Raw genomic sequence first — 111,127 nt, forward strand, 5'->3', positions numbered from 1 at the left:
GCCCGGTGGCCTTGGGCTGAGTTTTCTCAAAGCCGAGCTGACCCAGATCAAGCTTGGCGACATACAGGTCGATGACCCGTACGAGGTGATCTTCCGGGATCAATTCCTCCAGCGAGACCGGGAACAAGCTGGTCTGGCTGCGGGACTCTCCTTGTATGTAGGCCATAACGAAGAATGCTCCGTATCTTTCGATACGGAGCATTCTCTTAAAGGGCGGGGCAGATTGCTAGGTTTTCACACAGTCTGGCAAGGGCCTTTTTTGTGCCTGGCATTCGAGCTCATGCAAGCCCGAGCGAGGAGAAATCGCAGGCAAAAAAAAGGGGCGGTTTGACCCGCCCACATTTTTTCCGTAGTCCCTGCTTGTCCCATTCATCATCCTGATGAATCGCATCCTGCGATGTCCTTGGCAATCATCCTTGAAAGCCTGTGCCAGTCCGTCGGCACACTTCAGATACTAGCGATTTCCCCAGCGCGAGCAACCCGCGCACCTAACAAGATGCTACAGCTGACACATTTGCAAACATCGAAAAAATCCATGATTTTCAGATAGTTAAGAAAAAATCGTTGCTGAAAAAGGCAATTGTTTACTCTTGTTGGTAGCGAAGGCTTACACCACGAGTAAGCGATCTCTTACACGCCAAGCAACAGCGCTAGTAGGTTGAACAATTTCCCAGACAAAAAAATGCCCCGAGGTCATCGGGGCATTCTGTTTGCGCGCAGCAGCTTATTGGAACAGCGACTCGCTGGACAGGCCGTTTTTTTCCAGGATCTCACGCAGACGCTTGAGCCCCTCCACCTGGATCTGCCGTACACGCTCACGGGTGAGGCCAATCTCCAGGCCAACATCCTCGAGCGTACTGCTCTCATGGCCACGCAGGCCGAAGCGGCGAATCACCACCTCCCGCTGCTTGTCGGTCAGCTCACCCAGCCACTGGTCGATGCTCTGCGACAGGTCGTCGTCCTGCAGCAATTCACACGGATCGGTGGGGCGGTCATCGGTAAGGGTGTCGAGTAGCGTCTTGTCCGAATCCGGGCCCAAGGACACGTCGACCGAGGAGACACGCTCGTTGAGCCCAAGCATGCGCTTGACCTCAGCCACTGGTTTCTCCAGCAGCCCGGCAATTTCTTCGGGGGACGGCTCATGGTCGAGCTTCTGGGTAAGCTCGCGCGCAGCGCGCAGGTAGACGTTCAGTTCCTTGACCACGTGGATCGGCAGGCGAATGGTGCGGGTCTGGTTCATGATCGCCCGTTCGATGGTCTGGCGGATCCACCAGGTCGCGTAGGTCGAGAAACGGAAGCCGCGCTCCGGATCGAACTTCTCCACGGCGCGGATCAGCCCCAGGTTGCCCTCCTCGATCAAGTCGAGCAGCGACAGGCCACGATTGACGTAGCGGCGGGCGATCTTCACGACCAAACGCAGGTTGCTCTCGATCATGCGTTTGCGGCCGGCCGGGTCGCCCTTCTGCGACAGGCGCGCGAAGTGCACTTCCTCTTCCGGGGAGAGCAGTGGCGAGAAACCGATTTCGTTGAGGTACAGCTGCGTGGCGTCGAGCGCACGGCTGTAATCGATGTACTTGTGCTGCTTGAGCGATGAGCCCGTTTTGGCCCTGGTCCGAACCGAAGGTACAGCAGGTTCGTCTGACACCACATCCGTTTCCAAAACGATACCTGTCTCCATCAGGAGGAGGTCATCGTCGATGTCAAACTCCGGCACTTCTTTGCTGAGAGCCATTGTTATAGTCCTTTGCTGAGTTCGAACCTCAGACTCTAGCGTCGCCTGATTCCCTGGCAGCGCTAAAGCCTGTCCCCTTTACGTCCTCAGGAACAGGCTGGTGCAACAATCAACGGCGTGGCAGGAACTGGAGTGGGTCGACGGGTTTGCCCTGGCGGCGAATCTCGAAATGCAGCTTCACCCGATCAGTGCCCGTAGACCCCATTTCTGCGATCGTCTGCCCTGCCTTGACCTGCTGCCCCTCCCGAACCATGAGCCTGCGGTTGTGGCCGTAGGCACTGACGTAGGTATCATTGTGCTTGATGATGATGAGTTCGCCGTAGCCCCGCAAGCCACTCCCGGCGTAAACCACCGCACCATCAGATGCAGCAAAAACAGGCTGTCCCAAATCTCCGGCGATATCAATGCCTTTATTCAAACTACCGTTTGAAGCGAATTTTCCAATCAGCACGCCGTTCGCCGGCCAAGTCCAGCCCCCCACCGCACGCTCTGCGGCCGGCACCTGGGTGACGGTCGGAGCGGTCGTGGCAGGGGACGATGTTGCCGGCTTGTCGCTATTTGTTACTGGCGGGGTCTGCGTACCAACCGGGCGGCGAATGACCGTGGTCCTGCTCGACGACGAGGGACCGGACGATACGACGGTGGTGGAGCCTCCAGCGCCGCTGCTGAAACGAATCGGCTGGCCAGGACGGATGGTGTAGGGCGCCGAGATGCCATTGCGCGCGGCCAGCTCCTTGTAGTCCCAGCCGTAGCGGAAGGCGATAGAGAACAGGGTATCGCCAGGTTTGACCACATACTGCCCCGAGGTCACGGTCGGACGCTTGGGTGCCGCGTTGTTGCGATCGACCACCCGAGCGCCACTGGAGCCGGTGCTGGAGCATCCCGCCAGCAAGGTTCCCATGGCCAGCGCAATCACCAGAAGCTTGAAACCCGACCGATCCTTGCGCTGCCGAATGATTGTGTGACCCACCCGCGCTCCCCTCATGGTGCCGAAATCTGGATATGACGATATGCAATATTGTTTCAATTATAACCGAGCCCGACCCGCTTGGGTGGCCCGTACGGGCGCTGTCATTCTGGCGGGGTTTGCCTCACCCCGCCAGATAGACAAGCCCGCGGCGCAAGAATTCGTTACAACCGCACATATTCCGTCGGCCGTCAGGCCAGTGGTCCGTTGAGCAGCGGCACGAAGCGTACGGCGCCCAGCACCCGGCGCGAGAAGCCCTGTTCCTCACGAACGATCAGCAACAGTTGCTGTGCTTCGCCCGCCGCCCCCACCGGAATCACCATACGTCCGCCGGGTGCCAACTGATCGAGCAAGGCCTGGGGGACTTCCGGCGCCACCGCGGTGACGATGATGGCGTTGTAAGGCGCCAGCGCCGGCCAGCCTTCGCAACCGTCGCCCCAACGAAACACCACGTTACGCAGGTTGAGCTCGACCAGACGCTCCTTGGCACGATCCTGCAGCACCTTGATCCGCTCGACCGAAAACACACGCTCGACCAACTGCGCCAGGATGGCGGTCTGGTAACCAGAACCGGTGCCGATCTCCAGCACCTTGTCCAGCGGGCCGGCCTCCAGCAGCAGTTCGCTCATGTGCGCAACCATGAATGGCTGGGAAATCGTCTGGTTATGGCCGATCGGCAGCGCAGTATCTTCATACGCCCGATGGGCCAAGGCTTCATCGACGAACAGGTGGCGAGGGGTGCGGCGAATGGTCTCGAGCACCTTGGTGTTCGATACGCCCTCTTCATACAAGCGTTGGATCAGGCGCTCCCGGGTACGCTGGGAGGTCATGCCAATGCCGCCACGGCGCTGAAGATCATCCTGTTCGCGCATCAAAGCAGCCCCTCCAGCCAGCCATCGAGGCGCTCGAAGGCATCGTTGAAGGTGCGATCCAGTTGCAGCGGCGTGATCGATACATAGCCTTGCATCACTGCATGGAAGTCAGTGCCCGGGCCGCCGTCCTCGGCGTCACCGGCCACGGCGATCCAGTAGCCTTCCTTGCCGCGCGGATTGACGACCTTGGTCGGTGCGGCCGCACGTGCCCTGTGCCCCAGACGGGTGAGGCGTATACCGCGGATATGCTCCAGCGGGAGGTTGGGGATGTTGACGTTGAGCACGGTGCGCGCCGGCAGTTCCAGACGCGACTGCGCCTCGACAAGGCGCCGGGCGATATGGGCGGCAGTCGGCAGGTTGTCCGGCAGGCGCGACAGCAGCGAGAACGCCAGCGAAGTGCCGCCGAGAAAACGGCCTTCCAATGCAGCGGCAACCGTGCCGGAGTACAGCACGTCGTCGCCCAGGTTGGCGCCAAGGTTGATTCCGGAGACGACCATGTCGGGCGTTTCCGGCAACAGGCCGTTGAGCCCCAGGTGCACGCAATCGGTGGGCGTGCCGTTGAGGCTGATGAAACCGTTGGCCAACACCTGTGGGTGCAGTGGCCGGTCGAGCGTCAGCGAACTGCTGGCGCCGCTTTTGTCTTGATCCGGGGCGATCACCACGCACTCGGCATAGTCCTGCAGCGCACCGTGAAGCGCAGCGAGGCCGGGGGCGGTAACACCGTCGTCGTTGGAAATCAGAATACGCATGGGCTTTCCGTCTGCCCTGCCGGCACCAGATCCACAAGTTCGCGCACCACCACGGTGGCGAAGCATCCGGCCGGAAGGACGAATTCCAGTTGCAGGATATCAGGCTCGGGATAATGCCACGTCAGCCGCCCAATAGGGAGCCGCAGGATGCGCCGTTCGTGATCCAGTCCTGCCCTGCCCAGCCATTTGCAGAGTGCCGGATGGCGCTCACCGACTGCCGTTTCCAGCGCCGCGGTCCCGCCCGCGCTTGACGGAAGACCCGCGCCCCACAGGGGTCCGGTGGGATGAAGGTCGAGAATTGCCAGCCGAGGATCGGAGCATTCCTGCTCGCCAGCCGGAAAAAAGCTACGGCTATCCGTGAAGGCCAGAAGATCGCCAACCTGCGCCTGGTTCCAGCTTCCGTCCGCCACTCGCGCCGCCAGAACCTGATTGAACAGGTAGCTGCGTCCCGCAGACAGCAGCCGCGAACGCACATTGCGCTGCTCCGGCAGCGCCTCTCGAGACGCCCATTCGAGTGCATCGTGGACGTTTCCGCCGGCATGACCGAAACGCTGGGTACCGAAATAGTTCGGTACGCCTTGCACCTTGAGCTGTTCCAGACGTGCATCCAGCGCCTGGTGATCGGCGCTCAGTGCCGTCAGTCGCAGGGTGAAACCATTGGCCGAGTGCGCGCCGCGCTGCAGTTTGCGCTGGTGACGCACCTGTTTGAGCACGCGCAGGCTGTCGTCTTCGGCACGGGACAGGTCAGGATCGGACTTGCCCGGCAGATGCAGACTGAACCACTGCCGGGTCAACGCCTGACGGTCCTTCAGGCCGGCATAACTGATGGCACGAACCGGTACACCGGCCGCGCGCGCCAGGCGTCGGGCCGCTTCCTCGGTGTTCAGGTCGCGCTTCTCGACCCACAGCCACAGGTGCTCGCCTTGACCAGACAGTGGGATGTCGAGCACTTCATCGACCTGAAAATCATCGGCGACCGCCTTGAGCACGGCGCGGCCAAGGGTCTCGCCGCTGGCGCGCGGGCCCAGCAGTTCCAGTTCGGTCATGCTGGCAGCAACAGGGCGACCGCATGCACGGCGATGCCCTCCTCACGGCCAGTGAAGCCGAGCTTTTCCTCGGTGGTCGCCTTGACGTTGACCTGGTCGAGCTCGACCTGCAGGTCCTCGGCGATGAAGCGGCGCATGGTGTCGATGTGCGGCGCCATCTTCGGCGCCTGGGCGACGATGGTGGCGTCGACGTTGCCCACCTTCCAGCCCTTGGCCTGCACGACAGCCACCACATGACGCAGCAGCACGCGGCTGTCAGCGCCCTTGAACTGCGGGTCGGTGTCGGGAAAATGCTTGCCGATGTCACCCAGCGCAGCAGCGCCAAGCAAGGCATCGCTCAGGGCGTGCAGCAGCACATCACCATCGGAATGGGCCAGCAGGCCGTATTTGTGGGGAATACGCACCCCGCCCAAGGTAATGAAATCACCGTCAGCAAAACGGTGCACATCGTAGCCGTGGCCAATACGCATAGAAAAACGCCCTGATTGAGTCAGGGCGTGATTCTACCTGCTTTGGCCGCTATTGGGGCCGCTGCTGCATCACTACACCCGCCCAAGTGCGACGGCGTGATGACGCAGGTGCTCATCGATGAAGCTGGCGATGAAGTAGTAGCTATGGTCATACCCCGGCTGCAGCCTAAGGGTCAGTTCATGCCCTCCTTTGCGCGCCGCCTGCTCCAACGCTGCTGGCTTGAGCTGCTTGTCGAGGAAGTCATCGCGATCGCCCTGGTCGACCAACAGCGGTGAGCACTGGCCAGCCGGGGTGTCGGCCAGCAGCACGCTGGCATCCCATTCACGCCAGCGCGCGCGGTCATCACCCAGGTAGCGGGAGAAGGCTTTTTCGCCCCACGGGCAATCCATCGGGTTGCTGATCGGCGAGAACGCCGACACCGATCGGTAGCGCCCCGGGTTGCGCAGGGCACAGACCAACGCCCCATGCCCGCCCATCGAATGACCACTGATACTGCGCTGATCGGACGCAGGGAAATGCGCCTCGATCAGCGCCGGCAGCTCCTGCACCACGTAATCGTGCATGCGGTAATGCTGGGCCCAGGGCTGCTGGGTGGCGTTGAGGTAGAAGCCGGCGCCGAGCCCGAAATCCCAGGCCCCCTCCGGATCACCGGGCACCTGCTCGCCACGCGGGCTGGTGTCGGGCGCGACGATGATCAGGCCTAGCTCGGCGGCCAGACGCTGGGCGCCGGCCTTCTGCATGAAATTCTCGTCGGTGCAGGTAAGGCCACTGAGCCAGTACAGCACCGGCAGTTTCTCGCCCTGCTCGGCCTGCGGTGGCAGGTAGACGGCGAACACCATGTCGCAGCCCAGCACCTTGGAGTGATGCTTGTAGCGCTTGTGCCAGCCGCCGAAGCTCTTCTGGCAGGAGATGTTGTCCAGGCTCATGGCTGACCTCAGAAGTGGATCACGCTGCGGATGCTCTTGCCTTCATGCATCAGGTCGAAGGCCTTGTTGATGTCCTCCAGACCCATGGTGTGGGTAATGAAGGTGTCCAGCGGAATCTCGCCCTTCTCGGACATTTCCACGTAGCTTGGCAGCTCGCTGCGGCCACGCACGCCGCCGAATGCCGAACCGCGCCATACCCGGCCGGTAACCAACTGGAATGGACGGGTGGCGATTTCCTGGCCGGCGCCGGCCACACCGATGATCACCGACTCGCCCCAGCCCTTGTGGCAGCACTCGAGCGCCGCACGCATCAGTTGGACATTGCCGATGCATTCGAAGGAAAAGTCCACACCGCCATCGGTGAGGTCGACGATCACTTCCTGGATCGGACGATCGTAGTCCTTCGGATTGATGCAGTCGGTAGCGCCCAGCTGGCGGGCAATCTCGAACTTGGCCGGGTTGATGTCGATGGCGATGATGCGCGAGGCCTTGGCCTTCACCGCACCGATCACCGCCGACAGACCAATGCCGCCCAGGCCGAAAATGGCCACGGTGTCACCCGGCTTGACCTTGGCGGTGTTGAGTACCGCACCGATACCGGTGGTCACGCCGCAACCGAGCAGGCAGACCTTCTCCAGCGGCGCTTCCTTCTGGATCTTGGCCACGGAGATTTCCGGCAGGACGGTGTACTCGGAGAAGGTCGAAGTGCCCATGTAGTGGAACAGCTGCTGCCCTTTGTAGCTGAAGCGTGTGGTGCCATCAGGCATCAGGCCCTTGCCCTGGGTGGCGCGGATGGCCTGGCACAGGTTGGTCTTGCCCGACAGGCAGAATTTGCACTTGCCGCATTCCGGGGTGTACAGCGGGATCACGTGGTCACCAACGGCCAGCGAAGTGACGCCCTCACCCACCGCTTCGACGATTGCCCCGCCCTCGTGACCGAGGATCGACGGGAAGATACCTTCCGGGTCCGCGCCGGAGAGTGTGTAGGCATCGGTATGGCAGACACCGCTGGCGACCACGCGCAGCAGTACCTCGCCCGCCTTGGGCATGGCCACGTCCACTTCGACGATTTCCAGGGGTTTCTTGGCCTCGAAGGCAACAGCGGCGCGGGACTTGATCATGAAGGGCTCCAAGCTAGGTATCGGTTCAGGTCACCAGTGTAATTCATGCTCTTTTGATGAATAATCCGAGCGAATGCAAAACATTATTGCCAGGCAGGGATAATCAATGAGTAGTCGCTGGGAAGGAATCGACGAGTTCGTCGCGGTCGCCGAGTCGGGCCAGTTCACCGCGGCCGCCGAACGACTGGGGGTTTCCTCATCGCATATCAGCCGACAGATCGCTCGCCTGGAGGAACGCCTGCAAACCCGCCTGCTGTACCGCAGCACCCGGCGTGTGACCCTGAGTGAGGCCGGGCAGACCTTCCTGCAACACTGCCAGCGTTTGCAGGATGGCCGCGAAGAAGCGCTGCGCGCGATGGGGGACCTGGCCAGCGAACCCAAAGGTCTGCTGCGCATGACCTGCGCGGTGGCCTACGGCGAGCGTTTCATCGTGCCACTGGTGACTCGTTTCATGACGCTGTATCCCCAGTTGCGCGTCGAGGTGGAGCTGAGCAACCGCACCCTGGACCTGCTGCACGAGGGCATGGACCTGGCTATTCGCCTGGGACGCCTACAGGATTCACGCCTGGTGGCCACGCGCCTCGCACCGCGGCGCATGTACCTGTGTGCATCGCCAGCGTATCTGGAGCGTTACGGCCGACCGCACAGCCTGTCGGAACTGGCGCGGCACAATTGCCTGGTGGGCAGTTCGGATCTGTGGGTGCTGCAGCAGGATGGCCGTGAAATCAGCCAACGGGTTCAAGGCAACTGGCGCTGCAACAGCGGCCAGGCGGTACTCGACGCGGCGCTGCAGGGAATGGGGTTGTGTCAGTTACCGGATTACTACGTGCTCGAGCATCTGCATGCCGGGGCACTGGTGTCACTGCTAGAGGCGCACCAACCGCCCAACACCGCGGTGTGGGCGCTGTATCCGCAACAGCGGCACCTGTCACCCAAGGTACGGCGGTTGGTCGACTATCTGAAGGACGGGTTGGCAGGATTGCCGGAGTATCAGCCAGGCTGAGCCCGCAAAGAAGCGGGCACAGGCTAAAGCCTCAGCGCCGCCCAGCCCAGCGCTGACGCAACCACTCCAAATCTTCGGGCCGGGTCACCTTGATGTTGTCACTACGCCCTTCGATCAATCGCGGCGCATGCCCGGCCCATTCAATGGCGGAGGATTCATCGGTCACTGCCACATCCGCCACCAGGCACTCGGCAAGCGCCCGGTGCAGCATGCCAAGCCGGAACATCTGCGGCGTGTAGGCCTGCCATACGGTGGTGCGGTCCACCGTGGCGCTGACCCGGCCACTCGCGTCGGCACGCTTGAGGGTATCGCGCGCAGGCACCGCCAGCAGCCCGCCCACCGGATCATCGGCCAGCTCCGACAGCAGCTTGTCCAGATCGCTGCGCGCCAGGTTCGGCCGCGCAGCATCGTGCACCAGTACCCAGTCGTCGTCGGCCGCCCCTTGGGCGTGCAACAGCAACAGGGCATTCAATACCGAATCGGCACGCTCGCGCCCACCCGCTGCGCGCTGGATGCGCCTATCATTCGCACAGCGCAAGCCAGGCCAGTAAGGATCTTCTTCGGCAACGCTGACCACCACCCCCTTGAGCGTGGGATGGTCGAGAAAACAGTCGAGGCTATGCTCGAGGATGGTCTGCCGGCCCAGTTGCAGATACTGCTTGGGGCGGTCGGCAGCCATGCGGGCACCAATGCCCGCGGCAGGAATCACGGCCCAGAAGGCCGGCAGTTCATGGATCATTTCTGTGGCAACTGGTAGAGGGTTTCGCCCTCCTTGACCATCCCCAGTTCATGACGAGCCCGTTCTTCCACGGTCTCCATACCTTTCTTCAACTCCAGCACTTCAGCGTCGAGCACGCGATTGCGTTCCAGCAGCCGTTCGTTTTCGGCATGCTGGTCGGCGATCTGCTGTTGCAGCTCGGCCACTTGCGCCAGGCTGCCATTACCGACCCAGAGGCGATATTGCAGGCCTCCGAGCAACAACAGCAGGACGAGGAACAACCAATAGGGACTGCGCATGAAGATATCCAGGGTAAAAGGCCGCCGCAGCGAGCTTCCGATAGCACGAAGCCTGGCCGAGGCCAGGCTTCGTCGACAGAAACCCGTTTGAAGGCGCTGAACGCTCAGTGAGAACGCTCAGACAGCCCCGGCTGCTGCCTTTTTACCATCTCTTGCTCAGCCGCGAAACTCGGCACGGCCACGGTAGACGGCCTTGGCGCCCAGTTGCTCTTCGATACGCAGCAATTGGTTGTACTTCGAGACGCGGTCGGAGCGGCACAGCGAACCGGTCTTGATCTGGCCTGCAGCAGTACCGACAGCCAGGTCGGCGATGGTCGAGTCTTCGGTTTCACCGGAACGGTGCGAGATCACCGCGGTGTAGCCAGCGGCCTTGGCCATCTGGATGGCTTCCAGGGTTTCGGTCAGCGAGCCGATCTGGTTGAACTTGATCAGGATCGAGTTACCGATGCCCTTCTCGATGCCTTCTTTCAGGATCTTGGTGTTGGTCACGAACAGGTCATCGCCGACCAGTTGCACCTTGGCACCGATCTTGTCGGTCAGGATCTTCCAGCCAGCCCAGTCGGACTCGTCCAGGCCGTCTTCGATCGAGATGATCGGGAAGCGCTCAGTCAGGCCTTTCAGGTAGTCGGCGAAACCTTCGGCGTCGAACGACTTGCCTTCACCAGACAGGTTGTACTTGCCGTCTTCGTAGAACTCGGAAGCGGCGCAGTCCAGGGCCAGGGTGACGTCGGTGCCCAGCTTGTAGCCGGCCTTCTCGACTGCTTCGGCGATGGCCGCCAGGGCGTCTTCGTTGGAGGCCAGGTTCGGGGCAAAGCCACCTTCGTCACCCACGGCAGTGTTCAGGCCACGAGCCTTGAGGACAGCCTTGAGGTGGTGGAAGATCTCGGTGCCCATGCGCAGGCCGTCGGAGAAGGTCTTGGCGCCGACCGGCTGGACCATGAACTCCTGGATGTCGACGTTGTTGTCGGCGTGCTCGCCGCCGTTGATGATGTTCATCATCGGCACCGGCATCGAGTACTGGCCTGGGGTGCCGTTGAGGTTGGCGATGTGTGCGTACAGCGGCAGGTCCTGGTCCTGTGCAGCAGCCTTGGCAGCGGCCAGGGACACGGCGAGGATGGCGTTGGCGCCAAGCTTGGCCTTGTTCTCGGTACCGTCCAGTTCGATCATGGCGCGGTCGAGAGCTTTCTGGTCGGAAGGATCCTTGCCCAGCAGCAGGTCACGGATCGGACCATTGATGTTGCCGACAGCCTTCAGCACGCCCTTGCCCAGGTAACGGCTCTTGTCGCCATCACGCAGCTCCAGCGCTTCGCGCGAGCCAGTGGAAGCACCAGACGGCGCGCAAGCGCTGCCGATGATGCCGTTGTCAAGCAGCACATCGGCTTCCACGGTGGGGTTGCCACGCGAATCGAGAACTTCACGACCTTTGATGTCGACGATCTTTGCCATTGTTGTAAGCACTCCAGAATTGACGAAAACAACGCAGCTTTGGGAATTCTTGCCGTTCACCAGGCGACATGGCACGGGCAGGCCTGGCGAAGGGAGCCCCTGACCGGCAGGCCAGGGGGTGGAACGGGCGGTACTTTACCCGAGAAACGAGCTTTACGCGGTCTCTACCGTCGGAAAACTTTTCACCAGGTCGTCCAGTTGCTTGAGCTGCGCCAGGAATGGCTCCAGCTTGTCCAAGCGCAGGGCGCATGGGCCATCGCACTTGGCGTTGTCCGGGTCCGGGTGAGCCTCGAGGAACAGGCCGGCCAGGCCCTGGCTCATGCCCGCCTTGGCCAGGTCGGTGACCTGGGCACGGCGACCGCCGGCGGAGTCGGCACGACCACCCGGCGTCTGCAGCGAGTGGGTGACATCGAAGAACACCGGGTACTCGAACTGCTTCATGATGCCGAAGCCAAGCATGTCGACCACCAGGTTGTTGTAGCCGAAGCTCGAACCGCGCTCGCAGAGGATGAGCTGGTCGTTACCGGCCTCGACGCACTTGGCGAGGATGTGCTTCATCTCGTGCGGGGCGAGGAACTGGGCCTTCTTGATGTTGATCACCGCGCCGGTCTTGGCCATGGCCACTACCAGGTCGGTCTGGCGCGAGAGAAACGCCGGCAGCTGGATGATGTCGCAGACCTTGGCCACCGGTTCGCACTGGTAGGGTTCGTGCACATCGGTGATCACCGGCACGTTGAAGGTGCGTTTGATCTCCTCGAAGATCTTCAGCCCTTCTTCCATGCCCGGACCACGATACGAGGCCACCGACGAACGGTTGGCCTTGTCGAAGCTGGCCTTGAACACGTACGGGATGCCGAGCTTCTCGGTCACCCGCACGTACTCCTCGCAGACCTTCAGGGCCAGGTCACGGGACTCCAGGACGTTCATGCCGCCGAACAGGACGAACGGCTTGTCGTTGGCGATCTCGATGCTGCCGACGCGAATGATCTTCTGGGTCATGGATCAGGCCTTGTTCTTCTGTGCCAGGGCTGCCTTGACGAAACCGCTGAACAGCGGGTGACCGTCACGAGGCGTGGAGGTGAACTCCGGGTGGAACTGGCAGGCGACGAACCATGGGTGATCCTTCGACTCGACCACTTCGACCAGCGCGCCATCTTCGGAACGACCGGAAACCACCAGGCCGGCGTCAATCAGTTGCGGCAGCAGGTTGTTGTTCACTTCGTAGCGGTGACGGTGACGCTCGGTGATCACGTCGCTGCCGTAGCAGTCGTGGACCTTGGAACCGGCGATCAGCTGGCAGTCCTGCGCGCCCAGGCGCATGGTGCCGCCCAGGTCGGAGGCTTCGGTACGGGTTTCGACGGCACCGGTGGCATCGGCCCACTCGGTGATCAGACCGACGACCGGGTGCGCGCCGTTGCGATCGAACTCGGTGGAGTTGGCGTCTTTCCAGCCCACCACGTTACGGGCGAACTCGATGACCGCGACCTGCATGCCCAGGCAGATGCCCAGGTACGGAACCTTGTTCTCACGGGCGAACTGCACGGCCTTGATCTTGCCTTCCACGCCACGCAGACCGAAGCCGCCCGGCACCAGGATGGCGTCGGCGCCTTCGAGCAGGCCGGTGCCCTGGTTCTCGATGTCTTCGGAATCGATGTAGCGCAGGTTGACCTTGGTGCGGTTGGTGATGCCGGCGTGGCTCATCGCTTCGATCAGCGACTTGTACGCATCCAGCAGCTCCATGTACTTGCCGACCATGGCGATGGTGACTTCATGCTCGGGATTGAGCTTGGCGTCGACGACCTTGTCCCACTCGGACAGGTCGGCGCCATTGCACTGCAGGCCGAAGCGCTCGACGACGAAGTCATCCAGGCCCTGTGCGTGCAGCACGCCCGGAATCTTATAGATGGTGTCGACGTCTTCCAGCGAAATCACCGCACGCTCTTCGACGTTGGTGAACAGGGCGATCTTGCGGCGCGAAGAGGCATCGACCGGGTGGTCGGAGCGGCAGATCAGCACGTCAGGCTGCAGGCCGATGGAGCGCAGCTCCTTGACCGAGTGCTGAGTAGGCTTGGTCTTAGTTTCGCCGGCGGTGGCGATGTACGGCACCAGCGTCAGGTGCATCAGCATGGCGCGCTTGGAACCCACTTCGACACGCAACTGACGGATGGCTTCGAGGAATGGCTGCGACTCGATGTCGCCCACGGTGCCGCCGATCTCGACCAGGGCCACATCGGCATCGCCGGCGCCCTTGATGATGCGACGCTTGATTTCGTCGGTGATGTGCGGGATGACCTGGATGGTCGCGCCCAGGTAGTCACCACGGCGTTCCTTGCGCAGCACGTGCTCGTAGATACGGCCGGTGGTGAAGTTGTTGTTCTGGGTCATCGTGGTGCGGATGAACCGCTCGTAGTGGCCCAGGTCGAGGTCGGTCTCGGCACCGTCGTGGGTGACGAACACTTCACCGTGCTGGAACGGGCTCATGGTACCCGGATCGACGTTGATGTACGGGTCCAGCTTGAGCATGGTGACCTTGAGCCCCCGCGCTTCCAGGATGGCCGCCAGGGAAGCCGAGGCAATGCCTTTCCCCAATGAAGAAACAACACCGCCCGTGACGAATATGTAGCGCGTCATGAAAAACCCTAGAAGTCTGCGTTAAGGCGGCCAGCGCCGCCGGAGAAAGCGAAGGAAGGCCGAAGCCCCCGATCACCTGCGTCAATCACAGTGCATCTCGAACAACTGCCGCGTCTGTACAGACCGGGGGTATCCCCAGTGTGGAGCTCGCTCGTCATTTTAAGAATCAGCCCAGCAAAAAACTGCTTGGTAATCGGCAACTCCTGTGTTTTCGCGGAACCCACAGAAGCTGTATCAAGAAGGGAGGGTAGTCTACCGGAATGTACCCTTCAGCTCAAACCTTGCACGTTCGTCGGCGGCTGCCACTGCAGTTGCCAGTCGGTCTGCCCCAGCTCCGGCAGGTTGGCCACCGCCAGCAGGCGCTCGCCCTGCCAAAGCAGTGGCAGGCGATGACGCACGAAGTGCGGCACGCGGTGCTCGTTGAGCAGGCGCTTCAGGTCGCGGTGACCGCGCCCTGGAATATCGAGGACTTCGCCGCCCTGGCGATAGGTGACATGCAGGCCAGGCCCAGGAATGGCACCCACCAGCTGCAAGCTGCCATTGCCGGGTAACGAGAGCGGCTGGCTCGGATCCGGCCAAGGCGCCCCGCCCTGCGGCGCTTGCAGCCAATCGCCGCTCAACCACCACAGCCGTCCATGGCTGCGCTGCAGCTCGCCATCGGTCAAGCGCCAGAGCGGCTGGGCATCGGCTGCCGCATCACGCAGGTTGTCCCAGCCGGCCCAATGGCGGCTATCAGGTAGACGTGTACGACTGCTCAGCCAGTACTGCAAGGCGTTACGCTGGCGCGCCGGCGAGAGCGCCGCCAGCACTCCCATGTCCAGCGAGTCCAGGCATTGCCAAGGCACCACTGCTCCGGCGCTTGCGGCCGCGATGTCGGAGGCGGCGAGTTCGTCCAGTAGCGCCAGGGCCTCGCCCAGGTGCGCGGAACTGCGTGCCAGGCTCTGGCTCGCTTGCGGCCAGCGCTGGCGTAGCAGCGGGAACACTTCGGCGCGCAGGAAATTGCGGGCGAAGCGGGTATCGGTGTTGGACGGGTCTTCGATCCATCTCAGCCCCGATGCCTGGGCATATCGCTGCAACTGATCCCGCGCCAGATCAAGCAACGGCCTGACCAACTGCCCCTGCCCCAGCGGACGGGAAGCAGGCATCGCCGCCAGGCCGCGCAGACCGGCACCACGCAACAGGCGAAACAGCAGCGTCTCTGCCTGGTCTTCGCGGTGCTGGCCGGTGAACAGTACTTCGCCAGGGCGCAGAAGCGCTGTGAACGCGTCGTATCGCGCGGTGCGGGCGGCTTGCTCGAGACTGGCGACAGGCTCGACCTGGACATGGATCACGCGCAGTTCGATACCCAGCGCATCACAGACCTGCTGACAATGTGCAGGCCAAGCGTCGGCGGCCGCTTGCAGACCGTGATGAATATGCACGGCACGCAATGGCGGTGCTTCATGATCCCGAGCGTAGTCGACGAGCAGGTTCAGCAGGACGGTGGAGTCGAGGCCGCCGGAGAAGGCGACGTGCCAGGCGGGGGCGTTGAGCCAGGGGGAAAGGAATTGGGTGAGGTCGTGCATGGTTGCCTCACTGAGGACCGCATCGCGGGGCAAGCCCGCTCCCACAGACGACGCACGAGTGGGAGACGGCTTGCCTGCGAATGGGGCGCCAGGCGCCCCTGCCAATCAGAGACCGTAGCTCATCAGGCGATCGTAGCGACGCTTGAGCAGGGTATCGTTGTCGAGCTTGCCCAGCATGTCGAGCTGCTCGAGCAGGTCGGCACGGATGCTGGCGGACATCTTGGCCGGATCGCGGTGAGCGCCGCCCAGTGGCTCGCCGATCACCTTGTCGACGATGTTCAGGCTCTTCAAGCGCTCAGCGGTGATGCCCATTGCTTCGGCAGCGTCCGGCGCCTTGTCGGAGGTCTTCCACAGGATCGAGGCGCAACCTTCCGGCGAAATCACCGAGTAGGTGGAGTATTGCAGCATGTTCAGCTGGTCGCACACGCCGATAGCCAGTGCGCCGCCCGAACCACCTTCACCGATCACGGTGGCGATGATCGGGGTTTTCAGGCGCGCCATGACGCGCAGGTTCCAGGCGATGGCCTCGCTCTGGTTACGCTCTTCGGCGTCGATACCCGGATAGGCACCTGGGGTGTCGATGAAGGTCAGGATCGGCATCTTGAAGCGCTCGGCCATCTCCATCAGGCGGCAGGCCTTGCGGTAGCCTTCAGGACGCGGCATGCCGAAGTTACGGCGGACCTTCTCACGCACTTCGCGGCCCTTCTGGTGACCGATGACCATCACCGGCTTGCCGTCCAGGCGCGCGGTACCGCCAACGATCGCGGCGTCGTCGGAGAAGTGACGGTCGCCGTGCAGCTCTTCGAACTCGGTGAAGATGTGGTCGATGTAGTCCAGGGTGTACGGACGACGCGGGTGGCGTGCCAGGCGGGCAATCTGCCAGCTGGTCAGGTTGCCGAAGATGCTTTCGGTCAGGGTGCTGCTCTTGTCTTGCAGACGGGCAATTTCATCGCTGATGTTCAGCGAGTTGTCGTTACCGACCAGGCGCAGCTCTTCGATCTTGGCTTGCAGGTCGGCAATCGGCTGTTCGAAATCGAGAAAATTCGGGTTCATAGGCATCCGTCTTGGGTCTACGGCCAGGCGGCCGGCCGGTTGATCCGTTTGGCGCCATACCTTACGGGATCTGGCGCATTCAGGTCGAGATTAAAATTCGTCGTTTCAACGGTATTGCAGGAAGACGTTCTCACGTCCGAACTGGTCACGCAGCGCCTGAATCAGGCCATCGGCGGGGTCGATCGACCACTCGTCGCCGAACTGCAGCATGGCCTTGGCATCGCTGCCGGTGTACTCGAGCGTGATCGGGCAACCGCCGCGATGACGGGTGATCAGCTCGCCCAGCCAGGCCAGGCGATCGCCCTTGAGCGCTTCGTGGGCGATCTTCAGGCGCAGGCTTTCGGCCAGTTTGGTGCGGGCATCCTCCATGGTCATCACCTGCTTGACGCGCAGGCGCAGGCCGCCGGAGAAGTCGTCGTTGCTGACCTCGCCTTCGACCACCACCATGGCGTCGGTCTGCAGCAGCGCCTGGGCCGCCATGAAGGCATCGGCGAATAACGAAGCCTCGATGCGACCGGAGCGGTCGTCGAGGGTGACGAAGCCCATCTTGTCACCCTTCTTGTTCTTCATCACCCGCAGGGCAATGATCATCCCCGCGATGGTCTGGGTCTCGCGCGAAGGCTTGAGGTCGACGATGCGCTGACGAGCGAAACGGCGGATCTCGGTTTCGTACTCATCGATCGGATGACCGGTGAGATACAACCCGAGGGTGTCCTTTTCGCCTTTCAGCCGCTCCTTGAGCGTGAGCTCGCGGACCTTGCGGTGGTTGGCATAGACATCGGAGTCTTCCTCGACGAACAGCCCACCGAACAGGTCGATATGCCCGCTGTCAGCGGTGCGGGCGGTCTGCTCGGCCGACTTGATGGCCTCCTCGAGCGCCGACAGCAGCACCGCGCGGTTGCGGTCGATGTTGGCCTGATAGGCCTTGATCTCGTCATGGAAGTGCGGGCCCAGGCGATCCAGCGCACCGCTGCGGATCAGCGCATCGAGGGTACGCTTGTTGATGCGCTTGAGGTCGACGCGCTCGCAGAAGTCGAACAGGTCCTTGAACGGTCCACCTTCGGCGCGCGCCTCGACGATCGCCTCCACCGGGCCTTCACCCACACCCTTGATCGCACCCAGGCCGTAGACGATACGACCGTCGTTGTTGACGGTGAACTTGAAGTCGGAGAAGTTCACGTCCGGCGCGTCGAGGCGCAACTTCATGCTGCGCACTTCCTCGACCAGCACCACCACCTTGTCGGTGTTGTGCATATCCGCCGACAACACCGCAGCCATGAACGGCGCCGGGTAGTGGGTCTTGAGCCAAGCGGTCTGGTACGAGACCAGGCCATAGGCCGCGGAGTGAGACTTGTTGAAGCCGTAACCTGCGAATTTCTCTACCAGATCAAAGATGTTACCGGCCAGGTCCGCATCGATGTTGTTAGCCACGCAGCCTTCGATGAAACCGCCGCGTTGCTTGGCCATTTCCTCGGGCTTCTTCTTGCCCATCGCCCGGCGCAGCATGTCGGCGCCACCCAGCGTGTAGCCGGCCATCACCTGCGCGATCTGCATCACCTGTTCCTGGTACAGGATGATGCCGTAGGTGGGGGCCAGTACCGGCTTGAGGCCTTCATACTGGTAATCGGAGTGCGGGTAGGCCAGCTCCGCGCGGCCGTGCTTGCGGTTGATGAAGTCATCCACCATGCCCGACTGCAGCGGGCCGGGGCGGAACAAGGCCACCAGTGCGATGAGGTCTTCCAGGCAGTCAGGCTTGAGCTTCTTGATCAGCTCTTTCATGCCGCGCGATTCAAGCTGGAACACCGCTGTGGTCTCGGCCTTCTGCAACAGCTCGTAGGTCTTGCGGTCGTCCAGCGGGATGAAGTCGATGTTGACGTCGGGCAGGTTTTTCTTCTTCTGCTCGCGGTTGATGATCTCCATCGCCCACTTGATGATCGTCAGTGTCCGCAGGCCGAGGAAGTCGAACTTCACCAGGCCGGCAGCCTCGACGTCGTCCTTGTCGAACTGGGTCACCAGGCCGCCGCCCTCTTCGTCACAGGCGATCGGCGAGAAATCGGTGAGTTTGGTCGGCGCGATCACCACGCCACCGGCGTGCTTGCCGGTACCGCGAGTGACCCCCTCGAGCTTGAGGGCCATGTCCCAGATTTCGCGAGCGTCTTCGTCGCCCTTGAGGAAGTCGCGCAGGATCTCTTCCTGCTCGTAGGCCTTCTCCAGGGTCATGCCCACTTCGAACGGGATCATCTTCGACAGGCGATCGGCCAGGCCGTAGGACTTGCCCTGCACACGCGCCACGTCACGCACCACCGCCTTCGCGGCCATGGTGCCGAAGGTGATGATCTGGCTCACCGCATTGCGCCCGTAGGCCTCGGCCACGTAGTCGATCACCCGGTCGCGACCATCCATGCAGAAGTCGACGTCGAAGTCGGGCATGGAAATACGTTCAGGGTTGAGGAAGCGCTCGAACAGCAGGTCGTAGGCCAGCGGGTCGAGGTCGGTGATCTTCAGTACGTAGGCCACCAGGGAGCCAGCACCCGAACCCCGCCCAGGGCCCACCGGCACGTCGTTGTTCTTGGCCCACTTGATGAAGTCCATAACGATCAGGAAGTAACCGGGGAAGCCCATCTGGATGATGATATCCAGCTCGAACTTCAGGCGATCCAGGTAGACCTGGCGCTTCTCTTCGTAATTGGGGGTGGTCTCTTTCGGCCAGAGCACGGCCAGACGCTCTTCCAGGCCCTCGTAGGAGACGTGGCGCAGGTAGTCGTCGATGCCCATGCCGTTGGGCGTTGGAAAGTCGGGGAGGAAGTACTTGCCCAACTGCACCGTGATGTTGCAGCGCTTGGCGATCTCGACGGTGTTGGCGATGGCGTCCGGCAGGTCGCTGAACAGCTCGGCCATCTCCTCGGGCGACTTGAGGTACTGCTGGTCGCTGTAGGCGCGTGGGCGCCGCGGGTCGTCCAGGGTCCAGCCCTCGCCGATGCAGACGCGGGTCTCGTGGGCATCGAAGTCGGACTGTTTGATGAAGCGCACATCGTTGGTCGCCACCAGCGGCGCGCCGACCTTGTCGGCGAGGGCAACGGCAGCATGCAGGTATTCTTCGTCGCCCGCCCGGTTGGTGCGCTGCACTTCCACATAGAAGCGCTCCGGCAGCATCTGCATCCAGTCGCGCAACAGGGCCTCGGCCTCATCGGTACGACCGGAGAGCAGCGCCATGCCGATATCGCCCTCACGCGCGGCGGACAGGCCGATCAAGCCCTCGCTGGCGGGCGCGATCCATTCGCGCTGGATGATCACCAGGCCGTTGCGCTGGCCGTCGGTCCAGCCCTTGGAGATCAGCTCGGTCAGGTTGCGATAGCCTTGGGGATTCATCGCCAGGAAGCAGATGCGCGACAGCGGTGCCTCCGGATCGGCACCGGCCAGCCACAGGTCGGCGCCGCAGATCGGTTTGATCCCTGCGCCCATGGCGGTCTTGTAGAACTTCACCAGCGAGCACATGTTGCTCTGGTCGGTGATCGCCACCGCCGGCATGTTCATTCCAGCCAGGGCCTTGGCCAGCGGCTTGATCCGCACCAGGCCGTCGACCAGGGAGAACTCGGAGTGCACGCGAAGGTGAACGAAGGAGACCGACATTGAAGATCCTGTGGCAATGCTGAACGACAAGGGCGGGATTGTAGCGTAATTAGCCAGAATGTTTTGGGGCCGCATAGCGGCCCCGGCAGATCAGATCAGCGTGCTGGAAAGCCCTTCACGGACCTCCCACGCAGCCCTCACTGGTGCGAACGAACGCCGATGGATGGGCGTAGGCCCCAGTCGCGCCAGGGCTTCGAGGTGCAAAGGTGTCGGGTAGCCCTTGTGCCCGCCGATGCCGTAGCCCGGATAGATCAGCTCGAAGGCGCTCATCTCGCGGTCACGCGTGACCTTCGCCAGGATCGACGCGGCAGCGATGGCAGGCACCTGGGAGTCGCCCTTGACCACCGGCGCTGCTGGTACCGACAGTTTCGGGCAGCGGTTGCCATCGATCAACGCCAGTTTCGGCGTAACGCTCAACCCTTCCACCGCGCGCTGCATGGCCAGCATGGTGGCCTGCAGGATATTCAGCTGGTCGATCTCGACGACCGTGGCACGAGCGACACAGAAGGCCAGGGCCTTTTCGCAGATTTCGTCGAACAGCAGCTCGCGACGCGCCTCGGTAAGCTTCTTCGAGTCGTTCAGACCCAGGATCGGCCGCTGCGGATCAAGGATCACCGCTGCAGTGACCACGTCACCGCACAGTGGGCCACGCCCGACTTCGTCGACACCCGCGACCAGGTCTTCGACCAGGTTGAAATCAAGTCCCATCTGCATGTCATCGATCCTTCAACAATGCCAGCACCGCGTCGGCAGCCTGGTTCGAGGCGTCGCGGCGCAGGGTGCGGTGAATCTGATCGAAGCTATCGGTCTGCTCGCTACCGTCTGCCACCAAGGGAGCCAGCGTGGTTGCCAGCGCTTCGGGCGTTGCGGCGTCCTGCAGCAACTCGGGGACCAACAAACGCCGGGCCAGCAGGTTGGGCAGCGACACGTAGGAGCTCTTGACCATGCGCTTGAGAATCCAGAAGGTCAGCGGCGCAAGACGATAGGCGACGACCATCGGGCGCTTGTACAACAAGGCTTCGAGGGTTGCAGTGCCTGAAGCGATCAGCACCGCGTCACAGGCGGCCAGTGCCTGGTGCGACTGACCGTCGAGCAGGGTCAACGGCAGTTCGCGCCCCTGCAGCATCTGCTCGAGCTGAGCACGACGCGCCGGACTGGCACAGGGTGAAACGAAACGCACACCGGGTACCAGCGCCTGCAAGCGCTTGGCAGTATCGAGGAACAACTCGCCAAGGCGCCCCACTTCGCCGCCGCGACTGCCCGGCATCAAGGCTACCAGCGGCCCGTCGCCCAATCCCAGCGAAGCACGTGCCCCAGCACGATCGGCCTCCAGCGGGATAGTGTCAGCCAACGGGTGGCCGACGAAGCGGACCGGTACACCCTTTTCTTCGTAGAATTTCGCTTCGAAGGGCAACAGCGTCAGCATCAGGTCGCAGCCTTCGCGGATCTTCAGCACCCGCTTCTGCCGCCAGGCCCAGACCGACGGGCTGACGTAATGCACGGTCTTGATCCCGGCCTGACGCAACTTCAATTCGATGTTGAGGGTGAAATCCGGGGCGTCGATGCCGATGAACACGTCGGGCTTCTCGGCGATCAGTGTCTGGATCAGGTCCTTGCGCCGCTTGAGCAATTCACGCAGGCGCCCAAGCACCTCGACCAGCCCCATCACCGCCAGGCGCTCCATGGGGAAGTACGACTGCATGCCCTCGGCTTCCATCAACGGACCGCCGACGCCAATGAAGCGGACATCGGGATGGCGCGCCTTGAGCGCGCGCATCAGGCCGGAACCGAGGATATCGCCGCTGGCCTCACCGGCGACCAGCGCTACGCAAAGCGACGCCATGTCAGCGGGTGATGCCGCGGGCAGAATTGAGGATCGACTGGCGGAACAGTTCGACCTCCGGGTGCTGCCCGGCCAGTTCGTCCAGTTCCTTGATCGCCTCTTCCACGGTCAACCCCTGGCGATAGACGATCTTGTAGGCACGGCGCAAGCCATGAATGACCTCATCGCTGAAACCGCGACGGCGCATACCTTCAAAGTTCATGCTGCGCGCCTCGGCCGGACTGCCGAACACCGTGACGAACGCCGGAACATCTTTGCCGATCGCCGTGCCCATGCCAGAGAACGCGTGAGCGCCGATATGGCAGTACTGGTGCACCAGGGTATAGCCGGACAGGATCGCCCAGTCGCCCACATGCACATGACCGGCCAGCGCAGTATTGTTGACCAGGATGCAATGATTGCCGATCACGCTGTCATGACCGATATGGGCATAGGCCATGATCAGGTTGTGATCGCCAAGCGTGGTTTCCGAACGGTCCTGCACAGTGCCGCGGTGAATGGTGACGCCTTCGCGGATCACGTTGTGATCGCCGATCACCAGGCGCGTCGGCTCACCCTTGTACTTGAGGTCAGGTGTGTCTTCGCCGATGGAGCTGAACTGATAAATGCGGTTGTGCCTGCCAATCCGGGTAGGCCCCTTGAGCACTACATGCGGACCGATGACGGTGCCCTCCCCGATTTCGACATCGGGGCCTACGATCGACCAAGGGCCGACCTCGACGCCGTCAGCCAGCCTGGCCGACGGATCGATGATCGCCCGCGGATCAATCGAACTCATAGGGAGCGTTCCGCGCAGGTGATCTCGGCCGAGCAGACGGCCTTGCCGTCGACCAGAGCACGGCACTCGAACTTCCAGATCATGCTCTTGCGGCTGAGGAACTTGGCCTCCAGCACGAGCTGGTCACCCGGCAGCACTGGCTGGCGGAAACGCAGCTTGTCGGAGCCGACGAAGTAGTAAAGAGTGCCATCGGCAGGCTTCGCATCGAGCATCTTGAAGCCGAGAATCCCGGCCGCCTGGGCCATCGCCTCGATGATCAGCACGCCCGGCATGATAGGGTGCGCCGGGAAATGGCCGTTGAAGAACGGCTCGTTGATGCTGACATTCTTGTAGGCACGAATGCTCTGGGCCTCGAAGTCCAGCTCCGTGACCCGGTCCACCAGCAGGAACGGGTAACGGTGAGGCAGGTATTCGCGAATCTCGTTGATGTCCATCATTTCGGGGGGAAGCCTGTAATAAGAATAGGGAGCGCAGGTGCTGACCACACGCTCCTTTTGCAGTCCAAAGAGGAGCCAGCTAGCGACTGTTCACTCTTGCTCAGGAAATGGTATCAGCCTTCTGATGCCGGCTGGCCACCTGAGGTCACGGTCTCGACGCGTTTTTCCAGTTGCTGCAGACGCTTGGACATCTCGTCGAGCTGACGTATACGTGCTGCGCTCTTGCGCCAATCGGCCAACGGCTGCATGGCAGTACCGGAAGAATAGCCGCCCGGCTCGGTGATCGAGCGGGTGACCATGGTCATGCCGGAGACGAAGACGTTGTCGCAAACATCAATATGACCGACCATGCCGACGCCACCCGCGATCATGCAGTGCTTGCCGATGCGCGTGCTGCCGGAAATCCCGACGCAAGCCGCCATCGCGGTATGGTCGCCGATCTGCACGTTGTGGGCGATCTGAATCTGGTTGTCGAGCTTGACGCCATTGCCGATTCGCGTGTCCGAGAGCGCGCCTCGGTCCACAGCCGTGTTGACACCGATTTCCACATCGTCACCGAGCGTCACGCCGCCGATCTGGGCAATCTTCTGCCACACACCTTTCTCGTTGGCGAAACCGAAGCCTTCACCACCGATCACCGCACCCGACTGAATGACGACACGCTTGCCGATCGTGACATCGTGGTACAGCGTCACACGAGGGGCAAGCCAGCCACCTTCGCCGATGATGCAGCGGGCACCGACAAAGCAATGCGCGCCAACGGTCACGTTCGCACCGATGCGCGCACCGCTTTCGATGACCGCGAACGGCCCGATGCTGGCGCTGGCATCCACCTGCGCATCGTCCGCTACCACGGCGCTGGGATGAACTCCCGCCACAGCCTTGGGCTTTGGATCGAACAGGTGAGAAATACGGGCGTAGGCCAGGTAGGGATCAGGGACGATCAGCGCATTGCCGGTGAAGCCTTCGGCATCCTCGGCCTTGATCAGTACCGCTGCCGCCTGGCTGTCATCCAGGAATTTGCGGTATTGACGATTGGCGAGAAAGCTCAGCTGCCCCGGACCGGCTTCCTGCAAGGTGGCCAGTCCGGTGATTTCAAGCGACTCGGGGCCACTGAGCGTGGCCCCGAGGGTCTCGGCCAACTGACCGAGCGTCATGGTTACGGTCATATCAACGCGCTTGGTTCATGCGCTCGATGACCTGGCGGGTGATGTCATACTGAGGCTTGACATCGATTACCGCACCACGCTCGAGCACCAGGTCGAAACCACCTTTCTTGATGACTTCCTCGACGGCACCGTCGAGCTTAGGCTTGAGCTGCTTGAGCATATCGCGGTCAGCAACGGCCTTGGCTTCGTTCAGTTCCTTGGACTGGAACTGGAAGTCACGGGCTTTTTGCTTGAACTCGAGCTCCAGGCGCTCACGCTCCTGCTGCTGCATCTTGTCGCCACCCTTGATCAGTCGATCCTGGATGCCCTTGGCGCTGCTTTCGAGAGTTTTCAGCTGGTTCAGTTGAGGACCGAACTTCTTCTCGGCATCGACAGCGTACTTCTTGGCGGCGTCGGATTCGAGCAGCGCCATCTGGTAGTTCAGAACGGCAATCTTCATTTCGGCGAAAGCCGGGGTGGCGACCAGCGCCGCGGCCACTACGGCCAGTTGAGTCAACTTACGCACGATGCACTCCTGGATAAACCGTTGTCGTTAAGCAAGGGCCAAGCTTAGAAAGTCTGGCCCAGAGAGAATTGGAACACCTGGGTGTCGGCGTCGTCCGGCTTCTTGATCGGCATCGCCAGGCTGAAGCTCAACGGGCCCAGCGCGGTAATCCAGGTCACGCCCAGGCCGACGGAGCTGGCCATGTCGGAGAAACCGACCTTCGCGCAGTCAGGCTTGGAACCGCAGTTGGTGTCGAACACGTTACCCACATCCCAGAAGACCGAGGTACGCAGCGAACGCTGGTCCTTGACGAACGGCAGCGGGAACAACAGCTCGACACCGCCCTGTACGAGAACGTTACCACCGAACGGCAGCGGGTCCTGGTCCGGGTCACGAATGGTACCCGGATTGGTACCCTGGCTCGGGGTACTGCGTGGGCCCAGGCTGCTGTCCTTGAAGCCGCGGACAGAGTTGAAGCCACCCGCATAATAGTTCTCGTAGAACGGCAGGCCCGAGGTGCCGCCGAAACCATCACCATAGCCCAGCTCAGTGTGCAGGCGAAGGGTGTAGTCGTTGCTCAGTGGCTTGAACAGCTGGCCGCGGTAGTCGAGCTTGTAGAACGACAGGTCACTGCCCGGTACGGTGGTTTCCAGGGTCAGGCTTTGCGAGTGACCACGGGTCGCCAGCACGCCTTTGTTAAGGGTCGATTCGGACCAGCCGATCGACGCCTTGAAGTTCAGGAAGTTGTCGCCTTCCTGGTCGAGGAACTTGAAGATCTCGTCGACGGTGTAGCGACCGGTCTTGATCTTGTCCTGCTGTACCGTCAGGCCGTAGGTCAGGCGCGAGGTCTCGCTGATCGGGTAGCCCAGGCTGACGCCGGCACCGAGGCTGTCTACCGCATAGCTCGCCACGTCGACGTCGAGGTCGTCGTAGTCGGTGCTGCGGTAGAAGGCGTTGTAGCCCAGGCTCACGCCGTCGGCAGTGAAGTAGGGGTCAACGAAGCCGAAGTTGTATCGGGTCTGGTATTCGCTTCGGGTCAGGCCGATGGACACCTTGTTACCGGTACCCAGGAAATTGCTCTGGCTGATCGAACCACCCAGGATCAGGCCCGCGCTCTGGGCGAAGCCGACGCTGGCGGTGATCGAACCGGAAGCCTGCTCCTCGACCGCATAGTTGACGTCGACCTGGTCGTCGGTGCCTGGCACCGGCGGCGTCTCGACGTTGACTTCCTTGAAGAAGCCCAGGCGCTCGAGGCGGGTCTTGGACTGGTCGATGAGATAAGTGGATGCCCACCCACCTTCCATCTGACGCATCTCGCGACGCAGCACCTCGTCTTCGGTCTTGGTGTTGCCGCGATAGTTGATGCGGTTGACGTAGGCACGCTTGCCCGGATCGACGACGAACATGATGTCGACGGTGTGATCCTGGTCGTTCGGTTGCGGCACGCCGTTGACGTTGGCGAAGGTGTAGCCTTCGTTACCCAGTCGACGGGTGATCAGGTCGGAGGTGGTAGTCATCACCTTGCGCGAGAAGACCTGGCCAGGTTGTACCAGCAGCAGCGACTTGACCTGGTCTTCCGGCACTTTCAGGTCACCGGAAAGCTTCACGTCACGGACGGTGTACTTCTCGCCTTCGTTGACGTTGACGGTGATGTAGACGTGCTTCTTGTCCGGGGTGATCGATACCTGGGTGGACGCGATGTCCATGTTGATGTAGCCACGGTCCAGGTAGTAGGAACGCAGGCGCTCCAGGTCACCGGAGAGCTTTTCACGGGCGTACTTGTCGTCGTTCTTGAAGAACGACAGCCAGTTGGTGGTTTTCAGTTCGAAGAGCTGGGAGAGGTCTTCATCGCTGAACACGGTGTTGCCCACCACGTTGATGTGCTGGATCGCCGCGACGGTACCTTCGTTGATCTTGATCTTCAGGCCGACACGGTTGCGTGGCTGCGGCACGACCTCGGCATCGACCTCGGCCGAATAGCGGCCCTGGGCCACGTACTGGCGCTGCAGTTCGTTACGCACGCCCTCGAGCGTGGCACGCTGGAAGATCTCGCCCTCGGCCAGGCCGGACTGCTTCAGGCCTTTCATCAGGTCTTCGGTACTGATCGCCTTGTTGCCCTCGATCTCGATGCTCGACACCGATGGGCGCTCGACCACGTTGATGATCAGGACATTGCCGTCGCGATCCAGCTGGATGTCCTGGAAGAAACCGGTCTTGAACAGCGAGCGAGTCGACTCCACCAGGCGGCGGTCATCGACCTGGTCGCCTACGTTCAACGGCAACGCGCCGAACACGCTGCCGGCGGAAACCCGCTGCAGGCCGTTGACACGAATATCGGAGATGGTGAAGGACTCGGCGTGAACTTCAGCGATCATCAGTGCGGAGAGGACCGCAGTTAGCAGCAGACGTTTCATGAAGTCCTTTTATTCCAACTGGCAATAAACAACCCGCCACCGCAGCACGGCGGCAGGTTCGCAATAGAGCGAAGCGTTAAAGTCGACCCAGATCGTTGATCAGGGCGAGCAACATCACCCCAATGACCAAACTGATACCGATCTGGACCCCCCAACCTTGCACCCGATCAGAGAGCGGACGACCGCGCGCCCACTCGATCAGGTAGAACAACAAATGCCCCCCATCCAGTACCGGGATGGGCAGCAGGTTCAGAACCCCCAGGCTTATGCTCAGGTAGGCCAGGAAATTCAGGAAATCCCCAACGCCCGACTGGGCTGAAGCGCCCGCCACTTTAGCAATGGTTATCGGTCCGCTCAAGTTTTTTACCGAGAGCTCCCCGAACAGCATTTTCTTCAGCGATTCAAGGGTCAGGACGCTCATGTTCCAAGTACGCGAGAGCCCCTCACCGACCGCTTCCAGCGGCCCATAGCTGACCTCTCGGAGCATGTTCGCAGGCCACTCGGCGCCTTTCACCCCAGCGCCCAGATAGCCTCCGGAGGCCTGCCCTTCCCCTTTGCGGGCCAGCGTCACGGGCAGCTCCAGCTGTGCGCCATCACGCTCGATACGCAACTGCACCTTCGCGTCGGGGCGAGCCCTGACAGCGTCTACCACCTGCTGCCAGTCGCCCAGTGCAACGCCATCGAGCGCCAGGAGTTTATCGCCGCTCTTCAGCCCGGCTGCAGCGGCCGGTCCCTTGGGGTCGATTTCGGCGAGCACCGGGCTCACCGCCGGCCGCCAGGGACGCAGCCCCAGGGACTGGATCGGGTCGGGCTCATCGGCGCCCTTGAGCCATTGGTTCAGGCGGATCTCATGCTGGCGCTCCAGCGTGCCGCCATCATCGCGCACACCTACACGCAGGCTGCCGCTCTCGCCGAGGCGGCGCACCAGCTGCAGATTGACCGCAGACCAGCCACTGGTCGGTTTGCCATCGATAGAAACAATTTCCTGGCCTGCCACAAGGCCAGCAGATGCCGCCAGGCTGCCAGACTCGACCGCACCGATGACCGGACGCACCTGCTGACTGCCAAGCATGGCGACCACCCAGAAGAACAGGATGGCGAGGAGGAAATTGGCAATGGGGCCTGCGGCAACGATAGCGATACGCTGCCCAACCGATTTGCGATTGAAGGATTGATCGACAAGCGCCGGCGGTACATCGCCTTCGCGCTCGTCGAGCATCTTGACGTAGCCGCCCAGCGGAATCGCCGCGACGACGAACTCGGTGCCATGGCGATCGTGCCAGCGCACCAGCGGCGTGCCGAACCCCACAGAGAAGCGCAGGACTTTCACCCCGCACTTGCGTGCCACCCAGAAGTGGCCAAATTCGTGAAACGTGACCAATACACCCAGAGCCACCAGGGTGCCGATAATCATGTAGAGCGCAGTCATATCCATCTCCGAATGACGTTCAGCCAGGCCTGGGGCCGATGGGAAATCAGCGGCCGTGGCGCCTCAACCACTCCCGGGACAGCCCCCGGGCTCGCTGGTCGGCGGCGAACACCGAATCCAGCGAAGGCAACGGCACTACCGGCTCCTGCTCGAGCACCTGTTCGATCATACCCGCGATTTCCGGGAAGCGGATACGCCGCTGGAGAAATGCCTCGACCGCCACCTCGTTGGCGGCATTGAGCACCGCCGGCGCGCTATTGCCCGCTTCCGCAGCTTCTCGCGCCAGGCGCAGGCAGGGGAACCGCTGCTCGTCGGGCGCCTGGAAATCCAGACGGGCGACCGCGAACAGGTCCAGCGGCGCAACCCCGGAATCGATCCGCTCAGGCCATGCCAGGGCATTGGCGATCGGCGTGCGCATGTCCGGGTTGCCCAACTGCGCCAACACCGAACCATCCACATAGTCGACCAGCGAATGGATCACGCTTTGTGGATGCACCACCACCTCGACCTTGGCTGGCGCAGCATCAAACAGCCAGCAGGCCTCGATCAGCTCGAGCCCTTTGTTCATCATGCTTGCCGAGTCGACCGAAATCTTGCGCCCCATCGACCAGTTCGGATGAGCGCAGGCCTGCTCCGGCGTGACATCCATCAGCGCCTTCGCCGAGGTTTCACGGAAGGGCCCGCCAGACGCCGTCAGCAGGATACGACGCACCCCCACTTGCGCCAGGCCGCGAGCATAGTCGCCGGGCAAGCACTGGAAGATGGCATTGTGCTCGCTGTCGATCGGCAGCAGCACTGCACCACTGGTGCGCACTGCCTCCATGAACAGCGCGCCGGACATCACCAGCGCCTCCTTGTTGGCCAGCAGCACCTTCTTGCCGGCCTGCACCGCCGCCAAGGTCGGACGCAGACCGGCAGCGCCGACGATGGCAGCCATCACGGTGTCCACTTCGCTGGCAGACGCAACCTGGCAAAGCCCTGCTTCGCCTTCCAGCACCTCGGTGGTGCTGCCCGCCGCCGCCAGCCCTTCACGCAGGCGGGCGACCGAATCGGCATCCGGCACCACCGCATACGCCGGCCGATGACGCAGGCACAGGGCCAGCAATTCATCCAGACGCGAATAGCCGCTCAGGGCAAACACCTGGTAGCGCTCGGAGTGGCGGGCGATCACATCCAGCGTGCTCAGGCCGATCGACCCGGTCGCACCGAGCACGGTAATCCGCTGCGGATGGCTCACATCACACCCCATTCGGCCGCCCAGAGCAGCACGGCGAACATCGGGATCGCCGCGGTCAGGCTGTCGATGCGATCAAGCACGCCGCCGTGGCCGGGCAGCAGGTTACTGCTGTCCTTGATGCCTTCACGACGCTTGAACATGCTTTCGGTCAGGTCGCCAACCACCGAGGACATGACCACGATCACCGCGCCGACCAGGCCAAGCAGCAACTGCCCCAGCCCCCAGTCGCGCACGAGCCCGACCACCAAGGTGATCAACAGGCTCACGGCCATGCCGCCATACACGCCCTCCCAGCTCTTGCCGGGGCTGACGTGCGGCGCCAGCTTGCGCTTGCCAAAGGCACGGCCAGAGAAATATGCACCGATGTCGGCAGCCCAGACCAGTACCATCACCGCCAGGATCAAGCCATTGCCCAACGGCCAGTGCTTGAGCAGCAACAAACCTTGCCAGGCGGGCAACAACACCAGCAGACCGATCAGCAGACGGCAAGCGGCACTGCTCCACAACTCAGCGCTGCGTGGGTAGGTGAGCACCAGCCAGGTGGCCAATCCCCACCAGATCACCGACGCCCCCAGCACCCAGGGTGCAAGGTCCGGCATGAGGTAGAGCACCATCAGCGCTCCAGCGACCACGGCGGCATAGGCGATGCGCAATGGCTGGGCCATCAACCCGGCCAGACGCGCCCACTCCCAGGCACCAAGGGTCACCACGAAACCGATGAACAGGGCGAAATCCGCTCCGTTGAGCAGGAAGAAACCGCCCAGCGCGATCGGCAACAGGATCAGCGCAGTAATGATGCGTTGTTTAAGCATTAAGCACGAGCTCCAGCCTCGACCTGCTCGCTGGTCTTACCGAAGCGGCGCTGGCGCGAAGCGAAATCGGCCAGTGCATTACGCATGGCCTCGTGTTTGAAGTCCGGCCAGTACAGGTCGGAGAAATACAACTCGGCGTAGGCCAACTGCCACAACAGGAAGTTGCTGATGCGGTGTTCGCCACCGGTGCGGATGCACAGGTCGGGCAACGGCAGGTCACCCGTGGCAAGGCAGGTCTGCAGCAGACCGGGCGTGATGTCGTCCGGGCGCAGATGGCCAGCCTGGACTTCGCGCGCCAGGCGCTGGGCGGCCTGGGCGATATCCCACTGACCGCCATAGTTGGCAGCGATCTGCAGGATGAAGCGATCGTTGCCGGCAGTCAGCGCCTCGGCCTCTCGCATCGCCGCCTGCAGCTCCGGATGGAAGCGCGAACGGTCACCGATGATGCGCAGGCAGATGTTGTTGTCGTTCAGGCGCTTGGCCTCGCGGCGCAAGGCCGAGAAGAACAGCTCCATCAACGCACCCACCTCATCGGCCGGACGCTGCCAGTTCTCGCTGGAGAAGGCGAAGAGCGTGAGCACTTCGACCTTGGCCTCGGCGCAGACCTCGATCACCGCACGCACCGCATCGACGCCGGCCTTGTGCCCGGCAACGCCAGGCAGCAGGCGCTTTTTCGCCCAGCGGTTGTTGCCGTCCATGATGATAGCGACGTGACGCGGCACCGACGAGGGTGCCGCCTGCTTGGTCTTTTCCATGAAAAAGTCCTGGCCTCAGACGGCCATCAGGTCCTTTTCCTTGGCTTTGAACGCAGCATCGACTTCCGCCACGAACTTGTCGGTCAGCTTCTGGATCTCGTCAGCTGCACGACGTTCTTCGTCTTCGCTGATTTCCTTGTCCTTGGTCAGCTTCTTCAGATCAGCCAATGCATCGCGACGCACGTTGCGCACGGCAACCTTGGCGTCCTCGGCAACGCCGCTGGCCTGCTTGGTGTAGCCCTTGCGGGTTTCCTCGGTCAGGGCCGGCATCGGCACGCGAATGGTGGTACCGGCGCTCGATGGGTTCAGGCCCAGGTCGGAGGTCAGGATGGCCTTCTCGATCGCGGCGCTGAGGTTCTTGTCGTGGGCGACGATCTTCAGGGTACGGGCGTCCTCGACGGTGATCGCGGCCACCTGGTTCAGCGGCATCTCGCTACCCCAGGCCGGGACCTTGACGCCGTCCAGGATGCTTGGGTGGGCGCGACCGGTGCGGATCGCTGCCAGGTTGCGGGCCAACGCCTCGAGGGACTTGCCCATGCGCTCCTGCGCGTCTTTCTTGATGTCGTTGATCATGCTTCGCCTTCCTCGATCAAAGTACCTTCAGCGCCACCCACCACGATGTTCAGCAGGGCGCCTGGCTTGTTCATGTTGAATACCCGCAATGGCATCTTGTGGTCGCGGCACAGGCAGATTGCGGTCAGGTCCATGACACCGAGCTTGCGATCCAGCACCTCGTCGTAGGTGAGGTGGTCGAACTTCTCGGCATGCGGATCCTTGAATGGGTCGGCAGTGTACACACCATCGACCTTGGTCGCCTTCAGCACCACGTCGGCATCGATTTCGATGGCACGCAGGCAGGCTGCGGAGTCGGTGGTGAAGAACGGATTGCCGGTACCGGCGGAGAAAATTACCACATCCCCGGAGTTGAGGTGGCGAATAGCTTTGCGACGATCGTAATGATCGGTGACGCCAACCATGGAGATGGCGGACATGACCAGTGCCGGGATGTTCGAGCGCTCCAGCGCATCGCGCATGGCCAGTGCGTTCATCACGGTGGCCAGCATACCCATGTGGTCGCCCGTGACGCGGTCCATGCCGGCTGCACTGAGCGCGGCGCCGCGGAACAGGTTACCACCACCGATCACCAGGCCGACCTGGACACCGATACCGACCAGCTGGCCGACTTCCAGGGCCATGCGGTCCAGCACTTTCGGGTCGATCCCGAAGTCTTCCGAGCCCATCAGGGCCTCGCCGCTAAGTTTGAGCAAAATGCGTTTATAGCGAGGTTGGCGACCACTCACCTGCTGAGCCATTGCGAGTCTCTCCTGCGGCGTACTTTTAGAAAATTCCGTGCGGGCTGTGTGCAGCCTGCTAACTGTAGCGTGGCACTGCTTCAGTGCCAGCGCACAGGGCCAGATAAACCCTTGCGCGCTTTGACAAAGAGGCTGCGCGCGTGAGCGGGCAGCCTCTTTGGGGCGACAGACGAGTCCGTCTTACTGCTTGGCGGCAGCGACCTGGGCGGCAACTTCGGCAGCGAAGTCGTCAACAGGTTTCTCGATGCCTTCGCCGACTTTGAAGTAGGTGAAGGAAACGATTTCAGCACCGGCCTTCTTGGCCAGATCGCCGACCTTGACTTCCGGGTTCATGACGAAGGCCTGCTCTTTCAGCGAGGCTTCTGCCTTGAACTTGGTGATACGGCCGTTGATCATGTTCTCGACGATGTTTTCCGGCTTGCCAGCGATCTTGTCGGCGTTCAGCTGCAGGAAGACACCCTTTTCGCGCTCGATGGCCTCGGCGGAGATTTCCGACGAATCCAGGAACTCAGGGTTCGAAGCTGCAACGTGCATGGCGATGTTCTTGGCCAGCTCTACGTCACCGCCCTTCAGAACGACGGCAGCGCCGATCTTGTTGCCGTGCAGGTAGGCACCGACCACGTCGCCTTCGACGCGAGCCAGACGACGGATGTTGACGTTCTCGCCGCACTTGGCGACCAGGGCTTCACGAGCAGCTTCACGCGAAGCGATCAGCGGAGCTGCGTCGGTCAGCTTCTGGGCGAAGGCTTCTTCCAGGCTTTCGGCGACGAAGTTCTTGAAGTCGTCTTGCAGGGCCAGGAAGTCGGTCTGCGAGTTCACTTCCAGCAGAACGGCGACCTTACCGTCGGTCTTGACGGCGATAGCGCCTTCAGCGGCAACGTTGCCAGCCTTCTTGGCGGCCTTGATGGCGCCCGAGGCACGCATGTCGTCAATGGCTTTCTCGATGTCGCCGCCGGCCTTTTCCAGGGCCTTTTTGCAATCCATCATGCCTTCGCCGGTACGCTCGCGCAGTTCTTTGACCAGCGCTGCAGTAATTGCTGCCATTTCAAAATCCTCTTGGAAAGTTTTTCAACCATTCCACCCGTTCATCACGGGCGTTCAATTCTGGAAATCCACTGTCTTCACACCAGCGTCACACATGATGCGGCGTGCTTGCTGACAAGAGGATTTCAGGTGGCAAAAAGGGGGCCAAGCCCCCTTTTCGCGTGCCAAGTAGACGCCAGGCGTCAATTACTCAGCAGCTGGTGCCGCCGCTTCTTCAGCGTAGACTTCGGTACCGCCGGCAACGTTGTTGCGACCGCGGATGACGGCGTCAGCCATCGAAGTCATGTACAGCTCGATGGCGCGGATTGCGTCGTCGTTGCCTGGGATCACGAAGTCAACGCCTTCCGGGCTGCTGTTGGTATCGACAACGCCGATGACCGGGATGCCCAGCTTGTTGGCTTCGGTGATTGCAATGCGCTCGTGATCGACGTCGATGACGAACAGTGCATCAGGCAGACCGCCCATGTCCTTGATACCACCCAGGCTGCGATCCAGTTTTTCCAGGTCGCGCGAGCGCATCAGGGCTTCTTTCTTGGTCAGCTTGGCGAAGGTGCCATCTTCGGCCTGGGTTTCCAGGTCGCGCAGACGCTTGATCGAAGCACGGATGGTCTTGTAGTTGGTCAGCATGCCGCCCAACCAGCGGTGATCAACGTATGGCGAACCGCAACGAGCAGCTTGCTCGGCGACCAGTTTGCCAGCGGAACGCTTGGTGCCGACGAACAGGATCTTGTTCTTGCCCTGGGCCAGGCGCTCTACGAACGACAGAGCGTCGTTGAACATCGGCAGGGTTTTTTCCAGGTTGATGATGTGGATCTTGTTGCGCGCGCCGAAAATGTACTTGCCCATTTTCGGGTTCCAGTAACGGGTCTGGTGGCCGAAGTGCACACCGGCCTTCAGCATATCGCGCATGTTGACTTGGGACATGATAGTTCCTTGATAAGTCGGGTTGGGCCTCCACGTATCCCAATGACCAACCCATGGATCCTAAGATCCCGGGCACCCAGGCCATCGTGTCGACACGTGTGTGGGTTTGAGCTGACGGGGACCTCCCCGAAAGCGGCGCATTTTATACCACAGACAGAAGACGAACGGAACCCGCAAGGTGCTTCATCCGTCAGTGGCTTTTGCAGCGGTTCGACAATCGCGCCAGAATGCCTCCCATAGACCACCGGATCCGCGGTTTTCTCCCCACAGAACGACGCCCTGCTCTGTTAGAATCCGGCCTTTCCCGTTTGTTGCGCGCCGCCCGGCGCCGTAGAGAGCCTGTAATGACCGTCACCATCAAGACCGCAGAAGACATCGAGAAGATGCGCATCGCCGGCCGCCTGGCCGCCGAAGTCCTCGAAATGATCGAAGAGCACGTCAAGCCTGGCGTGACCACCGAGGAACTCGACCGCCTGTGCCACGACTACATCGTCAACGTCCAGCAGGCGATCCCGGCACCGCTCAACTACAAAGGCTTCCCCAAGTCGATCTGCACCTCGATCAACCATGTGGTCTGCCACGGCATTCCCAACGAGAAGCCGCTCAAGGATGGCGACACCATCAACATCGACGTGACCGTGATCAAGGATGGCTACCACGGCGACACCAGCCGCATGTTCCATGTCGGCACCGTCGCGCCCTGGGCCGAGCGCCTGTCCAAAGTCACACAAGAGTGCCTGTACAAGGCCATCGAGCTCATCAAGCCTGGCTGCCGCCTGGGCGACATTGGCGAAGTGATCCAGAAACACGCCGAAAAGAACGGTTTCTCGGTGGTTCGCGAGTTCTGCGGCCATGGCATCGGCAAGGTCTTCCATGAAGAACCCCAGATCCTGCACTACGGCAAGGCCGGCACCGGGATGGAACTGAAAGAAGGCATGACCTTCACCATCGAGCCCATGATCAACCAGGGCAAGGCCGACACCAAGGTGCTGGGCGATGGCTGGACCGCCATCACCAAGGATCGCAAGCTCTCGGCACAGTGGGAACATACGCTGGTGGTCACCGCCACGGGTTATGAAATCTTCACCCTGCGCAAAGACGACACCATTCCCCGTACCTCGGCGTAATTCAACTCAGGAAGGCGACTCGATGCCCCAGGTGGATCCAGAGCTGTTCGACCGTGGCCAGTTCCAGGCGGAACTGGCGCTCAAGGCAAGCCCCATCCCCGCCTTCAAGAAGGCTCTGCGCCAGGCAGCAGACGTCTTCGACAGACGCTTTCGCGAGGGTGTCGAGATCCGCAGCCTGATCGAAGACCGCGCCTGGTTCGTCGACAATATCCTGCAGCAGGCCTGGAACCAGTTCGACTGGGGCAATCCGGACGGCATTGCCCTGGTCGCGGTCGGCGGCTATGGTCGCGGCGAGCTGCACCCCTGGTCGGACATCGACCTGCTGATCCTGCTCGACCAGGCGGAACACGAGCAGTATCGCGACGCCATCGAGCGCTTCCTGACACTGCTGTGGGACATCGGCCTGGAGGTCGGTCAGAGCGTGCGCACGGTCGAGGAATGCGCCGAGCAGGCGCGCGCCGACCTGACAGTGATCACCAACCTGATGGAAAGCCGCACCGTCGCCGGCCCCGAAACGCTGCGCGAGCGCATGCTGGAAGTCACCAGCACTGCGCACATGTGGCCGAGCAAGGAGTTCTTCCTGGCCAAGCGCGCCGAGCTCAAGGCACGGCACCACAAGTACAACGACACCGAGTACAACCTGGAGCCCAACGTCAAAGGTTCGCCAGGCGGCCTGCGCGACATCCAGACCGTACTCTGGGTTGCCCGCCGCCAGTACGGCACCCTCAACCTGCACGCACTGGCCGGTGAAGGTTTTCTGCTGGAAAGCGAGAACGACCTGCTGGCCTCCTCGCAGGCCTTCCTCTGGCGCGTGCGCTACGCCTTGCACATGCTTGCCGGACGTGCCGAAGACCGCCTGCTGTTCGATCACCAGCGCAGCATCGCGGCGCTGCTCGGCTACAGCGACGAGAACCCCAAGCGCGCCATCGAGCAGTTCATGCAGCAGTACTACCGGATGGTGATGAGCATCAGCCAGTTGTGCGACCTGATCATCCAGCACTTCGAGGAAGTGATCCTCGCTGACGACAACGGCAGCACCCAACCGCTGAACACGCGCTTTCGCCTGCATGATGGCTATATAGAAGCGGTCAATCCGAACGTCTTCAAGCGCACCCCGTTCGCCATGCTGGAGATCTTCGTGCTGATGGCCCAGCATCCGGAGATCAAGGGCGTACGCGCCGATACCGTACGCCTTCTGCGCGAACATCGGCACCTGATCGACGACAAGTTCCGCAACGACATCCGCAATACCAGTCTGTTCATCGAGCTGTTCAAGTGCGAGATCGGCATCCACCGCAACCTGCGGCGCATGAACCGCTATGGCATCCTCGGTCGCTACCTGCCGGAATTCGGCCTGATCGTCGGACAGATGCAGCACGACCTGTTCCACATCTATACGGTCGATGCGCACACGCTCAACCTCATCAAGCACCTGCGCAAACTGCAGTACACCCCGGTGTCGGAGAAATTCCCGCTGGCCAGCAAGCTCATGGGACGCCTGCCCAAGCCTGAGCTGATCTACCTCGCCGGCCTCTATCACGATATCGGCAAGGGTCGCCAGGGCGATCACTCCGAGCTCGGCGCGGTGGACGCGCAAGCCTTCTGCGAACGCCACCAGTTGCCGGCCTGGGACTCGCGCCTGATTGCCTGGCTGGTGCAGAGCCACCTGGTGATGTCCACCACGGCCCAGCGAAAGGACCTCTCCGACCCGCAGGTGATCAACGATTTCGCCCTGTTCGTCGGCGATGAAACCCGCCTCGACTACCTCTACGTGCTGACCGTGGCCGACATCAACGCCACCAACCCCAGCCTGTGGAACTCCTGGCGCGCCAGCCTGCTGCGCCAGCTCTACACCGAAACCAAGCGCGCGCTGCGCCGGGGCCTCGAAAACCCGCTGGACCGTGAAGAACAGATCCGCCAGACCCAGAGCGCGGCGCTGGATATTCTCGTGCGCGAAGGCACCGACCCGGACGATGTAGAGCAACTCTGGTCGCAGCTGGGCGACGACTATTTCCTCAAGCACACCGCAGCGGACGTGGCCTGGCACAGCGATGCAATCCTTCAGCAGCCGGCCGATGGCGGTCCGCTGGTGCTGATCAAGGAAACCACCCAGCGCGAGTTCGAAGGCGGCACGCAGATCTTCATCTACGCGCCCGACCAGCACGATTTCTTCGCCGTGACCGTGGCGGCGATGTCGCAGCTCAACCTGAACATCCATGACGCCCGCATCATTACCTCCAGCAGCCAGTTCACCCTCGACACCTACATCGTGCTCGACAACGACGGCGGCTCGATCGGTGACAACCCGCAGCGGGTCAAGCAGATACGCGAAGGGCTGACCGAGGCACTGCGCAATCCCGAGGATTACCCGACCATCATCCAGCGACGCGTGCCGCGCCAGCTCAAGCACTTCAACTTCGCGCCGCAGGTGACCATCCTCAACGACGCCCAGCGCCCGGTGACCATCCTCGAGATCACGGCCCCCGACCGGCCCGGCCTGCTGGCGCGCCTGGGACGGATCTTCCTGGAGTTCGACCTGTCGCTGCAGAACGCCAAGATCGCCACCCTCGGCGAGCGCGTGGAAGACGTGTTCTTCATCACCGATGCCGACAACCAACCGCTCTCCGACCCGCAACTGTGCAGCCGCCTGCAGGAAGCCATCGTCGAACAGTTGCAGGCCGGCCAGTCCAGCGATACCAGCCCCACCCGCGTGACCTTCTGACGATTACGAGACCTTGCGCCGATGAACCATGCCTTGACCCAGCTTCAGCCCTACCCCTTCGAAAAGCTCCGCGCCCTGCTCGGCAGCGTGAAGCCTGCCGCGGACAAACGCGCCATTGCCCTGTCGATCGGTGAGCCGAAGCACGAATCCCCGGCGTTCGTCGCCAAGGCCCTGGCCGACAACCTCGACAAATTGGCGGTCTACCCCAGCACGCTCGGCCTGCCGGCTCTGCGCCAGGCCATCGCCCAGTGGTGCGAGCGCCGCTTCGGCGTCCCCGCCGGCTGGCTCGATGCCGACCAGCATATCCTGCCGGTCAACGGCACTCGCGAAGCACTGTTCGCCTTCACTCAAACAGTGGTCAACCGCGCCGACGACGGCCTGGTCGTCAGCCCCAACCCGTTCTATCAGATCTACGAAGGCGCAGCGCTGCTGGCCGGCGCCACCCCGCACTACCTGCCATGCCTGGAAAGCAACGGTTTCAATCCGGACTTCGACGCGGTACCTGCCGAGATCTGGAAGCGTTGCCAGATCCTGTTCCTGTGCTCTCCAGGCAACCCCACTGGCGCGCTGGTGCCGATGGACACCCTGAAAAAACTGATCGCCCTGGCCGACGAGCACGATTTCGTGATCGCCGCCGACGAGTGCTACAGCGAGCTGTACTTCGACGAAGACGCCCCGCCGCCTGGCCTGCTGAGCGCCTGCGCCGAACTCGGCCGCAGCGATTTTGCGCGCTGCGTGGTGTTCCACAGCCTGTCCAAGCGCTCCAACCTGCCGGGCCTGCGCTCGGGCTTCGTCGCGGGCGACGCCAAGATCATCAAGCCATTCCTGCTGTACCGCACCTACCACGGTTGCGCCATGCCGGTGCAGACGCAACTGGCCAGCGTGGCCGCCTGGCAGGACGAAGCCCATGTGCGGGCGAACCGCGATCAGTACCGCGCCAAATATGACGCCGTGCTCGAGATCCTGCAGCCAGTGATGGATGTACAGCGCCCGGACGGCAGCTTCTACCTGTGGGCCAAGGTGCCGGGTAGCGACGCCGACTTTACCCGCGACCTGTTCGAGGCCGAGCATGTGACCGTGGTGCCTGGCTCGTACCTGTCGCGTGAAGTGGATGGCGTCAATCCCGGAGCAGGACGCGTGCGCATGGCGCTGGTTGCGCCGCTGGCCGAGTGTATCGAGGCGGCCGAAAGGATTCGCGGGTTTCTCGCAGGGCGCTGAAATGCCCCTCGCCTCGGGGCTGGCGTCGATGTCAGCCCCGAGGCAACTATCTACCCCCTCCCCCTGCACCGGCACATTGTTCGCTCCCGACCAAGGAGCTAAGCGATACCCTGAACGTCGCCTGTCAATGACAGGAGCATGCAAATCTCGAGTTCGGTCATGCCCTTGGCATGAGCATCAGCACCCGGGCGCGGATACCCGAACCCGTGTCACCGCACAGAATTATGTAACGCTGCGTAGCTTGATCCGTCGCAGATCATCCTGAGTTCCAACCACACCAGGAACTCTCCGATGCATACCCCCTTTCCTCCCCGCTATCGTCACCGTACCGATCAGCAGCTCTCCCATGATCTGGCCGTTACCGAGAACCCCCGCAACAGGGGCCAGAGCAACGGCGGTCGAAACAAGCGCGGACTGATTCAGACCGGCCGACTATGGACACCCGGTCGTACTTTGTGGGTTTCGTTTCTCGGTACTCCGGACAGAAAGCTCAAAATGTCGATCTTCGAACTGGCTTGCCAGTGGGTGGATCTTTCCGATGCAAACCTGACGCTTGATCTGTCAGAGGATGATGACAAACATGCCCAGATCAGGATCCTCACGGGTAAACATTTACCGCACAACGAATCAGATATCGGCACCGATGCACTGGCTTATGAAGACGACACCATGTCGCTGAATCTCATACCGGGGGATGAAACATTCGAATCCACCGTGTTACACGAGTTCGGCCATGCGCTGGGGTTCGAACATGAACATCTGCATCCCGATGCCAGCATCCCCTGGAACGAGCCGTTGCTAATCGAAGCTCACAAGCGTGCGGCGGGCTGGTCAGAGCAAGACGTCAGGGAGCAATACTTGGACAAACGGCCCGACAACGAACTGATCAAAACCCAGTACGATCCGCTATCCATAATGCATTACCCGGTCCCGGCCTGGATGACCTTGGATAATTCCGAGGTAGGCCAGAACACAGAGCTCAGTGCGAAAGATATCGAGCTGATGCGCCTGGCCTACCCGCACGACTGAGGCTAACGAACCTGCCCCAGGTTCGCCTCGCTCATGTCCAATTCCCCCAGCACCTGGCGCACTACTTCATCCCCCACCAGGTGCTGGCGGTGCAGGCTGTAGAGCTCCAGCCGCTGCGCGCGCAATGCGCGCAGGCGCAGGCGGCGCTCCAGAAGATCCATCTGCTCGGCCAATGCACGTGCTTCGGCGCTGTCGTTGTAGCTGTCCAGCTCGTCCCGGTACTCCGCCATCAAGCGCGCCTTCAGCTCGGTCGCCAGCGTCGCCTGGGCGGCATCCTGCGGGGCATTGGCATCGACGACCTCCTCGGCCTCCAAGGCATGGATGGCGGCTTCCGCAGTGCGCCTCCAGGCTTCCTGCACCTCCTGGTGCAGGCGCTCGTCCGGGCTCTTGGTCACCCCGCGCAACAGGATCGGCAGGGCGATGCAGGCACTGATCAGCGACAGCAGGATCACCCCGGCGGCAATGAAGATCAGCAGATCACGCTCCGGGAACGCCTGGCCGGCCCCGATCAGCAAGGGTACCGACATCACACCCGCCAAGGTCACAGCCCCACGCACACCGCCAAGGGTCAACAGCCAGCACGAACGTGCGCTGGGCATCAGCACCAACGCCGACTTACCGCGCCAGCGGCGCACCACGCCGATAGCGCGCCACACGCTCTGTACCCAGACGAACCGCAGCAGCACCAACGCCACGAAGATCGCCACCACATCAAGGCAACGCCAGGCCAGGGTCGGCCACAACGACGTTTCGTGGCTGACAACTGCCTTGATGATGTCGGGTAATTGCAAGCCCAGCAGCAGGAAGATCAGACCATTGAAGGCGAACTCCAGCAGCGACCAGACGCTGCGGTTGAGCAGCCGCGTGCTGGTCTGGCGCGGCAACAGGTCGAGCCAGCTCTGCATCATCCCTGCCGCCACCGAAGAGAGAATGCCCGAGACACCGAGCCGTTCGGCCAGCACGTAGGCGGCAAACGGCAACAGCAGCATGAACACCACATGCGTCGCTGGATCGTCCCAGCCCCGGGCGATCATCCAGGCACGCAAGCGCCCCACCAGCCAGCTGAGGCCCACGCCAACCGCAAGCCCGCCGATGGCTACCAGCACGAACGTCAGGCTGGCATCGGTCAACGAAAATACCCCGGTAATGGCAGCTGCCAACGCGAACTTGAACGTCACCAGGCCCGAAGCATCGTTCATCAGCGCTTCGCCCTGGAGCATATGCATCAAGGGGGTTGGCAGGCGATCCTGGGTAATCGCCGAAACCGCCACCGCATCAGTGGGCGAGAGCACCGCGGCCAGGGCGAACGCTACCGGCAGTGGAATGCTTGGCAGGATCCAGTGAATGAAGTACCCCGCCCCCACCACGGTGAACAGCACCAACCCCACGGCCAAGGCCACCACCGGGCCACGAATGCGCCAGAGCTCACGCTTGGGGATGCGCCAGCCATCGGCGAACAGCAGCGGCGGCAGGAACAGAAACAGGAACAGCTCGGGATCGAGGGCCACATGCAGCCCAAGCGTGGGCCAGGCCAGCAGCGCGCCGGCCGCGATCTGCACCAGCGGCAAGGGCAGCGGCACCATGCGTCCGACCAGCTTGGAAAGGCTCACCAGCATCAGCAGGATAAGAACGGTATAGGCTGACTGCATTGACAAGACTTCCTGTATGAAAGCAGACACGAAAAAAAGGGCCAGACTTCGCCCTTGAAACAATATGTTAGCGGCGAGCGGTGATGATGCACCGCTGAACCATGGTCGAACGCCACCCGGGAATATGTAACACAATACTACCTGAGAGGTCGTGACACAGATCGATCGCCTAGCCGGACAGCAAGCCGTGGCGCCAGGCCCATCGATACCGCATAATCGCCCCACCCATTCTTCAAGGAGTATCGGGGACGCCAGGTCCGGCCCGGCAGCCCCAGGCATTCAATGGCTTACACTCTCTACGGCATCAAAGCCTGCGACACCATGAAAAAGGCCCGCACCTGGCTTGAAGAACAGGCCATCGGTTACGCGTTCCACGACTACAAGACCCAAGGCATCGACCGTGACAGCCTCGAGCGCTGGTGCGACGAGCACGGCTGGGAAGTCGTGCTGAACCGCGCCGGCACCACCTTCCGCAAGCTCGACGAGGCCAGCAAGGCCGACCTGAACCAGGCAAAGGCCATCGAGCTGATGCTGGCTCAACCGTCGATGATCAAGCGCCCGGTGCTCGATCTGGGTGACCGCACCCTGGTGGGCTTCAAGCCCGACCTGTACGCCGCGGCACTGGCCTGATTCCGCTCCACACCCTATTTCGCACGAGGTAATTGCATGTCCACCACTCTGTTCAGCCTGGCCTTCGGTGTCGGCACCCAGAACCGCCAGGGCACCTGGCTGGAAGTCTTCTACGCTCAGCCCCTGCTCAACCCGTCCACCGAGCTGGTCGCGGCCGTCGCTCCGATCCTCGGTTACGAAGGCGGCAACCAGGCGATCGCCTTCAGCCCGGCCCAGGCCGCCCAGCTCGCCGACGCGGTCAAGGGCGTGGATGCCACCCAGCACGCATTGCTGACCCGCCTGGCCGAAAGCCACAAGCCGCTGGTCGCCACCCTGCTCGCCGAAGACGGCGCGCTGACCTCGACCCCAGAGGCCTACCTCAAGCTGCACCTGCTGTCGCACCGCCTGGTCAAGCCGCACGGCGTTTCCCTGGCCGGCATCTTCCCGCTGCTGCCGAACGTGGCCTGGACCAACCAGGGTGCCATCGACCTGGCCGAACTGGCCGAGCAGCAACTGGAAGCACGCCTGAAGGGCGAACTGCTGGAAGTGTTCTCGGTGGACAAGTTCCCGAAGATGACCGACTACGTGGTCCCGAGCGGCGTGCGTATCGCCGACACCGCCCGCGTGCGCCTGGGCGCCTATATCGGTGAAGGCACCACCATCATGCACGAAGGCTTCGTCAACTTTAACGCTGGCACCGAAGGCCCGGGCATGATCGAAGGCCGTGTCTCGGCAGGCGTGTTCGTCGGCAAGGGCTCGGACCTGGGTGGTGGTTGCTCGACCATGGGCACCCTGTCCGGTGGCGGCAACATCGTCATCAAGGTTGGCGAAGGCTGCCTGATCGGCGCCAACGCTGGTATCGGTATCCCGCTGGGCGACCGCAACACTGTCGAAGCCGGCCTTTACATCACCGCTGGCACCAAGGTGAACCTGCTCGACGAGCACAATGAGCTGGTCAAGGTGGTCAAGGCCCGTGACCTGGCCGGCCAGACCGACCTGCTGTTCCGTCGCAACTCGCTCAACGGCGCAGTCGAGTGCAAGACCCACAAGTCGGCCATCGAGCTGAACGAGGCGCTGCACGCACACAACTGAGAACCTTGCAGGCCTCTGTAGAAGCGGGCTTGCCCGCGATCAGCGGACTCTCGGCGTCTGAGATGTTAAGATCGGGTCTGGCACCACGCCAGACCCGATTTTCATTCCAGGCCCCGCGATCATGTTCCAGCCCTCCCCCTGGCGTGCCGACTTTCCCGCCATCACCGCCCTGCAACGGCAGCACCAGACCTACCTGGACAGCGCCGCCACAACGCAGAAACCCCAAGCCCTGCTCGAGGCCCTGAGCCACTACTACAGCCATGGTGCAGCCAATGTGCACCGCGCCCAGCACCTGCCTGGCGCGCTGGCGACCCAGGCATTCGAGACCAGCCGCGACAAGGTTGCTGCCTGGCTCAACGCCGCTGACTCCCGGCAGATCATCTTCACCCACGGCGCCACCTCGGCGCTCAACCTGCTGGCATACGGGCTGGAGCATGGCTTCGAAGCCGGCGACGAAATCGCCGTCAGCGCGCTGGAGCACCACGCCAACCTGCTGCCCTGGCAACAATTGGCGCGGCGCCGCAATCTGCGCCTGGTAGTGCTGCCGCTGGACGAACATGGCCGGATCGACCTCGACCAGGCCCTGCAACTGATCGGCCCACGTACCCGCCTGGTAGCCCTCAGCCAGTTGTCCAACGTCCTCGGGACCTGGCAGCCCCTGCCAGCACTGCTCGCTCATGCCCGCGCCCAAGGCGCTCTGAGCGTGGTCGATGGCGCCCAGGGCGTGGTTCATGGCCGCCACGACGTGCAGCAACTGGGCTGCGATTTCTACGTATTTTCCAGCCACAAGCTATATGGCCCGGATGGGGTTGGCGCGCTCTATGGCCGCACAGAGGCCCTGGCACGGCTGCGCCACTGGCAGTTCGGCGGCGAGATGGTGCAACTGGCCGACTACCACGAGGCAAGCTTTCGTCCCGCGCCACTGGGCTTCGAGGCGGGCACGCCGCCGATCGCCAGTGTCATCGGCCTGGGCGCGACCCTCGATTACCTTGCCAGCCTCGATCCTGCGGCCGTGGCAGCCCACGAAGCCAGCCTGCACCAGCACCTGGTGCGCGGCCTGGCCGACCGCGAAGGCGTGCGCATGCTCGGCACCCCACAGAGCGCACTGGCCAGTTTCGTCATCGATGGCGTGCACAACGCCGATATCGCCCACCTGCTGACCGAACAAGGGATCGCAGTGCGCGCCGGCCACCATTGCGCGATGCCATTGCTCAAGGGACTGGGGCTGGAAGGCGCGATCCGCGTTTCGCTGGGGCTGTACAACGACAGCGACGACCTGCAGCGCTTCTTCGATGCGCTCGACCAGGGCCTGGAGCTGCTGCGGTGAGCCTGCCTGCCGACGCCCAGCAGGCACTGGACACCTTCACCCAGGCAAAAGGCTGGGAACAGCGCGCACGCCTGTTGATGCAGATAGGCGATCGCCTGGAGCCACTGGACGAGTCTGACAAGACCGACGCCAACCGCGTACATGGCTGCGAAAGCCTGGTCTGGTTGGTGGCTGGCCAGGTCGACGGACAGTGGCGCTTCAGGGCCACCAGCGATGCCCGGCTGCTGCGCGGTCTACTGGCGCTGCTGCTGGTGCGAGTACAGGGGCTGGACAGCGAAGCGTTGGCCGCGTTGGACCTGCGTGCGTGGTTCACACAACTGGGGCTGGAGCGGCAGCTCTCGCCTTCACGCAGCAATGGGCTGCATGCGGTGTTGTTGCGGATGACGGAGTTGGTGACCAACCCTTGAGTCGGCAGCACGTGCTTCGCGGATAAATCCAGCCCCTGTGGGAGCGGGTTTACCCGCGAAGAGCCCGCGCGCTTATTGCGCCTTGACCCGCTCCGAGGGCCGCCGCGCCCCCGCCACCAGCTTCTCCACCGCCTTGCTCACGGCCACCATGCCGAAGGTCGCGGTGACCATCATCACCGCGCCGAAGCCCCCCGAGCAATCCAGGCGCACGCCTTCCCCCACGAAGCTCTTCTGCAGGCAAACACTGCCATCGCCCTTGGGGTAGCGCAGTTGCTCGCTGGAGAACACACAGGGCACCCCGTAATTACGGCTGACATTGCGCGAGAAGTTGTAGTCCCGGCGCAAGGTGGAACGTACCCGCGACGCCAGTGGGTCGTTGAAGGTCTTGTTGAGGTCGCCAATCTGGATCTGGGTCGGATCGATCTGGCCGCCCGCACCACCTGTGGTGACAATGGCAATCTTGCGTCGGCGGCACCAGGCGATCAGCGCGGCCTTGGCCTGCACGCTGTCGATACAGTCGATCACGCAATCCAGCGACTCGGTGATGTATTCGAGCATGGTGTCACGGGTGACGAAGTCAGCGACCGCATGCACGGTGCAGGCCGGGTTGATCGCACGCAGGCGCTCGGCCATGACCTCGACCTTCGAGCGCCCCACCTGCCCCTCCAGTGCATGGGCCTGGCGATTGGTGTTGCTGACGCAGACATCGTCCAGATCGAACAGGCTGATTTCACCCACGCCGCTGCGCGCCAGGGCTTCCGCCGCCCAGGAACCCACGCCGCCGATGCCGACGACTGCCACGTGGGCCTGACGCAGGCGTTGCAGGCCGTCATCGCCGTACAGCCGGGCGACACCGGCAAAGCGTGGATCTTCTGTGCTCATGTTCATACCCCGAAAAAACCGGCGCGCATTATATGCCATGCGGACACGCCGGTGCGGGCTTGTCGACATGAGGGGTGTCTTGGCGCGGCGCGCGTTCATTAGGAAACAGCCTACCAATCCTGCTTTAATGTCTTATCAAACAAGCAGATCTGGACGACAACAGAGCGGGATCCACGACGCGAGCTTCCCGCTCCCTGCCTCGGAAACTGAATCACCTATGTCATCACGCAAATTCGGTCTCAACCTGGTAGTGGTGCTGGCCATTGCCGCGCTGTTCACCGGCTTCTGGGCGCTGATCAACCGCCCGGTGTCGGCCCCTGCCTGGCCAGAACAGATCTCCGGCTTCTCCTACTCACCCTTCCGTCTCGGTGAAAGCCCGCAAAAGGGCCAGTACCCCAGCGAAGACGAGATGCGTCAGGATCTGGAGCAACTCAGCAAGCTCACCGACAGCATCCGTATCTACACCGTCGAGGGCACCCAGGCGGAGATTCCGCACCTGGCCGAGGAGCTGGGTCTGCGTGTGACCCTGGGCATCTGGATCAGTACAGACCTGGAGCGCAACGAGCGCGAGATCGAAAAAGCCATCGGCCTGGCCAACAGCTCGCGCAGCGTGGTGCGAGTGGTGGTGGGCAACGAAGCACTGTTCCGCGAAGAAATCACGCCAGAGGCGCTGATCAATTACCTGGACCGAGTGCGGGCCGCAGTCAAAGTCCCCGTTACCACCAGTGAGCAATGGCACATCTGGAAAGAGCATCCGGAACTGGCCAAGCACGTCGACCTCATCGCCGCGCACATCCTGCCTTACTGGGAGTTCGTACCGGTGGGCGACTCGATCCAGTTCGTACTCGACCGCGCCCGCGACCTCAAGCGCCAGTTCCCGCGCAAACCCTTGCTGCTGTCGGAAGTGGGCTGGCCGAGCAATGGCCGCATGCGCGGCGGCGCCGATGCGACCCAGGCCGACCAGGCGATCTACCTGCGCACCCTGGTCAACACCTTGAACCGCCGCGGCTTCAACTACTTCGTGATCGAAGCCTACGACCAACCCTGGAAAGCCAGCGACGAAGGCTCGGTGGGCGCCTACTGGGGCGTGTTCAACGCCGAACGCCAGCAGAAATTCAACTTCGAAGGGCCGGTGGTCGCCATTCCACAATGGCGAGCCCTGGCCGTGGCTTCGGTGGTGCTGGCGATGATCGCCCTGACCGTGCTGCTGATCGACGGCTCGGCCCTGCGCCAACGCGGACGCACTTTCCTGACCTTCATCACCTTCCTCTGCGGGTCGGTGCTGGTGTGGATCGCCTACGACTACAGCCAGCAGTACAGCACCTGGTTCAGCCTGACCGTAGGCTTGCTTCTGGCCCTCGGCGCCATCGGCGTGTTCATCGTCTTGCTCACCGAGGCCCACGAGCTGGCCGAGGCCGTATGGATTCACAAGCGACGACGCGAGTTCCTGCCGGTGCAGGGCGACGCTGCGTACCGGCCCAAGGTCTCGGTGCACGTGCCGTGCTACAACGAGCCACCGGAGATGGTGAAACAGACCCTCGACGCCCTCGCCGCCCTGGACTATCCAGACTACGAAGTATTGGTGATCGACAACAACACCAAGGACCCGGCCGTGTGGGAGCCGCTCAAGGCCCACTGCGAGAAACTCGGCGAGCGCTTCAGGTTCTTCCATGTGGCCCCGCTGGCGGGCTTCAAGGGCGGCGCACTGAATTACCTGATCCCGCACACCGCCAAAGACGCCGAGGTGATCGCGGTGATCGACTCGGACTACTGCGTCGACCGCAACTGGCTCAAGCACATGGTTCCGCACTTCGCCGACCCGAAGATCGCCGTGGTGCAGTCGCCGCAGGACTACCGCGACCAGTACGAGAGCGCCTTCAAGAAGCTGTGCTACAGCGAATACAAGGGCTTCTTCCACATCGGCATGGTCACCCGCAACGACCGTGACGCGATCATCCAGCACGGCACCATGACCATGACCCGGCGCAGCGTGCTCGAAGAGCTGGGCTGGGCCGAATGGTGCATCTGCGAGGATGCCGAGCTGGGCCTGCGAGTGTTCGAGAAGGGGCTGTCGGCTGCCTACGCCCACAACAGCTATGGCAAGGGCCTGATGCCCGACACCTTCATCGACTTCAAGAAACAGCGTTTCCGCTGGGCCTACGGTGCGATCCAGATCATCAAGCATCACGCCGGCGCCCTGCTGCGCGGCAGGAACAGCGAGCTGACCCGTGGCCAGCGCTACCACTTCCTGGCTGGCTGGCTGCCATGGATCGCCGATGGCATGAACATTTTCTTCACCGTCGGCGCACTGTTGTGGTCGGCGGCGATGATCATCGTGCCGCATCGCGTCGATCCACCGCTGATGATCTTTGCCATCCCGCCGCTGGCGCTGTTCTTCTTCAAGGTCGGCAAGATCGTCTTCCTCTACCGCCGTGCGGTGGGGGTCAACATGAAGGACGCCTTCGCCGCCGCCCTGGCCGGCCTGGCGTTGTCGCACACCATCGCCAAGGCGGTGCTGTACGGCTTCTTCACCAGCAGCATGCCGTTCTTCCGCACCCCCAAGAACGCCGACAGCCATGGCGTGCTGGTGGCGATCTCCGAGGCGCGCGAAGAACTGTTCATCATGTTGCTGCTGTGGAGCGCCGCGGCCGGGATCTACCTGGTGCAAGGGCTGCCCAGTTCCGACATGCGCTTCTGGGTAGCGATGCTGCTGGTGCAGTCGCTGCCTTACCTGGCGGCATTGGTGATGGCGTTGCTGTCGTCGCTGCCCAAGCCTGGAGAAAAGGCCGCCGAACCGCAGCAGGCCTGATGTAGCGGGGGCTGCTTGGCAGCCCATTCGCGGGCAAGCCCGCTCCTACAGGTACCGCACCGGTGCTGTGGACCGTGCATGGGCTGGCAGGGGCGAACCACCGCTGCGACTTGCTGGCGAATGGGCCGTGAAGCCTGAAATCATTTGATATAAGATAACGCCCCCAAGATTTCCCGCCTTGCCTTGCCCCGGAGTCCCCCATGACGGCCCCAGCCGAGCTCTCGCCCACCCTTCAACTGGCCTGCGACCTGATCCGTCGCCCCTCGGTGACGCCGGTCGATGCCGACTGCCAGACCCAGATGATGAACCGCCTGGGTGCCGTCGGCTTCCAGCTCGAGCCGATGCGCTTCGAGGACGTCGACAACTTCTGGGCCACCCATGGCAACCAGGACGGCCCGGTGCTGTGCTTCGCCGGTCACACCGACGTGGTGCCCACCGGCCCCGTGCAGCAATGGCAGCATGAGCCTTTCGACGCGCTGATCGACGCCGACGGCATGCTCTGCGGCCGCGGTGCTGCCGACATGAAAGGCAGCCTGGCCTCGATGGTGATCGCCAGTGAGCGCTTCGTGAACGATTACCCCAATCACCGCGGCAAGGTGGCTTTCCTCATCACCAGTGACGAGGAAGGTCCGGCGCATCACGGCACCAAAGCGGTGGTCGAATTGCTCAAGGCCCGCAACGAGCGCCTGGACTGGTGCATCGTCGGCGAGCCGTCGAGCACCACGCTGCTCGGGGACGTGGTCAAGAACGGCCGTCGCGGCTCGCTCGGCGCCAAGCTGACCGTGCGCGGCAAGCAGGGTCACGTGGCCTACCCGCACCTGGCCCGCAACCCGATCCACCTGGCCGCACCGGCCCTGGCAGAACTTGCCGCCGAGCACTGGGACGAGGGCAATGCCTTCTTCCCGCCGACCAGCTTCCAGATCTCCAACCTCAACTCCGGCACCGGCGCCACCAACGTGGTCCCGGGCGACCTGGTCGCGCTGTTCAACTTCCGCTTCTCCACCGAGTCGACCGTCGAAGGCCTGCAGCAGCGGGTCGCGACGATCCTCGACAAGCACCAGCTGGACTGGTCGATCGACTGGGCGCTGTCGGGCCTGCCGTTCCTCACCGAACCGGGTGAGCTGCTCGATGCGGTGTCATCGAGCATCAAGGCCGTCACCGGTCGCGACACCCAGCCGTCCACCAGCGGCGGCACCTCCGATGGCCGCTTCATCGCCACCATGGGCACCCAGGTGGTCGAACTGGGTCCGGTCAACGCCACCATCCACCAGGTGGACGAGCGTATCCTGGCCAGCGACCTGGACCTGCTGACCGAAATCTACTACCAAACCCTGGTGCGGTTGCTCGCCTGATGCTTGCCTGCCCCCTCTGCCAGGCGCCGCTGGCGCAGCTCGACAACGGCGTGGCCTGCCCTGCCGGCCACCGCTTCGACCGCGCCCGCCAAGGCTACCTGAACCTGCTGCCAGTACAGCACAAGAACAGCCGCGACCCGGGCGACAATCAAGCGATGGTCGAGGCCCGCCGCGACTTCCTCGACGCCGGTCACTACGCTCCGGTAGCCGCGCGCCTGGCGCAACTGGCCGCCGAGCGCCAGCCTGCAACGTGGCTCGACATCGGCTGCGGCGAGGGCTATTACACCGCGCAGATCGCCCAGGCGCTGCCAACGGCAGACGGCTATGCCCTGGACATCTCCCGCGAGGCAGTCAAGCGCGCCTGCCGCCGCGCGCCGCAGTTGACCTGGATGGTCGCCAGCATGGCTCGAGTGCCGATGGTGGACGCCAGTTGCAACTTCATCGCCAGTGTCTTCAGCCCGCTGGACTGGGCAGAAGCCAAGCGCCTGCTCGCCCCAGGTGGCGGCCTGATGCGGGTCGGACCGACCAGCGGCCACCTGATGGAGTTGCGCCAGATGCTCTACGATGAAGTGCGCCCCTACGCCGACGACAAGCACCTGGCCTTGGTCCCGGACGGCATGCAGCACGCCCACGGCGAGGTGCTCGAGTTCACCCTGACACTGCGCGAAGGCAAAGCCCGCGCGGACCTGCTGGCGATGACCCCGCACGGCTGGCGCGCCAGCGCCGAGAAACGTGCCAGCGTGATCGAGCAGCCTGAGCCGTTCGACGTCACGGTTTCCATGCGTTATGACTATTTCGTGCGCCAAGACTGAGCACACCCGGAGCCCTGAAATGCGCCAACCCGATATCGAGATCTACCTCAAGGACGCCGACGTCGATCACAAGCAGATCGCCGACTGGCTGACCCAGGCCTTGGGCCCATGCAGCGAATGGAAACAGAAAGGCCAGACCTTCAAGTGCACAGCCGGTAACATTCCGGTCACCTGGTTACCCAAGGCTGTAGGGAAATGGAACAGCCTGTACCTGGAAAGCGATCAGACGCCGTGGGCCGATGATGTCGCTTGCGCCCGCGCCGCCTTCGCTGCGCTCAATGTCGAAGTGCGCTGCGCGCCGGGCAGTTGGGTCGAGGAGGATGGTGAAGAGGATGCCGATCGCTGGATCCGCATCAGCGCCGACGGTGAAGAGGAAATCACCTGGCGCACCAGCTGAAAAAGCTCGCATCAGGCTGCAAGTTCCACGGACAACCTGCAGCTTGAAGCGTGCCGACTAGGTGTCAGAGACCGACCACGTCCTCTGCCTGCAGGCCTTTCTGGCCCTGCACCAGGGAGTATTCGACCTGCTGTCCCTCGACCAGGGTACGATGCCCCTCACCGCGGATCGCACGATAGTGGACGAACACATCCGCTCCTCCGTCGCGCTGAATGAAGCCAAAACCCTTGGCATCGTTGAACCACTTCACATTCCCAGTCTCACGAGACGACATCTGAAACACTCCGGATTTTTATTTTGAAGATCGCCTTGCAGGCACAGGGTCTCCTCCCTGTGCCGACACTGCTTGAGGAAATTTCCTGCAAGGTGCGGACCGAGTATATGACAGACAACAAAAAAATTTGATGACTGGCCCGTGGATGGCCGATTTTTGCTGAACTTATGCAGATACAGCAGCCTAACTTGCTGGTATATCACCTGATACATTTTCCAGGGCAGACACCCCATGACCCGTTCCCCCCTGCGTCGCCTGATCTTCGGCGCCCTGCGTCGCGTGCTCTATCTGTGGGTGCGATCCGAAACCATCAATCAGTCTTCGCTGACGCTCAAGCTCGACCGCAGCCGCCCGGTGTTCTATGCCTTGCCCTCGCCGTCGCTCACTGACCTGGCGGTGGTCGACCGCGAATGCACCAAAGCGGGGCTGCCACGCCCCGTGTTGCCCGTTGCCGTTGGGCCGCTGCACGAACCTGCGGCGTTCTTCTACCTCACCCCAGACCCGGACTGGCTAGGCCGCCAGGACAAACGCGGCGCGCCCCCCACCCTGGAGCGCCTGATCGCGGCCATTGGCGAGCATGCCGAAGAGGATGCGCAAATCATTCCGGTCAGCGTGTTCTGGGGGCAGACCCCGGCCAGCGAATCCAGCCCGTGGAAACTGTTGTTCGCCGACAGCTGGGCAGTCACCGGCCGTCTGCGCCGGCTGCTCAGTGTGTTGATCCTCGGCCGCAAGACCCGCGTGCAGTTCTCCGCGCCGATCCACCTGCGTGAACTGGTGCAGCACAACAAGGGCCAGGAGCGTACCGTGCGCATGGCCCAGCGCCTGCTGCGCGTGCATTTTCGCAACCTCAAGACCGCAGTGATCGGGCCGGACATCTCGCACCGACGCAACCTGGTCAAGGGCCTGGTCCATGACCCGCTGGTACGCCAAGCGATCAGCGATGAAGCCGAGCGCGAGAAGATCCCTTACGCCAAGGCCGAGGCCAAGGCGCTGCACTACGGCAACGAGATCGCCTCGGACTACACCTACACCGCGATCCGCTTCCTGGAAGTGGTGCTGAGCTGGTTCTGGAACAAGATCTACGACGGCATCAAGGTCAACCACATCGAACAGGTGCAAGGCATCGCTCCGGGCCACGAAGTGATCTACGTGCCGTGCCATCGCAGCCACATCGACTACCTGCTGCTGTCGTACCTGTTGTTCCGCAATGGTCTGACGCCGCCGCACATCGCCGCCGGCATCAACCTCAACATGCCGGTGATCGGCGGCCTGTTGCGCCGCGGTGGTGCGTTCTTCATGCGCCGGACGTTCAAGGGTAACCCGTTGTACACCGCAGTGTTCAACGAGTACCTGCACACCTTGTTCACCAAGGGTTTCCCGGTGGAGTACTTCGTCGAGGGCGGACGCTCGCGGACCGGGCGCATGCTGCAGCCACGCCCGGGCATGCTGGCGATCACCCTGCGCAGCTTCCTGCGTTCCTCGCGCACGCCGATCGTCTTCGTGCCGGTCTATATCGGCTATGAACGCGTACTCGAAGGCCGTACCTACCTGGGAGAGCTGCGTGGTGCGAGCAAGAAGAAAGAGTCGATTTTCGACATCTTCAAGGTCATCGGCGCCCTCAAGCAACGCTTCGGCCAGGTCTATGTCAACTTCGGCGAACCGATCCGCCTGGGCGCGTTCCTGGACCAGCAGCAACCTGGCTGGCGCGAGCAAGACCTTGCCCCGCAGTTCCGCCCGGCCTGGCTCAACGACACCACCACACGCCTGGGCCAGACGGTTGCCCAACACCTGAACGGTGCGGCAGCCATCAACCCGGTCAACCTGGTAGCCCTCGCGCTGCTCTCGACCAGCCGCCTGGCGCTCGACGAGCGCGCCCTGATTCGTGTGCTCGACCTCTACCTGGCCCTGCTGCGCCAGGTGCCCTACTCAAGCCACGTGACCCTGCCCGAAGGTGACGGCAAGGCGCTGATCGAACATGTCAGGGGCATGGAGTTGCTGGCCGAACAGAAGGACGCCCTGGGGCGTATCCTCTACCTGGACGAAGCCAATGCGGTGCTGATGACCTATTACCGCAACAACGTCCTGCACATCTTCGCCCTGCCAGCGCTGCTCGCCAGTTTCTTCCTCAGCAGCTCGCGGATGAGTCGCGAACTGGTGGGGCAATATGTCCAGGCGCTGTACCCGTACCTGCAGGCCGAACTGTTCCTGCGCTGGACGCCGGAGCAACTCGACGAGGCCATCGACCAATGGCTGAGCGCACTGGTCGAGCAAGGCCTGCTGCGCTTCGAGAACGGCATGTACCTGCGTCCGGCGCCCAGCTCGCGCCAGTTCGTGCTGCTCACCCTGTTGGCCCGCGCCATCACCCAGACGCTACAGCGTTTCTACATGGCCACTTCGCTGCTGCTCAACAGTGGCCAGCACAGCCTGAACGCCGAAGAGCTGGAAGACCTGTGCGTGATGATGGCCCAGCGCCTGTCGATCCTGCATGGGCTCAATGCCCCGGAGTTCTTCGACAAGACCCTGTTCCGCCACTTCATCCAGACCCTGGTGCGTGAAGGCGTGCTGCTGCCCGATGGCAATGGCAAGCTTGGCTACCACGACAAACTCGCCGAGCTGGCCGAAGGCGTCGCCAAGCGGGTGCTGTCGGCGGAGCTGCGCTTGTCGATCCGGCAGGTGGCGCTGCATCGGGACGAACACGAGAAGAGCTCTCACGTCTAAAACCTGGCTGCAGCAACAACGATAAAACCTGCAGGAGTTCCCTCTCGTCGGGTTATCACCGTCCTGCAAATACTGGTTTGGCTCGCTGACCGTCAGCGAACCAAACCAGTATTTGCAGGAGAATCAGTGCTCATGAGCAACGAACACATCGTCAAAGTACACGGGTGCGTGAGTATCGGCGACCTGCCGATCTTCACAGCGCAACACATGGAGATATTGGTCAGCCTCAGCCGGCCCGGCATCCACACTCTGGACGGCACGCTGGCCTACTGCATCAACACATACACCAACGCATCGACCCACTACACGCTGCTGGTCGATATCCGGCGATTGAGCCCCGGTGAAAATCTGGATCTCGAAGCGATCATCTCTGTCGGCTATGGCGAAGGCGCGGAAAAGGCCCGCGCCAAAATAAGCATCACGCTCGACCACGAAACGCCAAGCGTGGAACACCACCTGCAGATCGGAAACGCCACCACCAGTGCCGTCGAGCTTGCTCAGACCACCGGCGCAGTAGCCATTCCGGCGCTCGATGCAACAGGCCCCCTGCGCCTCATCGTCTCGCTGCACCAGAGGCAAAACAACATCTACACCAGGATTGCAGAGAATGCCTACCAGATTGACGGGCAGCAGCAACCGTTCTCGTTATACTTCGATCCTGCCGTACTGGATCCCGAACAGCAGACAGGCTTTCACATCGATGTGTACGACGCCTCGAACACCCTGTTGTGTGGTTACCGGAAAAGGAACATCGACCCGCTGAGCCTGGGTGTACAGCCGAACATCAAGTTGAAGCGCCCGAAAAAACCGATTTGACGAACCTGCCTCGCCCACGGGTCCACAGTCCTGCCAGAACAGCGACAAGCTTGCCTGGCAGGCTCAAGAATCTTGGAGATCTCATGAAAAAGCTGTTGCTGTTATCTGCTTTCGCACTGCTCGCAGCCTGCTCCAGTCACGCCCCGTCCAACCAAGCCAGCCTGGAAGGCGAAGTCTTCTACCTGCAGCGCATTGCCCTGCCGCCTGCCGCCACGCTCAGCGTGAGCCTGCAGGATGTCTCGCTGATGGACGCCCCGGCCGTCACCCTGGCCAGCCAGTCAGGTCCGGTCAAAGGCAACGTGCCACTGCCGTTCCAGCTCAGCTACGACCCAGCCAAGGTCCAACCGGGTCATCGCTACGCCGTCAGCGCGCGTATCGAGCTCGATGGCAAGTTGCTGTTCATCAACACCGAACACCACGGCGTCCGACTCGACGGCAGCGACCCGCAACCTGTGCGGATCAAAGTCGATCAGGTGCGCTGATTCCGCTTCATTTCTGCCCATAAGGAAGTCCCCATGATTCGCTCCTCCTTGCGCTTCACTACCCTGTGCGCCGGCTTGCTGCTGTCGGCCAGCGCCCTGGCCCTGTCGCTTGGCGACCTGTCCCAGAGCGACGCCTCCGGCGGCCTCAAGGACGCCCTGACTCAGGGCGCGCAGATTGCCGTCAAGCAGTTGAGCACCCCAGGGGGCTTCAACAACAACCCTGACGTGCGCATCGAACTGCCCGGCAACCTGGGCAAGGCCGCCAAAGCGATGAAGATGTTTGGCAAGGGCGATCAGGTCGATGCCCTGGAAAACAGCATGAACAAGGCTGCTGAGGCTGCCGTGCCACAAGCCCAGGCGATTCTCGTGGATGCGGTGAAAAAGATGACCGTCACCGATGCCAAGGGCATCCTCAGCGGTGGTGAGGATTCGGCCACCCAGTACCTGAACAAGAGCAGCCGCGAGCAGATTCGCGCCAAGTTCCTGCCGATCGTCAAGCAGGCTACCGACAAGGTCGGTCTGGCCCAGCAGTACAACAGCTTCGCCGGCCAGGCCAAGGGGCTGGGCCTGATCAAGGACGACGCCAATATCGAGAACTATGTGACCGAAAAGGCCCTGGATGGGCTGTTCGAAATGATTGCCAAGCAAGAACAGAGCATCCGCCAGAACCCGGCACAGGCCGCGACGAGCCTGGCCAAGAAAGTGTTCGGCGCACTCTGATTCGCCCAACGTCACTGCCTGAACGTGCATCGCGGGCAAACGCCCGCGATGCCACCCCAGCCCACGCCCATGGGCGCCGCCAGAACGACCATCCGGCGGTTTTGCGCAAAAGATCCCCCAGGCGGCACTTGCACGATCCGCGCACGGCTGCTTGAATCCAATTCGTCAGTCTTCATGTGACTCATCGGTCACTCATGGAGTCCAAGACGCCTTTTGCTGGCCACCCAGGGTCTCGATGCCTTGGGGCACGGCAGATCGCCCGCCTACAACAATACCCGTCGACCCGCACAACCGGGATCGGCACTGGGCCCCCGGTTTCACTTCAAGGCGAATGCCTACCTGTCATATGGAACGTGCACCCTAGGGTTCTGCGCAGCCATGTCGAGCGATCGATACGACTGAGCAGGCCACTAGATGACGCGAGTGCCCTTTTTGCGCCAGGAGTCGATGACATGAGGCCAGAAATCGCTGTACTTGATATCCAAGGTCAGTACCGGGTTTACACGGAGTTCTATCGCGCGGAAACGGCAGAGAAGACGATCGTCCTGATCAACGGCTCGCTGGCCACCACGGCATCTTTTGCCCAGACGGTGCGCAATCTGTATCCGCAATTCAACGTGGTGCTGTACGACCAGCCCTATGCCGGCAAGTCCAAGCCACACAACCGCCAGGAGCGTCTGCTCACGAAAGAGACCGAGGCGCATATCCTGCTGGAGCTGATCGAGCACTTCCGTGCCGATCACGTGATGTCGTTCTCCTGGGGCGGCGCGTGCACCCTGCTGGCACTGGCGCACCAGCCACGCCTGGTGAAGAAGGCGATCGTCAGTTCGTTCTCGCCGGTGATCAACGATCCGATGCGTGACTACCTGGAGCGCGGCTGCCAGTACCTGTCGGCCTGCGATCGCTATCAGGTCGGCAACCTGGTCAACGACACCATCGGCAAGCACCTGCCATCGCTGTTCAAGCGCTTCAACTACCGCCACGTAAGCAGCCTGGACAGCCACGAGTACGCACAGATGCACTTTCACATCAACCAGGTGCTGGATCATGATCTGGAGCGGGCATTGAAGGGCGCGCGCAACATCGATATTCCGGTGCTGTTCATCAACGGCGAACGTGACGAGTACACCACCGTCGAGGATGCCCGGCAGTTCAGCCGCCATGTGGGCAAGAGCCAGTTCAGCGTGATTCGCGATGCCGGCCACTTCCTCGACATGGAACACAAGACCGCCTGCGAGGATACCCGCAATGCCATGCTGGGTTTCCTCAAGCCAGCACGCGAGCCGCGCCAACGTTACACCTACGTGCAGGGGCAGCATGCGTTGGCCATCTGAGCGGCCCGGCGACCTGTGGCCGTTACCCGCCGGTTCAGGTCGTCGACAGGCTTTTTTACAACCCTGGGCTTCTCATGAGGCTTGGGTTCTGGTAAAAAGTCGCGCTGCGAAGCGGGTATAGTTTAGTGGCAAAACGAAAGCTTCCCAAGCTTTAGTTGAGGGTTCGATTCCCTCTACCCGCTCCAGATTCCTCGCCTGAAACCCCTGGTTTCAGCGCCCGTAAAAAGAGCCGTCGGCTCTTTTTTCGTTTCTGCATCTTCCATTGATCTGGCCCATGGCCGCCCCCTTGCCGATCCGCTTGAATGCGCGGCCGGATTTCGCTTGCAAGCGAGACGGCTTCGGGTGCATATCGCCTACTCTACCCAGAGACATTTCCAAGGGACTGCCCATGTTTCTCTCCCGCTGGTTGCCCGGCCTGGCCAACCTCCTGCACTACCGTCGCGAGTGGTTCCACGCCGACCTGCAGGCGGGCCTGTCGGTGGCCGCGATCCAGATCCCGATCGCCATCGCCTACGCGCAAATTGTTGGCCTGCCGCCGCAGTACGGCCTGTATGCCTGCGTACTGCCGATGATGGTCTACGCCCTGATCGGCAGCTCGCGGCAATTGATGGTCGGCCCCGATGCCGCCACTTGCGCAATGATCGCCGGGGCTGTGGCGCCCTTGGCAATGGGCGATCCGCAGCGCATCGCCGAATTGTCGGTGATCGTCACGGTACTGGTCGGGGTGATGCTGATCGCGGCGGGCCTGGCCCGCGCCGGGTTCATCGCCAGCTTCTTTTCGCGGCCGATCCTGATCGGCTACCTCAACGGTATCGGCCTGAGCCTGATTGCCGGACAACTGTCGAAAGTGGTCGGGTTCCGCATCGAGGGCGATGGCTTCGTGCTGAGTCTGATCAATTTCCTCGAGCGCCTGGGTGAGATCCACTGGCTGACCCTGGTCATCGGCCTCGGTGGCCTGGCCCTGCTGATCTGGCTGCCCAGGCGCTATCCGAGGTTGCCTGCGGCACTGGTGACTGTGGCAGTGTTCACCGTGCTCGCAGCCCTGTTCGGTCTCGACCGATTCGGCGTAGCGATCCTGGGCCCAGTGCCTGCGGGCATCCCGGAGCTGGCCTGGCCCCAGAGCAACCTGGCCGAAACCAAGAGCCTGCTGCGCGACGCGCTGGGTATCGCCACGGTCAGCTTCTGCAGCGCCATGCTCACCGCGCGCAGTTTCGCCGCGCGGCATGGCTACGCGATCAATGCCAACCACGAGTTCGTCGCCCTGGGTGTGAGCAACCTGGCCGCAGGCATCTCCCAGGGCTTCGCCATCAGCGGCGCGGACTCGCGCACCGCGGTCAACGACATGGTCGGTGGCAAGAGCCAGTTGGTGGGCATCATTGCCGCGCTGGTGATCGCGCTGATCCTGCTGTTCTTCACCGCTCCCATGGCCTGGATCCCCCAGGCCGCCCTGGGCGCCGTGCTGTTGATGGCCGGTTGGGGTCTGATCGACGTGAAGTCCCTGGGCAAGATCCGGCGCCTGAGCCGCTTCGAGTTCTGGCTGTGCCTGCTGACGACCATCGGCGTGCTTGGCCTGGGCGTGCTGCCAGGCATCGTCTTCGCCGTGACCCTGGCCATCCTGCGTCTGCTCTACACCATCTACCAACCCACCGATGCCGTGCTCGGCTGGGTACCGGGTATCGAAGGCCAGGTCGACGTACGCCAGCACCAGGACGCGCGCACGGTACCTGGCCTGGTGGTGTACCGCTTCGATGACGCGATCCTGTTCTTCAACGCCGACTACTTCAAGATGCGCCTGCTCGAAGCCCTGCAGCGCGAGCCCGGGCCCAAGGCTGTGCTGTTCGATGCCGAGGCCGTGACCAGCATCGACGTCAGCGGCATCGCCGCCCTGCGCGAAGTGCGCGACACCTTGCAAGCGCAAGGCGTGCACTTCGCCATCGCCCGCGCCCGCGGCACCTTCCTGCGCATGCTGGTGCGCTCGGGGATGGCGCGGGAGATGGAAGACAAGCTGCTGTTCGGCTCGGTCCGCGCCGGTATCCGCGCCTATCGGGTGTGGCGTAACAGGGAGCGGCGTGAGCAGGGAGCGGTATGACAGAAGCGGATTACATGAGGATCAGAACTCAGCACGGTGCGTAAATTACTTTCAGTCATTAGCGTGGGCACACCGCACCCGCAACGTGCGAGACACCCGTCCTCCATGACGCTGCCCTCCCAGCGCCTACGCCACTGACGTACTCCATGCTATGCTTTTCATCGAAACACCACTTTTCACCAAACGAGTCAAAGAACTGCTCGATGATGAGAGCTATCGACTTTTGCAACTCGCTCTTGCCACCTCCCCTACTGATGGTGACCTGATCGAGGGCACCGGAGGTTTACGCAAGATTCGAGTGGCAGCTAAAGGGCATGGAAAGCGCAGCGGTGCGAGGGTCATTTATTACCACTTCGTCTCCGCATCCCAAATCGCCATGCTCTACATCTATCCGAAAAACGTGCAAGTGGACCTCTGCGCAGAGCAACGCAAGGCACTGATGAAATTGATCACGCATTGGAGCCCAATATGAACCGGTTCTTCGACGAATTGATGGAAAGCGTCCAACAGATGGATGAGATCATTCACGGCAAACGCCAAGCTTCGCGCCAGTTCGAGGTGAATGCAGTACAAGTGAAGAGCATTCGCGAGTCAACAGGCCTGTCACAGGCCCGGTTCGCCGAAATGATCGATGTGCAGGTCGCCACTTTGCGTAACTGGGAGCAAGGCCGCAGAGAACCCACAGGCCCGGCAAAAGCCCTGTTACGTGCGATTTACAATGATCCTGATCATGTACTGAAGGCGCTTTCTCACTGACCCCCATACACGTTCCAAGAGCACTACCCGATGGCGCGCCGCCCTACGCCTGCGCCGCGCTCGCCATCCCCTTGCCGATCAGAGTGATCGATCCGCACAGCAAGCAGCCGGGTACTTCACCTGTTCCACCTCATGCACCTTGGCCAGCAAAAAATCGCGCCGTATGAGTGCGGGCTTGTCTCGCGATCACCGGCTAACCCGGTGTCCTCCATCGCGGTTCTTTTCACCGACAAGCCTGCGCCCACAGAGGCTTCATGCTGCTGTGATCAGTAACCCAGCGCCTTCAACAACTGCGCCTCGGCCGGTACCTGCGCACGCCCATAAAAACGCAGCAGTTCCCCGGCCCGGTTGGTGAAGATGCCATCCACCCCCGCCTTCATCGCCTTGTCGAAGTCCACCCGCTCATCGAGGGTGTACACATGCACCAGCAAGCCGCGCTCATGGCTGGCCTGGTTCATCCATGGCTTGATCAGGTCGGCATAGCTCTGCTCGCCCAGATTGCTGCGCACCGCCGAAGGCCCCGTACCGATGGCGCCACCGGCCTTGGCCGCATCCAGCCAACGGAGGAATTCCTCACGGTCTTTTGGTTCCTGGCGGGCATAGAACGCGGCCTTGTCCTGTTCAGCGGAATCGGCAAAATCCTTGCCCGACTTCGGCTCGATGCTGTCCTTGCCGATCCACAGCAGCAGGATCTTCGGCACCTGTGGCATCTGCTGGTGCAGCAGCGCCAGGCTGTTGCGATCGAACGTCTGCAGGATCACCCGGCCCGGCTTGTCGAGCCAGCCGCGAGCCTCGAGTTTTTCCTTGAGCTGCTTCTCGATGCCTGGAAATTGCTTGGGCACCTTGGTCTCGATGTACAGCCCCGGATGGCGCTCGGGGTTGCCTTCGGCGATATCGATCACTTCGTCCAGCGCCAGGATCTGCAGCTTGCCGAACGACTCACGGGCACGATCCGGGTAGGCCTTGTTGAACCAACTGCCGGCATCGAGCGACTTCAACTCGGCGAGGGTGAAATCGCTGACCGGGCTCTTCGCCCGCTCGGGGAAGCGCTCGGCCACATCGCTGGTACGCGCCAGCACATCGTCATGCACCACCACCAGCACGTTGTCGCGGGTGCGCTGCAGGTCGAGCTCCAGGTAGTCGGCGCCCAGTTCACGGGCCAGCAGATAGGCCGCTCGCGTCGATTCGGGGGCATCGAAGGAGGCGCCGCGGTGGGCGATCACCGCCGGATGGGGAACATGCTGGGCCTTGGCCAGGGAGGGGCCATCGCTGGCGCCAGCGTTCATCGCGCAAAGGAGCAGGGCCAGGCCCATTGCCGGAAGAGCAGGTATACGCATTCATCGATCCTCTTGGGCTGCGCGTTCAGAACGGAAGCTGCGCAGCTGATTCCTTGGAGACGCAAGCCTCTCACAGCTTGGATGACATGCTAAAGTCCCCGCGTTCACCCTTGCCCTACGGATGCGCGATGCCCTCTCTCGATTCCCAGCTGGCCAACTGGCCCGATCTCAACGCCCGCCACTCCTGCACCGCCCTGCTGGTGGGCAACGGCGCCAGTCGGGTGCTGTGGAAGCCGTTCGGCTACTTCTCGCTGTTCGAACAGGCGCAGCGCGCGGGACGCAAGAGCGGCCTGGCGATCAGCGACCAGGCGCTGTTCAAGGCCTTGGGCACCGAGCTGTTCGAACCGGTGCTGAGCACCCTGAACACCACGGTACGGGCCAACGCGGCCCTGGCGATCAACTCCACCGCGCCGCTGAACCGCTACTACTCGATCAAGGAAGCGTTGATCCACGCCACCCGGACGGTGCATCCGCCGCACACGCTGTTGTCGAGCGCCACCCTGGCGTCGATCAACGCCGCACTGCGCCAGTACCGCAGCGTCTACACCAGCAACTACGACCTGATCCTGCCCTGGGCCATCGAACATGCGCCACAAGGTTTCGCGCAGCTGTTCGATGACGAAGGTTTCTTCGATGTACGCCGCACCGCCAGCACCGGCACCCGGGTCCTGCACCTGCACGGTGGCATGCACCTGCTCAAGCTGCCCGATGGCAGCACGCGCCAGCGCAGCGCTGTCGGCAGCGAACTGCTCGACGGCTTCGCCGTGAACATCCCTGGCGAGGTGCCGCTGTTCGTCAATGAAGACCGCAGCGAGCAGAAGCTGCGGGCGATCCGCAACTCGGACTATCTGGCCTGGAGCCTCGCGCAGTTGGCCACCGAACACGACGGTCTATGCCTGTTCGGCCACCACCTGGACAGCAGCGACGAACACCTGCTGCAAGCCATTCACCAAGCCCGCCCCAAGCACTTGAGCATCGCCATCCGGCCTCTGAACGAAGCCTCGATCATCAACCAGAAGCAGCACTTTTCCAAGCGCTTCGCCGATCTTGCTGGCGTTTCCCTGCACTTCTTCGACGCCACCAGCCACCCGCTCGGCGCCGCGGAACTGGCACTGCCGGTGCCGTTGGCGCAAGCGCGACGTCACTGACAATTCATCCGCGGCGATCTGGTAAATGTAAATAATTCTCGATAAGATCCGCACCCTTTCCTTCCCAGGCCAGCCCGGAAAGCGTGCATGCAGCGCCTCAAGCCCGACCCAGCCACCCAGGACACCTGCCGCGGCTTCTATGCCGAGATCCTGCATTTCCTGCGCAAGCGCATGGACAATGCCAGTGACGCCGCCGACATGACCCAGGATGTCTTCACCCAATGGCTGGGCTACCGCGACCGGGCCAAAGTCGAGCAACCCCGCGCCTTTCTGTTCCAGGTGGCGCGCAACTTGCTGAGCGATCACTGGCGTCGGCAGAAGGTGCGCCATGCCGTGCTCGACGACCAGGCCCAGGACGAAACAGCGGCCGACAACGACCCGCTCGACCACGCCCAGCACGCGCAACGCCTGGATCAATTGCGTGAAGTGCTCGGCGAACTCTCGCCGCGGCGACGAGAAGCCCTTATGCTGCACCGCTTCGAAGGCCTGACCCAGGCACAGATCGCTGAACGCATGGACATTTCCGTAAGCATGGTCGAGAAGCACATCGCCGCCGCCCTGCTGCAATGCAAGCAACGGCTGGACAGTGACAATGGCAGGGAGCAGCCGCAATGAGCCTTATCGACGACATCGACCAGCGCCCGATCGACGCCCAGGCGGCCAGTTGGTTCACGCGCAACCGCAATACGCCGTCGCGTGAGGAGCGCAAGGCTTTCGCCCTGTGGATCCAGCACCCGGAGCATGCGCGCGCCTATCGGCAGTTCGAACAGCTGTGGGACGACCTGGCGGCGCTCAAGCAGGCCAGCCAGCCTGTCGCCCTGCCGATACGCCAGCCGCCGCGCTGGCGTCCGGCTCTGGCAATGGCTGCGGCGCTGCTGTGCGCGGTGCTGGCCGGCAACCTGGGCAGCACCGCTGCACCGATGCATCAGAACCTGGCGGCCAGCGACAGCATGCGCAGCCTGCGCCTGCCCGATGGCAGCCAGTTGTTCGTCAACGCCCAGACCCGCCTGCGCCTGGACTTCACCGCCGAACAACGATTGATCAGCCTCGAACACGGCCAGCTGTACATCGAGGTGGCACCCGACAAGGAGCGCCCGCTGTTCGTCGATGCCGGGAGTGCCCGCGTGCGCGTGGTCGGCACCGGCTTCGACCTGCGCCGCGGCGACCGCGAGCTGGCCCTGAGCGTGGCCCACGGCCAGGTCGTCTTCGAGACCTCGGGCGAACATCAGCCTGCGCTGCTGCTCGGTGCCGGACAACGCGTCACCTACGACCCGGCGCGCGGCACGCTGGTGCGCCAGGAGCTCGGAGAGCAGCCGGTGGCCGACTGGCGCGATGGCCACGTGAGCTTTCGCAACCGTGAGCTGGCGAGCCTGATCGACGAACTGAGCCTGTACCGCCAGCAACCGGTGCTGCTCGCCGATCCGAGCCTGGGCCGCTACAAGGTGTCGGGCAATCTCGATGTGCACGATCCCGATGCACTGCTCACCGCCCTGCCCGCGTTGCTCCCGGTAAAAACCACCCTGCTCGGCGACGGCCGCCTGCGCATCGAGCACCGTTCGAAATAAATTTGAGAATTTTTATCATTCGCAGGTGAGGGTTTTTCCCAACACCGCGTCTTCCTCCCCGCCTGCCGCGTGAACGGCGGGCTTTTTTCCGGCCATTTGCCGTTTGGGGGAATCCATGTTGCCTGCGTTGCGTCCGTTGAAAGCCTTGCCCACTCGTCCCACCCTGCTCGCCCTGTGCCTGGCCATCAGCCTGGCCGCCGAAGCCGCGCCGCAGCAGTTCGACCTGCCCGCCCAACCGCTGGCGCGCTCGCTGAGCCAACTGGCGCAGCAGGCCAAAGTCCAGCTGCTGTTCGACGAAGCCCTGCTGCACAACGCCCAGGCCCCGGCCCTGCAAGGTGCCTTCGAGGCGCAGGAGGCGATCGCCCGCCTGCTTGCCGGCAGCCGCTTCAGCATGGTGCGCATGGGCAACACGTACGTGGTGCGGCTCAACGAAGAGCAACCGCAGGCCGACAACAGCATCCAGCTCGGCGCCATGAGCATCGTCGGCGACGGCCAACAGATCGGACCGCAGAACGTCGGACGCTCGACCCTCAACCAGGAACAGATCGACCGCTACCAGCCCAGCAATATCCCCAGCGTGCTCGCCACTCTGCCAGGCGTGAACATGGGCGGCTCGGCCAAGCCGGGCGGGCAGACCATCAACATCTGGGGCCTGGGCGACGCCGAAGACGTGCCGATGACCGTCGACGGCGCCACCAAGAGCGGCTTCGAACGCTACCAGCAAGGCACGGTGTTCATCGAGCCGGAGCTGATCAAGCACATCGAGGTGGAAAAAGGCCCGCACTCGGTCAAGACCGGCAATGGCGGTTTCGGCGGCAGCGTCAACATGACCACCAAGGACGCCGGCGACCTGCTCCAGGAAGGGCGCAACAGCGGCGCGATGGTCAAGTACGGCTACGCCAGCAACGACCACCAGCAGGTGTACAGCTCGGCGCTGTTCGGTCGCACCGAGGATGGCCGCTTCGACGGCCTGGCGTACCTGACCAAGCGCGACGGCGGCGACATGAAGCTGGCCAGTAACATCCCCGATCCCCAAGGCCGCTACCCGATCAACCCCACGCGCCTGCCCAACAGCGCCCTCGACCTGGACGGCGCACTGTTCAAGGGCAACGTGCATTTCAACGAAGAGCACAGCCTGGGCTTCTCCTGGTCGCAGTCACAGAGCGAACGCTGGGCGCCGTTCTCGTCCACCGCCTACCCCACGCCGCCCACCGCCGCCGACATCAAGAAGTACGGCTACGAAGCGGCGCTCAAACGCTTCCTGGCCAACCGCACCACCACCGACACCACCTGGTCGACCACCTACACCTACCAGCCGATCGACAACCGCTGGGTCGACCTGGAAGTGAAGTACTCCGACTCCGACACCAAGCAGACCGACGAGCGCCTGGCCACGGCGTTCTTCCAGCCTGCCACCGGCGGGCGCAAGATGGACACCGAGTACCGCGACCGTATGCTCGCCGTGACCAACACCAGCCTGTTCGAGACCGGCGTGCTGGAGCACGCACTGACGGCGGGCGTGCAAGTGCGCCGCCACGACCGCGACACGCAGATGTGGATGCCGGGCGGCATCTACGACACGCCGCGCTACAACTACGGCCACTACCAGCCGTACTTCATGCCCAGCGGCAAGGTGCGGAGCCAGGGCTACTACCTGCAGGACGCCGTCACCCTGGGTGATGTGACCATCACCCCGTCGCTGCGCTACGACCAGGTGACCAACGAGGGCAAGCCCAACGATGCCCCGCTGTACAACAACCCGGCCGCCGGCCACGACTACAGCGACAAGACCTACAGCGGCTGGTCGCCACGTCTGTCGGTGTTCTGGAAGGTCACGCCCAACACCGCCCTGTTCGCCGACTACAGCAAGACCTGGCGGGCGCCGGTGCTGGACGAGCAGTACGAAGTCCAGGGCAGCGGCAGCCGCACCGCCACCAGCCGCAACCTGGACCCGGAGCGCATCACCGCCCTGCGCGTGGGCAGCGTGTTCGACTTCGACAACCTGGTGCTGGCCAACGACAGCGCCCAGGTGCGCACCACGCTGTTTCGCAACCACATCGAGGACGAGATCTTCAAGGCCACCGGCATCGGCTGCCCACAACAACTGGTCACCGGTGGCAGCATCGCCAACACCTGTGGCGGCGGACTGATGTCCAACTACCGCAACATTGGCGATGTGGTGATCAAGGGCTTCGAGGTCGAGAGCTTCTACGATTCGACCTACCTGTTCGGCTCGGCGTCGTTCTCCTGGATCACCGGCCGTCACCAGGGCGCCTACACCAACCCCTGGGGCCCGGATGTGTGGGCCAAGGATATTCCCGCGCCGAAATGGATCACCACGCTGGGGGTGAAGATTCCGGCCTGGGATGCGCGGATCGGCTGGACCGCGCAGTTCGTGCGCAAGACCGACCGCCTGCCAAGCGACAAATACTACGAGGGGCCGGCCAGCGTACTGGGTGACCGTTACTACGATCAGTTCGCCAACAGCAGCTACCAGATCCACGGCCTGTTCGCCAACTGGAAGCCGCAGCAGGCCTACCTGAAAGGTACCGAGGTCAACCTGACGGTGGACAACCTGTTCAACGAGTCGGCCCGACCGGAGCTGTCGGGGGAGAATGCGCTGATGCAAGGGCGCAATGCCAAGATCAGCGTGACGCGGTTCTTCTGATTGTCGCCAGTCGCGGTGGGGGCGAGCTTGTCGGGGCGCCGAACCACCGCGAACAGCCGCGCTGAGCTTTTCGCGGGTAAACCCGCTCCCACAGGGCCTGGCAGTACTCAGCCGGCAATGAGCCCATCGGCCCGCAACAGGCTCTCCAGGCAATGCTCCTGTACCCCATAGAACGCCTTGAGCTGGGCGATCTTCTCCAGCAGTGCGCTGTTATCCCCAGCCTGTCTGCGCTTGACCGCCAGGATCATCTTGTTCTTGTTGGTGTGCTCCAACGAAATGAACTCGAACACCTTGGTCTCGTAGCCACAAGCTTCCAGGTACAACGCGCGCAGGCTGTCGGTGAGCATCTCGGCCTGCTGGCCCAGGTGCAGCCCGTACTGCAGCATGGGCTGCAACAGCCCTGGGCTGTGCAGTTGCGGACGGATCTGCTTGTGGCAGCACGGTGAGCACATGATGATCGACGCGCCGCAGCGGATCCCGGTATGGATGGCGTAGTCGGTGGCGATATCGCAGGCGTGCAGCGCGATCATCACCTCGATGGCATCGGGCACCACGCTACGCACATCGCCGCACTGGAACTCCAGGCCAGGGTTCTCCAGCCGCGCCGCGGCAGCGTTGCACAGTTCGACCATGTCGGGGCGCAACTCGACGCCGGTCACTTGCGCTTCGCGAGCCAGGGTGTTGCGCAGGTAGTCATGCATGGCGAAGGTCAGGTAGCCCTTGCCCGAACCGAAGTCGGCGACTCGCAGCACCTGGTTGGCAGTCAGCGGCGCACTGCCCAGGGCATGCTCGAAGACCTCGATGAACTTGTTGATCTGCTTCCACTTGCGCGACATCGACGGAATCAGCGCACCTTGAGTGTCGGTCACGCCCAGATCGCGCAGAAATGGCCGCGACAGTTCCAGATAGCGTTTCTTCTCACGATCGTGCCCCCCCGCCGCAGCCTCGCGCGGCACCTGGGTGCCGTGGCGTTGCAACAGCGGCTTGCCCTTCTTGCTGAACCCCAGTTGCACCTCGCCGTCGGCGGTGAACAGATGGGCATTGCGAAAGCTCTCCGGCAACAACTCGGCGACCAGGGCCTGGGCCTGATCCAGCGGCAGGTTGCGGGTGATGTCGCGGGTCTGGTGACGGTAGACCAGCGACAGGCAGGGCTGACCCTTGATCTGCACTGGCTTGGCGATGATCCGCTGCAGGCTCTGGTCGGCGCCGACATGACGCGCCAGCACCAGCTTGGTCAGGGTTTCGCTGTGCAGGGCATCGCCCAGCAAGGTCAGGAACTGGGCGCGGGCGTCCGCAGCGGGGGTGGAGGAAGACATGGGAAGGGGGTGCCTCAAGATGCGCAATGGCCGGCATTCTACAGGTTTGCAGGCTTGAGTGGCTGTGCAGGCCCCATCGTCGGCCCGCACCGCCACACACTGTTCAATCCAGGATCACCAGCTGGTTGGGCAACTGGTTGCGCCGCCGCGTCGGCGGCAGGTGCTGGCTGAGCAACTCGCCGCAGGCATCGATGCATTCGACGAACCCCTGCAAGGTGCGCCCCGCGCAGACCTGCGCGGTAAAACGTGCCACCAGTTCGGCACGTGCTCGTTCGTCCAGGTGCTGGGCGATGCCCTCGTCCGCCAGGATGGTCACATAGCGCTCCGCCTCGCTGACGAAGATCAACACCCCGGTAGCCCCCTCGGTGCGCTGCAGGTTTTGCTCACGAAATTGCCGCCGCGCAAGATCGGCGGCACGGCGGTGGCGCAGCACCCGTGGGACCAGCCAGCCGGCCAGGCGCGGGTTACGCAGCAACAGGCTGAAGACGATGAAGGTCAGTACCTGGGCCACCAGCAGCCCACGCAGCCCTGGCCACCCCAGCAGCACCTGCACCAGCCCGGGGAGCGCCAGCGCCAGCAGCACAGCCCACAGCAACGGCAGGTAGGCATAGTCATCGGCGTGGCGCGCCAGCACCGTCACCAGCTCCGCGTCGGTGCGCTGTTCGGCACGAGCGATGGCTTCGGCAACCTGGCGTTGTTCGTATTCATTGAGAAGGGTCATGCCTTCGGTCTCTCGATCGTTCTTATAGTTGTTAGCCCGGCACGCGGTCGCGAGAGTGTATCTCATCGAGCCCCACTTATAAGGCATAATCCGCGGCGACCGCGGGAGGATGGGGGAGCGACCTGTTACACCGCCAGCGGGCCAGACAACAACAGCCGTCCGAAAAATCGGCCGCGAGCGAACCACTCGACAACGGAATTGATGATGAAACTGTCCTTGCTGGGCCTGGCCATGGGCCTTGCCAGTCAGGCGGCCGTGGCCGCCACCTCTGCCCCGCCCCTGGAAGACAAGCGGGCCTTCATCGACCATCTGATCAGCCAGATGACCGTCGACGAGAAGATCGGTCAGTTGCGCCTGATCAGTATCAGCCCGGAAATGCCGCGCGAAAAGATCCGCGAGGAGATCGCCGCCGGTCGCATCGGCGGTACCTTCAACTCGCGCACAGCGCCCGAGAACCGGCCGATGCAGGACGCCGCCATGCGCAGCCGCCTGAAGATTCCGATGTTCTTTGCGTACGACACCATCCATGGTGAGCGTACGATCTTCCCGATAAGCCTGGGCCTGGCAGCGACCTGGGACATGGACGCCATCGCCAAGGTCGGCCGCACCTCGGCCATCGAAGCTTCGGCCGATGCCCTGGACATGACCTTCGCGCCGATGGTCGACATCGCCCGCGACCCACGCTGGGGTCGCACCAGCGAGGGCTTCGGCGAAGACACCTACCTCACCTCGAAGATCGGCCAGGTGATGGTCCGCTCGTTCCAGGGCAAGAGCCCGGCCGAGCCCGACAGCATCATGGCCATCGTCAAGCACTTCGCCCTGTATGGCGCAGTGGAAGGCGGGCGCGACTACAACACGGTCGATATGAGCCTGCCGAAAATGTACAACGACTACCTGCCACCCTACCGCGCCAGCCTCGACGCCGGTGCAGGCGGGGTGATGGTGGCGCTGAACTCGATCAACGGCGTACCGGCCACCTCCAATACCTGGCTGATGAACGATCTGCTGCGCAAGGAGTGGGGCTTCAAGGGCGTGACCATCAGCGACCACGGCGCCATCCAGGAGCTGATCCGCCACGGCGTCGCCCGCGACGGCCGCGAGGCGGCGAAGCTGGCGATCAAGGCCGGCATCGACATGAGCATGAACGACACCCTCTACGGCCAGGAACTACCGGGCCTGCTCAAGTCCGGTGAGGTGACCCAGGCCGAGCTCGACCAGGCGGTACGCGAAGTGCTGGGCGCCAAGTACGAGATGGGCCTGTTCAAGAACCCCTACGTGCGCATCGGCAAGCCCGAGACCGATCTCAAGGACTACTACGGCGACGACCGCCTGCACCGTGAGGCCGCCCGCGACGTGGCACGGCGCAGCCTGGTGCTGCTGGAGAACAAGAAGCAGGCCCTGCCGCTGAAGAAGGCCGGCACCATCGCCCTGGTCGGCCCACTGGCCGATGCCCCGATCGACATGATGGGCAGTTGGGCTGCCGACGGCCGCCCCGAACATTCGGTGACGGTTCGCGAAGGCCTGCGTCGCGCCACCGAAGGCAAGGCCAAGGTCATCTATGCCAAGGGTTCGAACATCACCGGCGACAAGGCGATCTTCGACTACCTGAACTTCCTCAACTTCGCGGCGCCAGAAATCATCGACGATCCGCGCCCGGCCGCCGTGCTGATCGATGAAGCGGTCAAGGCCGCCAAGCAATCGGACGTGGTAGTGGCGGTGGTGGGTGAGTCGCGCGGCATGTCCCACGAGTCGTCCAGCCGCACCACCCTGGAGATTCCGGCGGTACAGCGCGAGCTGATCAAGGCGCTCAAAGCCACCGGCAAACCCCTGGTGCTGGTGCTGATGAACGGCCGTCCGCTGTCGATCGCCTGGGAGCGCGAGCAGGCCGATGCCATCCTCGAAACCTGGTTCAGCGGCACCGAAGGCGGCAACGCCATCGCCGATGTGCTGTTCGGCGACTACAACCCGTCCGGCAAGCTGGCCATCACCTTCCCGCGGTCGGTCGGGCAGATCCCGATGTACTACAACCACCTGAGCATCGGCCGCCCGTTCACCCCGGGCAAGCCGGGCAACTACACCTCGCAGTACTTCGAGGAGCCCAATGGCCCGCTGTATCCGTTCGGTTACGGCCTGAGCTACAGCACCTTCGAGCTCTCGGACCTTGCGCTGTCGAAGACCGCGCTCAAGCGCGGTGACAACCTGCAGGCCGAAGTGACGGTGAAGAACACCGGCAAGGTCGATGGCGAAACCGTGGTGCAGCTGTACATCCAGGATGTCAGCGCTTCGATGAGCCGTCCGGTGAAAGAGCTGAAGAACTTCCAGAAGGTGCTGCTCAAGGCGGGTGAGTCCCGAACCTTGACCTTCCGCATCAGCGAGGATGACCTGAAGTTCTACAATGGCCAGTTGCAGCATGTGGCCGAGCCTGGGCAGTTCAACGTCCAGATCGGACTGGACTCGCAGGCCGTGCAGCAGCAGAGCTTCGAGTTGCTGTAGACCGCTGCGGCCACTGCGCGGGCACGCCCGCTCCCACAGGGTCGGATGTGCTCTTGTGGGAGCGGGTTTACCCGCGAAGGGGCCGGCACTTTAAACAGAACGCCCGGACCCGCACCATGCCCTCACCCTTCCGCGCACTGCGCCTGGCCCTGATCATTCTGCTGATCCTGGTCGGCACTGCCCTCAGCGCCAGTTGGGCGATGCACCACGCCAAGCGCCAGGCGATGCAGACCGACGCACGCCGGGCCAGCGAGCAATTGACCCTCTACGCCAACGGCCTGCATACGCTTATCGAACGCTACCGCGCCCTGCCCGCCGTCCTGGCGCTGGACCCGGAGCTGATCGACGCCCTGCGCGGCCCGGTCGGCGAACCGCTGCAGGATGCGCTGAACCGCAAGCTCGAACGCATCAACGGCGCCGCCAACTCCTCCACCCTCGAACTGCTCGACCGCACCGGCCTCGCCGTGGCGGCCAGCAACTGGCGCTTGCCGACCACGTACGTCGGCTCCAACTATGGCTTTCGCCCCTATTTCAAGCAGACCCGCAGCCAGGGCACCGGCAGCTTCTATGCCGTCGGCGTGACCAGCGGCGTGCCGGGCTATTTCCTGTCCAGCGCAGTGAACGACGAGCACGGACGCTTCCTTGGTGCCATGGTGGTCAAGCTGGAGTTCCCCGAGCTTGAACGCGAATGGCGCCAGGGCAGCGACATCCTGCTGGTCAGCGATGCGCGCGGGATCATCTTCATCGCCAACCAGAACGGCTGGCGCTATCGCGAGCTGCAGCCCTTGACTGCCGCAGACCGCGCTGAGCTGGCCGAAACCCGCCAGTACGACAAACAGCCCCTGGTCCCTCTGCAGCACCAGTTGCTGACCCGTTTCGACGAACGCAGCACGTTCAGCCGCGTGCAGGGGCCGGACGGTAGCGCCGACTATCTGTGGGAGAGCTTGCCGCTGACCACCGAAGGCTGGACCCTGCATCTGCTGCGCAAGCCGCAGGTCAGCGAGGATGCCCGCAACGCGGCGTTGTCTGGCGCCGCAGTGTGGTTGAGCCTGGTGTTCGCTGTGCTGTTCGTCAGCCAGCGCCTGCGCATCGCCCGCCTGCGCCAACGCAGCCGCGAAGAGCTGACGCGCCTGGTCGAGGAGCGCACACGCGAGTTGCGCACTGCCCAGGAAGGCCTGGTGCAGTCGGCCAAGTTGGCGGCGCTGGGGCAGATGTCGGCGGCGCTGGCCCATGAGATCAACCAGCCGTTGACCACCCAGCGCATGCAACTGGAAACCCTACGCCTGCTGCTCGACCATGGCCGTCATGAAGAGGCGCGTCAGGCGCTGGAGCCGTTGGAGCAGATGCTCACGCGCATGGCCGCCCTCACCGGCCACCTCAAGACCTTCGCACGCAATAGCCCAGGCGGGCTGCGCGAGCGTCTTGACCTGGCCACCGTGGTCGACCAGGCCCTGCACCTGCTCGACACCCGCATTCGCGGCGAGCAGGTCGAGGTGGCGCTGTACCTGGCGCGTCCTGCGTGGGTGCGCGGCGACGCGATCCGCCTCGAACAGGTGCTGATCAACCTGCTGCACAACGCCCTCGACGCCATGGCCGACAAGCGCTACAAACGTCTGGAGATCCGCATCGAAGCCGAGGACGAACGCTGGCACCTGAGCGTGCTCGACTCCGGTGGCGGCATCAAGGATGCCGACCTGGCCCGCGTCTTCGACCCCTTCTTCACCACCAAGCCGGTGGGCGAAGGGCTGGGCCTGGGCCTGGCGATTTCCTATGGCATCGTTCATGAAGCCGGCGGCCAGTTGCAGGTCGAAAACCTGCCTGGCGGTGCCCGCTTCAGCCTTACCCTGCCCCGCGACCTGGAGCCTGCATGTTGAATTCAGTGATCGTCGTCGACGACGAAGCCAGCATCCGCACCGCGGTGGAGCAATGGCTGAGCCTGTCCGGCTTCAGCGTGCAGTTGTTCGCCCGCGCAGAGGAATGTCTCGCGCAACTGCCACAGCACTTCCCTGGCGTGGTTATCAGCGATGTGCGCATGCCGGGCATGGATGGCCTGCAACTGCTCGAGCACCTGCAGGCGCAAGACCCTGACCTGCCGGTGATCCTGCTCACCGGTCACGGCGATGTGCCGATGGCAGTGGACGCCATGCGCAACGGTGCCTACGACTTCCTGGAAAAACCCTTCACCCCGCAGCACTTGCTGGGCAGCCTGCGCCGCGCCCTGGACAAGCGCCAACTGGTGCTGGAAAACCGCGCGCTGCACCAGCAGGCCGACCTCAAGGAACGGCTGCAAGCGACCCTGCTGGGGATGTCCCAGGGCCTGCAACAGTTGCGTCGGCAGGTACTGGAACTGGCGGGGTTGCCAGTCAATGTGCTGATCCGCGGCGAAACCGGCAGCGGCAAGGAGCGCGTGGCGCGATGCCTGCACGACTTCGGCCCACGCGCCGACAAACCCTTCGTCGCCCTCAATTGCGCGGCAATCCCCGAAACCCTGTTCGAGGCCGAGCTGTTCGGCCATGAGAGCGGTGCCTTCACCGGCGCCCAGGGCAAACGCATCGGCAAGCTGGAATATGCCAATGGCGGCACGGTATTTCTCGACGAGATCGAGAGCATGCCGCTGGCCCAGCAGGCCAAGTTGCTGCGGGTGATTCAGGAGCAGAAACTCGAACGCCTGGGTGCCAACCAGAGCATCAGCGTCGACTTGCGCATCATCGCCGCGACCAAACCCGATCTGCTCGACGAGGCTCGCGCCGGGCGATTTCGCGAAGACCTGGCGTACCGCCTGAACGTTGCCGAACTGCGTCTGGCGCCGCTGCGCGAGCGGCGCGAGGACATCCCGGTGCTGTTCGAGCATTTCGTCCGTACCGCCGCCGAGCGCCTGGGGCGCAGCAGCACACCGCCGCTTTCAGGCGCGCAGCTGGCGCAACTGCTGGCCCATGACTGGCCGGGCAATGTGCGCGAGCTGGCCAATGCCGCCGAGCGCCATGCGCTGGGGCTGGGTTCATCGAGCATCGAGGTGGCGCCAGGAGGTCAGTCGCTGAGCGAACAGATGGAGGCGTTCGAGCTGCAGTGCCTGCGCGCGGCGCTGCGTCAGCACAAGGGCGAGATCAAAGGGGTCATGGAGACGCTGCAACTGCCGCGGCGGACGCTGAACGAGAAGATGCAGCGCCATGGCCTGATGCGCGAGGATTTTATCGAGCGCGAATGAGCGGAATCTTGCCGATCAAAAGCTGCCAATAGGCGGGTTACCGCTCATACGGCCTATACCCAGCCGGGATAAGCAGTGCGGCTGGTCGCGGGCAAGCCCGCTCCTACGGATACAGTGCAGGCCTTGATCCATCGCGTTTCTGGGGCGCTGGCATGCCCAAGGATGGGGCGGCCGACACCTCATTCGGATCGTTACGCCCTCATTTGGCACAGCTTCTGCAAAACCCTTCTCAAGCCGCGGTCCCGCGCGCCTCACAAAAACAACGAGAAGGTATCCCTGATGGATAACGCCACCACCCTGCCCGCCGGGGCGGCCACTGCGCCCGCCGCGGAAAAAACCACCGCCAGTCGTCTCAAGTCGATCTTCAGCGGTTCGATCGGCAACATGGTCGAATGGTACGACTGGTACGTCTACGCCGCATTCTCGCTGTACTTCGCCAAAGCCTTCTTCCCCGCTGGCGACACCACCGCACAACTGCTCAACACCGCCGCGATCTTCGCCGTGGGCTTCCTGATGCGCCCGATCGGTGGCTGGCTGATGGGGCTGTACGCCGACCGCAAGGGCCGCAAGGCTGCACTGATGGCTTCGGTACTGCTGATGTGCGCAGGCTCGCTGGTCATCGCCCTGACGCCGGGCTATGAAACCATCGGCGTCGCCGCGCCCATCCTGCTGGTGATCGCGCGCCTGATGCAGGGCCTGTCGGTCGGCGGTGAATATGGCACCTCGGCCACCTACCTCAGCGAGATGGCCAGCAAGGAACGTCGTGGCTTCTTCTCCAGCTTCCAGTACGTCACCCTGATTTCCGGCCAGCTCATCGCCCTGGCGGTGCTGATCATCCTGCAGAACGTGCTGACCACCGAAGAGCTGTATGCCTGGGGCTGGCGCGTGCCCTTCGTGATCGGCGCGCTGTGCGCGGTGGTTGCGCTGTACCTGCGCCGTGGCATGGAAGAGACCGCTTCCTTCACCAAGAAGGAGAAGTCCAAGGAAAGCCTGATGCGCACCCTGATGCGTCATCCCAAGGAGCTGATGACCGTCGTCGGCCTGACCATGGGCGGCACGCTGGCCTTCTACACCTACACCACCTACATGCAGAAATACCTGGTCAACACCGTCGGCATGAGCATCAGCGACTCGACCACCATCTCGGCGGCCACGCTGTTCCTGTTCATGTGCCTGCAGCCGGTGATCGGCGGGCTGTCCGACAAGATCGGCCGGCGCCCGATCCTGATCGCCTTCGGCGTGCTGGGCACCCTGTTCACCGTACCGATCCTCAGCACCCTGCACACCATCCAGACCTGGTGGGGCGCATTCTTCCTGATCATGGCCGCGCTGATCATCGTCAGCGGCTACACCTCGATCAATGCCGTGGTCAAGGCCGAGCTGTTCCCCACCGAGATCCGCGCCCTGGGCGTTGGCCTGCCCTACGCACTGACCGTGTCGATCTTCGGCGGCACCGCCGAGTACGTGGCCCTGTGGTTCAAGAGCGTCGGCATGGAAACCGGCTTCTACTGGTACGTCACCGGCTGCATCGCCTGCTCGCTGCTGGTCTACGCGACCATGAAGGACACCAAGCAGCACTCGCGCATCACCACTGATTGATTCTGCGTCCGCTGTAACTGAAAAGGGTCGTTCCGGTGGAACGGCCCTTTTTTGCGGCCGCAAAAAAGCTCTGCTGCGGGCATTTGTACCGTTCGCGTCAGTCCTTTTTTCCTGAGGTCAGGATACTTCCAGCACTTGCTGCGGCTGACGACGCTGGTAGTAGGTGGCCAGTAGCACCAGCGCCAGCAGGATCGCGCCCAACACCATGGACGAGCCGATCGTGCCAAAGTCCAGACCGCCTTTTTCGTATGGCTTGGTGAGAAAATCGCCCAGGGTTGCACCGAATGGCCGAGTCAGCACGAAGGCTACCCAGAACAACACCACACCAGGGATTCGGGTCCAGTAACGCGCCATAGCCACCAACACGATGGCACTGCCGATCAGCAGGGCGCCACCCGCGAATCCCAGGCCTGAATCATCTGCAAGGTAGTCGCCCAGTGCGGTGCCCAGGGTGTTGGAGAACAGGATCGCAACCCAGTAGAACAACTCGCCTGCACGACTGCGGATGCGCGTGACATCCAGCGGATTACCACTCAGCCGCCACAGAGCGAAGGTCAACAGCAGGATGCCGATCAGCAGCGCTGAACCTGCGGCGTAACCCAACCCGAGCGTGCGATCCATGAAATCGGACAGGGTGGTGCCAGCGGTGCTGGTGGACAGTATCACCAGCCAGTAGAGCACTGGGTGATAGCGGCGGGAATAAAGTTGGGTGAGCAACGTCAGCAAGAACACACTGATCAACAACAGCGAACTCATGGCGTAGCCGATGTCGAGCGTCATCGACAGCAGGTCGCCAGCCGTCTCGCCCAGCGTGGTGGCGCAGATCTTCATGACCCAGAAGGCCAAGGTGATTTGCGGAAGTTTATTCATCGTGTGCCGCTCCGGTTTCTGGAATGCGGCGATGTTGAAGACGAACGTCTGAAAAATCGGTTGGAAAGGAATGAAAAAACCGTTCGGCGTCGAGAGCGACGAAGGGTTGAGTCCTTAACTCGCCATTAATTGAGGTGGAGCAACCTACAAGCGCTGACAGAACGCTTTCGGATATTTGATATGCCGCATGCTGCGGGGTAGAGCCGACAGCTACTTATTTGGACATCTCGCGCGCAAACACATCGATTAAATTGATTATTTTACGTAATTTTTTGCGCTTTTTAATCAAATCAATCGGCGTAGCATGAGATCCATAGCAAGAACAAACCCCCTCGAATCTACTGGAGCAACGACCATGAAAAACCAACTGATCCTGACCCTGGCCCTTTCGGTCTTCGCCGCAGGTGCCTTCGCCGAAGACGGCTTTGACCGCACCAACGCCCACACCTTCGCCGCTGCACAAAGCCAATCGGCCAGCTACGCAGAAGACGGTTTCGACCGCACCGGTGGCCAACGCTTCGCCGAAGATGGCTTCGACCGCACTGGCGGCCAACGCTTCGCTGAAGACGGCTTCGACCGCACTGGCGGCCAACGCTTCGCTGAAGACGGCTTCGACCGCACCGGCGGCCAACGCTTCGCTGAAGATGGCTTCAGCCGCACCAACGCCCACCGCATCAGCTGATCACTGATGCGTGTCACCCAGCCCGGCTTTGGCCGGGCTTGATCATTCCCAGCCAGCTCAAGGCTTGGCACACTAGGCGCCTCGTCCGTCCCAGAGGAAGGGCCAAGGCCCTGCGCAGATGCACTACTACGAACCCGCCAAAGGCCACGGCCTGCCCCACGACCCGTTCAACGCCATCGTCGGCCCCCGGCCCATCGGCTGGATCTCCTCCCATGATCGCGACGGTCGCCTGAACCTGGCGCCCTACAGCTTCTTCAACGCCTTCAACTACATTCCACCGATCATCGGTTTCTGCAGCGTCGGGCGCAAAGACAGCCTGAACAACATCGAACAGACCGGCGAGTTCGTCTGGAACCTGGCCACGCGCCCGCTGGCCGAGCAGATGAACCAGAGCTGCGCGGCAGTGGCTGCGGATATCGACGAATTCGAGCTGAGCGGCCTGACACCGGCGCCCTCGAACGTGGTCGGCGTGCCGCGGGTGGGTGAGAGCCCGGTGAACTTCGAGTGCAAGGTGAGCCAGATCATCCAGCTCAAGCGCGCCGATCAGGAGCTGGTGCCCAGCTGGCTGATCCTGGGTGAAGTGGTGGCCGTGCATATCGCCGAACACCTGCTCAAGGAGGGTATCTACGACACTGCTGCCGCCGAGCCGATCCTGCGTGGCGGTGGCCCGGCGGATTACTTCGAGCTGGGCAACCTGTTCAAGATGCGTCGCCCGCAGGCCTGATCACCAGGCCAGCTCGCCCTCTTCATTGACGCCCTGCAGGCGTTCGAGTTCGGCACAGGCCGCCTCGTCAGCGGCCAGTGCCGACTTGAACACCTGGCCCTCCAGGACTTTGTGAAAGCGCGGAGCCCCACCCATGTGCAGGGCCTTGACCGCGATTGCTGCGTGGTAGCCGCCACCTTCGGCCGGGACCATCGCCGAAACGGCCTCGAAGCCCGGGAATTCTCTACGTGCCATTGCTGTGCTCCAGCTGTTGAACGAGGGGCGGGATTCTACTGCAGCAGGCGTTACGGTAGTGGTCTTTTCATGGGCAAGCTTGCCCGCGAGAAGGTTACCCGCGACCAACCCTCAATCGAAGGTCTGCAGGTCCATGCTCGCCACCACCCGCTCCTGCAGCAGGTCGCCGAAGACCTCGAGCGTCGGTGAAGCGAAGTAACCGCGCATGGCCTGCTGGTCCTGCCAGCTGCCGCTGAGCAGCCAGAGGTCGGCGTCAACCTGGGAGCGCTGGACGGTGAACGCCAGACAGCCGGGGCTGCGCAGCGAAGGCTCGAGCAGGTCGCGCAGGCGCATGCCGAGTTCCGCCGAACGACCGCTGCTGGCACGGATGAAAGCCAAGTGTGTGACCGGTTGATGCAAGGTCATGAACGATCTCCTTGAAGCAGGCGGGACGGAAAAGCCAGGCTGCCAAGATTAGGTCCTCGCCCGCACCCTGCGTTAGGCCATTTCTGTCTGCCGATTGCCTGATCCTGTCGCAATGCAGGATCAGGCAATCGGTCGGCAGCATTTGGCTAGCGCCGGATGTTGCCCAAATCTATGCTGGCCCGGTCCCTGGAGGAATTCGATCATGACCACTGCCCTTGCCGCTCTCGACCCGACCCTGGAAAACCAGCGTCTGGAACTCGCTGACCTGATCCTGAGGCACGCAGGCGATCCCCACGGACCACCGACGGCCATCGAGCAGCTGTACCTGTCGCGCTATGAAGACAACATCCGTTCGAAGCCGGGCCTGGCCCTGCCGGCCCTCTGCGTCATGGCCCAAGGCAGCAAGAGTCTGTTCCTGGGCGATCAGCAGTATGCCTACGACCCGCTGCACTACATGGTGGTGTCGGTGACCATGCCGATCAGCCGGGTGAGGCTCGACGCCAGCCCGGAAAACCCTGTGCTTGGGCTGCGGATCGATCTGGACGCAGCAGAGATCAGCCAGTTGATTGCCGAAAGCGGCCCGATGCTGGTGCCCAGCGTGCAGTCCGGGCTTGGGCTGTATGTGGAGAAGACCGATGCGCACCTGCTCGATGCCTTGCTGCGCCTGGTCCGCTTGCTCGATAGCCCGCGCGACATCCCGATGCTGGCCCCGCTGTTTCGCCGCGAAATCCTCTACCGCCTGCTGCGCGGGCCGCAGGGGCATCGCCTGTACGAGATTGCCCTGGCCAACAGCCAGACACACCGCGTGAGCCAGGCGATCACCTGGCTCAACAAGCATTTCCACCTGCCGCTGCGCATCGAGGAGCTGGCCCGGGAAGTGAACCTGAGCACCTCGACCCTGCACCACAGGTTCAAGGCCGTGACGTCCATGAGCCCGTTGCAGTACCAGAAGCAACTGCGACTGCAGGAAGCCCGGCGCCTGATGCTCAACGATGGGTTGGAGGCCGCGGTGGCGGGGTATCGGGTGGGCTATGAAAGCCCGTCGCAGTTCAGCCGGGAGTACAGCCGGCTGTATGGCGCGCCGCCGATTCGCGACATGGCGCGCCTGCGCTCGAGCGCGGGTTGAATCTGCAAGCCCGCGCGCGCCTCAGCCGGCCACCGCTGCCTGCCACTGTGCCTGGTCCACCTGGATCAGGGTCGGCCCCTTGCGCTCGACCGCCAGCACCAGCGCGGCCTGCAACTGCGCCACATCGCCGACATGTTCGGCCGCAGCCCCCAGCCCCTGCGCCACGGTGATGAAGTCGGGGGTGTGGATGTCCACGCCCACGGGCTCGATGGCGCGATTGACCATGTACTTCTTGATCTCTTCGTAACCCTGGTTATTCCATAGCAGCACGATCAGCGGTACCTGTGCCTCGACTGCACTGGCCAGCTCCGGCAGGGTGAACTGCAGGCCGCCGTCACCGATCAGGCACACCGACGGGGCGCGTTCAGCCACGACTTCGGCACTGCCAAGCCAGGCGCCCATCGCCGCTGGCAAGGCATAGCCGAGCGTGCCGTAGCCGGTCGAAGCATTGAACCAGCGACGCGGACGCGCAAGGTCAAGGGTGAGGTTGCCGGTGTAGACCGGCTGGGTCGAGTCGCCCACCAGCACGGCATCGGGCAAGGTTTCCAGTATCGCGGTAAGCAGACGGGTCTGGCTCAGGGTCGGTTGGTCCCAGCCGGCAGCCAGGTCGATACGCAGGCGCTCGGCACGGGCAGCGCCCCAGCGTTCGTCACGCACCGCAGGCTGCTCGGCCAACGCTGCAACCAGGGCTTCGGCAGCCAGCTTGGCATCGGCGACCAACGCCAGCTCCGGCAGGTAGTTGCGTACGGTCTGGTCCGGATCGATGTCGATGCGCAGCAGGCTGCCGGGGATCTCGAATCCGCCCTTGAAGGTCACGTCGTAGTCGGTTTCGGCAAGCTCGGTACCAATGGCCAGTACCACGTCGGCCTCGGCAACCAGGGCACGGGTTGCCGGCAGCGATTGGGTCGAGCCTATCTGCAACGGATGAGCAACCGGCAGCAGGCCCTTGGCATTGATGGTCAGGGCCACCGGCGCCTGGAGCTGCTCGGCCAGTTGCGCCAGGGCCTCGCCTGCCGCCAGCGCACCGCCACCGGCGAGGATCAACGGACGCTGGGCCTTGGCCAGCCGCTCGGCCATCTGCGCCACCACCTGCGGCGCGGCGCCTGCACGGCTGGTGCGCACCGGGCGAACTTGCAGCAGGTGGTCGGCTGGCTCGACCAGCACATCCAGCGGAATCTCGATATGCACAGGGCGTGGCCGGGCACCGTCGAACACCGCGAAGGCGCGGGCCAGCACCTGCGGCAGGTCATCGGCACTCATCAGGGTCTGGGAAAACGCGCAAACGCCCGCCACCAGCCCAGACTGGTTCGGCAGCTCATGCAGCTTGCCGCGCCCACCGCCCAGTGCATTGCGCGATTGCACGCTGGAGATCACCAGCATGGGGATCGAGTCGGCATAGGCCTGGCCCATGGCCGTGGTGATGTTGGTCATGCCGGGGCCGGTGATGATGAAGCACACTCCCGGCTTGCCGCGCGTCCGCGCGTAGCCGTCGGCCATGAAGCCTGCGCCCTGCTCGTGGCGCGGCGTGACATGACGGATCGACGAGCGCGCAAGCCCGCGATAGAGCTCTACGGTATGCACGCCGGGAATCCCGAACACATGGTCTACGCCATAGCCTTCGAGGAGTTTGACCAGTACTTCGCCACAGGTTGCCATCGTCTTTACCCTGATTCTTGTTGAAATCAGTGCTCATGGAAGCAAGCCGCGGCTACCGCGACAATGCAAAAAAACACATACTAGCCATGTCTCCAGATCATGGCTCGCCACGATGAAACGACTCCCTCCCCTGCCCGCCCTGCACACCTTCCTGGTCACCGCCCAGCACTGCAATTTCACCCGTGCCGCCCAGCATCTGCACATCACCCAGGGCGCTGTCAGCCGCCAGATCGCCGGGCTCGAAGAGCAGCTCGGCTACCCCTTGTTCCAGCGCCAGGCCCGTGGCCTGAGCCTGACCCGTGAAGGCCAGGACTGGCTGCCGCGGGTGCAGCAAGTGTTCGCCCTGATCGAACAGGGCGTGCGCGAGGTCGGCGCGCGCACCGCCACCTTGCAGCTCAAGGCCCCGACCTGCGTGATGCGTTGGCTACTGCCGAGGCTGATGGAATGGCAGGCGCTGCGCCCGGATGTGCCGGTGGAACTGACCACGACGGTGCAGCACGGCGTGGACTTTCGTCATGAAGGCTTCGATGCGGCAGTGGTGTATGGCAGCCCGCCCGCGCAGGGCTCGCTGGTGCGCAAGCTGTTCGACGAGCAACTGACACCGGTGTGCGCCCCCTCGTTGCTGCAAGGCGGCATGCCTCTGGAGCGAGTGGAGGACCTGGCGCGGCACATGCTGCTGCACCCCTCGCGCGACGAGCGTGACTGGCGCCTGTGGCTGCAAGCGGCCGGCGCTGCGTTCGAGCCACAGGGCCGACGCCAGCATTTCGAGACACTGGACATGGCGATGGCCATGGCCTCCCAGGGGACCGGGGTGGCCATCGGCGACTGGGCGCTGATCGGCGATGACCTGCGCAGTGGGCGGTTATGCATGCCCTTTGCGCTGAAGGTGATGACGGGCAAAGGCTATTACCTGGTCTGCCCGTCGAAAAGCCTGCCGCCGGGGCTGGGCGAATTACTGGAGTGGCTGCAGGCACGCGCCAGTCTTTAGCGGCCCTGCGCCCCCATCAGCTCGGCAGCATGTACTGCGCCGCGATTCACCTGTGAAAGGCTGGCAGCGACACCTCAGTAGCCGACAGTGAAGCGCTGGCGCGTATGTGCGGGCTTTTCCAGTTCGTCGATCAAGGCAATGGCGTAGTCGGCGAAGGTGATCCAGCTCTTGCCATCGGCGCCGATCAGCAGGTGATCCTTGCCCAGCGTATAGCGCCCGCTGCGCTCACCCTCGACGAACTCGGCCGAAGGCGAAAGGAAGGTCCAGTCGAGGGTCGGTTCCTGGCGCAAGGTATCGAGAAAGCCCACGCCGGCGCTGGCCTCGGCCTTGTACGCCTCGGGGAAGTCCGGGCTGTCGATCACCCGCTGCCCCGACGGCAGCAGCAGGCTGCCGGCACCACCGACCACCAGCAGTCGCTTGACCCCGGCGCGTTTGACCGGCTCGATGATCGCCTGCGGCGCAAGGGTGGAGAAGTGCGCAGCGCTCAGCACAGCGTCCACGCCTGTGACTGCCGCCTGTAGCGCAGCACTGTCCTTGGCATCCAGCGCCTTGACCGTGACACCTTCACGGCCCTGCAGCGAAGACGGATCGCGGGCGATGGCGACCACGCTGTGGCCACGGCGCAGAGCCTCTTCCAGCAACTGGCTGCCGGCGCGGCCGGTAGCACCGATGATTGCGATCTTGCTCATGGGAAACACTCCATCTGGGTTGTAAGGGGTTACCACTTCATTTCGCCTTTTGCGACCTTGGCCCCGAGCTCCAGGGAACTTTCATCGGCCAGGTTCGGATAACGCTTGCTCATTGCAGCAATCAGCGCCGCCGCATCACGAGCCTTGGCCGCTTCGCTGTCGAAGGCGCGGATGTAGCCTGCGGTGAAGCGCACGGCATCCAGCGAACGGCTGCTCTGTCCCAGGTAGTGGCCTGGGATCACCGTGCGCGGGGCGAGTTTTTCGATGTGTGCAAGCGTTGCCAGCCAGTCGGTGTGGGATTGGGCAGACTGGGTGTCAGCCATCCATACGTGAATGTTCTCGGAAACCACCACACCACCGACCACCGCCTTGATCGAGGGAATCCAGACGAAGCTGCGCTCGGGCTGCGGGCCGTCCAGGCCAACGACTTCGAGCGTCCGCCCTTCCAGCTCGAGACGGTTACCGGCCAACACCTGGGGTACGACCAGTTTCGCGGGCTTGTCGGCGCCCATCTGCGGCCCCCAGTAGGCCAGCTTGGCGTCCATGGTCTGGCGGATGTGCGCCACAGTGGCAGCGGAGGCGACCACCTTGGCGTCTGGAAACGCCTGGGTCAGGGTGTCGAGGCCGAAGTAATAGTCCGGATCGCCATGGCTGATGTAGATGGTGGTCAGCCGCTTGCCACTGGCACGCAGGCGCTCAGCCACCTGCTCGGCCTGGGCCTTGCCGAACTGCGCATCCACCAGCACAGCCTCCCGCTCGCCACTGACGATCACCGAACTGACCGGGAACAGTGCGTCATGGCCTGGGTTGTAGACATCCAGGTGCAGCGGATCGGCCGCCATTGCCTGGCCCGTCAGGGCGATACAGGCCAGCATCAGACTGCGCAGTGGAGTGAAAATCGACATGGTGAGGTTCCTGAAAGCGGGACGATGGAACACAGCTTAGTTGCCCGATCCGTCACAAAAAATGCGATGCTTGAACATAGTTTGTTTCTGAAATCGGGCAAATCATGGATCGTCTGAACGCCATGCGCGTGTTCGTCACCGTCGTCGACCTGGGTAGCCAGTCGGCTGCGGCAGATCACCTGGAGCTTTCCAGGCCTGTAGTGTCGCGCTACCTCGCCGAGCTTGAGGAATGGGTCGGCGCACGCTTGATGCAGCGCACCACGCGCAAGCTGAGCCTGACCGCCGCGGGCCTGGACACCCTGCCACGCTGCCGACAGATGCTGGAGCTGGCCTGCGACCTGCAGACCGCGGTACGTGCGCCCGAAGATGCGCCGCGCGGCGAGTTGCGCATCAGCGTGAGCACCTCGTTCGGTCAGGCGCAGTTGGTGGATGCGGTGGCGGAGTACGTGAAGCGCTATCCGGGGGTGAAGGTGGAATTGCAGATGCTCGATCGCACGGTCAACCTGGTTGACGAGCGCATCGACCTGGCGATCCGCACCAGCAACGACCTGGACCCGAACCTGATTGCCCGACGCCTCAGCGTCTGCCGTTCGGTGGTCTGCGCCAGCCCCGCCTACTTGCGCGAGTACGGCACGCCGCAGCGAGTCGAGGACCTGACCCAGCACAACTGCCTGACCCACGCCTACTTCGGCCACAGCCTGTGGCATTTCGAGGTGGCCGGTGAACAGGTCGCGGTGCCCGTGCAGGGCAATATCAGCGCCAACGAAGCCCTGACCTTGCAGAAGGCCGCCCTGGCCGGTGCCGGAATCGCCATGCTACCGACCTACCAGGCCGCCTGCGCAGTGCGTCGCGGCGAGTTGGTGAAACTACTGCCCCTGGCGCGACCACGGGAGCTGAACCTCAATGCGGTCTACACCTCACGCAAACACATGCCCGCGACCTTGCGCAGCATGCTGGACTTTCTTGCCCAACGCTTCAGCGAAGAACCGGAGTGGGATCGGGAGCTGGATTAGTGCGTGGAGCGGCCTTGCGCCGCTGCGACGCAAATCACACCGATCTCGATGTTCGCCCCAGGCAATTGCTGCGCCCTGACCTATGCTTGCAAGTATCCCTGTGGTCACAGCAGGAGGTAGGCAACATGGGCATCAAATCCAGACGCTGCGTGATCGTCCTGGCCCTGGTCGCCGTGGCCGGACTCTACGGTTCGGCCTGCTGGCGCGTTGAGCTGTTGCGCAGCCAGCCCAGTACCGCGGCCAGTTGCGCACACGAGCACTGCGTCCCGCACACCGCAACGCTGAGCGCCCTCAGGTAGCCCGACAACGCCTGTCGGTCACTCCTCGACGCTCATGTACTCCTTGGCCCAGCGGATGTAATCCTCAGGCTGGGTGTAGGTGTGCGAAAGCTCGGTGGCGCTGAGGTTCTCGGACTTGTTCTGCTGTCCGCGCTGCAAACGCAGGCAGTCGTAGGTGGCCTTGATCGCAGCGAAGTACGCCGCATGGCCATCGACCACGATGCGCACGCCCAGGCGCGCCAGGCGCTCGTCGTCACGCAGGTTCGGGTTGCCGTAGCTGACCAGCATCAGCGGCACGTTCAGGTGCTCGGTGATCTGCTCCAGTTGCTCGAAATCCTTCACCCCCACCATGCAGATACCGTCGGCACCGGCCTTCTGGTAGCTCTGGGTGCGGACGATGATTTCCTCGGTGGTCAGTACGCCGGCGTTGGTCCGGGCAATGATCGACAGCGACGAGTCGACTCGCGCTTCCAGTGCCGCACGGATCTTGCCGACGCCCTCTTCCACCGAGATCAGGTCAGTGGACTTGCGACCGAACTGGGCCGGCAGCAGGGTATCTTCGATGGTCAGCGCCGCCACGCCAGCGCGCTCCAGCTCGATTACCGTACGCATGACGTTCAGCGCGTTGCCATAACCATGGTCGGCATCAGCGATGAAGGGCAACTGGGCGACGCGGCCAATGCGCGTAGCCTGCTCGACGAATTCGCTCAGGGTGATCAGGGCGAAGTCCGGGGCGGCGAGCACCTGCAGGGAAGCGACCGAGCCGCCGAGGATACCGACTTCAAAGCCCAGGTCTGCGGCAATGCGCGCCGACATCGGGTCGAAGACTGAAGCTGTGTGATAGCACGAACCCGACGCGAGCAGTTCGCGGAAGGCAAAACGCAGATCTTGGTGGGAAGCCTTGGGCATGATCACTCCGCATAAACGTGAAAAGTCGAACTGGCTGACTACCGCCCCTGAACCGGGACCCTCCGCCCTGCCATAGGCATGACATGCAGAGAGTGGAAGAGAAGTGCGGGATTACAGCGATGCGGAAACCTGGGTCACAATGCACCAAATGGGTGCAAACCAGTGTATTTCGGCTGCTATGAACCTGCACGATATCACGCGGCCATGCGCGTTCGTGTGAAAGCGCTTATGCCGATCGTGCATAGGCGATGCAGACAGTACATAGGAAGCTACCTAACTCAGGTTACAATCCGCGTCACGTTCGCAGCCATTTCACTCGCCACGGGCCGCCGACGAACAGCACAATTTCACGACCTCCGACCACAAGGTGTGACCCCGTGACCGCCGCCCTGCCCCCCGCCGACTTGCGTAGCGTGCTCAGCGCGCTGATGCTGGCGATTCTTCTTGGTGCCCTCGACCAGACCATCGTCGCCGTCTCCATGCCGGCCATTTCTGCCCAGTTCAACGATGTCGGCCTGCTGGCCTGGGTCATCTCCGGCTATATGGTTGCCATGACCGTGGCCGTGCCGATCTACGGCAAGCTGGGCGACCTGTATGGCCGTCGGCGCATGATCCTCACCGGCACCGCACTGTTCACCCTGGCCTCGATCTTCTGCGCCCTGGCACAGAACATGGAACAACTGGTGCTGGCGCGCGTGCTGCAGGGCATCGGCGCGGGCGGCATGGTCTCGGTCAGCCAGGCGATCATCGGCGACTTCGTCCCGCCTCGCGAGCGCGGGCGCTACCAGGGTTATTTCAGCAGCATGTACGCCCTGGCCAGCGTGGCTGGCCCGGTGCTCGGCGGCTGGCTGACCGAATACTTGTCGTGGCGCTGGGTGTTCTGGATCAACCTGCCGCTGGGGCTTTGCGCCTGGTGGGTGATCCGCCGCGCGCTGATGGGCATGCCGGTCCAACGCCGGGAAGCACAGGTCGACTATATCGGTGCACTGCTGCTGATCCTGGGCCTGGGCAGTTTGTTGCTGGGCATCACCCTGGTGGGCCAAGGGCATGCCTGGACCGCGGCGCCGGTGCTGGCCCTGTTTGCCTGCGCGGTATTGGGCCTGGTGCTGTTCGTCGCCCACGAACGCCGCTGCCAGGAGCCGCTGTTGCCACTGAAACTGTTCGGCAACCGGGTCGCCGTGCTGTGCTGGTGCGTGATCTTCTTCGCCAGCTTCCAGTCGATCTCGCTGACCATGCTCATGCCGCTGCGCTTCCAGAGCATCACCGGTGCCGGCGCCGACAGCGCCGCGCTGCACCTGCTGCCGTTGGCGATGGGGTTGCCACTGGGAGCCTTCAGCGCAGGCCGCCTGACGACATTCACCGGACGCTACAAGCCACAGATCCTGGCGGGCGCTCTGCTGATGCCGCTGGCGATCCTCGGCATGGCCCTCACACCGCCGCAGTCAGCCTGGCTGGGCGGGTTGTTCATGCTGTTGACCGGTATCGCCTGCGGGCTGCAGTTCCCGACCTCGCTGGTGGGGACGCAGAGCGCGGTGGACATGAAGGATATCGGTGTGGCCACCAGCACCACCAACCTGTTCCGCTCGTTGGGTGGGGCGATGGGCGTGGCCTGCATGTCCAGCCTGCTGCTGGCGCTGCTGCATCTCGGAGGGCTTGAGGTGCTGGGCAACCCGCTGCTGGGCAGCCTGAAGGGCGGCGAGACGGATCCGGCGACCCAGGCGCATCTGCTGTCGACGTTCCGATACCTGCTGCTGGCCAGTGCCGCCGCGGCAGTGCTGGGGCTGCTGGCGGCACTGGCGTTGCCAGACCGGCAATTACGGGGGCATTGAAAAGGCCAGGGCCGCAAAGCGGCCCTTTTAACCCCGGCTTAATCCTACCGGGAAAAACTTCATCACAATCCTTAACAAAGTGTCATTTGCGCAGGGCCGGGCTCAAGCGCAGCATATCCAACCCTGTGTCGACCCATTTTTGCGCATCGCGCAACAGGTCGAAGCTGTCCGGGAGCAGCAACCAGCGCCCGATCAGGCCGTCGACATAGGCAAACATGGCGATGGCCGCCCGCTCGACATCCAGGTCGGCGGGCAACTGGCCACGGCGTACCGCATTGGCCAAGGCGCGGGAAATGCCTTCGTGGCATTCGACGATGGCGCCTTGTCGCTGCTGGCGGATTTCACACATCTCATCGGTGAACTCGCACTTGTGATGCAGGATTTCATTGATACGCCGGGTCCTGGCGTCCAGTACCAGCTCGTTGAGCACTTGCAACAGCAGCTTGCGCATGCAGCCGAGCGGATCGAGCTCGTCCTCGCTTTCGCTGGCACGCGCGAGATGGTCATGGGTCTCGTGCAAACTGTCGAGCAGCGCCTGGACCAGCTCGGCCTTGTTACTAAAATGCCAGTAGATCGCACCACGGGTGACGCCCGCGATCTCGGCGATATCGGCCAAGGTGGTTCGCGCAACTCCGCGCTTGTAGAAAGCCTTTTCCGCCGCCTCGATGATCTGCGCGCGGGTTTCCTGGGCTTCCTCTTTGGTTCGACGGACCATGGCAGCTCAACCTCATCTGAGCCCGGCACGAGAATCGCCTGGGCTTTGGGCCGGGTTCGCCTCTGCAGGGCGACTCCCGGATGCATTAATCACGTTTTGCGGTAGTAGCCTGGTACCACCACGCGGTATTTACAAACAACCATGAATGTAAGTATATTCGTTAGTAAGCTACTAATCCACTCGATAGCGATTTTTCTGAAAAGACTCTTCCACTATTCTTGAGCTCCCCCTGCTCCTGCGACCCGAGGATCCTCATGCAATTCAAGCCAGCCGTTACCGCCCTGGTTTCCGCCGTCGCCCTTGCAACCCTGCTCAGTGGCTGCAAGAAAGAAGAAGCCGCGCCTGCAGCGCAGGCTCCTCAGGTCGGCGTCGTCACCCTGCAGCCGCAGGCCTTCACCCTGACCTCGGAACTGCCAGGGCGCACCAGCGCCTATCGCGTCGCCGAAGTCCGTCCACAGGTCAATGGCATCATTCTCAAGCGCCTGTTCAAGGAAGGCAGCGACGTCAAGGAAGGGCAGCAGCTCTACCAGATCGATCCCGCCGTCTATGAAGCCAACCTGGGTAATGCCCAGGCCAACCTTCAGGCTACCCGCTCGCTGGCCGAGCGCTACAAGCAACTGATCGACGAGCAGGCCGTCTCCAAACAGGAATATGACGACGCCAATGCCAAACGATTGCAGGCCGAAGCCTCGCTCAAGAGCGCGCAGATCGACCTGCGCTACACCAAGGTGCTGGCGCCGATCAGCGGTCGCATCGGACGCTCGTCGGTCACCGAAGGCGCGCTGGTGAGCAATGGCCAGACCAACGCCATGGCCACCATCCAGCAGCTCGACCCGATCTACGTCGACGTCACTCAGTCCACCGCCGAACTGCTCAAGTTGCGCCGTGACCTGGAAAGCGGCCGTCTGCAGAAGGCTGGCGACAATGCCGCGAAGGTGCAGCTGGTGCTTGAAGACGGCAGCACGTTCGCCGGTGAAGGTCGCCTGGAGTTCTCCGAAGTCTCGGTCGATGAAACCACAGGCTCGGTGACCCTGCGTGCGGTGTTCGCCAACCCGGACCACACCCTCCTGCCTGGCATGTTCGTGCATGCCCGCCTGCAAGCTGGTGTCAATGCCAACGCGATCCTCGCTCCACAGCAAGGTGTGACCCGCGATCTCAAGGGCTCGCCCACGGCACTGGTGGTGAACAAGGATAACAAGGTGGAACTGCGTCAACTCAAGGCCAGCCGCACGCTGGGCAACGAGTGGCTGATCGAGGAAGGCCTCAATCCGGGCGACCGCCTGATCACCGAGGGGCTGCAGTTCGTGCGTCCAGGTGTCGAGGTCAAGGTCAGCGAAGCCACCAACGTCAAGAAGCCGGGCAGCCCTGAACAGGCCAGCGCCGCGAAAGCCGACGCCAAAGCGGAGTAAACCATGTCGAAGTTCTTTATCGATCGCCCGATCTTCGCCTGGGTGATCGCCTTGGTGATCATGCTGGTCGGGGCCTTGTCGATCCTGAAACTGCCGATCAACCAGTACCCCAGCATCGCGCCGCCGGCCATCGCCATCGCCGTGACCTACCCGGGCGCCTCGGCGCAGACCGTGCAGGACACCGTGGTACAGGTCATCGAGCAGCAGCTCAACGGTATCGACAACCTGCGCTACGTGTCTTCGGAAAGTAACTCCGACGGCAGCATGACCATCACCGCTACCTTCGAGCAGGGTACCAACGCCGACACCGCGCAGGTGCAGGTGCAGAACAAGCTCAACCTGGCCACCCCGCTGCTGCCGCAGGAAGTGCAGCAGCAAGGTATCCGTGTCACCAAGGCAGTGAAGAACTTCCTGCTGGTGATCGGCCTGGTGTCCGAAGATGGCAGCATGACCAAGGACGACCTGGCCAACTACATCGTCTCCAACATGCAGGACCCGATCTCGCGTACCGCAGGTGTTGGTGACTTCCAGGTGTTCGGTGCCCAGTACGCCATGCGTATCTGGCTCGATCCGGCCAAGCTCAACAAGTTCCAGTTGACCCCGGTCGATGTACGTACCGCCGTCACTGCGCAGAACGTGCAGGTTTCTTCCGGCCAGCTCGGTGGCCTGCCAGCGATGCCGGGTACCCAGCTCAACGCCACCATCATCGGCAAGACTCGCCTGCAGACCGCCGAGCAGTTCGAGAAGATCCTGCTCAAGGTCAACAGCGATGGCTCGCAGGTGCGCCTGCGTGACGTCGCCAAGGTCGGGCTGGGCGGCGAGAACTACGCGGTCAGCGCGCAGTTCAACGGCAAGCCGGCATCGGGCCTGGCGGTCAAGCTGGCAACCGGCGCCAACGCCCTGGATACCGCCAAGGCCTTGCGCAAGACCATCAGCGACCTTGAGCCGTTCTTCCCGCCCGGGGTCAAGGCAGTGTTCCCGTATGACACCACGCCAGTGGTCACCGAATCGATCAGCGGGGTAATCCACACCCTGATCGAAGCCGTGGTCCTGGTGTTCCTGGTGATGTACCTGTTCCTGCAGAACTTCCGCGCCACCATCATCACCACCATGACCGTTCCGGTGGTGTTGCTGGGCACCTTCGGCATCCTTGCGGCCGCAGGCTTCAGCATCAACACCCTGACCATGTTCGCAATGGTCCTGGCCATCGGCCTGCTGGTGGACGATGCCATCGTCGTCGTGGAAAACGTCGAGCGGGTGATGTCCGAAGAAGGGCTACCCCCCAAGGAGGCGACCAAGCGCTCGATGCAGCAGATTCAGGGCGCGCTGGTGGGTATTGCCCTGGTGCTTTCGGCGGTCCTGCTGCCGATGGCCTTCTTCGGCGGCTCCACCGGCGTGATCTACCGCCAGTTCTCGATCACCATCGTATCGGCCATGGGTCTGTCGGTGCTGGTGGCGCTGGTCTTCACCCCGGCGCTGTGCGCGACCATGCTCAAGCCGCTGAAAAAGGGTGAGCACCACACGGCCAAGGGCGGCTTCTTCGGCTGGTTCAACCGTAACTTCGACCGCAGCGTACAGGGCTACGAGCGCAGTGTCGGTACGATCCTGCGCAACAAGATCCCGTTCCTGCTGGCCTATGCGCTGATCGTGGTGGGCATGATCTGGCTGTTCACTCGCATCCCCATCGCGTTCCTGCCTGAAGAAGACCAGGGCGTACTCTTCGCCCAGGTGCAGACCCCGGCCGGCTCCAGTGCCGAGCGCACCCAGGTGGTGGTCGACAAGATGCGCGAGTACCTCCTCAAGGACGAAGCCGACACCGTGTCGTCGGTGTTCACCGTGACCGGGTTCAACTTCGCCGGTCGTGGCCAGAGTTCGGGCATGGCGTTCATCATGCTCAAACCTTGGGGCGAGCGTTCGGCCGAGAACAGCGTGTTCAATCTCTCGACCCGCGCCCAGCAGCACTTCTTCAGCTTCCGCGATGCGATGGTGTACGCCTTCGCACCGCCGGCAGTGCTCGAACTGGGTAACGCCACCGGCTTCGACGTGTTCCTCCAGGACCGTGCCGGCGTCGGCCACGAGAAGCTCATGGAAGCGCGCAACCAGTTCCTGGCCAAGGCCTCGCAGAGCAAGATCCTCTCCGCAGTGCGCCCCAACGGCCTGAACGACGAGCCGCAGTACCAGCTGATCGTCGACGATGAGCGCGCCAGTGCCCTGGGCGTCACCATTGCCGACATCAACAACACCCTGTCGATCGCGCTGGGTGGCAGCTACGTCAACGACTTCATCGATCGTGGCCGGGTCAAGAAGGTGTACATCCAGGGTGACTCCAGTGCCCGCATGAGCCCCGAAGACCTGCAGAAATGGTACGTGCGCAACGGCCAGGGCGAGATGGTGCCGTTCTCCTCCTTCGCCTCCGGTGAATGGACCTACGGCTCGCCGAAGCTGTCGCGTTACAACGGCGTGGAAGCAGTCGAGATCCTCGGTGCCCCGGCGCCTGGCTACAGTACCGGCGAGGCCATGGCCGAGGTCGAACGCATCGTCGGCGAACTGCCGTCGGGCATCGGCTACTCCTGGACCGGCATGTCCTACGAGGAGAAGCTCTCCGGTTCGCAGATGCCGGCGCTGTTCGCCCTTTCGCTGCTGTTCGTGTTCCTCTGCCTGGCAGCGCTGTACGAAAGCTGGTCGATCCCGATCGCCGTCGTGCTGGTGGTGCCGCTGGGTATCATCGGTGCACTGATCGCCACCAGCATGCGCGGGCTGTCGAATGACGTGTACTTCCTCGTCGGCCTGCTGACGACCATCGGCCTGGCGGCGAAAAACGCCATCCTGATCGTCGAGTTCGCCAAAGAGCTGCACGAACAGGGCAAGAGCCTGTTCGATGCGACGATCGAGGCGTGCCGCATGCGTCTGCGCCCGATCATCATGACCTCGCTGGCATTCATCCTCGGCGTGGTACCGTTGACCATCGCCAGCGGCGCAGGCTCTGGCAGCCAGCACGCGATCGGCACCGGGGTGATCGGCGGCATGATCAGTGCGACTGTGCTGGCGATCTTCTGGGTACCGCTGTTCTTCGTAGCAGTGTCGTCGCTGTTCGGCAGCAAAGAGCCGCACACCGACGCCACCCCTGAAACTCCACGTAATGAGGCTGGGCAATGACCAAGTCTTTGTTGTCCCTGGCGGTAACCGCTTTCATTCTCGGCGGCTGCTCGCTTATTCCTGACTACCAGACCCCGGAAGCGCCGGTGGCCGCGCAGTGGCCGCAAGGCCCTGCGTACTCGCCGACCCAGTCGGCAGACGTGGCCGCCGCCGAACAGGGCTGGCGCCAGTTCTTCCACGACCCGGCGCTGCAGAAGCTGATCCAGACCTCGCTGGTCAACAACCGCGACCTGCGTGTGGCCGCGTTGAACATCGATGCCTACCGTGCGCAGTACCGCATCCAGCGCGCCGACCTGTTCCCGGCGGTCTCGGCCACAGGCAGCGGCAGCCGTCAGCGGGTTCCGGGCAACCTGTCACAGACCGGCGAAGCGAACATCACCAGCCAGTACTCGGCAACGTTGGGCGTCAGCGCCTATGAGCTGGACCTGTTCGGCCGCGTCCGCAGCCTGAGCGAACAGGCACTGGAGACCTACCTGTCCAGCGAGCAGGCACGTCGCTCCACGCAGATCAGCCTGGTGGCCAGCGTGGCCAACGCCTACTACACCTGGCAGGCCGACCAGGCGCTGCTGAAGCTGACCGAAGAAACGCTCAAGACCTACGAAGAAAGCTACAACCTGACCCGCCGCAGCAACGAGGTCGGCGTGGCCTCCGCACTTGACCTGAGCCAGGCGCGCACCGCTGTCGAAGGCGCGCGGGTCAAGCTGTCGCAGTACCAGCGTCTGGTGGCGCAGGACCTGAACAGCCTGACCGTGCTGCTGGGCACCGGTGTACCGGCGGACCTGCCGGCCTCGCTGAAGCTCGACGCCGACCAACTGGCCGACGTGCCAGCGGGCCTGCCGTCCGACCTGCTGCAGCGGCGTCCGGACATCCAGGAAGCCGAGCACCTGCTCAAGGCTGCCAACGCCAACATCGGCGCAGCCCGCGCGGCGTTCTTCCCGAGCATCAGCCTGACCGCCAACGCTGGTACCCTGAGCCCGGACATGGGCGGGCTGTTCAAGGGGGGGTCGGGGACCTGGCTGTTCCAACCGCAGATCAACCTGCCGATCTTCAACGCCGGCAGCCTGCGCGCCAGCCTGGACTACTCGAAGATCCAGAAGGACATCAACGTCGCCAAGTACGAAAAGACCATCCAGACCGCCTTCCAGGAAGTCTCCGATGGCCTGGCGGCGCGCAAGACCTTCGAAGAGCAGTTGCAGGCCCAACGTGACCTGGTTGCCGCCAACCAGGATTACTACCGTCTGGCAGAGCGTCGCTACCGCATCGGTATCGACAGCAACCTGACCTTCCTCGACGCCCAGCGCAACCTGTTCAGTGCCCAGCAGGCGCTGATCAGCGATCGCCTGTCGCAGCTGACCAGCGAGGTCAACCTGTACAAGGCGCTCGGCGGTGGCTGGTACGAGCAGACCGGACAGGCCAACCAGCAGGCTTCGGTGGACTCGCCCAAAGGCTGAGTGATCCGGCAACAGCATCAAGCCCACCCTCGCGGTGGGCTTTTTGTTTTCCGGCAAAAACACCCCACCTCACACAATGCGTTCGATTATCGCCCCGTTCCACTTCCGACGAATTGCCCGCCGCAGCTCCGATCACGCACCATCCTTCACGCAACGTTGCACAAGTTCATCAATAAAGCGTCGACCTGCAGCCTCCGGCCGCAGCGCTCCGACTCGCCCATAAAAACAAGAGATCCACGACAGATGAGCATTCTGCAACCCGCACGCCCCCTGCTGCCGGGCCTTCTGGCCATGTCCTGCGCCCTCCCCGCCCTCGCCGCCGACGGCGGCTTCGTGGAAGACGCCAAGGCCACCCTCAACCTGCGCAACTTCTACATCAACCGCAACTTCGTCGACCCCGCCAAGGCCCAGGGCAAGGCCGAGGAATGGACGCAAAGCTTCATCCTCGACGCCCGTTCCGGGTTCACCCAGGGCACCGTCGGCTTTGGCGTCGATGTGCTGGGGCTGTATTCGGTCAAGCTCGATGGCGGCAAGGGGACGGCCGGCACGCAGCTGCTGCCAGTGCACGACGATGGTCGCCCCGCCGACGACTTCGGCCGCCTGGGTGTCGCGCTCAAGGCCAGGATTTCACAGACCGAGCTCAAGGTCGGCGAATGGATGCCGGTACTGCCGATCCTGCGCTCTGACGATGGTCGTTCGCTGCCGCAGACCTTCCGCGGCGGCCAGATCACCTCCAGGGAGATCACCGGGCTGACCCTGTACGCCGGCCAGTTCCGTGGCAACAGCCCGCGCAACGACGCCAGCATGGAGGACATGGCGCTGTTCAGCCGCCCGGGCTTCACCTCCGACCGCTTCAACTTTGCAGGGGGTGAGTACAGCTTCAACGACAAGCGCACCCTGGTCGGGGTGTGGGACGCCCAGCTCAAGGATATCTACCGCCAGCAGTACTTCAACCTGGTGCACAGCCAGCCCTTGGGCGACTGGACCCTGGGGGCGAACCTGGGTTACTTCATCGGCAAGGAAGACGGCGCCGAGCGTGCCGGCAAGCTGGACAACCGCACCGCCTCGGCCATGCTTTCGGCGCGCTATCAGGGTCATACGTTCTATGTCGGCCTGCAGAAGGTCAGCGGCGATGACGAGTGGATGCGAGTCAACGGCACCAGCGGCGGCACCTTGGCCAACGACAGCTACAACGCCAGCTTCGAGAATGCCAAGGAGCGCTCCTGGCAACTGCGCCACGATTTCAACTTTGCCACCGTCGGCATCCCCGGGCTGACCCTGATGAACCGCTACATCAAGGGCGACAACGTGCATGTCGGCAGCATCACCGATGGCAAGGAGTGGGCGCGCGAGAGCGAACTGGCGTACGTGATCCAGTCCGGTACGTTCAAGGACCTGTCGGTGAAATGGCGCAACTCCACCATGCGCAGGGATTTCAGCACCAACGCCTTCGACGAGAACAGGCTGATCGTGAGTTATCCGTTCAGCCTGTTGTGAAAGTCGCGCCGCGCTTGGGGGGCGGGCTTACCCGCCCCTATAAATAACAAAAACAGCTAAACAACTAACTAAACCATCGTTGACGGAATAAGTGACAAGGTCTAAAACGAGCCCTCTCTACTCCGCAGAATCTCGATATGGACCTTCGCCAACTGCGCTATTTCATCGCCCTCACCGAGTACCGCAGCTTCGTCCGCGCTGCCGAAGCCATGGGCATTACCCAGCCCGCGTTCAGTCGCGCCATCCAGGGCCTGGAGCAGGAGTTCGGCTGCGCCCTGGTCGATCGCGGCAACAAGGCGCTGCAACCGACCCCCGAAGGCCAGGTGGTGCTGCAACATGCCCGGCGCCTGGTTCAGGGGGCCGCACAACTGAGCAACGACGTGCTGCAGATGACCAAGCTCGACGCCGGCGAACTGCATTTCGGCAGCGGCCAAGCCCTGGCTGCACGACTGGTACCCGACGCCCTGCAGCAGTTCATCACCCAGCATCCGGGGATTCGCACCGAGCTGCTGGTGGACAATGCCGAACGTCTGGGCCAGGCCCTGCGCCGCGAGCAGATCGAGTTTTTCGTCGACGATATCCGCCCCTTCGAGGCCGACCCCAACTTCCACACCGAGCCCCTCAACCCGCGCCCGGGCCTGTTCTTCTGCCGCCCCGGCCATCCGCTGCTGGCCAAGGACAGCCTGTCGACCAACGATCTGTTCGCCTACCCCCTGGCCAGCGCCCTGCTCACTCCCGGTGTACGCAAGCGCCTGGCCAATCTCAGCGGACGCAGCGACTTCATCCCACACCTGCAGACCGAACACCTGGCAGTGCTGCGCAGCGTGGTGCTGGCCAGCGATACCCTCGGCAGCGCCAGCGAGGAAGCCGTGGCCGAGGACCTGGCCGCGGGGCGCCTGGTACGCCTGCACTGGCGTAACCTGCCGCCGGGGCTGGAAGTGCTGAGCGTGCGTTGCGGGGTGATCAGCCGCAGCGGCTATCGCCTGTCACCGGCAGCACGGGCGATGATCGATACCTTGGTCAGCCTGGATGCGCGGCCATCTCCCGCAGCCTCGGCGCATCGAGGATCAGCACTTCGCCATAGCCCAGTTGCACCACCCCCGCCTGCTCCAGCGCCTTGAGGATCTGGTTGATGGTCTGGCGCGACAGGGACAGCATCAGCGCCAATTGCTCCTGCGACAATTGCAGGCGCCATTGGGCAACATCGCGCTCGCCATAGCCTTCGGCGATCTGCAACAGCCGATGGGCCACACGTGGCCCCGCGGCCAGCAGGTGCTGCTGCTCAAGCGCGACGAACACCCAGCGCAGCTTGTGGCTCATCAGCAGAGCCAGGTCGCGCCAGTGCTGCGGATGCTGCGCCAACCAGTCGAGCAGCGCTGCCTGAGGGATCCACAACAGCTGCGTGACACCTTCGGCAAAGGCATCGTGGGTGCGTGGCTGGCCGTCGAACAAGCTGATCTCGCCGAACCAGTAAGGCGGCTCGACCAACGTCAACAGCGCTTCCTTGCCCTCACGGCTGACCGCGCCGACGCGCATGGCACCCTCCAGCACCGCATACAAACCGCAGGGCGGATCACCACGCTGGAACAGGCACTGTCCGGCCGCCAGCTCACGTGAACGCGCCAATGCCAGCAGGCTATCCTGAACCTGAGCGGGCAACTGCCGAAACCACTGGCCGTGGCTCAACTGCGCACGCCAGGCTTGGGGGTTGTCCATGACACCTCTTCTGAACGGACTCTGTCGGCCAGGCGACAGACGACGGCGGATGAACGGGGCAAGCTGTCGCTACCCCTGATGGAGGAACAACAATGAAAAACCTCGTCGAACACCTGAGTCAATACGCGGCCTATCATCGCGACCCGCGCAACATCGCCACGCACTTCGTCGGCATTCCGCTGATCGTGCTGGCGGTCAGCATCCTGCTGTCACGACCCGGCTGGCCGGTTGCCGGCATCTGGCTGTCGCCAGCGCTGCTGGTGGCGGCAGCGTCGGTGTGGTTCTACCTGCGCCTGGACCTGCGCTTCGGGCTGGTGATGGGCGTGTTGCTGGGGCTGTGCCTGTGGGCAGGCGAATGGCTGGCGCTGCAAAGCACCGGGCTGTGGCTGAGTGCCGGGCTCGGGGCCTTCGTGCTGGGCTGGATCATCCAGTTCGTCGGGCATGCCTACGAGGGCAGGAAACCCGCCTTCGTCGACGATGTCAGCGGCTTGATCATCGGGCCACTGTTCGTGGTTGCAGAACTGGCGTTCATGCTTGGGCTGTGTGCCGGTCTGAGGCAGCAGGTGGAAGCCAACGCCGGGCCGGTAGCGGTGCGCGGGAAGAAGGCGGCGGTGTAGACGCTGGAACAGTGCTGAATTCTTCGCGGGCTTGCCCGCGAAGAATTCAGTGGGGATCTATGGCCTAGGCCCGCGACTCGACCCCAAGCTCATCCCACACCGACTCGGCCAGGTGGAAGGTCGCATTGGCCGCCGGGATCCCGCAATAGATCGCGCTCTGCATGATCACTTCCTTGATCTCCTCGCGGGTCACGCCATTGTTGGCCGCCGCGCGCAGGTGCAGCTTGAGTTCCTCGTTGCGGTTCATGCCGATCAACATGGCGATGGTGATCAGGCTGCGGGTGTGGCGTGGCAACCCCGGGCGGGTCCAGATATCGCCCCAGGCGTGGCGCGTGATCATCTCCTGGAACTCGCCATTGAAGTCGTTGAGCTTCTCCAGGCTGCGGTCCACATGGGCATCGCCCAGCACCGCGCGACGCACCTGCATGCCAGCGTCGTAACGTTGTTTCTCATCCATGGCGTATTCCTCAACGGGCCAACAGGAAATCGAGCACGCGACGGCTGAACGGCTCGCCGACCTCGACATTGGACAGGTGCGCGGCCAGGAAGCCGGTGTACTCGGCGCCTGCCACATGCTCTTGGATGTACAGGCCACCCGAGGGCGGCGTTACCGCATCGGCCTCCCCGGAAATCACCAGCAGCGGCGCGCTGATCACTCCCAACTGATCGCGGAAATCGGCATCGCGCACCGCACCGCAGTTGGCGGCATAGCCCTGTGGCGAAGTGGTTGCGAGCATGTCGGTGATACGTTTGACCTGATCCGCGTGCTCGCTCGACCACGCCGGGGTGAACCAGCGCTCGATGGACGCATCACGCAACCCACGCATGGCCTCGGCGCCGTCGCGCAAGACCATTTCGATGCGCGGATTCCAGTTTTCAGGCGATCCGATCTTCGCCGCCGTGTTGCACACCACCAGACGCTGCAGGCGCTCGCCAGCATTGATGCCGAGCCACTGACCGATCAGGCCGCCCATCGACAACCCGCAGAAGTGCGCGCGCGCGATCTGCAGAGCATCCAGCAGCGCCAGCACATCACGCCCCAGTTGTTCGATGCTGTACGGCCCTTCGGTGACCAGCGAATCGCCATGGCCGCGCGTGTCGTAGCGCAGTACTCGAAAGTGTTCGGTCCACAGCGGCATCTGGCTATCCCACATGTGCAGGTTGGTGCCCAGCGAGTTGGACAGCACCAGCACGGGGGCGTGCTCGGGGCCTTCGAGTTGGTAGTTCAGTACGCCATCGGCCAGTTGCAAATGCGCCACAGCGGTCTCCTTCAAGCAGTGAAACGTTGATGTTCGGCCACAGCCCGCGCCACCCAGACGCGGGCCTGGCCGAGGTAATGGGCAGGGTCGAGCAACTGGTCGAGGGCTTCGCCAGACAGCTGTTCGGTGACCTGTGGCTCGTCGCCGAGCACGGCACGCAGGTGGCGCTGTTCGGCCACCGCGCGCTGGCAGCATTGCTCCAGCAGGTGATGGGCCTTGTCGCGCCCCAGACGCTGGGCCAGCACGATGCTCACCGCTTCGGCCAGCACCAGGCCTTGAGTCAGTTCAAGGTTGCGGCGCATGCGCTCGGCGTCCACCTCCATGCCCTCGGCGATCAGTTGTGCCTGGCGCAGGGCGCCGGAGACCAGGCAGCAGATGTCTGGCAGGGTCTCCCATTCGGCATGCCACAGGCCCAGGCTACGCTCGTGCTCCTGGGGCATGGCGGCGAACAGCGTCGACAGCAGCCCCGGCACGCGGGTCGCGGCGCCGATCAGCACCGCTGCACCCACAGGGTTGCGCTTGTGCGGCATGGTCGAAGAGCCGCCCTTGCCCGGCGCAGCAGGCTCGAACACCTCGCCAGCCTCGGTCTGCATCAACAGGCTGATATCGCGACCGAATTTGCCCAGGCTGCCGGCAATCAGGCCCAGCACCGAGGCGAACTCCACCAGGCGGTCGCGCTGGGTGTGCCAGGGCTGCTCGGGCAAGGCGAGGCCAAGTTGTGCCGACAGCGCCTCGGCCACCGGCAATGCCTTGCTGCCCAGCGCCGCAAGGCTGCCAGAGGCTCCCCCTAATTGCAGGCACAACAGGCGCGGACGCAGCTCCTGCAAGCGCTGGCGGTGACGGGTCAACGCCCCGAGCATACCGGCCAGCTTCATGCCCAGCGTCACAGGCGTGGCGTGCTGCAGCCAGGTGCGCCCCACCAGCGGCGTGTCGGCATGCAGCAAAGCCTGGCGTGCGAGGGTGTCGGCGAGCTTTTCCAGATCTGCCTCGATCAACCCCAGGGCATCACGCAGTTGCAGAACCAGGCCAGTGTCCATCGCATCCTGGCTGGTAGCCCCCAGGTGCACATAACGCTCGGCCTCCGGCACGCCACTGGCAACCACCTTGCCCAGTGCCTTGACCAGCGGGATCGCCGAGTTGCCAGCCACCGCAATGGCCTGCGCCAGCGCTTGCACGTCATAGCGCTCGGCCTTGCATGCCGCCTCGATGGCCGCCACCGCGGTGTGCGGCACCAGCCCTGCGTCAGCCTCGGCGCGCGCCAGGGCAGCCTCGAAGTCGAGCATGCCCTGCAGGCGGCCATGGTCGCTGAACACCTCGCGCATGGCCGGGGCGGTGAAGTAGGCATCGAACAGTTGGTTGCTCATGCAACGTCCTTAGTGATCATGGTGCAGGTACGCCGCCTGCTTGGGCAGGCGCAGGCTGAACAGGAAGGCCACTGCCATCATGGCGGTCACGTACCAGTAGAAAGTGTTCTCCATCCCCAGCGTCTTCAAGCCCAGGGCGACGTATTCGGCCGAACCGCCGAAGACCGCGTTGGCCACGGCATAGGCCAGGCCCACACCCAAGGCACGCACCTGAGGTGGGAACATCTCGGCCTTCACCAGGCCGCTGATGGAGGTATAGAAACTGACGATGCACAGCGCGAGGGTCACCAGCACGAAGGCCATGAACGGGCTGGTCACGGTCTTGAGCGCCATCAGCAACGGCACGGTGAACAGAGTGCCCAGCGCGCCGAACAACAGCATCGAGTTACGTCGGCCGATACGGTCGGACAACATGCCGAACAGTGGCTGCAGGATCATGAACAGGAACAGCGCGCCAGTCATCACGAAGCTGGCGCTCTTGGCGTTCATGCCGGCCGTGTTGACCAGGTACTTCTGCATGTAGGTGGTGAAGGTGTAGAAGATCAACGAACCGCCAGCGGTATAGCCCAGCACCGTGATGAAGGCTGCGGCGTGGTTGCGGAACAGGCCACTGACGCTGCCGGCATCTTTATCCTGGCGAGTCTCGGCACTGCTAGTCTCTTTCAGCGATCGGCGCAGCATCAGCGAAATCAGCGCGGCGACGGCGCCGACCACGAACGGAATGCGCCAGCCCCAGGCGCGCAGTTCTTCTTCAGTGAGCAGTTGCTGCAGGATCACCACCACCAGCACCGCCAGCAACTGGCCACCGATCAGGGTGACGTACTGGAACGAGGCGAAGAATCCACGCTGGCCGCGCAGGGCCACCTCACTCATGTAGGTCGCGGTGGTGCCGTACTCACCGCCGACCGACAGGCCCTGGACCAGTCGCGCAAACAGCAGCAGTGCCGGAGCCCAGGTACCGATGCTCGAATAGGTCGGCAGGCAGGCGATCAGCAACGAGCCTGCGCACATCATCAACACCGAGATCATCAACGAGTTCTTGCGCCCGTGACGGTCGGCCAGGCGGCCGAAAATCCAGCCACCGATGGGGCGCATCAGAAAGCCTGCGGCGAACACCCCGGCCGTGTTGAGCAATTGCACCGTGGGGTCGTCGGAGGGGAAGAACGCCGGAGCGAAGTAAATGGCGCAGAAGGCATAGACATAGAAGTCGAACCACTCCACCAGGTTGCCGGAAGAAGCCCCGACGATGGCGAAGATACGGCTTTTACGCTCCTCGCCCGTGTAATGGATTGCGGTCATGGCGTGCTTACTCCTCGAGGGTTACCATCAATTCTAGACATACCCGGTAACACTCTCGTTCCGCTTGGGGGCTGACCATTAGCCTTATGTCTTGCAGGTCCGGCCTCTTCGCGGGCAAGCCCGCTCCCACAGGATGGCGTGAGCGGCTTGCCCACGAAGAGGCCGGCACAGGTCAAACCCGCTCGATGGCCAGCGCCAACCCCTGCCCCACGCCGACACACATGGTTGCCAGGCCCTTGCGCCCGCCGCTCTTTTCCAGTTGGTGCAGCGCCGTCAGCACCAGCCGCGCGCCGCTCATGCCCAACGGATGCCCCAGGGCGATCGCTCCGCCATTGGGATTGACCTGAGGCGCATCGTCCGCCACGCCCAGCTCGCGCAGCACCGCCAGGCCCTGGCTGGCAAAGGCTTCGTTGAGTTCGATCACATCGAAATCAGCCACGGCGATACCCAGGCGCTCGGTGAGCTTGCGCACCGCAGGCACGGGGCCTATGCCCATCACCCGCGGCGCCACGCCGGCACTGGCCATGCCCAGGACACGGGCACGTGGGGTCAGGCCGTGTTTCTTCACCGCATCGGCCGATGCCAGGATCAGCGCCGCGGCGCCATCGTTCACACCCGACGCATTGCCAGCAGTGACGGTCTTGTCCGCGCCATTGACCGGCTTGAGCCTGGCCAGCGCTTCCAAGGTAGTGTCCGGGCGCAGGTGTTCATCCTGCTCGACCAGGGTTTCGCCCTTCTTGTGGACGATACGCACCGGCACGATCTCCTCGGCGAAGAAACCTGCTGCCTGCGCGGCGGCGGCCTTCTGCTGGCTGCGCAGGGCGAAGGCATCCTGGTCGGCACGCGAGACCCGGTGATCGTCGGCAACGTTGTCGGCAGTCTCAGGCATGGCATCGACACCGTACTGCGCCTTCATCAACGGGTTGATGAAGCGCCAGCCGATGGTGGTGTCTTCAAGCTTCATGTTGCGCGAGTAGCCACTCTCGGCCTTGCCCATCACGAACGGCGCGCGCGACATCGACTCGACGCCACCAGCGATGGCCAGCTCCATCTCGCCACTGGCGATGGCGCGAAACGCCGTGCCGACCGCATCCATGCCCGAGGCGCAGAGGCGGTTGAGGGTCACGCCGGGAATGCTCTCGGGCAGGCCCGCCAGCAGCAGCGCCATGCGCGCGACGTTGCGGTTATCCTCGCCGGCCTGGTTGGCACAGCCGAGAAACACTTCGTCGAGCTGATCCCAGCGAACCTGCGGGTTGCGCTCGACCAGCGCCTTGAGCGGCACCGCCGCCAGATCGTCGGCGCGCACACCAGCCAAGGCGCCGCCGAAACGGCCAATCGGGGTACGGATCGCGTCGCAGATGAATACGTCACGCATCAGGCTTCTCCTGCGCTCTGGCCATGGGCTGCTGCAGTACGGGCTTCAAGATCACGCAGGGCGGTCAATTCTGTCTCGCTCGGCTCGGCGGTGGCCTGCACGTCATCGGCAAAGCGAATCGCCCAGCCGGTGGCGGCGACGATCTGTTCGCGGGTCACGCCCGGATGGATCGAGGTAACGACGAATTCGTGGGTGCCGACTTCCGGCTCCATGATGCACAGGTCGGTGATGATGCCCACCGGCCCCTCGCCGGGCAGGCCCAGGCGCTTGCGCGAATCGCCGCCCTCGCCGTGCCCGACCGAGGTGATGAAGTCGAGCTTGTCGACGAAAGCGCGCGGCGATTGCTTCAGAATGATCAGCACCTGCTTGGCGGAGCCTGCGATCTCTGGCGCACCGCCCGCGCCCGGCAGGCGAGTCTTGGGCGCGTGGTAATCACCGACCACGGTGGTGTTGATGTTGCCGAAGCGGTCGACCTGGGCGGCGCCGAGGAAGCCCACATCGATACGACCGCCCTGCAGCCAATAGCGGAAGATCTCGCCGGTCGGCACCACGGTGTCAGCGGTCTCAGCCAACTCGCCATCGCCGATCGACAGCGGCAACACACTCGGTTTGGCACCGATCGGGCCAGACTCATAGATCAGCACCACGTCGGGCGACGAGGTCAGGCGCGCCAGGTTGGCGGCCTTGGACGGCAGGCCGATCCCCACGAAGCAGACGGCGCCGTTACGCAGGCGACGGGCCGCGGCCACGGTCATCATTTCGGAGGTGGAGTAGCTCATTGTTCAGCCTCCAGCTTGCGCTTGAATTCGGTGAAGTCGGTGGTACCGCGGATGTAGGTGTCGATCCAGGCCGTGAAGGATTCGCGGTTGCGTGCGATCGGGTCCCAGGCCTGGTAGAAGCGGTTGTCACGCTCGTAATAGCCATGGGCGTAGGACGGATGCGCGCCGCCCGGTACCAGGCACACTGCACTGAGCGCCCAGGTCGGCAGTACGCAGGCGTTCATCGGCGCTTGCAGGTCGTCGACGATTTCCTCGACTGTGACGATGCAGCGCTTGGCGGCCAGGGCCGCTTCCTTCTGCACCCCGAGGATGCCCCACAGCAGCACGTTGCCCTTGCGGTCGGCTTTCTGCGCATGGATCACGGTGACATCCGGGCGAACCGAAGGCACGGCAGCCAGCACTTCGCCCGTGAACGGGCAAGTGACCGACTTGATCAGCGGGTTGACCTTGGGCAGGTCGGAGCCGGCGTAGGCACGCAATACCGCGAACGGCAGGCCGGAGGCGCCGGCAACGTAGGCGTTGGCCAGGTCGGCATGGCTGTGCTCTTCGATCTCGATCGCGTGCGGCCATTGTTTCTCCACGGCGTCGCGCAGGCGATGCAGCGAGCCGACCCCCGGGTTGCCGCCCCACGAGAAGATCAGTTTGCGCGCACAACCGGCACCGATCAGTTGGTCGTAGATCAGGTCCGGCGTCATGCGCACCAGCGTGAGGTCGCGTTTGCCCTGGCGGATGATTTCGTGACCGGCGGCGGTAGGAATCAGATGGGTGAAACCTTCGAGGGCAACGCTGTCGCCGTCGTGGACGAACTGCTTCACGGCATCATGAAGCGAGAGGATTGCTGCCATTGGAGACTCCTGGTCAGGCTGAGTCGGGTTTGAGTGCAGCGTCGCTGCGATGGGCTCAGATTAAGGAGACCGGGGGTGGGGAAACAATCCGATAATCGACCTTTTGTGCGGTTATCGAACGGTTTGAATGCGTTACCGATGATGACGGGTGGCGACCTTTTCGCAGGCAAGCCCGCGAAAAGACCACCACCCCAATGCCTGATCAGGTGGCGTCAGCGTGACTCACCAAGCCTTTGACGATAACCCCGACGGTCGCCAGCGCGGCCGGCACCAGGAGCGCGGTCAGCACCTGCTCGAAAGTCCAGCCCAGCCCCAGCAGCGTCGCCCCGCTCCAGGCTCCGAGAATCGCGCCGAAACGGCCAATGCCCAGCATCCACGACACCCCCGTGGCCCGCCCCTGGGTCGGATAGAAGCGCGCTGCCAGCGAAGGCATCGCCGACTGTGCTCCGTTCACGCACATCCCCGCGACCAGCACCAGAATGGCCAGCAACGTGATGTTGCCCAGGCTTTGACCCACCGCGTAGGCAAACACCCCGGCCAGCAGGTAGAAGATGCCGATGACCTTGTGCGGATTGAAGCGGTCCATCGCCCAGCCCACCGCCACGGCGCTGAGTACGCCGCCGAACTGGAACAGCGCACCGATGAAGGCTGCCGTTTCAAGGCTGGCGCCACTGTCGCGCATCAGCGTCGGCAGCCAACTGGTCAGCAGGTAGACGATCACCAGGCCCATGAAGTAGGTCAGCCATAGCAGCACCGTGCCCAGGCCATATGTGCCAGAGAAGATGACCGCGAAGACGTTGCGCGCAGCCACGGCCTTCTGCTCCGGTACGCTGAAGCTCGCAGCCTGGGCAACCACGGCCGGAGCGATCGGGGCAAGCGTCTTGCGCACCTTGTCGGTGCCGCGATTGCGTACCACCAGAAAACGCGCCGACTCCGGCAACCACACCAGCAGCACCACCGCCAGCAGCAACGGCAGCACACCGCCCAGCACCAGCAGACTGTGCCAGCCGTAGGCTGGGATCAGCTTGGCAGAGATGAAGCCACCACCGGCCATGCCCAGGTTGAAGCCGCAGAACATGCTGGTCACCAGCAGCGACTTCAAGCGCTCCGGGGTGTATTCGGACAGCAGGGTCGTGGCATTGGGCATGCCAGCGCCCAGGCCGAGGCCTGTCAGGAAACGCAGCACCAGCAGTTGATCGACATTGCTGGCGTACGCCGAGGCCAGGCTGAAACCGCCGAACACCAGTACCGCGCCGACCAGCACGCCCTTGCGACCGAAGCGGTCTGCCAGCGGCCCGGAACCCAGGGCACCGAAGACCATTCCAATCAGTGCGGCGCTCATTACCGGGCCCAGGCTGGCACGGTCGATCCCCCACTCCTGGGACAGCGCCGGAGCGATAAACCCCATCGCTGCGGTGTCCAGGCCATCGAGGAAGACAATCAGGAAGCACAGGATCACCACCCGCCATTGATAGCGGGACAGCGGCTGGTCGTTGATGAACGACTGTACATCGAGGCAGTTGCCGACAGCAGTTTGCGGTTTGTTCATTGTTGTTATCCAGAAGATGGGCGCAGGTACACCGCTGCGACAAGTAAGGCGCAGGGCTAAAGAAACCGGTACGGGCGTTGAAATCAGCTGGGTAACGATGCAACTGCGCAAGGCAGCGAGGGGACAGTGGTCATGGGCTTGTCTCGTGTTGTTATTGTCCGGTCGGCAGCGCCGACCGTTGCGAGAAACATTAATCAGCACCTGCGGCGGGCGCAATTCACGAGGAACGACATTGTGCGTTTATCGCACAAGAATAGTTCTACCGCTTGTCCACCTATTGCGGCGGCGCGCCATCCCAGACGCTCAACCGAACAACTGATGGCAAAGATCGCGGCTGGCCGACAACAGTATGGGCAAGAAGCGCTGTTCCAGTTCGTTGCGCGTCACCCGTCCGACGTGGGTGCTGACGTTCAGTGCTGCCAGCACTTGCCCTGAAGCGTCATAGATCGGCACGGCGATCGAGCGCAACCCCTGCTCCAGCTCCTGGTCGACCACACACCAGCCCTGGGCGCGCACCTGCTGGATGCAGGCGAACAGCGACTCGGGCTCATGCAAGGTGCGGCTGGTTCGAGCCTTGAGATCGGCGCGCTCGAAGTACTCGCGCAGGCTGGTGTCGTCCAGTGCCGCCAGGAGGATTCGGCCCATGGAGGTGCAATAGGCCGGTAGGCGGCCACCCACCGACAGGTCGACCGAAATCAGACGCTCCACCGTCGCCGAGCGGGCGATGTAGAGAATGTCGTCGCCTTCGAGGGTCGCCATGTTCGCCGCTTCGTGCAGTTGCTCGCTGATACGGTCCAGGTAGGGCTGGGCCGAGACGGCCAGCGGCGTCGAGGAAAGGTAGGCATGCCCCAGCGTCAGCACCTTGGGCAGCAACGAATAGGTACGTCCGTCGGAAGTGGCGTAACCGAGTTTGATCAAGGTGTGCAGACAACGACGCACTGCGGCGCGGGGGATTTCCGTGCGGTGACTGATCTGGGCAATGGTCAGATGGCGCTTGCGCTCCTGGAAGGCCTGGATCACCGCCAGCCCCCGGGCCAGAGACGTCATGAAGTCGGGGTCGCCGGTGAACGCCTGAATGCGCTTGGCCGGCGATGCGACGATCGGCGGTGCCAGGGAAGGCGAGACGGCACGCTGCGGATCGCTGGGCGTGGAAGCGTTGGTTTCATCGTTCATCGGCAGACCTCAAAAAAAACGGCGCTTCGTGCGATTATCGAACAAGCGGCCGATAATCGCAATTGACCGCCGACACGTTTGCTTATACCTTTCTCGTGCCCTTGTGGCTTCTTTGGAGAGACTGGTCAGGTACCCACCGTAGAAGACTAAAGGCAGCGGCCTCGCTTACCAGCGAGGCCGTTTTCATTTCTGCACTGTTTATCCGAACTTTACTCGGTACGTCGCCTCCAACTTCCCAAGTACAACGGGTCAACTTCCCATTGCACGATCAGGCTCGAGTAAAGGCCGTGGCCATTGGTGATTCGACGGTTATAATTCGGCGCTCGGGTCTGTATGCACGCTGGGAAATGGATCCACGCGCACCGCGTGTTACAGCCCGTACCGAGAACCTCTTCAATTTATCAGGTCGATACTGTGACGAAAGATGAACTGCGCGCCGAACTCGAGCGCCAGGCAGAACGTTACAAGGATGTTTATGGTGGTGAAGTCACCACTTATGCTGCCCAACCGGAACCGGAACGCAAACCCTGGCGCAAACGTGCCAGCCTCCTTGACCAAGCCTTCTCCGAGGAACTGGAGAAGATGGAAAAGGAACGGCGCCCCGAAGAGCCTTGAGCTCAGGGCGTGATCGCAATGCGCCATGGTGCTGAACGCCATGGCGCCGTGCGCTTTTTCTGCAATCGACGATGATGAAATGGAATTACACAAATTTCATACAATCGTTTGAATCCCGTGAAACCCTTCGATTTATCGCGTATTCGCTGCATTTCAACGAAATTAACGGTTTTTTATTCGCCGATTTCGCTTTGCTTCCTGCCGCCGAACCGGCATGGCGGCATTAGAAAAGCTGCCATCTGTCTGTCACGGGTGCATCGATTGCCATGGTTTTCTGGCATAATCCGGCCCCCCTACGACCGCCAGAAAACCTTCATGATCGATTTATTCAGCGGACTGGATGCCTGGGTAGCCGTGAGCCTGGTGCTCGCCCTCACCTTCGTGCTCGCATTCGAGTTCATCAATGGCTTTCATGACACCGCCAACGCGGTAGCCACCGTCATCTATACCAAAGCCATG

At 63.0% G+C, this 111,127-nt stretch carries 98 protein-coding genes, 1 tRNA gene and 2 pseudogenes; 45 read left to right on the forward strand and 56 right to left on the reverse strand.

The window, feature by feature from the left end; translation table 11 throughout:
- The 9 genes and pseudogenes from VA602_RS06230 to VA602_RS06270 form a co-directional block, all read right to left on the reverse strand.
- Positions 1–166, reverse strand: a pseudogene (locus VA602_RS06230) (IS5/IS1182 family transposase); the annotation flags it as partial.
- Between the two features lie 558 nt (positions 167–724).
- On the reverse strand, positions 725–1,732 hold the full coding sequence (rpoS, locus tag VA602_RS06235; RefSeq protein ID WP_054891052.1) for an RNA polymerase sigma factor RpoS: 1,008 nt from the start codon (positions 1,730–1,732) through the stop codon (positions 725–727).
- Between the two features lie 109 nt (positions 1,733–1,841).
- The gene (locus VA602_RS06240) at positions 1,842–2,702 is read right to left on the reverse strand and encodes a peptidoglycan DD-metalloendopeptidase family protein (protein WP_323452788.1); all 861 of its coding nucleotides are present in this window, start codon (positions 2,700–2,702) and stop codon (positions 1,842–1,844) included.
- A gap of 188 nt (positions 2,703–2,890) precedes the next feature.
- A complete protein-coding gene (locus VA602_RS06245) occupies positions 2,891–3,529 on the reverse strand; it encodes a protein-L-isoaspartate(D-aspartate) O-methyltransferase (RefSeq protein ID WP_162714454.1) in 639 nt (212 codons plus the stop codon).
- A 41-nt stretch (positions 3,530–3,570) separates the two neighbouring features.
- Positions 3,571–4,320: a 5'/3'-nucleotidase SurE gene (surE, locus tag VA602_RS06250; protein ID WP_054891055.1), complete on the reverse strand. Its 750-nt coding sequence runs from the start codon at positions 4,318–4,320 to the stop codon at positions 3,571–3,573.
- Positions 4,308–5,366 (reverse strand): tRNA pseudouridine(13) synthase TruD, encoded by a 1,059-nt coding sequence (gene truD / locus VA602_RS06255; protein WP_323452789.1) that lies wholly within the window; start codon positions 5,364–5,366, stop codon positions 4,308–4,310. The genes surE and truD overlap by 13 nt, the downstream gene beginning before the upstream one ends.
- Complete coding sequence (gene ispF / locus VA602_RS06260; protein WP_054891057.1) at positions 5,363–5,836, reverse strand: 2-C-methyl-D-erythritol 2,4-cyclodiphosphate synthase; 474 nt, start codon at positions 5,834–5,836, stop codon at positions 5,363–5,365. Before ispF ends, truD begins: the two co-directional genes overlap by 4 nt.
- 72 nt (positions 5,837–5,908) lie before the next feature.
- Positions 5,909–6,763 carry an S-formylglutathione hydrolase gene (gene fghA, locus VA602_RS06265; protein ID WP_323452790.1) on the reverse strand — a complete coding sequence of 285 codons (855 nt, stop codon included), beginning with the start codon at positions 6,761–6,763 and terminating at the stop codon, positions 5,909–5,911.
- 8 nt (positions 6,764–6,771) lie between these two features.
- Complete coding sequence (locus VA602_RS06270; RefSeq protein WP_009686067.1) at positions 6,772–7,884, reverse strand: S-(hydroxymethyl)glutathione dehydrogenase/class III alcohol dehydrogenase; 1,113 nt, start codon at positions 7,882–7,884, stop codon at positions 6,772–6,774.
- Between the two features lie 106 nt (positions 7,885–7,990).
- Here VA602_RS06270 and VA602_RS06275 point away from each other — a divergent pair, with 106 nt between their 5' ends.
- Positions 7,991–8,887: a LysR substrate-binding domain-containing protein gene (locus tag VA602_RS06275; protein WP_323452791.1), complete on the forward strand. Its 897-nt coding sequence runs from the start codon at positions 7,991–7,993 to the stop codon at positions 8,885–8,887.
- Between the two features lie 31 nt (positions 8,888–8,918).
- On the opposite strand, the gene ispD is transcribed toward VA602_RS06275, so the two are convergent.
- The 23 genes from ispD to rpsB all read right to left on the reverse strand — a co-directional run bounded on the left by ispD (position 8,919) and on the right by rpsB (position 34,868).
- Positions 8,919–9,626: a 2-C-methyl-D-erythritol 4-phosphate cytidylyltransferase gene (gene ispD, locus VA602_RS06280; RefSeq protein ID WP_323452792.1), complete on the reverse strand. Its 708-nt coding sequence runs from the start codon at positions 9,624–9,626 to the stop codon at positions 8,919–8,921.
- Positions 9,623–9,904, reverse strand: coding sequence for a cell division protein FtsB (gene ftsB / locus VA602_RS06285; RefSeq protein ID WP_054891061.1), 282 nt, complete (start codon positions 9,902–9,904; stop codon positions 9,623–9,625). The genes ispD and ftsB overlap by 4 nt, the downstream gene beginning before the upstream one ends.
- Before the next feature lie 156 nt (positions 9,905–10,060).
- A complete protein-coding gene (gene eno, locus VA602_RS06290) occupies positions 10,061–11,350 on the reverse strand; it encodes a phosphopyruvate hydratase (protein WP_054891062.1) in 1,290 nt (429 codons plus the stop codon).
- Positions 11,351–11,503: 153 nt separating this feature from the next.
- Positions 11,504–12,349: a 3-deoxy-8-phosphooctulonate synthase gene (gene kdsA, locus VA602_RS06295; RefSeq protein WP_323452793.1), complete on the reverse strand. Its 846-nt coding sequence runs from the start codon at positions 12,347–12,349 to the stop codon at positions 11,504–11,506.
- A 3-nt stretch (positions 12,350–12,352) separates the two neighbouring features.
- On the reverse strand, positions 12,353–13,981 hold the full coding sequence (locus VA602_RS06300; RefSeq protein ID WP_054891064.1) for a CTP synthase: 1,629 nt from the start codon (positions 13,979–13,981) through the stop codon (positions 12,353–12,355).
- A 269-nt stretch (positions 13,982–14,250) separates the two neighbouring features.
- Positions 14,251–15,546, reverse strand: a complete 1,296-nt coding sequence (gene tilS, locus VA602_RS06305) for a tRNA lysidine(34) synthetase TilS (RefSeq protein WP_323452794.1) — start codon at positions 15,544–15,546, stop codon at positions 14,251–14,253.
- Positions 15,547–15,651: 105 nt separating this feature from the next.
- On the reverse strand, positions 15,652–16,599 hold the full coding sequence (gene accA, locus VA602_RS06310; protein ID WP_054891066.1) for an acetyl-CoA carboxylase carboxyl transferase subunit alpha: 948 nt from the start codon (positions 16,597–16,599) through the stop codon (positions 15,652–15,654).
- A gap of 105 nt (positions 16,600–16,704) precedes the next feature.
- Positions 16,705–20,229, reverse strand: a complete 3,525-nt coding sequence (gene dnaE, locus VA602_RS06315) for a DNA polymerase III subunit alpha (RefSeq protein ID WP_153773124.1) — start codon at positions 20,227–20,229, stop codon at positions 16,705–16,707.
- Positions 20,230–20,319: 90 nt separating this feature from the next.
- Entirely contained in the window at positions 20,320–20,943 is a 624-nt protein-coding gene (rnhB, locus tag VA602_RS06320; protein WP_054891068.1) for a ribonuclease HII, read from the reverse strand.
- A 1-nt stretch (position 20,944) separates the two neighbouring features.
- On the reverse strand, positions 20,945–22,072 hold the full coding sequence (gene lpxB / locus VA602_RS06325) for a lipid-A-disaccharide synthase (RefSeq protein WP_323452795.1): 1,128 nt from the start codon (positions 22,070–22,072) through the stop codon (positions 20,945–20,947).
- Position 22,073: 1 nt separating this feature from the next.
- Positions 22,074–22,850: an acyl-ACP--UDP-N-acetylglucosamine O-acyltransferase gene (gene lpxA / locus VA602_RS06330; RefSeq protein WP_323452796.1), complete on the reverse strand. Its 777-nt coding sequence runs from the start codon at positions 22,848–22,850 to the stop codon at positions 22,074–22,076.
- A complete protein-coding gene (fabZ, locus tag VA602_RS06335; RefSeq protein WP_054891071.1) occupies positions 22,847–23,287 on the reverse strand; it encodes a 3-hydroxyacyl-ACP dehydratase FabZ in 441 nt (146 codons plus the stop codon). The genes lpxA and fabZ overlap by 4 nt, the downstream gene beginning before the upstream one ends.
- Positions 23,288–23,400: 113 nt before the next feature.
- A complete protein-coding gene (gene lpxD, locus VA602_RS06340; protein ID WP_323452797.1) occupies positions 23,401–24,456 on the reverse strand; it encodes a UDP-3-O-(3-hydroxymyristoyl)glucosamine N-acyltransferase in 1,056 nt (351 codons plus the stop codon).
- A gap of 1 nt (position 24,457) precedes the next feature.
- A complete protein-coding gene (locus VA602_RS06345) occupies positions 24,458–24,961 on the reverse strand; it encodes an OmpH family outer membrane protein (protein WP_054891073.1) in 504 nt (167 codons plus the stop codon).
- A gap of 44 nt (positions 24,962–25,005) precedes the next feature.
- A complete protein-coding gene (bamA, locus tag VA602_RS06350; RefSeq protein WP_065862283.1) occupies positions 25,006–27,354 on the reverse strand; it encodes an outer membrane protein assembly factor BamA in 2,349 nt (782 codons plus the stop codon).
- 76 nt (positions 27,355–27,430) lie between these two features.
- Entirely contained in the window at positions 27,431–28,783 is a 1,353-nt protein-coding gene (gene rseP / locus VA602_RS06355; protein WP_323452798.1) for an RIP metalloprotease RseP, read from the reverse strand.
- Positions 28,784–28,829: 46 nt separating this feature from the next.
- Positions 28,830–30,020 (reverse strand): 1-deoxy-D-xylulose-5-phosphate reductoisomerase, encoded by a 1,191-nt coding sequence (gene ispC, locus VA602_RS06360; RefSeq protein ID WP_323452799.1) that lies wholly within the window; start codon positions 30,018–30,020, stop codon positions 28,830–28,832.
- Positions 30,017–30,832: a phosphatidate cytidylyltransferase gene (locus tag VA602_RS06365; RefSeq protein ID WP_054891077.1), complete on the reverse strand. Its 816-nt coding sequence runs from the start codon at positions 30,830–30,832 to the stop codon at positions 30,017–30,019. The genes ispC and VA602_RS06365 overlap by 4 nt, the downstream gene beginning before the upstream one ends.
- Entirely contained in the window at positions 30,832–31,587 is a 756-nt protein-coding gene (gene uppS / locus VA602_RS06370; RefSeq protein WP_186667235.1) for a polyprenyl diphosphate synthase, read from the reverse strand. Before uppS ends, VA602_RS06365 begins: the two co-directional genes overlap by 1 nt.
- Before the next feature lie 15 nt (positions 31,588–31,602).
- On the reverse strand, positions 31,603–32,160 hold the full coding sequence (gene frr / locus VA602_RS06375) for a ribosome recycling factor (protein WP_054891079.1): 558 nt from the start codon (positions 32,158–32,160) through the stop codon (positions 31,603–31,605).
- A complete protein-coding gene (gene pyrH / locus VA602_RS06380) occupies positions 32,157–32,900 on the reverse strand; it encodes a UMP kinase (RefSeq protein ID WP_023381972.1) in 744 nt (247 codons plus the stop codon). The genes frr and pyrH overlap by 4 nt, the downstream gene beginning before the upstream one ends.
- Positions 32,901–33,080: 180 nt before the next feature.
- A complete protein-coding gene (gene tsf / locus VA602_RS06385) occupies positions 33,081–33,944 on the reverse strand; it encodes a translation elongation factor Ts (protein ID WP_063545921.1) in 864 nt (287 codons plus the stop codon).
- 186 nt (positions 33,945–34,130) lie between these two features.
- A complete protein-coding gene (gene rpsB / locus VA602_RS06390; RefSeq protein WP_054891081.1) occupies positions 34,131–34,868 on the reverse strand; it encodes a 30S ribosomal protein S2 in 738 nt (245 codons plus the stop codon).
- Positions 34,869–35,212: 344 nt separating this feature from the next.
- On the opposite strand from rpsB, the gene map reads away from it, so the two are divergent.
- From map to VA602_RS06410, 4 genes are all read left to right on the forward strand, one after another.
- Positions 35,213–35,995, forward strand: a complete 783-nt coding sequence (map, locus tag VA602_RS06395; protein ID WP_054891082.1) for a type I methionyl aminopeptidase — start codon at positions 35,213–35,215, stop codon at positions 35,993–35,995.
- A gap of 22 nt (positions 35,996–36,017) precedes the next feature.
- On the forward strand, positions 36,018–38,717 hold the full coding sequence (locus tag VA602_RS06400; RefSeq protein ID WP_323452800.1) for a [protein-PII] uridylyltransferase: 2,700 nt from the start codon (positions 36,018–36,020) through the stop codon (positions 38,715–38,717).
- 21 nt (positions 38,718–38,738) lie between these two features.
- Positions 38,739–39,935: a succinyldiaminopimelate transaminase gene (gene dapC / locus VA602_RS06405; RefSeq protein WP_323452801.1), complete on the forward strand. Its 1,197-nt coding sequence runs from the start codon at positions 38,739–38,741 to the stop codon at positions 39,933–39,935.
- A gap of 291 nt (positions 39,936–40,226) precedes the next feature.
- Entirely contained in the window at positions 40,227–40,964 is a 738-nt protein-coding gene (locus tag VA602_RS06410; protein ID WP_323452802.1) for a M12 family metallopeptidase, read from the forward strand.
- A gap of 2 nt (positions 40,965–40,966) precedes the next feature.
- On the opposite strand, the gene VA602_RS06415 is transcribed toward VA602_RS06410, so the two are convergent.
- On the reverse strand, positions 40,967–42,613 hold the full coding sequence (locus VA602_RS06415) for a Na+/H+ antiporter (RefSeq protein WP_323452803.1): 1,647 nt from the start codon (positions 42,611–42,613) through the stop codon (positions 40,967–40,969).
- Positions 42,614–42,895: 282 nt separating this feature from the next.
- Here VA602_RS06415 and VA602_RS06420 point away from each other — a divergent pair, with 282 nt between their 5' ends.
- From VA602_RS06420 to VA602_RS06435, 4 genes are all read left to right on the forward strand, one after another.
- On the forward strand, positions 42,896–43,243 hold the full coding sequence (locus VA602_RS06420; protein WP_054891086.1) for an ArsC family reductase: 348 nt from the start codon (positions 42,896–42,898) through the stop codon (positions 43,241–43,243).
- 36 nt (positions 43,244–43,279) lie between these two features.
- The gene (gene dapD, locus VA602_RS06425; protein WP_054891087.1) at positions 43,280–44,314 is read left to right on the forward strand and encodes a 2,3,4,5-tetrahydropyridine-2,6-dicarboxylate N-succinyltransferase; all 1,035 of its coding nucleotides are present in this window, start codon (positions 43,280–43,282) and stop codon (positions 44,312–44,314) included.
- A gap of 121 nt (positions 44,315–44,435) precedes the next feature.
- Positions 44,436–45,641, forward strand: coding sequence for a cysteine desulfurase (locus VA602_RS06430; protein ID WP_125931539.1), 1,206 nt, complete (start codon positions 44,436–44,438; stop codon positions 45,639–45,641).
- On the forward strand, positions 45,638–46,048 hold the full coding sequence (locus VA602_RS06435; protein ID WP_323452804.1) for a SufE family protein: 411 nt from the start codon (positions 45,638–45,640) through the stop codon (positions 46,046–46,048). The genes VA602_RS06430 and VA602_RS06435 overlap by 4 nt, the downstream gene beginning before the upstream one ends.
- A 72-nt stretch (positions 46,049–46,120) precedes the next feature.
- Here VA602_RS06435 and tcdA read toward each other — a convergent pair whose 3' ends face one another.
- Entirely contained in the window at positions 46,121–46,930 is an 810-nt protein-coding gene (gene tcdA, locus VA602_RS06440) for a tRNA cyclic N6-threonylcarbamoyladenosine(37) synthase TcdA (protein WP_065862293.1), read from the reverse strand.
- Positions 46,931–47,147: 217 nt separating this feature from the next.
- Between tcdA and VA602_RS06445 the strand changes: the two genes are divergently transcribed.
- The 4 genes from VA602_RS06445 (at position 47,148) to VA602_RS06460 (ending at position 52,300) form a co-directional block, all read left to right on the forward strand.
- On the forward strand, positions 47,148–49,739 hold the full coding sequence (locus VA602_RS06445; RefSeq protein WP_323452805.1) for a glycosyltransferase: 2,592 nt from the start codon (positions 47,148–47,150) through the stop codon (positions 49,737–49,739).
- A gap of 200 nt (positions 49,740–49,939) precedes the next feature.
- Positions 49,940–51,091 carry a succinyl-diaminopimelate desuccinylase gene (gene dapE, locus VA602_RS06450; protein ID WP_323452806.1) on the forward strand — a complete coding sequence of 384 codons (1,152 nt, stop codon included), beginning with the start codon at positions 49,940–49,942 and terminating at the stop codon, positions 51,089–51,091.
- Entirely contained in the window at positions 51,091–51,903 is an 813-nt protein-coding gene (locus tag VA602_RS06455; protein ID WP_323452807.1) for a putative RNA methyltransferase, read from the forward strand. The genes dapE and VA602_RS06455 overlap by 1 nt, the downstream gene beginning before the upstream one ends.
- Before the next feature lie 19 nt (positions 51,904–51,922).
- The gene (locus VA602_RS06460; protein ID WP_054894467.1) at positions 51,923–52,300 is read left to right on the forward strand and encodes a hypothetical protein; all 378 of its coding nucleotides are present in this window, start codon (positions 51,923–51,925) and stop codon (positions 52,298–52,300) included.
- Between the two features lie 64 nt (positions 52,301–52,364).
- Here the strand turns inward: VA602_RS06460 and VA602_RS06465 are convergent, their stop codons facing one another.
- The gene (locus tag VA602_RS06465; protein ID WP_065862298.1) at positions 52,365–52,574 is read right to left on the reverse strand and encodes a cold-shock protein; all 210 of its coding nucleotides are present in this window, start codon (positions 52,572–52,574) and stop codon (positions 52,365–52,367) included.
- 231 nt (positions 52,575–52,805) lie between these two features.
- Here VA602_RS06465 and plsB point away from each other — a divergent pair, with 231 nt between their 5' ends.
- The 9 genes from plsB (at position 52,806) to nadS (ending at position 61,489) form a co-directional block, all read left to right on the forward strand.
- A complete protein-coding gene (plsB, locus tag VA602_RS06470; RefSeq protein ID WP_323452808.1) occupies positions 52,806–55,292 on the forward strand; it encodes a glycerol-3-phosphate 1-O-acyltransferase PlsB in 2,487 nt (828 codons plus the stop codon).
- A 132-nt stretch (positions 55,293–55,424) separates the two neighbouring features.
- Entirely contained in the window at positions 55,425–56,108 is a 684-nt protein-coding gene (locus VA602_RS06475) for a hypothetical protein (RefSeq protein ID WP_323452809.1), read from the forward strand.
- 83 nt (positions 56,109–56,191) lie between these two features.
- Positions 56,192–56,590, forward strand: a complete 399-nt coding sequence (locus tag VA602_RS06480) for a YbaY family lipoprotein (protein ID WP_323452810.1) — start codon at positions 56,192–56,194, stop codon at positions 56,588–56,590.
- Positions 56,591–56,623: 33 nt separating this feature from the next.
- Positions 56,624–57,310 (forward strand): DUF4197 domain-containing protein, encoded by a 687-nt coding sequence (locus VA602_RS06485; protein ID WP_054894470.1) that lies wholly within the window; start codon positions 56,624–56,626, stop codon positions 57,308–57,310.
- Between the two features lie 452 nt (positions 57,311–57,762).
- Positions 57,763–58,644, forward strand: coding sequence for an alpha/beta fold hydrolase (locus tag VA602_RS06490; protein ID WP_054894471.1), 882 nt, complete (start codon positions 57,763–57,765; stop codon positions 58,642–58,644).
- A 111-nt stretch (positions 58,645–58,755) separates the two neighbouring features.
- Positions 58,756–58,829: transfer RNA gene (locus VA602_RS06495), tRNA-Gly, on the forward strand.
- Positions 58,830–59,032: 203 nt separating this feature from the next.
- Positions 59,033–60,733, forward strand: coding sequence for a SulP family inorganic anion transporter (locus VA602_RS06500; protein WP_323452811.1), 1,701 nt, complete (start codon positions 59,033–59,035; stop codon positions 60,731–60,733).
- Between the two features lie 151 nt (positions 60,734–60,884).
- Positions 60,885–61,205: a type II toxin-antitoxin system RelE/ParE family toxin gene (locus VA602_RS06505; RefSeq protein WP_323452812.1), complete on the forward strand. Its 321-nt coding sequence runs from the start codon at positions 60,885–60,887 to the stop codon at positions 61,203–61,205.
- Positions 61,202–61,489 (forward strand): NadS family protein, encoded by a 288-nt coding sequence (gene nadS, locus VA602_RS06510; RefSeq protein WP_323452813.1) that lies wholly within the window; start codon positions 61,202–61,204, stop codon positions 61,487–61,489. The genes VA602_RS06505 and nadS overlap by 4 nt, the downstream gene beginning before the upstream one ends.
- Positions 61,490–61,755: 266 nt before the next feature.
- Here nadS and VA602_RS06515 read toward each other — a convergent pair whose 3' ends face one another.
- Positions 61,756–62,826 carry a glycerophosphodiester phosphodiesterase family protein gene (locus tag VA602_RS06515; RefSeq protein WP_407682496.1) on the reverse strand — a complete coding sequence of 357 codons (1,071 nt, stop codon included), beginning with the start codon at positions 62,824–62,826 and terminating at the stop codon, positions 61,756–61,758.
- Between the two features lie 128 nt (positions 62,827–62,954).
- On the opposite strand from VA602_RS06515, the gene VA602_RS06520 reads away from it, so the two are divergent.
- The 4 genes from VA602_RS06520 (at position 62,955) to VA602_RS06535 (ending at position 68,207) form a co-directional block, all read left to right on the forward strand.
- Positions 62,955–63,974: a DUF4917 family protein gene (locus tag VA602_RS06520; RefSeq protein ID WP_065862306.1), complete on the forward strand. Its 1,020-nt coding sequence runs from the start codon at positions 62,955–62,957 to the stop codon at positions 63,972–63,974.
- Positions 63,975–64,061: 87 nt separating this feature from the next.
- Positions 64,062–64,589: an RNA polymerase sigma factor gene (locus VA602_RS06525; RefSeq protein ID WP_063545935.1), complete on the forward strand. Its 528-nt coding sequence runs from the start codon at positions 64,062–64,064 to the stop codon at positions 64,587–64,589.
- Entirely contained in the window at positions 64,586–65,539 is a 954-nt protein-coding gene (locus tag VA602_RS06530) for a FecR family protein (RefSeq protein WP_323452814.1), read from the forward strand. Before VA602_RS06525 ends, VA602_RS06530 begins: the two co-directional genes overlap by 4 nt.
- A gap of 115 nt (positions 65,540–65,654) precedes the next feature.
- Positions 65,655–68,207: a TonB-dependent receptor gene (locus VA602_RS06535; protein ID WP_323452815.1), complete on the forward strand. Its 2,553-nt coding sequence runs from the start codon at positions 65,655–65,657 to the stop codon at positions 68,205–68,207.
- Between the two features lie 107 nt (positions 68,208–68,314).
- Here the strand turns inward: VA602_RS06535 and VA602_RS06540 are convergent, their stop codons facing one another.
- Positions 68,315–69,523 (reverse strand): class I SAM-dependent methyltransferase, encoded by a 1,209-nt coding sequence (locus tag VA602_RS06540; protein WP_323452816.1) that lies wholly within the window; start codon positions 69,521–69,523, stop codon positions 68,315–68,317.
- 103 nt (positions 69,524–69,626) lie between these two features.
- On the reverse strand, positions 69,627–70,244 hold the full coding sequence (locus VA602_RS06545; RefSeq protein ID WP_323452817.1) for a TPM domain-containing protein: 618 nt from the start codon (positions 70,242–70,244) through the stop codon (positions 69,627–69,629).
- Positions 70,245–70,445: 201 nt separating this feature from the next.
- Here VA602_RS06545 and bglX point away from each other — a divergent pair, with 201 nt between their 5' ends.
- The 4 genes from bglX (at position 70,446) to VA602_RS06565 (ending at position 77,541) form a co-directional block, all read left to right on the forward strand.
- The gene (gene bglX, locus VA602_RS06550) at positions 70,446–72,737 is read left to right on the forward strand and encodes a beta-glucosidase BglX (RefSeq protein WP_153773143.1); all 2,292 of its coding nucleotides are present in this window, start codon (positions 70,446–70,448) and stop codon (positions 72,735–72,737) included.
- Positions 72,738–72,853: 116 nt separating this feature from the next.
- Complete coding sequence (locus VA602_RS06555) at positions 72,854–74,611, forward strand: sensor histidine kinase (protein ID WP_323452818.1); 1,758 nt, start codon at positions 72,854–72,856, stop codon at positions 74,609–74,611.
- Positions 74,605–75,942 (forward strand): sigma-54-dependent transcriptional regulator, encoded by a 1,338-nt coding sequence (locus tag VA602_RS06560; RefSeq protein WP_323452819.1) that lies wholly within the window; start codon positions 74,605–74,607, stop codon positions 75,940–75,942. Before VA602_RS06555 ends, VA602_RS06560 begins: the two co-directional genes overlap by 7 nt.
- 279 nt (positions 75,943–76,221) lie before the next feature.
- Positions 76,222–77,541 carry an MFS transporter gene (locus tag VA602_RS06565; RefSeq protein WP_197891915.1) on the forward strand — a complete coding sequence of 440 codons (1,320 nt, stop codon included), beginning with the start codon at positions 76,222–76,224 and terminating at the stop codon, positions 77,539–77,541.
- A 117-nt stretch (positions 77,542–77,658) separates the two neighbouring features.
- Here VA602_RS06565 and VA602_RS06570 read toward each other — a convergent pair whose 3' ends face one another.
- A complete protein-coding gene (locus tag VA602_RS06570) occupies positions 77,659–78,411 on the reverse strand; it encodes a COG4705 family protein (protein WP_153773146.1) in 753 nt (250 codons plus the stop codon).
- Between the two features lie 355 nt (positions 78,412–78,766).
- Between VA602_RS06570 and VA602_RS06575 the strand changes: the two genes are divergently transcribed.
- The gene (locus tag VA602_RS06575) at positions 78,767–79,093 is read left to right on the forward strand and encodes a hypothetical protein (protein ID WP_200603796.1); all 327 of its coding nucleotides are present in this window, start codon (positions 78,767–78,769) and stop codon (positions 79,091–79,093) included.
- A 118-nt stretch (positions 79,094–79,211) separates the two neighbouring features.
- Positions 79,212–79,817, forward strand: coding sequence for a flavin reductase family protein (locus VA602_RS06580; RefSeq protein ID WP_323452820.1), 606 nt, complete (start codon positions 79,212–79,214; stop codon positions 79,815–79,817).
- On the opposite strand, the gene VA602_RS06585 is transcribed toward VA602_RS06580, so the two are convergent.
- Both VA602_RS06585 and VA602_RS06590 read right to left on the reverse strand, forming a co-directional pair.
- The gene (locus VA602_RS06585; protein WP_197891909.1) at positions 79,818–80,051 is read right to left on the reverse strand and encodes a hypothetical protein; all 234 of its coding nucleotides are present in this window, start codon (positions 80,049–80,051) and stop codon (positions 79,818–79,820) included. It lies immediately after the preceding gene.
- A gap of 111 nt (positions 80,052–80,162) precedes the next feature.
- Positions 80,163–80,456 carry a putative quinol monooxygenase gene (locus tag VA602_RS06590; protein ID WP_054894488.1) on the reverse strand — a complete coding sequence of 98 codons (294 nt, stop codon included), beginning with the start codon at positions 80,454–80,456 and terminating at the stop codon, positions 80,163–80,165.
- A 202-nt stretch (positions 80,457–80,658) separates the two neighbouring features.
- Between VA602_RS06590 and VA602_RS06595 the strand changes: the two genes are divergently transcribed.
- On the forward strand, positions 80,659–81,582 hold the full coding sequence (locus VA602_RS06595; protein ID WP_065862394.1) for an AraC family transcriptional regulator: 924 nt from the start codon (positions 80,659–80,661) through the stop codon (positions 81,580–81,582).
- A 21-nt stretch (positions 81,583–81,603) separates the two neighbouring features.
- Here the strand turns inward: VA602_RS06595 and VA602_RS06600 are convergent, their stop codons facing one another.
- Positions 81,604–83,238: a 5-guanidino-2-oxopentanoate decarboxylase gene (locus VA602_RS06600; RefSeq protein WP_323452821.1), complete on the reverse strand. Its 1,635-nt coding sequence runs from the start codon at positions 83,236–83,238 to the stop codon at positions 81,604–81,606.
- Between the two features lie 112 nt (positions 83,239–83,350).
- On the opposite strand from VA602_RS06600, the gene VA602_RS06605 reads away from it, so the two are divergent.
- Positions 83,351–84,226: a LysR substrate-binding domain-containing protein gene (locus VA602_RS06605; RefSeq protein ID WP_065862396.1), complete on the forward strand. Its 876-nt coding sequence runs from the start codon at positions 83,351–83,353 to the stop codon at positions 84,224–84,226.
- 74 nt (positions 84,227–84,300) lie between these two features.
- Here VA602_RS06605 and VA602_RS06610 read toward each other — a convergent pair whose 3' ends face one another.
- Entirely contained in the window at positions 84,301–84,915 is a 615-nt protein-coding gene (locus VA602_RS06610; RefSeq protein ID WP_054894492.1) for an NAD(P)-dependent oxidoreductase, read from the reverse strand.
- A gap of 29 nt (positions 84,916–84,944) precedes the next feature.
- Entirely contained in the window at positions 84,945–85,820 is an 876-nt protein-coding gene (locus VA602_RS06615; protein WP_323452822.1) for an MBL fold metallo-hydrolase, read from the reverse strand.
- A gap of 104 nt (positions 85,821–85,924) precedes the next feature.
- Here VA602_RS06615 and VA602_RS06620 point away from each other — a divergent pair, with 104 nt between their 5' ends.
- Positions 85,925–86,833, forward strand: coding sequence for a LysR family transcriptional regulator (locus VA602_RS06620; RefSeq protein ID WP_125931524.1), 909 nt, complete (start codon positions 85,925–85,927; stop codon positions 86,831–86,833).
- A 125-nt stretch (positions 86,834–86,958) separates the two neighbouring features.
- Complete coding sequence (locus VA602_RS06625; protein ID WP_172964814.1) at positions 86,959–87,132, forward strand: hypothetical protein; 174 nt, start codon at positions 86,959–86,961, stop codon at positions 87,130–87,132.
- An 18-nt stretch (positions 87,133–87,150) separates the two neighbouring features.
- Here VA602_RS06625 and VA602_RS06630 read toward each other — a convergent pair whose 3' ends face one another.
- Entirely contained in the window at positions 87,151–88,020 is an 870-nt protein-coding gene (locus tag VA602_RS06630; protein ID WP_054894495.1) for an isocitrate lyase/PEP mutase family protein, read from the reverse strand.
- 377 nt (positions 88,021–88,397) lie between these two features.
- On the opposite strand from VA602_RS06630, the gene VA602_RS06635 reads away from it, so the two are divergent.
- Positions 88,398–89,849 (forward strand): MDR family MFS transporter, encoded by a 1,452-nt coding sequence (locus VA602_RS06635; RefSeq protein ID WP_323452823.1) that lies wholly within the window; start codon positions 88,398–88,400, stop codon positions 89,847–89,849.
- 82 nt (positions 89,850–89,931) lie between these two features.
- Here VA602_RS06635 and VA602_RS06640 read toward each other — a convergent pair whose 3' ends face one another.
- Complete coding sequence (locus tag VA602_RS06640) at positions 89,932–90,564, reverse strand: TetR family transcriptional regulator (RefSeq protein ID WP_065862401.1); 633 nt, start codon at positions 90,562–90,564, stop codon at positions 89,932–89,934.
- 254 nt (positions 90,565–90,818) lie between these two features.
- Here VA602_RS06640 and VA602_RS06645 point away from each other — a divergent pair, with 254 nt between their 5' ends.
- The 5 genes from VA602_RS06645 to VA602_RS06665 all read left to right on the forward strand — a co-directional run bounded on the left by VA602_RS06645 (position 90,819) and on the right by VA602_RS06665 (position 99,198).
- On the forward strand, positions 90,819–91,973 hold the full coding sequence (locus VA602_RS06645) for an efflux RND transporter periplasmic adaptor subunit (RefSeq protein WP_054894498.1): 1,155 nt from the start codon (positions 90,819–90,821) through the stop codon (positions 91,971–91,973).
- Positions 91,974–91,976: 3 nt separating this feature from the next.
- A complete protein-coding gene (ttgB, locus tag VA602_RS06650; protein WP_323452824.1) occupies positions 91,977–95,129 on the forward strand; it encodes a multidrug efflux RND transporter permease subunit TtgB in 3,153 nt (1,050 codons plus the stop codon).
- Positions 95,126–96,580, forward strand: a complete 1,455-nt coding sequence (locus VA602_RS06655; protein ID WP_063545955.1) for an AdeC/AdeK/OprM family multidrug efflux complex outer membrane factor — start codon at positions 95,126–95,128, stop codon at positions 96,578–96,580. Before ttgB ends, VA602_RS06655 begins: the two co-directional genes overlap by 4 nt.
- Before the next feature lie 291 nt (positions 96,581–96,871).
- On the forward strand, positions 96,872–98,077 hold the full coding sequence (locus VA602_RS06660; RefSeq protein WP_407682497.1) for an OprD family porin: 1,206 nt from the start codon (positions 96,872–96,874) through the stop codon (positions 98,075–98,077).
- Positions 98,078–98,214: 137 nt separating this feature from the next.
- A complete protein-coding gene (locus VA602_RS06665) occupies positions 98,215–99,198 on the forward strand; it encodes a LysR family transcriptional regulator (protein WP_323452826.1) in 984 nt (327 codons plus the stop codon).
- Here VA602_RS06665 and VA602_RS06670 read toward each other — a convergent pair.
- Positions 99,098–99,793, reverse strand: coding sequence for a Crp/Fnr family transcriptional regulator (locus VA602_RS06670; RefSeq protein ID WP_054894503.1), 696 nt, complete (start codon positions 99,791–99,793; stop codon positions 99,098–99,100). The genes VA602_RS06665 and VA602_RS06670 overlap by 101 nt on opposite strands.
- Positions 99,794–99,885: 92 nt before the next feature.
- Here VA602_RS06670 and VA602_RS06675 point away from each other — a divergent pair, with 92 nt between their 5' ends.
- Positions 99,886–100,410: an Mpo1 family 2-hydroxy fatty acid dioxygenase gene (locus VA602_RS06675; protein WP_054894504.1), complete on the forward strand. Its 525-nt coding sequence runs from the start codon at positions 99,886–99,888 to the stop codon at positions 100,408–100,410.
- A gap of 64 nt (positions 100,411–100,474) precedes the next feature.
- Here the strand turns inward: VA602_RS06675 and pcaC are convergent, their stop codons facing one another.
- The 9 genes from pcaC to pcaR form a co-directional block, all read right to left on the reverse strand.
- Positions 100,475–100,867 carry a 4-carboxymuconolactone decarboxylase gene (gene pcaC, locus VA602_RS06680; RefSeq protein WP_112899050.1) on the reverse strand — a complete coding sequence of 131 codons (393 nt, stop codon included), beginning with the start codon at positions 100,865–100,867 and terminating at the stop codon, positions 100,475–100,477.
- Positions 100,868–100,877: 10 nt separating this feature from the next.
- The gene (gene pcaD / locus VA602_RS06685; RefSeq protein WP_323452827.1) at positions 100,878–101,669 is read right to left on the reverse strand and encodes a 3-oxoadipate enol-lactonase; all 792 of its coding nucleotides are present in this window, start codon (positions 101,667–101,669) and stop codon (positions 100,878–100,880) included.
- Positions 101,670–101,680: 11 nt separating this feature from the next.
- Complete coding sequence (locus VA602_RS06690) at positions 101,681–103,033, reverse strand: 3-carboxy-cis,cis-muconate cycloisomerase (RefSeq protein WP_323452828.1); 1,353 nt, start codon at positions 103,031–103,033, stop codon at positions 101,681–101,683.
- Between the two features lie 9 nt (positions 103,034–103,042).
- The gene (locus tag VA602_RS06695; protein WP_054893781.1) at positions 103,043–104,332 is read right to left on the reverse strand and encodes an MFS family transporter; all 1,290 of its coding nucleotides are present in this window, start codon (positions 104,330–104,332) and stop codon (positions 103,043–103,045) included.
- 172 nt (positions 104,333–104,504) lie between these two features.
- Entirely contained in the window at positions 104,505–105,710 is a 1,206-nt protein-coding gene (gene pcaF, locus VA602_RS06700) for a 3-oxoadipyl-CoA thiolase (protein ID WP_172964853.1), read from the reverse strand.
- A complete protein-coding gene (locus tag VA602_RS06705; RefSeq protein WP_054893783.1) occupies positions 105,707–106,486 on the reverse strand; it encodes a CoA-transferase subunit beta in 780 nt (259 codons plus the stop codon). Before VA602_RS06705 ends, pcaF begins: the two co-directional genes overlap by 4 nt.
- Positions 106,483–107,331, reverse strand: a complete 849-nt coding sequence (locus tag VA602_RS06710; protein WP_054893784.1) for a CoA transferase subunit A — start codon at positions 107,329–107,331, stop codon at positions 106,483–106,485. Before VA602_RS06710 ends, VA602_RS06705 begins: the two co-directional genes overlap by 4 nt.
- A gap of 202 nt (positions 107,332–107,533) precedes the next feature.
- Positions 107,534–108,880 carry an MFS transporter gene (locus tag VA602_RS06715; RefSeq protein WP_063545964.1) on the reverse strand — a complete coding sequence of 449 codons (1,347 nt, stop codon included), beginning with the start codon at positions 108,878–108,880 and terminating at the stop codon, positions 107,534–107,536.
- Positions 108,881–109,183: 303 nt separating this feature from the next.
- The gene (gene pcaR, locus VA602_RS06720; protein WP_153773157.1) at positions 109,184–110,053 is read right to left on the reverse strand and encodes a pca regulon transcriptional regulator PcaR; all 870 of its coding nucleotides are present in this window, start codon (positions 110,051–110,053) and stop codon (positions 109,184–109,186) included.
- 414 nt (positions 110,054–110,467) lie between these two features.
- On the opposite strand from pcaR, the gene VA602_RS06725 reads away from it, so the two are divergent.
- Together VA602_RS06725 and VA602_RS06730 are read left to right on the forward strand one after the other, a co-directional pair.
- Complete coding sequence (locus VA602_RS06725; protein WP_081255307.1) at positions 110,468–110,668, forward strand: hypothetical protein; 201 nt, start codon at positions 110,468–110,470, stop codon at positions 110,666–110,668.
- Positions 110,669–110,983: 315 nt separating this feature from the next.
- Positions 110,984–111,127: pseudogene (locus VA602_RS06730) on the forward strand (hypothetical protein); the annotation flags it as partial.

The organism is Pseudomonas machongensis, from assembly GCF_034961125.1.
Taxonomy (GTDB): domain Bacteria; phylum Pseudomonadota; class Gammaproteobacteria; order Pseudomonadales; family Pseudomonadaceae; genus Aquipseudomonas; species Aquipseudomonas machongensis.

Coding starts and splice junctions, on each gene's coding strand:
- truD (WP_323452789.1), bottom strand. CDS start 5,366: ATGACCGAACTGGAACTGCTGGGCCCGCGCGCCAGCGGCGAGACCCTT.
- rpoS (WP_054891052.1), bottom strand. CDS start 1,732: ATGGCTCTCAGCAAAGAAGTGCCGGAGTTTGACATCGACGATGACCTC.
- VA602_RS06475 (WP_323452809.1), top strand. CDS start 55,425: ATGAGCAACGAACACATCGTCAAAGTACACGGGTGCGTGAGTATCGGC.
- VA602_RS06430 (WP_125931539.1), top strand. CDS start 44,436: ATGTTCCAGCCCTCCCCCTGGCGTGCCGACTTTCCCGCCATCACCGCC.
- VA602_RS06490 (WP_054894471.1), top strand. CDS start 57,763: ATGAGGCCAGAAATCGCTGTACTTGATATCCAAGGTCAGTACCGGGTT.
- VA602_RS06565 (WP_197891915.1), top strand. CDS start 76,222: ATGGATAACGCCACCACCCTGCCCGCCGGGGCGGCCACTGCGCCCGCC.
- VA602_RS06520 (WP_065862306.1), top strand. CDS start 62,955: ATGCCCTCTCTCGATTCCCAGCTGGCCAACTGGCCCGATCTCAACGCC.
- VA602_RS06270 (WP_009686067.1), bottom strand. CDS start 7,884: ATGATCAAGTCCCGCGCCGCTGTTGCCTTCGAGGCCAAGAAACCCCTG.
- VA602_RS06580 (WP_323452820.1), top strand. CDS start 79,212: ATGCACTACTACGAACCCGCCAAAGGCCACGGCCTGCCCCACGACCCG.
- VA602_RS06455 (WP_323452807.1), top strand. CDS start 51,091: ATGCTTGCCTGCCCCCTCTGCCAGGCGCCGCTGGCGCAGCTCGACAAC.
- lpxD (WP_323452797.1), bottom strand. CDS start 24,456: ATGACCGTAACCATGACGCTCGGTCAGTTGGCCGAGACCCTCGGGGCC.
- VA602_RS06695 (WP_054893781.1), bottom strand. CDS start 104,332: ATGACCGCAATCCATTACACGGGCGAGGAGCGTAAAAGCCGTATCTTC.
- VA602_RS06410 (WP_323452802.1), top strand. CDS start 40,227: ATGCATACCCCCTTTCCTCCCCGCTATCGTCACCGTACCGATCAGCAG.
- VA602_RS06620 (WP_125931524.1), top strand. CDS start 85,925: ATGGATCGTCTGAACGCCATGCGCGTGTTCGTCACCGTCGTCGACCTG.
- VA602_RS06485 (WP_054894470.1), top strand. CDS start 56,624: ATGATTCGCTCCTCCTTGCGCTTCACTACCCTGTGCGCCGGCTTGCTG.
- bglX (WP_153773143.1), top strand. CDS start 70,446: ATGATGAAACTGTCCTTGCTGGGCCTGGCCATGGGCCTTGCCAGTCAG.
- VA602_RS06710 (WP_054893784.1), bottom strand. CDS start 107,331: ATGGCAGCAATCCTCTCGCTTCATGATGCCGTGAAGCAGTTCGTCCAC.
- eno (WP_054891062.1), bottom strand. CDS start 11,350: ATGGCAAAGATCGTCGACATCAAAGGTCGTGAAGTTCTCGATTCGCGT.
- pcaC (WP_112899050.1), bottom strand. CDS start 100,867: ATGGATGAGAAACAACGTTACGACGCTGGCATGCAGGTGCGTCGCGCG.
- dapE (WP_323452806.1), top strand. CDS start 49,940: ATGACGGCCCCAGCCGAGCTCTCGCCCACCCTTCAACTGGCCTGCGAC.
- rpsB (WP_054891081.1), bottom strand. CDS start 34,868: ATGTCCCAAGTCAACATGCGCGATATGCTGAAGGCCGGTGTGCACTTC.
- VA602_RS06460 (WP_054894467.1), top strand. CDS start 51,923: ATGCGCCAACCCGATATCGAGATCTACCTCAAGGACGCCGACGTCGAT.
- VA602_RS06670 (WP_054894503.1), bottom strand. CDS start 99,793: ATGGACAACCCCCAAGCCTGGCGTGCGCAGTTGAGCCACGGCCAGTGG.
- VA602_RS06515 (WP_407682496.1), bottom strand. CDS start 62,826: ATGCGTATACCTGCTCTTCCGGCAATGGGCCTGGCCCTGCTCCTTTGC.
- VA602_RS06660 (WP_407682497.1), top strand. CDS start 96,872: ATGTCCTGCGCCCTCCCCGCCCTCGCCGCCGACGGCGGCTTCGTGGAA.
- tcdA (WP_065862293.1), bottom strand. CDS start 46,930: ATGAGCACAGAAGATCCACGCTTTGCCGGTGTCGCCCGGCTGTACGGC.
- VA602_RS06525 (WP_063545935.1), top strand. CDS start 64,062: ATGCAGCGCCTCAAGCCCGACCCAGCCACCCAGGACACCTGCCGCGGC.
- VA602_RS06300 (WP_054891064.1), bottom strand. CDS start 13,981: ATGACGCGCTACATATTCGTCACGGGCGGTGTTGTTTCTTCATTGGGG.
- plsB (WP_323452808.1), top strand. CDS start 52,806: ATGACCCGTTCCCCCCTGCGTCGCCTGATCTTCGGCGCCCTGCGTCGC.
- VA602_RS06585 (WP_197891909.1), bottom strand. CDS start 80,051: ATGGCACGTAGAGAATTCCCGGGCTTCGAGGCCGTTTCGGCGATGGTC.
- frr (WP_054891079.1), bottom strand. CDS start 32,160: ATGATCAACGACATCAAGAAAGACGCGCAGGAGCGCATGGGCAAGTCC.
- VA602_RS06640 (WP_065862401.1), bottom strand. CDS start 90,564: ATGGTCCGTCGAACCAAAGAGGAAGCCCAGGAAACCCGCGCGCAGATC.
- VA602_RS06625 (WP_172964814.1), top strand. CDS start 86,959: ATGGGCATCAAATCCAGACGCTGCGTGATCGTCCTGGCCCTGGTCGCC.
- ftsB (WP_054891061.1), bottom strand. CDS start 9,904: ATGCGCAGTCCCTATTGGTTGTTCCTCGTCCTGCTGTTGTTGCTCGGA.
- dapC (WP_323452801.1), top strand. CDS start 38,739: ATGAACCATGCCTTGACCCAGCTTCAGCCCTACCCCTTCGAAAAGCTC.
- VA602_RS06665 (WP_323452826.1), top strand. CDS start 98,215: ATGGACCTTCGCCAACTGCGCTATTTCATCGCCCTCACCGAGTACCGC.
- uppS (WP_186667235.1), bottom strand. CDS start 31,587: ATGGAAAAGACCAAGCAGGCGGCACCCTCGTCGGTGCCGCGTCACGTC.
- VA602_RS06615 (WP_323452822.1), bottom strand. CDS start 85,820: ATGTCGATTTTCACTCCACTGCGCAGTCTGATGCTGGCCTGTATCGCC.
- VA602_RS06590 (WP_054894488.1), bottom strand. CDS start 80,456: ATGACCTTGCATCAACCGGTCACACACTTGGCTTTCATCCGTGCCAGC.
- kdsA (WP_323452793.1), bottom strand. CDS start 12,349: ATGACCCAGAAGATCATTCGCGTCGGCAGCATCGAGATCGCCAACGAC.
- VA602_RS06505 (WP_323452812.1), top strand. CDS start 60,885: ATGCTTTTCATCGAAACACCACTTTTCACCAAACGAGTCAAAGAACTG.
- pyrH (WP_023381972.1), bottom strand. CDS start 32,900: ATGGCTCAGCAGGTGAGTGGTCGCCAACCTCGCTATAAACGCATTTTG.
- VA602_RS06365 (WP_054891077.1), bottom strand. CDS start 30,832: ATGCTTAAACAACGCATCATTACTGCGCTGATCCTGTTGCCGATCGCG.
- VA602_RS06645 (WP_054894498.1), top strand. CDS start 90,819: ATGCAATTCAAGCCAGCCGTTACCGCCCTGGTTTCCGCCGTCGCCCTT.
- VA602_RS06575 (WP_200603796.1), top strand. CDS start 78,767: ATGAAAAACCAACTGATCCTGACCCTGGCCCTTTCGGTCTTCGCCGCA.
- VA602_RS06715 (WP_063545964.1), bottom strand. CDS start 108,880: ATGAACAAACCGCAAACTGCTGTCGGCAACTGCCTCGATGTACAGTCG.
- VA602_RS06690 (WP_323452828.1), bottom strand. CDS start 103,033: ATGAGCAACCAACTGTTCGATGCCTACTTCACCGCCCCGGCCATGCGC.
- lpxA (WP_323452796.1), bottom strand. CDS start 22,850: ATGAGTTCGATTGATCCGCGGGCGATCATCGATCCGTCGGCCAGGCTG.
- VA602_RS06545 (WP_323452817.1), bottom strand. CDS start 70,244: ATGACCCTTCTCAATGAATACGAACAACGCCAGGTTGCCGAAGCCATC.
- nadS (WP_323452813.1), top strand. CDS start 61,202: ATGAACCGGTTCTTCGACGAATTGATGGAAAGCGTCCAACAGATGGAT.
- VA602_RS06655 (WP_063545955.1), top strand. CDS start 95,126: ATGACCAAGTCTTTGTTGTCCCTGGCGGTAACCGCTTTCATTCTCGGC.
- VA602_RS06465 (WP_065862298.1), bottom strand. CDS start 52,574: ATGTCGTCTCGTGAGACTGGGAATGTGAAGTGGTTCAACGATGCCAAG.
- surE (WP_054891055.1), bottom strand. CDS start 4,320: ATGCGTATTCTGATTTCCAACGACGACGGTGTTACCGCCCCCGGCCTC.
- fghA (WP_323452790.1), bottom strand. CDS start 6,763: ATGAGCCTGGACAACATCTCCTGCCAGAAGAGCTTCGGCGGCTGGCAC.
- VA602_RS06595 (WP_065862394.1), top strand. CDS start 80,659: ATGACCACTGCCCTTGCCGCTCTCGACCCGACCCTGGAAAACCAGCGT.
- fabZ (WP_054891071.1), bottom strand. CDS start 23,287: ATGATGGACATCAACGAGATTCGCGAATACCTGCCTCACCGTTACCCG.
- VA602_RS06540 (WP_323452816.1), bottom strand. CDS start 69,523: ATGTCTTCCTCCACCCCCGCTGCGGACGCCCGCGCCCAGTTCCTGACC.
- tsf (WP_063545921.1), bottom strand. CDS start 33,944: ATGGCAGCAATTACTGCAGCGCTGGTCAAAGAACTGCGCGAGCGTACC.
- ispD (WP_323452792.1), bottom strand. CDS start 9,626: ATGATCCATGAACTGCCGGCCTTCTGGGCCGTGATTCCTGCCGCGGGC.
- VA602_RS06400 (WP_323452800.1), top strand. CDS start 36,018: ATGCCCCAGGTGGATCCAGAGCTGTTCGACCGTGGCCAGTTCCAGGCG.
- map (WP_054891082.1), top strand. CDS start 35,213: ATGACCGTCACCATCAAGACCGCAGAAGACATCGAGAAGATGCGCATC.
- VA602_RS06570 (WP_153773146.1), bottom strand. CDS start 78,411: ATGAATAAACTTCCGCAAATCACCTTGGCCTTCTGGGTCATGAAGATC.
- VA602_RS06630 (WP_054894495.1), bottom strand. CDS start 88,020: ATGCCCAAGGCTTCCCACCAAGATCTGCGTTTTGCCTTCCGCGAACTG.
- accA (WP_054891066.1), bottom strand. CDS start 16,599: ATGAACCCGAATTTTCTCGATTTCGAACAGCCGATTGCCGACCTGCAA.
- VA602_RS06705 (WP_054893783.1), bottom strand. CDS start 106,486: ATGAGCTACTCCACCTCCGAAATGATGACCGTGGCCGCGGCCCGTCGC.
- ttgB (WP_323452824.1), top strand. CDS start 91,977: ATGTCGAAGTTCTTTATCGATCGCCCGATCTTCGCCTGGGTGATCGCC.
- VA602_RS06245 (WP_162714454.1), bottom strand. CDS start 3,529: ATGACCTCCCAGCGTACCCGGGAGCGCCTGATCCAACGCTTGTATGAA.
- rnhB (WP_054891068.1), bottom strand. CDS start 20,943: ATGCAGATGGGACTTGATTTCAACCTGGTCGAAGACCTGGTCGCGGGT.
- VA602_RS06500 (WP_323452811.1), top strand. CDS start 59,033: ATGTTTCTCTCCCGCTGGTTGCCCGGCCTGGCCAACCTCCTGCACTAC.
- VA602_RS06560 (WP_323452819.1), top strand. CDS start 74,605: ATGTTGAATTCAGTGATCGTCGTCGACGACGAAGCCAGCATCCGCACC.
- VA602_RS06480 (WP_323452810.1), top strand. CDS start 56,192: ATGAAAAAGCTGTTGCTGTTATCTGCTTTCGCACTGCTCGCAGCCTGC.
- VA602_RS06675 (WP_054894504.1), top strand. CDS start 99,886: ATGAAAAACCTCGTCGAACACCTGAGTCAATACGCGGCCTATCATCGC.
- dapD (WP_054891087.1), top strand. CDS start 43,280: ATGTCCACCACTCTGTTCAGCCTGGCCTTCGGTGTCGGCACCCAGAAC.
- pcaR (WP_153773157.1), bottom strand. CDS start 110,053: ATGAACGATGAAACCAACGCTTCCACGCCCAGCGATCCGCAGCGTGCC.
- VA602_RS06600 (WP_323452821.1), bottom strand. CDS start 83,238: ATGGCAACCTGTGGCGAAGTACTGGTCAAACTCCTCGAAGGCTATGGC.
- VA602_RS06415 (WP_323452803.1), bottom strand. CDS start 42,613: ATGCAGTCAGCCTATACCGTTCTTATCCTGCTGATGCTGGTGAGCCTT.
- tilS (WP_323452794.1), bottom strand. CDS start 15,546: ATGCACGACCTCACCCAATTCCTTTCCCCCTGGCTCAACGCCCCCGCC.
- dnaE (WP_153773124.1), bottom strand. CDS start 20,229: ATGTCGGTCTCCTTCGTTCACCTTCGCGTGCACTCCGAGTTCTCCCTG.
- VA602_RS06605 (WP_065862396.1), top strand. CDS start 83,351: ATGAAACGACTCCCTCCCCTGCCCGCCCTGCACACCTTCCTGGTCACC.
- VA602_RS06530 (WP_323452814.1), top strand. CDS start 64,586: ATGAGCCTTATCGACGACATCGACCAGCGCCCGATCGACGCCCAGGCG.
- VA602_RS06275 (WP_323452791.1), top strand. CDS start 7,991: ATGAGTAGTCGCTGGGAAGGAATCGACGAGTTCGTCGCGGTCGCCGAG.
- rseP (WP_323452798.1), bottom strand. CDS start 28,783: ATGACTGCGCTCTACATGATTATCGGCACCCTGGTGGCTCTGGGTGTA.
- VA602_RS06610 (WP_054894492.1), bottom strand. CDS start 84,915: ATGAGCAAGATCGCAATCATCGGTGCTACCGGCCGCGCCGGCAGCCAG.
- VA602_RS06420 (WP_054891086.1), top strand. CDS start 42,896: ATGGCTTACACTCTCTACGGCATCAAAGCCTGCGACACCATGAAAAAG.
- VA602_RS06535 (WP_323452815.1), top strand. CDS start 65,655: ATGTTGCCTGCGTTGCGTCCGTTGAAAGCCTTGCCCACTCGTCCCACC.
- bamA (WP_065862283.1), bottom strand. CDS start 27,354: ATGAAACGTCTGCTGCTAACTGCGGTCCTCTCCGCACTGATGATCGCT.
- VA602_RS06555 (WP_323452818.1), top strand. CDS start 72,854: ATGCCCTCACCCTTCCGCGCACTGCGCCTGGCCCTGATCATTCTGCTG.
- ispF (WP_054891057.1), bottom strand. CDS start 5,836: ATGCGTATTGGCCACGGCTACGATGTGCACCGTTTTGCTGACGGTGAT.
- lpxB (WP_323452795.1), bottom strand. CDS start 22,072: ATGGCGTCGCTTTGCGTAGCGCTGGTCGCCGGTGAGGCCAGCGGCGAT.
- VA602_RS06445 (WP_323452805.1), top strand. CDS start 47,148: ATGTCATCACGCAAATTCGGTCTCAACCTGGTAGTGGTGCTGGCCATT.